Raw genomic sequence first — 115,343 nt, 5'->3', positions numbered from 1 at the left:
TCGGATTGGCGGCCAGGTTAACCGTACCCTCGAGCCCGCCGGGGATCACCACCGCGTCATAACGCTTATCCTGGCGATTTTCCAGCAGGGCGTCGGCAAACATCCGGATTTGGTGATAGCTGGCCAGCTCAAGACGGTCATGGCAGGACAGCGTTTCAACCTCGATTTCCAAACGGCGCAGCACATCGATTACGATAATGGCTTCCGCTTCCTCAAAACCCTTCGCCAATAACACGGCGACTGTCTTGGACATAGTTCCCCCTATGGTGTTGTGACGAATACCACAGGGTAGCATGATGTAAGTTATAAAATAGAACGCCGTTTCATTTTTGACAGGAGGATCGCAAATTTACAATTCCCCAGCGATTTTGCCCAGGCATCGACAGCCCCGGGAGTGGGAGCAAACGCTCCCTAATCTGTCCCGCGGGGGGTGGCAAGCGTTGGCTAATCTTCCGTCCATACGCCTAATACATATCCGTCCGGATCCTTGAAATGAAAGCGTTGTCCGCCGGGAAAAGCGAATATCGGCTTGACGATTTCCGCGCCGGCGGCTTCGAGCTTTTTCAGGGTGCCGGGCAGATCGCTGGCATAAAAGATAACCAGCGGGCCGCCTGCGGCAGTGACCGCTTCGGTAGAGGTAAAGCCGCCGGTTATCCGGCCATCATAGAATTCGGTATAGGTCGGGCCGTAGTCGGTAAACGCCCAGCCGAACACCGAGCCGTAGAATTGTTTGGCACGCTGGATATCACTTACATTGAACTCAACATAATCCACCTGACCGTTTGCGCCGATTTCTTTCATCAGGATGTCCTCCATAGGGGGGTGTCAGCTAAGTATGGCCCAGGAACCGATATCTGGCAGGCGGATGTCATCGTCGGCCGGGAGGCATTATCTTAGCAAAAGTGATCAAATTTACATTACGTTAACAAAATATATACACCAAGCGGTTAAAATTACGGGATTGACCGTGCTCGCCCATCTGCGCTCCTGGCTCCAACGGCACAATTAATCAGATTACCTTAATCCGTCTACGCTCTTACCGAGGAGAATTCATTATGCCGGCGCCTTGTTCATTTATTGATTCGCTGCTCCCCTGTTGCCGCGTGGCCAAAGAAGACCTTGACCACGATCGGCCGGCAACGTTTTTCCCTGCGGGGGTGGTTGCGGTAAATAACGCCGCCGATAAAACCGTGGTGACAGCGGAGCCGCAAAAAGATACCCCCTGTCCCATCGCCTATATAACCTTAAGGGCCTATACCGGACACGCCGCCTGCCTGGAACCGATCAAACCGAGCGTGAGGGTGTTGCGGGTTTTTCCCGCCGTCGTCAATCCACCGCCGGAACCGGCGAAGCAGGCCGCGCCGGTGCCGCCCGCAAGCGGGTTGCCGCTGGACGCCGCACGTTATTGCTCTTTCCCGTAATGCATGCCTTCCAGCTTCAGTCCGTCGGGATCGAGGAAAAATACCGCATAATAGTCGGTATAATATTCCCCGGCGGGATCGACGATGCGGGCGCCCTCTTGTTCCAGCCACGCCTGTAGCTCATCCACGTCCCGGCGGCTGTTCAGCGACCAGGCGTAATGATGGAAGCCGACATCGCCTTTACGATAAGGATGTTTTTTGCCCCGGCTGTCCGCCTGGTAAATCCAAAAGCGCGTATTGCCGTTGCTCCAGCCCATGGCTTCGGCCATTTCGTCCATGAGATCAAAACCAAGGAAGGTAAACAGACCGCTGTAGAACGCCTTTGACGCGGCAAAATCGCTGACGCTGATCACCAAATGATCCACTGCCTGGACACGGGACATAGTCTCCTCCTGTGGGACCGTTAATGTTCGCTGGTTTATGCTTGCCGAGGATTATGCCACAGGGTGGTAATGCCGCCCCGGTCGCCGGTAATCGGATCGGTGGCGGGCTTCTGCACCCGCCCGATGTGATGTCGCGCCGTTGCCAGCCGCGCGGGATCGTCGCGGCATAAATCGGCGCTCATGCCGTTTGGGTAAGCGCCGACCACCATGAAATCCTCGCTCGATTGCAGCGCCTTATGGCCGACTCCGGCCGGGATCAGCACCACATCGCCCATGGCCAATGTCGCCACCGGCCCGGTTTCGCCGCCGAATTGTACCCGGGCTGCACCGGCGTAGACGGCCAGCAGTTCATGGCAGTTGGAATGGAAGTGGGTAAAGTTATAGATAATATAGCGCCACTGGGCCGGCCAGTCGTTGGCGGCTAGGTGCCGCTCAAGCCAGGCCGCGGGATCGGGCGTTTGCGCCGGTATTACGTCGCGATAGATGACCAGCGGCAGCGGACTGTTGGGGACGCCGCCCACCGCTTCATTTAACTCCAGGGTTTCTATATTCGCCAGGTCATGGTCTATAAGATCTTGGGTCATGAAGTATCGCTCCTGCTCGTCTGGTTGGTCATGGGCTTTAATGACATGAAGATCCGCAATAAGTATTATCAGCATAGTTAATCGAGAGAATGATGCGAATGATTTACAGATAGCACCCACAAGGCATAAGCTAGCCGGTGTGATGAACCGCACGTTTTTGCCGTTCATTAATTTCCCATTAACTGGAGTAGCTACATGAGCAATGCTTTTCTGGACGTCATCAAGGCCCGTCGGTCGATTTACGCCATCGGCAGGAATGTCACGCTATCGGAAGATCAGATCGCCACGCTGGTAAAGGAAGCGGTCAAACATAGCCCTTCATCCTTTAATTCCCAAAGCTCCCGCGTTGTTGTGCTCTTTGGTAACCAGCATGAAAAACTATGGGATATCATCAAAGAAACGCTGAGAAAGATCGTGCCCGCGGCATCTTTCGCCACCACTGAAACCAAACTGGCCTCCTTTGCCGCCGGTAAAGGCACGGTGCTGTTTTTTGAAGACACCAACGTGATTGATGTTTTGCAAAAACAATTCGCCGCCTACGCCGATAACTTCCCCATCTGGTCTGAACACTCCACCGGCATTGCCCAGTTCTCCGTGTGGTCTGCCCTGGCGCAGGAACGCATCGGCGCTTCACTGCAGCATTACAACCCGCTGATCGACGACGAAGTCAAAAGCACCTGGGAATTGCCGCCCAGCTGGAAACTGCGGGCGCAAATGCCGTTCGGCTCTATTGAGCAGGCGGCGGGAGAGAAATCTTTTATTGCCGACGAAGAGCGTTTTCGCATCTTTAAATAAGCCTTAGATCGCCGTTTGCCGCGGATATGCGGATAAGGCCGGCCCACCCGCCGGTCTGTCGGCATGCGCGCGCGTGGGCAAAGGGTATTTTTTACACAGATGTTTTTTCAGGTTCGGCCAGTGCGTCTATAGTAAAGGAACTGGTCAAAAAATAGTCAGGTTAATAAAGAGGAGCGCAGCAATGACTCGAATTCTACTGGTATTTTTATTCTTTGTGGCGATCTGCGCCGGTATCATGGTGGTGCAAATGGGGGGGCGTTACCCCTGGATTTAGCTGTTCCTGGCGGGGATCTTGCGAAAGCCCGACCAGAGCTGCACCGTATTTATCAGCACCATCAAGGCCGTGAACAAAAATACCCAGCGGAAGCCCAGCACCGCCGAGACGCTGGAGCCGATAAGCGGCCCGACGACATTGCCCATATACATAAAGGATTGGTTATAGCCGAAGATGCGCCCGGTAACCTTATCGCTGGAGTATTTAACCAGCAGCGTCTGTACCGCCGGCATCAGCGCGCCATCGGTGAACCCGAGCAAAAAGCGCAGTACCCCCAGTTGAAAGGGCGTTTTTACCCAGGCCATAAAACAAAACAGCACGATGCTTGCGACCATCGCGGCCATCAGGATACGCGAGGTGCCGATACGGTCGCCCAACTGGCCAAGGCGCGGCGCGGCAATCAGCGCCGATACGCCCGGCACGGCGGCAATCACGCCGCTGATAAAGGCCAGGTTACCGGTATCGCGGGAAATATCCTTGATAAACAGGGTCAGGATGGGGCTGATCGAGCTGTTGGTCAGCTGGATCATCATGGTGGTGATAAACAGGCTGAAGATCAGGCCCGGATAAGGCAATGAGTGGAAGATCGCCCGGCCCTTGAGCTGATCGGCTTTTTTAACGTTGATCCCCCGCTCTTTAATCAAAAACAGCGTTACCAGGAAACTGGTAAACATCAGCGCCGATGTGACCAGGAAGACCACCCTCAGTCCCAGGTGATCGGCCATAAAGCCTCCCAGCAGGGGGCCGACAATCACCCCGGCCACCTGGCCGGTGGACAGGGTGCCGAGCGCCCAGCCGCTTTTGTCGCGCGGCACCTGCGACGCCACCAGCGCCATGGCATTGGGAATGTAGCCCGAGGTCAGGCCCATCAGCGCCCGCAGCAGGAACAGCTGATAGACATTGCTGGCGAATCCCTGCAACGCAATGACGACCGCCATGCCAAGTGAAGCGCGCAGCAGCATCAACTTGCGCCCCCGGCGATCCGCCAGGCTGCCCCACAGCGGCGCCACCACCGCCGATACCAGGAAGGTTGCGCTGAACACCAATCCTGACCAGATACTCAGCGCCTCGTGGGAGTGCACGCCCAGTTGCTCGATGTACAAAGGCAAAAAGGGCAGGATTTGGCTCATGGCCAGGCCGGTGAAAAAACAGCCTAACCAGACGGAAAAAATATTGAGCTTCCAGGCTTCCATGGATCTCACGCAGTAGGTAGGAATTGATAGCAAGTTTGCTAATGGTATCATTTAAGTGAAAATTCACGATAACAACTTACCGAAAAAGTGTAGCAAAAATGCACACTATGCTTTTTCGACGCCAACCGGCCGGCGTAATGAACGCATGAAAAATAACTTGCGATTTTATCGCACGCTATTTATAATGGCGCCATGAAAACGAAACATGACGACCAAAACGCGGCGGCCACGCCCTTAGCCCTTGATCAACAATTCTGCTTTGCCTTGTACTCGGCAAACCTGGCCTTGAACAAAGTCTATCGCAAATTACTGGTTAAGCTGGATCTCACGTATCCCCAATATCTGGTGATGCTGGTGCTGTGGGAGCGTGACGAGGTGATGGTATCGGATATCGGCGAACGGCTATATCTCGATTCCGCCACGCTAACGCCCTTGCTCAAGCGCCTTGAAACCGCCGGCCTGTTGGGGCGCTTTCGCTCCGCCGCCGATGAACGCCAGGTGATCATCCGTCTTACCGACAAGGGCCGGGCATTACGCGAGATAGCGCGCACGGTGCCGGACGACGTGCTGTGCGCCACGGCGTGTAGTGAAGAAAAACTTAACGAGTTAAAACGCCAACTGCAAACGTTGCGCGCCCAACTGGCGCAGTGGTAACGCCCAGCGAGGGCTAAACGACGACTAAGCCATAGCGATCGGCTATACTGAAAGCAGTTCCTGTTTTTAGGTTGCAAGCGATTTAATCGCGAGTAACGAATCTCCGTCCGGCGGTCCGTCCGACGAAGAAATCATCTAACAACGTAAGAGGAAAAAACCATGTCTATTGAAAAAGTTGTGTACCGCGCAAAGGCCAAGGCGACCGGCGGACGTGATGGCCGGGCCACCTCATCCGACGGCGTGCTGGATGTCAAACTGGGCGTGCCGAAAGAAATGGGCGGCCCGGGCGGGGAATTCACCAATCCGGAACAGCTGTTTGCCGCCGGCTACTCCGCCTGCTTCCTGGGGGCGCTAAAGCACGTCGCCTCGCAGGAAAAGGTGAAATTGCCCGCCGACGCCTTTATCGAAGGCACCGTCGGCATCGGTGCGGTGCCCACCGGCTTTGCCATTGAAGCCCAGCTGGATATTCATTTAGCGGGGATGGATCCTAGCGTGGCCGAAGCATTGGTCCAGAAGGCGCATGTGGTATGTCCTTATTCCAACGCGACCCGCAATAACATTGATGTTAAACTCAATGTAATCAATTAGTCCGTCGAGCCGGTGCGGCCGTTAAATGCCGCCGCCGGTGGGACAGGCTGAATGCCGCCGTGAGCCTTTGCCTGCGGCGGCTATTTTTTTGCCTGCTGCGGCGGTAGGGGATAAACGCTGGCTAAATGAAAACTTTTTGATATGAAATTTGTCAAAGGGATCTTGTACATTGAAGGCATGCTAATCCATTCGTTGTTAACCATGGTAACTTATGCCGCTCGCGACACCGGCAACCAAACAGGCAGTACAGCGACGCCAATACACTGATTTGATTCGCCGGGACTATTACCTTGATTAAATTTGTAAAACAGCTATCTCAGCAAAAACTATCGATAATAATCGCTGTTTATGTGGGTTTTTTTCTTAACCTGTCGGTTTTTATCCGGCGTTTTGACCTCCTCCATCCGGCCACCACTGTCGCCAACATGGTAGTCGCCCTTACCGAGATAATGGTCACGGTGCTATCCACGTTTTTATTGCTGCGCCTGATCTCGCTGGGCGGACGTCATTTTTACCGCACCGTAGCAACATTATTGTTGTTAATCTCCGTTGCCGCCAGTTATTACATGACATATTTTAATGTTGTTATTGGTTACGGCATTATTGCCTCGGTAATGACCACGGATATCGACTTATCAAAAGAGGTGGTGGGGTTTTATTTCGTGCTATGGATGATGGTGGTCAGCGCCTTGCCGTTATTTTTAATCTGGCATAACGCGGTGAGCGGTACCCTGATCCAACAGATGAAAACCCCCGGCCAGCGGCTTAAGCCCCTGTTGACCCTGGCGGCTATCCTTGTCCTGATCTGGCTGCCGGTACGCTATCAGGACAAGGCACAGCACGTGCGCGAAAAAATCACCAATATCGACATGCCCAGCTACGGCGGCGTTATCGCGCACTCCTACCTGCCGGTTAACTGGATGGCCGCCCTAGGCCTGTTTGCCTATACCCATTTCGACGAAAGTCATGATACCGTCTCATTGTTCGACCCGGCCAAACATTTTACCTACGTGCCGCCGGCCGGTATCGATGATACCTATGTGATATTTATTATCGGAGAAACCACCCGCTGGGATCATATGGGACTGTTGGGCTACAAGCGCGATACCACGCCCAGGCTGTCCCGTGAAAAGAACATGGTGGCCTTTCGCGGGCAATCTTGCGACACCTCCACCAAACTCTCCCTGCGCTGTATGTTCGTGCGCGAGGGCGGGGCGGCGGATAACCAGCAGCGAACGTTAAAAGAGCAGAATATCTTTGCGGTAATGCGTTCGCTCGGCTTTACCTCCGAGCTGTTCGCCATGCAAAGCGAGGTCTGGTTCTATAAAAATACCTACGCCAACAACTTTTCCTTTCGCGAAATGATCGCGGCGGAAAAGCGTAACGGCGGCAAGTCGGTGGACGACATGATGCTGGTGGATGAGATGAGCGAGTCGCTTAAGCGCTATCCGAAAGGCAAACATCTGGTGGTGATGCATACCAAAGGCTCGCACTATCTTTATTCGCAGCGTTATCCGCGCAGTTTTGCCCGATACCAGCCGGAATGCATGGGCGTGGACCACTCTTGTACCAAGGCGCAGCTGGTTAACGCCTTTGATAACAGCGTGCTCTACACCGATAGTTTTATCGCCAACGTTATCGACCAGGTGCGTAATAAAAAAGCGCTGGTGTTCTATGCCGCCGATCATGGCGAGTCCATAGACGAGAACTACCATTTGCACGGCACGCCGCGCGATATGGCGCCGCCGGAGCAGTTCCGCGTGCCGATGATGGTCTGGGCGTCGGATGCGTTCCTGGCCGATCCGACCCACCGCGACGCGTTCGATCGGTTGCAGGCGCAACAGCGCATCGGCGTCACCCATCGTCATGAAGAGCTGTTTGATTCCATCCTCGGCTGCCTGGGGTACACGTCGCCAAACGGGGGGATTAAAACGGAAAATAACTGGTGCGCTAAACCCGCCAAGGGTACGGCGCTCTGATGGGGTTGCGCCGCGCCGGGCGGACGGGCGCCATGATAAGCCGCCGCCGCGCCAGCGGTTTCAGCAAGCCGGCGGCAATGCCGGCCTGAAGTTTTTTTGTCAAAAGTCGGCCGGAATTGTTGAAAAAGGGATTGACGCAAAAAGACGGCCGCAGTAAGATGCGCCCGCACTCGGTGAGTGGCGCAGCCTGGTAGCGCAATACGTTCGGGACGTATGGGTCGGAGGTTCAAATCCTCTCTCACCGACCAACTTTCCCCGGGGTCTTGTCCACGAAGGTTTAGACAGGGCCGGAAAAAGAGCACGTCATCGCGACGTGCTTTTTTTTGCTCAAATTTCGCTGTCCGGCTATCGGCATCCGGCCTGGCCTGCTTCGGCAACTGGGACGACCGCCATGACTTCGCGTGCATCCCCGGAGTTCGACCAGTCATTTGCTTTTTAGAAATTATTAAATTTATTTAAAATTAATAATTCTTATGATTAGTCATATTAGTACCGACAAATTCATTCGATGGCCGTTGCGCTGAATTAAGGTGAAGCAAAAAATAACTTGTGTGTAACGGCCTGACGGCGCATGTTACGAGGGTTGCAATGATGATTATTTTTGTGCTGGGGCGGGATTATCATTTTTATGGAGATTGTTCGTTCAATTATAAACATTGCCAGATGCCGCCGTTACCGGTTAAGCGCCATAAAATTCTATGTGAGATAAAAAATGAAAGTTGATTTCTTTTTGATTGAACAGGATAGGAAAACGTCTATTTATCATGACGAATTCAAACTTGGACGTATCTTGGTGATGCCGAAAATAACCCTGCAGATGATTGCCCAGAGGACCAAACGAAAAATTGCAACCGATGTAAGAAGTTATAACAGCGCCGTTCATGTGAGTGCGGATGGGAAAAGATATGCCGTGGCATTTTCAGGAGACATCATCCCGCCGTTGGAAACGGATGAGTTAATCAGGACATCGGATCCAAAGCCATTGCCCCTGATATGACATTTATGCTCCCAGTCCAGGTATCGAGACAAATGCCATAACCGTTACGCCTGTAAAATTATCATGTTTTCCCCCCGCCATCGAAAAATAATTTTCGCTTTTGTCAGATTTTTTCTTGGATATGTCAGCAAGAACTTTCTCTCCCAAAAATAAAATCGGCATCAGACTTTTCAACCTGTTTAAGGATGTCATTGTGGCTAAATTTTTGATGATCGGTGGCTCGTTAGATGGGAAAATACTCGAGAAATCCTATCCTAGGGAGCTTATACATAAATTCAATAATTCGGTAAGTATCGAATGTATTAGCAGCGGTGAACAGTTGCGGGAAATTAACGCGATTGAAACCTATTACGTGGAACGAACGCTCATTGACGGTAAATTTTATGCATACGCGAGTTCAAGGAGCCTTAAGGAAAATGAGGCGGACGAGTTGATTAAATCATCTGCGCTTGAGGCACTGGATAATAATGCTTAACGATATTCAGCGATAGGTAAAAGAAATATTTTAAAGCATCGATTGGTGAAGCGAAAAAATGATATCCTGCCGTTTGAAAAAACCGTGTGGCAAAACTAACCATTCTTTTTTATCCCCCTTCCGCAGATTACGCGCATACTTTTCTCTGATAATCCCGAAAGCTTAAATCGTCCCTGGCTCGAAACATTGGTACCCGGCACCGCTTTACGGCATGATTAGGCTATCAACCGGGGAGGGCCATGATGGACATGATCGTTACCAGCGAGCCGACGCATAAAGATATCGATGAGTTAAGAAACGGCATTATTCATTATTCCGCGCAACATATTGATGTCAGCGAGATCAAGGCGTTGGCTATCTTTTTTACCGACAAGGCCGGCAATAAGCTCAGCGGGTTGAGCGGCTCTACGGCGGGCAATTGGCTGCGCATCGATTTGCTGTGGGTCAGCGCCGCGCTGCGCGGCCAGGGCATCGGCACCCGATTGATGCGCGCCGCGGAATCCGAGGCTATCGCCCGTGGATGCATATTCGCGCAGGTGGATACCACCAGTTTCCAGGCCCGTCCGTTTTATGAAAAGCTGGGCTACGTTTGCCGGATGACGCTGGATAATTATCCCCGCGTCCATCAGCGGTATTACCTGACCAAGGCGCTGGTTTAAGCGTCGGCAGGGCGTATCCGGTCGCGCGGTCTAGAATGACAAATCGATAACCACATTATCGCTATAGTTGCCCGGCGGCGGCGTAGGCTGGTTTAGCAGGATCCTGGCGACATATTGATAGGTGCGTTGGGTGCCGTCGCTGCTGACGCCGCTTGACTGCGCGCTGGCCCAGCGATCGTTGCCGCTGTCGCCCCAGCGCGCGCAGCCGGTGCTTTTGTAGATATCGTAACCGAGCAAATGGCCGCCGCCGGCCATGTTCCTGACGTTGCCGACCGCGTTATTGCCATTGCCCATTCCCACGGTATAGGTACTGTCTTTGGTGCAGACAACGGTCACGGCCTGCGACACCGGGTTAAAACCGCTCACCAGCGGCGCGTCGCCAAAGCTGATGTTGGCAGCGGTAATGGTCACGCAGTCATTGGTGATCACCAGGGTAACGACCAGCGGCACCATGGCGGAACCGGTCTGGCTGCTGCCCGGCATGCATTGCCCCAGCGCGCCGATACCGGTGCAGATAGCGTAGTTCACCAGGATATTGAGGGTCAGGGTATAGGTTCCCGCCGCCACGTTCTGGCCCGTCATGGTGCGCATATACAGCGGAATAGTGAAATTCGATCCCCCCATCAGGCCGACCAGGTTAATCAACTGGCCGGAGTTAAACATCGCCGGGGCGCCGTTTAGCGCCAGTTCCGTTGAACAGTTGACGGTGGTGCAGATTTGGAGTGGGATAACGTCGGCGCCGCCGGCATATTTCAGTGCCGCCCGACCGGCGCTGACGTTGCTGGCGGAATAGAGCTGCAGGTGAATATAGTCGGTGCTCATCAGCGCCAGCGTGCCGCCGGCGCCGCAGTTAACCTGAATATTGCCGCTGGACGCGCTGACGGCGCTGTTGATGCTGAATGAACTCGCCGTGCCCAAAGCAACACTGGCGCCGGGCAGGGTGCAGGCGGCATGGGCGACCTGGCACAGGAGGCATAAGATCAGGAACATGGCTCCCGGCGATAACTCTTTCATCTGACGCTCCTCAAGGCTCGGCGGGCAGCGGGCATGCCAGGGGCCCGTAGGTCTGTAAGGCCCGTGGCTTGCCGTCCGGCAGCCGCAGGCGGGTTTCGCAGCCGCGCCCGTCGGGGGTAATGGCGCGCAGCCGGTTGTCGGTCGCCAGGTTCTCCAGCCAGGCAAGCCCCTCCCAGCCTACGTATTCCTCCGGCTGATCGTCGCGCAACAGGCGGGTGCCGACCGGCAGCGGTTGACCCCGCCCATCTTGTAGAATGACGCTGGCCGCGCGCAGCGGCTCGATAGGGAAACAGAGCAGGTAGCCGCTCTGGCGTGGCACCGCAAAACGTTGCTCGATAGTGGCGGCCGTTAAATCGGCCGGGATGTTTAAGATATCGATATCGTATTTAGCCGGATAATAGGCGGTTACGTTTGGGATCAGCAGGTAGCCCGATCGGTCGGTCGCGCCGGCCGGCTGGTTTTCATAACGGACCAGCACATCGGGATGACCGGTTTTTACCAGGACAAACGCATTATCTAATTGATTTGCCGCCAGCAGCCGGCCGTCCATCGTCACCAATGCGCCGCTGACATCTCCCCATTGAATAGCGTTGCCGCCGACGCCGTAAAAGCCGCCGGAGGTCTCAACATACCGGTTGCGCCATTCGAGCGTGGCCTGGCGGTAATCTTTTTCCTTTTGCTGCCGGGCATAGGACGCATCCCAGCTAATACCGCCGTCGTTGGGCATGGCGCGGGAAACCGTCAGGCGCTGCGCGGTACCGCCGGGCCTGTCTCGCTCCACGCTGAGGCTGGCGCTGGCCAGGCTGCTAAAGGGAAAAACCAGGGAGATGGCGCCGGAGTAATCCTGCTGTTGCCGATCGTAGCTGCCGGTCACGAACAAACTGGCGTCGCCCCACAGATTCTTGCTCCAGGACAGGTTCCATAAGCGGGTGCGTTCGCCCCCCTGGCTGCGAATATCAATCAGCGCCGCGCCCAGGCTGCCATAGCGATTAAGCGTGATGCTGGCGTTGTATTGGGCGCTGCCGCGGCTTAACGTCCAGGCGGCGTGGGGTGAATGAAAGGCGTCGTTATCAAGTAGCGCCAGATTGCCAAAGCGCCGGCTACGCCATGTGTGCCGCATGCCGACGCTGGCCACCCGGTTATTGTATTGATAGCCCCAGCCATATTGCTCTCCTTCGCCCCCGCTTAGCCGGCTGCGGGTCCAGGAGCCGTCCATCACGCCCGCGCGCCCCAGCTTTACCAAGCTGCCCGCGCCGGCCAGGGCCAGGTTTTGCGCGCCTTCGGCATGGCTTTCCAACGTCAGCCAGTCCGTTATGCCACGGCGATAGGAGCCGCTGGCCACCGGTGGACCATAGTCGGCATTTTTCACGCCGTAGCCGCGTCGCAACGCGCCGGCGGCCAGGGAATAGTCGGCCAGCCCGGGTTTTAACAGGCTGCTGGAAACATAGAACGGCAGTTGGGTGACAACCTGACGGCCCACCGCGTCCGAGGTGACGATCACCACATCGCCCGCGCCGTTGATAAAGGGCATGTTGCTGAGCGAATAAGGGCCGGGCTGCAGGGTATTACTGCTGGTCCGGTAGCCGTTGATAAACATATCGATGGTGGTCGGCACCGCCGCCTGGCCGGCAAACGCGGGCAGGGGATAGGTAACGATATCCGGCCGTACCGAAAAATCGCGGGCAATCTGGGCGCCGCCGATGCGTACGCTGCTGCTCCAGGCCAGCGCGTCGGTAACCGCGTCGCCGACCACCCAGCGTAGGGCATGCTCCTCGCTCTGGTTGGCCCAGTACGTATCATAACGAAGATAACCGCTGCGGCCGCTGTCCATTCCCGAGATCTGGCGCTGTGCCACGCCGTCAACCGAGAGGTGCCCGGCGTCGCCAAACGCGCGCAGTTCATTCCAGACGGCCAGGCGCACGCCGCCCCGGTCGACACGGCTGCCGTAAACATCATAGTTGAACAACGCGCCGGGGCTGACGCGTCCGGGATGGCGCCGGCCACCCTGCTCCAGGCTCAGCGACTGTTCCGGCAGCCAGCGGGCCGGCACCGATAGCAGCAGCCGTTGCCGGGGGCGATCATAGGTCGCCTTGACGTCGGGAATGGCGGACACATCCGTAAACGTAGCGCTTAAGCGGTCGGCCGGCAGGCCGGCCTGCAGCAGATCGGCGGTGGGCACGATGTAATGCCCGTCGCGAAACTCCACCGGCACAATCCTGCCGCCGGCGGCTTCGTTGACCACCAGCTCCAGCAGATAGTGGGGGTGCGCCTCCCCCGGCGCAACGCCCGGCGGCGGCGGCAGCGTGGTGAAGGTTTCCGCCTTGCCGTCCAGAGGAAACAAATAAGCGCAATAGCTCAACACGCTCAAGGCATAGCGCCGGATAAAGGCCGGCGAAGGACAGTTTATCATCAAGCTGGCCATCCTCTAGCGGGCGGCGGCTCTGCTGCGCCATACCGTTTTGCGGTTGTCCACCCGCGCTTCCAGCAGCGAACCGGCATCTACAGGGGCTTTTAGCGGCCAGCGGTAGCTGGAGTTGGCCAACACGTAGCCGAACAGCCCGTCGGTAAGCTGATATGTCCCCAGCCGCGCTCTGCTCAGCCGGGCGTGCACCGGACCGCGGTTGGCAATCTCCAGGCAGGTCTGGCCTTTTACCTGGACAAGTCGCCAGCTTAGCAGCGGCGCGCCGCTGTCCGGCGAGGCCTGCCCGGCATAGACAAACAGCGGAATGGAGTAACGCATCTGGAAGGTTAGCGAATTGGCGGGATCGTCGACCCGGTCGCCGGGAGTGGGGATTTCGTCAAGCAATATCCGGTAGGCCTGTTCCCGGCCGGCCGCGGCCGGCGTTTGCCTGATGAGGCGTATCAGCTGTTTTTGGCCGGCATCCAGCCTGAGCATGGGCGGGCTGGCGATAATATCCTGCTGCGTATGGAACCGCTCGCCCTCACCGGACTGTTGCCAGGCAAAGATCCGCACCTGTAGCAAGGTGGCGGTGGCGCCTTTGTTTTCCACCCACAGTTCGGCGGCTTTTTGCGCGCCGGCCATCACGGGATCCACTGGCCAGATAAGCACGGCGTGTCCCGCCCATGCCGCCGGTAGCCATAGGCTCAGCAACAGAAGCGCGAGCGCGAAACGCCCGCGGTTTGCTATTTTCATATTAGATCCTTCTAAATGGTTACCAGGACAGGGTTACCGTCAAGGTATCGGCATAGGTTCCTGCCGGGTTAAATCCATTCAGCTGCAATTGTCCATAAATCGGGAATTGTATCGCCTCGCCATCGGTATAGCTGATTGGGACCGCCTGATTAACCGGGATTTCACTGACCGGCGTAAAACTGGCGCTGGTGAAAAGACGGTAGGCAATCAGGTCGTTGCCGTTCAGCCGCTGAAGGTTACGCGTGGCGGTGAAATGATTACCGCCGCTGATATTCATCATCAATGTCATACCCGGCGTACAGGCCATGGAAAACGTGGCGCTTTGCACCACGGCGGCGTTGACCGGGCGGGCGTCGATACCGGACAAGCTGCCGAAATCCAGGGTACCGAGCACGCCGCCGCCCTGGATCCGGCAACCCGCCACCACCGATGCCGACACCTGGAACGTTTGGGTGGGCAACGCCTGCAGCATGCCTGAGTACAACGCCAGCATCGGTCCCAGCGCCTCGCCGAGGCCGCGCCGTCGGTAAAACGCGTTGCGTAATAACATCCCTGCATCACCCGCTGTCAGTAAATGACCTGGACGTTGATAACGTCGGTATAGGTGCCAGCCGGCACGGCGGTATTATTGCCGCCCTGGCTGACGCGCCCGTATACCGGGTAAATATTACCGTTGACCGGATCCGGGATACCTGAGGCCCTTAGCCTGGTGTTATTGGCGATGGGGGTAGTGAAGGCGGCGTCATTGTATAGCGTATAGGCGATACCCTGGGAGGCGTCGCTGCCGAGCACCAGGTAACGCGGGCTGGCGGTTTCCGCGCCATAGACATTCGTCGGCGCGGTATTGCTGCCGATAATCTGCACGCTATAGGTGGCGCCGTCGGTACAGCGGACGCGGATGCCGTCGCCGGTGGCGCCGGTCAGGGTAGCGCTAAGGGTATCGAAAGTGGCGGGATGGGTGCCGAAATCCAGCGTGCCGAAGCTGGCGTTGGCGGTGGCCGGATCGCCGTTGATCAGGCAACCGTTGGTTAGCGTCAGCGTGGCGTTAATGGTGCCGGTAGTCGCCGCCGCCCGGGCAAATCCCGTCAGGGCGCAGCCCAGCCACCATGCCAGGAGAAAAAACTTCATATGCATACTATTCCTCATGGGAACCAATAGACATTGCTCAAAGGGTAATTAATAAAAATAAGAACATTATTTTTTTGAAAAATATATCGAATAATAATTAAAGATAAGGTGAGTGAATGTTAATAGGCCATGGCCGGGGATATCAGGTATTTTATGCTGGTAAAAAAACCGTGACGAATAATGAACCCTTACAGTCAGGCCGGTTATAGATTGCGGAAGGCATAACCTATAAAAGTAAGAGTGGACAGGGATGAAGACAGCCAACCTGACGGCCGTTAAGTATTACCGACACAATCTTGGCGAGTATCATAATCAGCGGAATGCGCGGAGCATCAGCCAGGAGCAGCAGCGACAATGGGCAAGCCGTTTGGCGCGGGGGCCGGCTGGCCCGGCCAAAGCACACACGGCGCAATTGATATTGCAGACAATACTTATTATCTCCAATGTCGTAGATACGATGACGCCGATCGCGGGCGTTGCGCAACCGCGCGACTACGCCAGAGGAGACCGACGCTATATGGCGCATCAAGCAATAGGCCGCCTGGTAATTACCAGTGAAAATATAACCCGACACGTTCCACCACTCAATGGCGCCCATTTAATGGGCGCCAGAAATCATTATTTCTACGGCGACCGTGCTCAAGGTATCGATAAACTTGCGCCACAGTCGTTATATAACAAATCTCACACCATCCCGCTCACGGCTAAAAACCCCCGAAAGGAGAGTGAAATTAACATCGCCAGGATGAAAAAGACTAAAAAAACAAATGATTATCATCGGGTGAAATACTATTATGACCGGCATAAAGGCTATCCGGTACTGCGCGACCAGGCCAGGGATGGGCTTAAAAAAGCGCTGAAAGCCCATGCCGGCCTGGATATCGACACGGACCGGACCTATTTCCATCATTTCAGCTCCGCCATCAACGATCCCAGCGCCATTACCGGCTGGCGCCACGAGTCCGCCAGCCTGGTGGCGTCATCAACCCTGACCGGATGCGTGCTGCAAAACTTTCCCGCCGATGCCCAGGATAATCTGGACATCGTAGACCTGATGGCGGGGGTCTATAGGGTGGATGCCAACGGAGCTCAGGGGTTCGGCGGTGAAAACCAGGTGTTGTTAAAGCCGTCCGCCCTGGTTAACATTATCTGGGACATGGATTTTTACAGCACGTACCGGACTGCTTTAGCGCATTACTGGAAAAATCAGCAGAGCCAGGAAGTGACGAATATCTACTCCTTGATTTTTGCCCTCGCCGGCGCAAGGCGTCATCTCCCGCATGAACTGCAGGGATTGTTGTTAAGCCGGTTTGGGTTTGGCGATAAAAACCCGGCCAATAGCAGCGTTTATCTATTTGATATCAACGGTTACCAGGCCACGGATCTGCTGGTTTTTGCATGGCCTGACGTCTTGGGCTACATAATTTATATGCCCAGAAATAAAATGATCAAATGGTTTAAATCCATTGGACAATTACGCACATGGGTCATCGAAAGCTGCCGGGAAAAATTGTCCCGTCATGGCATAGCTGTGCATTTTTCCCTCTATGACCGGCAGGACGGCATAATTTATGCGGGCGTGGACAGTTGGCTCGATACCTTCGCCGATAAAAAATCCGCCGGACAATATGTCGCCAGGATTTGGCAAAAAAGGGTCCCGGTTACCGGTGAATTAAGCCAGGTGTTGCTAAAACGGCAGGAAGAACGCTCCTATGCCGATGCCGATATATTGATAAAATCGGATGCCGAGGTCCGCAGGGATATGCTGGGGCGCTATCTTAACGCCGCGGATGCCCTGTTGCCCAACCCGGTGACCCCGTTTATTTCGCTCGGTATCAATTTGGAGAAAATGTCTTCCGGCGACAACGCCGCCGAGCGCGACCAGGGTATGTCCGGCGCAATCAATGACGGCGTGAATATCCTGCTGATGGCCTTGACGGACGTGTTGGAAAAACTGGCGTCCCCCCCGTCCGGTGGCTTTCGTCCTGGTCCCGCAGTCGGCGGCGGTAAAAGCATTACCAGCCGGATACGTAAAAGGCTGAGCCTTCGTCGTCGGTTATCCGCGGTGGACGGCGTCAAACAGGGTTTTGGCGTTAAGATGCCGGTCAGAAGGAAATTCGTACCCTATCGGGAAAGGATAAAAATCCATCCCGAAATAATTAATTTTATAAAAGAAGCCGGTATTGCGGGATTGTCTTCGGTTCCCGGGGCGCGGATAAATGGCCAGGGGATAGTGCTTTCATCGGCAGGCAAACGTTATCTTAAAATCAAGGGCAAGTTTCATCAGGTGATACAGGATGCGGGAATAGGCCGCTATCGCTTGTGCGCTGACATGGACATGGCCTTATTTTATGATGATGATTACCAGTTGTATGTATTATCCAAGGAAAAAAAAGCGTCAGTCGCGAGCGAGCCTGTGGTTTACGAGGACGCGCATTGCAGGAAAAAACGCAACCCCATGCCGGCGGATCCCGGATGCGTAAAATTTTCCCAGGATTTAGCCGGGCTATTAAGGCGGTCGGGAGCGGGGATTGATGCACGGGACATCAAAAGCGAGCTGTTAAGGGATACCGACCAGGCATTTGTATATAGAGATTCCCTTAATGCGAAAACCTATATCAATTTTGAAGATAAATATTATTTGGTCAAGGCAAACAGCAATAAAAAAGGCTATGGCATCTACGCTCAACGTAAAACCGGGTTTCGCGCTATTTTCAGCAAGAATCCTAAAAAATTGATAAATGTTTTTTATAGCGCAGAGAAAGGGAAGTTATATCAGCTTTCCAAAACGGGTTATGTCCAGGAATCGCTTGATCTTTCCGCTGCCGGGGCAAAGTTATATGTGTTTTGCACCGAAAAAATCAATGAGGGGATACTCTCGTCCGGTGAAATATCCGCGCTGATAGCCTATGGCGGCACTAATTACGATGCGGTTAATGATTTTCTTCGGCAAGGCAGTCCGCCAGTGTTTATTTCTCCTTGGGTCAGGGAGGTGGTTGCCAGTCAGGCTGGCCTGCTTGAACAGGCGTTAATGAAAATACCCGCTTATCCCGGGATGGTATATCGGGGAGGCATTATGAGAAAAAAGGCATTGCGGGCGATTCATGTCAATGACGTGCTTATCAGCACCAGCTTTATCTCCACCTCGGTGGAAAAGACGGTGGCGCAGAGATTCGCCTTCAGCTCAGTGGCGCGTTTTTCGCCGGTATTGTTTGATATTTACCTGGAAAAGTCGGGGTACCCCATCATGCTTTATACCCGGCACCTTGAGGAATGCGAAGTCTTGATTCAAAGAAACGCTTTTTTTATCGTCAAAAAACGTGGGGACGGCGTTATTTCCCTGAGGGAACTCCCGCCAAAAAACGCGCTCAGCCTGCTGAAAAAGCATCCTGAAGCGCAATCTTTCGATTTTTATGGCAATAAAGTACATTTCCCAGTACGCGCACCCTAGGGCGTTAGGGTCTACGGCGCGAGCGTGTCAGGCACCCTACGGGGAAAGGCAGCGTCACCGCCAGCAGTAGCCATAGCAGTGAATAGACCGAGTCCACCCCGTCATTTTGCAGGTTGATATACAGCTTGACCGGGATCCCCTGAGGAAAATAGGAAAAGACCAGGACGATACCGAATTCGCCAACCACCCTGACCCAGGCAATCGCCAGGCCGGTGGCCAGGCCTTGGCGGGCCAGCGGCAGCGTCAGCCGGGTCAGGATCTGCCAGGAGGACGCGCCCAGTATTTTACCCGCGTCCTCCACCTCCGGCGGGACGGCGGCAAAGGCCGAACGCGCCGACATGACAAAATAGGGCAGCGCGCCGTAGACCTGAGCCATGACGAACGCGCCGGCGTTATTGGTCAATGACAGGCCGAGCCGGGTTAACAACCCGCCAAGCGTGCCGTAAGGACCATAGACGGATACCAGCAGTATGCCCAACGCCAGCGGCGGGGTCAGCAGGGGTACCAGCACCATGATTTCGACCCAATGGCGCATGGGCGACGCCGTGCGCGCCAGCCATAGCGCCAGGGGGGCGCCCAACAGGATAATCAGCGGCATGGAGATGCCGCTCAGTCCCAGTGAGACCCAAACCGATCCCCAGTCGCCATAGGCCAGGTGGAAATCACGCCAGGGCGTTACGCCCACCAGGGTGATAAACGGCAGGGCCAATAACAGCAGCGCGGGCAGCGCCAGCCAGCGGGCCGTCATCTGGCGGGGTATCCTGCAGCGGTTAATGATAAAGCGACCCGCCTTTGGGTTGCCCATAGCCGTTTTGCCTCAACAGATCCTGCCCGGCCTGGCTTTGCATATAGGCGATAAATTTACGTGCCTGGGCGGCATCCGGGGCATTGTTCAATACCGCGGCATAAAATACCAGCGGCTGGGTATGCAGGGTTTTTTCTTGTCCGGCGGCGTCTTTTACCGGGAAGCTGACCTTATCGTACCAGTCTTTCGACATGGCGGGGTTGCTCAGGTTAATTTCATCCGGCAGGGTGATGTAGGGCAATTTGGCAGAAATAGTGGCGCTTTCATAGCCGGACGCCGCGTCCACCTGTCCCGACTCCATGCGCGTCAGCAAACCGCCTTCGGCGAAAACCTGTTTCGGGTTCTGCACATCCCCCAGCACCTTATGGGCCAGCCCCGGCTGCTGATAATATCTTTCCGCCAGCAGCATGGTAAAGATAATATTCTGCCCCTGCGGATCGTTAACCGGGTCGGTGCGTCCGAACACCAGTCCCGGCGATTGCAATACTTTCCACCAGGCGGTGGCGCCGTCACCCGGAGGGGCGTGTTTAGCGGTTTCAAAGGCGGGGGCGAATTTGCTTTTGGGATTATAGACGATCACCATGCGTGTACTGGCCACCGGCACGGCCTGATCCACCAGACCGGCCTGTTGCAGGATATCCATCGGTCCGGGGGTGATGGAGACAAACACGTCGGCGACGATTTTTTTCGAGGCCAGCAGGCGCGCCATGCCATAAGCCCCTTGCCCCTGTCCCTGGTAGGTAAGGTGCCGTTCCTTGGCAAAGGCGGGGCCGAGATATTTATCCATCACCACCCCCATAGATCCGGCGTAGGTGACGCGGATATCATCCGCCGCCCGCGCGCCGGGGCTGGAAAATGTCCCCAGTGCGCTTAACAAAACCACCCTATACAAAAAGTTTCTGTTCATTGATATTGGCTACCGTTATATAAAAAATTACATAACAATAGCGGCCGGTATTTCCAAAGATCAAGGGTTTAAATTTACCAAAATATTAATGGACTATTCGGTCGTTGTGCGATGATAATTTTTATAATGCACATCAACAGCGTTAGGGATAGATGGCACAAAAGTTGCTGGATAATTGGCACGGGTAATAATATTTGCCCATGCTTCCTTTAACCTCCTGGAGAAGAATATGCTGACATCCGCAAGAAACCATCTCACCGGCACCGTTACCGCTATTGTCAAAGGCGCGGTTAATGATGAAGTAGAACTCACCCTGCCTGGCGGCAAGGCGCTGGTCGCCACTATTACCCACAGCAGCGTGCAATATCTCGAGCTGCGCGTGGGCGGCGAGGCCAGCGCGTTTATCAAGGCGCCCTGGGTGATCCTGACGGCCGCCGATACCGGCCTGCGTTTTTCGGCGCGCAATCAGTTTACCGGCAACATCACCAATATCGTCAAAGGCGCCATCAACAGCGAAGTGACGCTGGCCATTGATGACGGCATGTCATTGGTATCGGTGATTACCAACGAGAGCGTCGCCGGCCTGCGGCTCAAGGAAGGCGACGAGGCGATCGCCCTGGTCAAGGCGTCCAGCATCGTGCTGGCGACCCACGAATAACCGCCAATAAGGACCGAAACCGCCGAAGACGATCCGGTGCCCGCGCCCGCGGTGTCTGGTGGCGGCATCGAGCTGATGCCGGCTGACGCGGGTCGTATCAAGGGACGGGATGCAGCCGGACGCTGATATCGGCGGGGGGACTGTAGTAAGGCATCGAGGTGACCGCCAGCTCAATGCCGGTGCGGGCGTACTCCCCGATATTGCCGGTATTGATCCCGCCCGCCACCGCCAGCCGGCACGCGGGAGCCTGGGTTTTGGCATAGGCCAGCGCCCGGCTTACCGCGCCGGGGCTGAATTTATCCAGCTGCACCAGATCCGGGCCGGCGTCTATCGCCGCCATGGCTTCGGTTTCATTATCCGCCTCCACCACGATTAACCGGTCCGGCGCGCTAAGGCGCAGGGTCGCCACATGCTGGCGCCAATCCGCCGGATCGGCGCAGAAATGGCGGTGATTGGCGAACAACAGCACCGTATCCGCGGTGCCGCAGCGATGCAAGGTGCCGCCGCCGTCAATTACCGCGCCCAGCGCCAGCGTTTTGGTGCCGGGAATGGTTTTGCGGGTGCAGGCGATCTGCATCCGGGGATTGATCGACTGCGCCAGGGCGACCAGGTCGTGGGTGGCCTGGGCGACGCCGCTGCACCATTCCAGCAGGTTTTGCGCCACCTTCCAGCCCTGGTGCAGTCTGTCGGCCGGTCCCGCGGCGGTTAACAGCGGGTCGCCGGCCGGCGCCACCTGCCCGTCGGCCCCGGCGACGGCCACGCTGAGCCCCAGCCGTTGCAGGACCCGCGCGGCGGCGTCCAGGCCGCTGACTTTCCCGGTGGTGCGCCGGCTAAAGGTCATGACGCCCCGGCGCGCGCCGATACCCAGGGCGCGGGTGGTTAGGTCGCCGTAGCGGATATCTTCCAGCAGTAGTGAATCCAGCTCTTGATCGGAAAGAAAAAGCATGGTGTTGCCTCGTTGGCATAAGGGGAATAATGCGCCATTTAACCAGCCGCCGGCGCTCGGGCACCGGCGGCTGCCTATGATCTGGACGTATCACCAATAACACAACCGGCGGTACAACGGGATTGATACGGATCAAGCGCCGGGCCGGTCGGGTCACCGCTCCGGATAAAACACGCGCATGAACTTTTATTTTTGTTAATGTTCGTGAATGTACTAAATTCGCATTTATAGAGTCCCATATTATCAAGCGACATTGATAAAACAAGATTGCGCCGCCGGTTAATATTCCCAGGAAATACAGGCGGTAACATCTTCTGGCCGCGCAGCAACACCCGTTATTATTGCCGCCGTGACGATTGTTCTCTCCGTTGGCATGGGGATTGCTCTATTCATACTGTCTTTAAGGTCTTTATTCATTATTCAGTATTTATCAGAGGAGTTCTTTATTGTGACTCGCAAACTGGCAATTTATGGCAAGGGCGGTATCGGCAAATCGACCACCACGCAAAATACCGCCGCCGCATTAGCTTATTACCACGGCCAGAAGGTGTTTATTCATGGCTGCGACCCCAAGGCGGATTCTACGCGGCTGATCTTGGGCGGCATGCATCAGGAAACATTAATGGATGTATTACGCGATCAGGGCGCGGAAAAGATCACCAATGAGATGGTGGTGAAAACCGGTGTGTTCGGCATCAGCTGCGTAGAGTCGGGCGGTCCGGAGCCGGGCGTGGGCTGCGCCGGGCGCGGGGTCATTACCGCCATCGACCTGATGGAAAATAACCGCGCCTATTCGGACGATCTGGATTTTATTTTCTTTGACGTATTGGGCGACGTGGTCTGTGGCGGTTTCGCCATGCCGATCCGTGAAGGTAAAGCCCAAGAGGTCTATATTGTCGCCTCCGGCGAGATGATGGCGATTTACGCCGCCAATAATATCTGCAAGGGTTTGGTTAAATATGCCAAGCAGAGCGGTGTCCGTCTCGGCGGTATTATTTGTAATAGCCGAAAGGTTGACGGAGAACGTGAATTTGTCGAAGAATTCACCGCCGCCATTGGCACGCAGTTACTGCATTTTGTGCCGCGGGATAATATCGTGCAGAAAGCCGAATTCAATAAAAAGACCGTCACTGAATTCGATCCTGAATCCAACCAGGCGCATGAATACAGCGAACTGGGGCGAAAGATTATTGAAAATCAAAACCTGGTTATCCCCAAGCCCATGACCATGGAAGCGCTGGAAGCCATGGTGGTCAAATACGGCCTGGCCGATTGATCTGTTAACGGGCGATTGAATAAAGGGCCGGGCGTATGCCGGCCGGTAAGACGACCATCAACCAAATCGGGGAGTGAACCATGCCACATCATGAGTTTGAGGTTAGCAAGTGTATTCCTGAGCGGAAACTCCATGCCGTTGTTAAAGGAGCCGAAGAGGACTTGACCTCGGTGCTCCCGTTAGGCTACCTGAACACCATTCCGGGCACGCTGTCCGAACGCGGCTGCGCCTATTGCGGCGCCAAGCACGTGATCGGCACGCCGATGAAGGATGTTATCCATATCAGCCACGGGCCGGTGGGGTGCACCTACGATACCTGGCAAACCAAACGCTATATCAGCGATAACGATAACTTCCAGCTGAAATACACTTTTGCCACTGATATGAAAGAAAAACATATCGTATTCGGCGCGGAGGGCGTGCTGAAACAGAATATCCTGGAAGCGTTCAAGGCCCATCCCACCATTAAGCGCATGACCATCTATCAAACCTGCGCGTCGGCGCTGATCGGCGACGATATCGCGGCCGTGGCGCAGGATGTGATGGATGAAATGCCGGATGTGGATATTTTTGTCTGTAACTCGCCCGGATTTGCCGGCCCGAGCCAGTCCGGCGGCCATCATAAAATCAATATCGCCTGGATAAACCAGAAGGTCGGCACCGTCGAACCGAAGATTACCAGCGATCACGTGATCAACTATGTGGGTGAATACAACATCCAGGGCGATCAGGAAGTGATGGTGGACTATTTTAAACGCATGGGCATCCAGGTGCTGTCCACCTTTACCGGCAACGGCTCCTACGACGATTTGCGCGGCATGCATAAAGCCCATCTTAATGTGCTGGAGTGCGCGCGTTCCGCGGAATATATCTGCAATGAACTGCGGGTGCGTTACGATATTCCGCGCCTGGATATCGACGGCTTCGGTTTTGGCCCCCTATCGGACTCCCTGCGCAAGATCGGCTTGTTTTTCGGCATCGAAGACCGCGCGCAGGCGATTATCGACGAGGAAACCGCCCGCTGGAAACCGGAGCTTGACTGGTATATGGCGCGCCTGAAGGGCAAAAAGGTCTGCCTGTGGCCCGGCGGCTCCAAACTCTGGCACTGGGCGCACGTGATCCATGCGGAAATGGGCCTGGAAGTGGTCTCGGTCTACACCAAATTCGGTCACCAGGGCGATATGGAAAAAGGCATTGCCCGCTGCGAGGCCGGCGCTATGGCCATCGACGATCCCAATGAGCTGGAAACCCTGGAAGCGATGTACAAGCTCAAGCCGGACGTGATCTTTACCGGCAAACGCCCGGGTGAAGTGGCGAAAAAAATCCGCGTGCCCTATCTGAACGCCCATGCGTATCACAACGGCCCCTATAAAGGTTACGAGGGCTGGGTGCGTTTTGCGCGCGACATCTATAACGCCATCTACTCGCCAATCCATCAACTGGCTCTGCTGGATATCAGCCAGGACGTCATTCCCACCGGCCAGGGATTCGTTACGCAGAAGATGCTGGCGGGCGCCGCGTTGGACGAGGCGACCCGGACATCTTCCACCCTGCGTCAGTATACCGGCGGTTATGACAGCGTATCCAGATTACGCGAGCGTGTTTATCCTGCCTTTCCCGGCCAGACGGCCGCTACGGCGGAATAAGGAGACATCATGGCAAACGAGATTGAAGACCGTATCGAGCCGCTCATCGATTACATCATGAAAAATTGCCTCTGGCAGTTCCACTCCCGCGTCTGGGATCGGGAAAAGCAGAACGCGGGCATTTTGCGGATCGTCGCGCAGTTGTTGTGCGACGATCCGGTGGATCTTGGCACCCCGGCCAATCGCTGCTATTGGGCCGACGCCGTGGTGCTGGTGGACGCGTATAAACTGCATTTTCCCTGGCTGGGACTGATGGACAAAGGGGATATCAAACAGTTGATTACCGCGCTGCATGAGCGGCTGAATTACCTGACGATCACCGGTTCGCTAAACGCGGAATTAACCGATCAGCGCTATTAGAGGGCAATATCATGTCGTGTGAATTAAGAAAGAAAGACCGTACCGGCGTTATCAACCCGATATTCACCTGCCAGCCGGCGGGGGCGCAGTATGTCAGCATCGGTATCAAGGATTGTATCGGCATCGTCCATGGCGGCCAGGGGTGCGTGATGTTTGTGCGCCTGCTGATTTCCCAGCATTTGAAGGAGAGTTTTGAAATCGCCTCTTCTTCGGTGCATGAGGACGGCGCGGTATTCGGCGCGCTCGATCGCGTGGAGCAGGCGGTGGACGTGCTGCTGATGCGTTATCCCCATGTCAAGGTGGTGCCGATCATCACCACCTGTTCCACCGAGGTGATCGGCGACGACGTGGACGGCGTGGTGCGCAAGCTTAACGACGAGCTGCTAAAAGAGAAGTTTCCGGGCCGCGAGGTTCACCTGATCCCGATCCATACCCCCAGTTTTGTCGGCAGTATGGTCAGCGGCTACGATGTGGCGGTGCGGGATTTTGTTAAATATTTCGCCAAAAAAAGCGAGCCCAACGGCAAGCTTAACCTGATCACCGGCTGGGTCAACCCCGGCGACGTAACGGCGCTGAAGCATCTGCTGGCGGCGATGCAAATCGACGCCACCGTGCTGTTTGAAATTGAAGACTTCGATTCCCCGGTAATGCCCAGCGGCAATACGGTTTCCCACGGCAATACCACTATTGAGGATCTGGTGGGAACGGCCAATGCCCTGGGCACCATCGCGCTTAACCGTTATGAAGGGCGTAAGGCGGCGGATTACCTGGAGGAAAAATTTGCCATCCCCACCATTATCGGGCCTACGCCCATCGGCATCCGCAATACCGATACGTTGCTGCAAAACCTGCGGCGGCTCACCGGCAAGCCGATCCCGGAGTCGCTGGTGCGCGAACGCGGCATCGCCATCGACGCCCTGACCGACCTGGTGCATATGTTCCTGGCCGATAAGCGCGTGGCGATTTATGGCAACCCCGATCTGGTCATCGGACTGGCGGAGTTCTGCCTGGATCTGGAAATGAAGCCGGTACTGTTGCTGCTCGGCGACGATAATGCGTTTTACGCTACCGATCCCCGCATTATCGCGCTGCAGGAACAGGTGGACTACGACATGGAAATCATTACCAACGCCGACCTGTGGGAGTTGGAAAATCGTATTACCCATGAAGGGTTAAAGCTTGATCTGATCCTTGGGCATTCCAAAGGGCGTTTTACCGCCATCGATAACCAGATCCCCATGGTCAGGGTCGGGTTCCCCACCTACGATCGCGCCGGATTATGGCGTCATCCGGTAGTCGGCTACGCCGGGGCCATCTGGCTGGCGGAACAGTTCGCCAACGCGTTGTTTACCGATATGGAATATAAGAAAAACAAAGAGTGGATCCTTAACGTGTGGTAACCGGGGCGACGGCTTTATATAAGGATACAACCCGATGTCAAAACTGTTATTTGAATCCGATCGGCAAAAGTTTATCCGGCTGTCCCATGATGCCGAAGGCTATCACCGGCGGGCGGTGCTGTTCGCCGAACAGGCGCAGTCGCCGGGGCTGGTATTCAACGTAGCGTCGATTGCCGTGGAGTGTTATCTCATTGCGCTCTGCGCCTGGTACGGCAGCATGCCGTTTAACCACAACTATGCCAGCCTGATGGATACGGCGGAGGAGGTTATTCCCTTCGCGCCGGAATTAAGCCGCAGGATCCGCGCGCTGGATGAGATCTTCGGTATCTGCTCGCTGGAAAACTACCATCACGGCACCCCGACCCAGGCGGATTCGGTTGGCATTATCGCCATTTGCCGGGAGCTGTCGGAGATATTAACCGCTCTGGGAGCCCAGGGTTCCCAGGCCCAATAAAGGAAGGATATATGCAGTCGACAGACACGCGCGCGCCGGTGGGGCATCCGCACGGCGCCATGCGTCGCGATGAGCGGGAAATAACGCAACCCTCCGCAATAGCGGCCATCCTGGCGTCGGCCAAGGTAATGTATATCGCCCTGGCGGAGAACGATATTCCTTTTATGGTGCCGGTATTTTACGCCTGGGACGGCACGTCGCTCTATTTCCATTCCGCCAGGGCCGGCACCAAAATAGAGATGCTGAAAAGGAATAGTACCCTGTGTTTTGCCGTTTCAACCGAACAGGGCGTGGTGGAAGACGAGGTGATCTGTAATTTCGAGGCCAGGCACCGCACGGTGATCGGCCTGGGTAACGCGGTGTTTATCCAGGACGAGGCGGAAAAAATCGCCGCGCTTAACCTGATTGTCGCCCGCTTTAGCGATAAGGCCTGGACCTTTCCCGCCGCCAATGTGCGCGCCACCCTGGTGCTGCGCATCGATATCATCTCGATGAAGGGCAAACAACACGGCTTTTGAACTGGAGGGCAAGATGAAGATAGCGGTATTTATCGATGCCGGCGGCCGCGCCGCCTCGCTTTACCAGGCGGGCATCGTCAGGGTGTATGAATCCGATGCCGATGGATGGCGGCAGGAAAGGGATATTCCGTTTGCCTTGCATGAGCAGATGGGATTAAGTGAAATCAGGACCAGCACGCTTACGATGTTGACCGCCCTGGACGGCTGCCGCCATTTTGTCGCCACCGCCATTCACGGCGCCCTGCTGTCGTATTTTGACGGCATGGGCATTCATATGTGGCGGCTGAACGGGGAACCCGCCGGTTTCCTGACGCGCATCCAGCGGTTCGTGGAGGAGAACGCCCAGCGCCAACAGGCGGCGGTTCCCCGGGGATTTATCAAGCCGGGGCAGGGCGACGGGGAATATAACCTCAACCTGATCGACGCTTTGAAAAGCGATGGCGCCTTGACCTCTAAGCAGGTCCTGCTGCCTTTTTTTCGCCAGACGCCGTTTCGAAAAATCGAGATCGTCTGCGACCATTTGCCGAAATGGTTCCAACGTGAGCTGCCGGCGCTGAAGCTGGCGCTTACGATTGCGCAAAACGCCGACGGCCGCTGCCACGCCGTGGTGTTTCCCCTGCCGGACCGGACCTGAAATCCCGGGTACCAAATCGCACAATGTTGATTATCCATTGTCGTTTTTAATACAAAGCTCCCGCGACCGCCGGTCGGCCTGCGGGAATATAATGGCAAATCATATCGTTATATAATTTATTATATAACGAGTTGTGGCCGCCAACTTGCAACACTCTCTTCCAGGCAGGCAACCACGCGGAGGAAAGGTTAATGCACCCAATCAATTTAAATGAACCGGCGACCACCCGCCCAACGCTTGCCGAGTCGTTATCCTTTACCTGCCAGCTGGGTGAATGCCGCTCCGAGCTGCTGCCCCTGTTGTCCGAGGTGAGCAAGGTGGTCAGCGGGGAAGGGTCTTTATCCAAGACGCTCAAGCTGGTGCTGGAACTGATGCAAAAACATTTGCAGGTCACCCGGGCGATGATCTCGCTCTACGACGCCAGTTGCGATCAGATTTTTATCCATGAAAGCTTCGGCTTGACCAAGGATGAAATCGAAAAAGGCGTTTATTACCCGGGGGAAGGCATCACCGGCAAAGTGGTGGAAACCCGCCAGCCCATTATCGTCCCGGTGATTGCCGATGAGCCGTTGTTCCTCAATCGCACCGGCAGCTGGGATAAAACGGTCGATTGCCGTCTGTCGTTTATATGCGTGCCCATTATGCGCGGGATGAAAGTGATGGGGACTATTGGGGTGGAGCGTTTATACAATAACCGGCAACTGCTTTACCTGGATCTGGAGGTGCTGGCGATTATCGCCACCACTATCGCCCAGGCGGTGGAACTGCATTTGCTGGAGCGCGCCCATAAGCAGGTATTGCAGGCCCAGAGCGCCCGGCTGGATAAAGAGTTAAAGGAAAAATTCAAGCCGGCGAATATTATCGGCAATTCCAAGGCGATGCAGTCGGTTTACCGGATGATCGACAAGGTCAGCCATGCCCGCACCACCGTATTGATCCTCGGTGAAAGCGGGGTCGGCAAGGAACGGGTCGCCAGCGCCATTCATTACAACAGCAGCTGCGGCGGCGGCCCGTTTGTCAAATTCAACTGTGCCTCGTTACCGGAAAGCGTGATCGAAAGCGAATTGTTCGGCCATGAAAAAGGCGCGTTTACCGGCGCGGCGGCGCGGCGGGCAGGCCGGTTCGAGGAAGCCGACGGCGGCACGATTTTCCTGGACGAGGTGGGTGAACTGTCGCTCTCGGCGCAGGCCAAACTGCTGCGGGTTATCCAGGAGCGCTGCTTTGAGCGCCTGGGCAGCAACGAATCGATCAAGGTTAACGTGCGCATCCTGGCGGCGACGCACTGTGATTTAACCGCCATGGTGGCCAAGGGCACGTTTCGCGAGGACTTGTTCTACCGCCTGAACGTCTTCCCGATCACCATTCCACCGCTGCGCGAACGGGGCAACGATATCCTGATCCTGGCCGAACATTTCAACGCCTGGTTTGCCAAAGAGCAGCAGGCTGACGTGCCCGCCATTTCCACCCCCGCGCTTAATCTAATGCTGAACTACGATTGGCCGGGCAACGTGCGGGAACTGGAGAACATGATGGAGCGGGCGGTGTTGCTGGCGGAAGAGGGGGTGATCCACAGCTATCACCTGCCCGCCGCCCTGCAGCCGGCCGTGCTGGGCGAGCTGGGCGAGCAGTCGGGCCTGGAAGCCCGTTTATCCATGATGGAGTACGAGCTTATCGTCGAGGCGCTGGCGCGCTTCCAGGGCAATATGTCCAGGGCGGCCGCGCAGCTTGGCCTGACCCGGCGCATGCTCGGCCTGCGCATGGCCAAATATCAGCTGAACTATAAAGATTACCGGTGTGGAGATTAATATGGATTGTGCGGACAAGCTCGCCGCAGGGGGCGTGATGGGTAGGATTGCCATCCCGCGCTGCGCCAATGATGTTTGCCGGCCGGCGGGCCGGGGTGGCTCCCGCAAAGCGCGCGGCGGGCATGAGGTCGATCAGATCATCGCCCATTCCTTTGCCATGAAGCGCACCCTGTCGGCGGTGGCAAAAATCGCGCCCACCCGGTCCGCGGTGCTGCTGCGCGGCGAGCCTGGAACCGGCAAGGATGTCATCGCCCGGGCGATCCATATCCAGTCGCAACATCGCGCCGGCCCGTTTATCAAAGTCTGTTGCGATTATCTCGATAACGAGGACATCCTGCGGGAGTTGTTTGGGTGTGAAGCGGGGTTTTCCGGCTGCGCCGCCGGTTATCCCGGAGATATTTCGCTGGCCTCGGGCGGTACGCTGTTTATCAGCGAAATCGGCCATTTTTCCCTGCCGTTGCAAAAGCGGCTGCTGCGCATTTTACAGGAGCAGCGGTACAAGCCGCTCGGCGGCAAACATACCCTGCCCAGCGATGTCCGCATCATCTGCGCCACGGAAAAAAACCTGGAGCAGATGATGGCGCAGGGGACTTTTCTTGCCGAGCTGTATTACCGCATCCATATCGCCACCATTGCCCTGCCGTCCCTGCGTGAGCGTAAAGAGGATATCCCCGGCTTGGTGAACTATTTTTTTGAACGCTATAACCACGCTAACCATATGACGCTGTCGCTTACCGAGGACGCGCAGGCGCCGCTCTATTTGTGCCATTGGCCGGGGAATGTGCGTGATATCGAGAATTGCCTTGAGCATGCCGCCATACAGGCCCGGGAGGATGTGATCCATCAATTACCCTGCCTGTCCGGGCGCTGCTTCCGGCAGCGGCTGAACCAGCAAATCAGCCGGCAGCAGGAGACCGCCCCGCAGGAACCGGGCGGCGACGCGGCCTTCGCCCAGGCGGCGCCCTTATGGCCGGCGGAGACGATGCGCGCCATGCCCGCGACCACCATCGCGTCCCATGCCGATGATGAGGATTTGCGCTATCGCCTGGTGGCCGCCCTGGAAAAAAGCGGCGGAGTCAAGGCCAAAGCCGCCCGTTTGCTCCATGTCACCCCCAGGCAGCTTTATTACGCGTTGAAGAAACTGCACATCGAGGTAAAGAAATTCTAGCCGCGTTATCATGCCGGCGCATTACCGGTTTGCCGGCGTAAACTGATAAAGGATCGGTGCCCGCGCATCATGTTTTGAGGTTAATGAATTATTTCTTTTATAGGAGAAGAGTGTTTATTTATTTATTTCTCCTTTAACCAGTGAAGTGATTGCACCTTTATTTGATCTAACCGAAACAAAATTCTTATTACCGCCGACCCCGCTTGGGCGGTATTAAACGAGCGGGGGCGGTCAACATAGGGTTATGGGCCGGCCTGGCAAGAAATGTCCTAATTAATCAGTGTAATATAGCGTGCCGGCATCACTTGGAAGTGGGTGATCCTCTGATTTTCTTATGAGCGGTCATAACGTTTGTTTATAGTAGATAGATAGTGCGCAGATAGTATGGCAGACTGGGGGCGTGGGTTGTCGACATGGTCATTAACTCAAACCAATGGCAGCATTTTTGCCTGCTTTCATCCGAAAATTATGAAATAACAGTTCATATATTCGCCATACGAAAATAATTTTTTTTAGTTTTTAAATAGAATGAATGGCTGTCACATGACTGTCATATAGTGAAATATTTCACTTTTTTGACGATAATGCTGCCTATTGTGCTCCTTTTTAGGCTAAACACCTGTTGATTGTTTTCGCTTGTTGCGCCTCACAAAATGTGTAAATCCCTACAGGTTATATTGACGTATTGGTAAACTGTTGCCAAATTGGGAGCCTCGGAAGTCAGGAGGGGCAATGGATTGTTTGAATGGATCTACGCATTCAACGCGTCGGTCGGTGCTTTTCAATGGGCATCCCGGCATACTTTCCCTTCTTTAGTTCTGATGCCGCAAGGCACACTGCACAGACCGCAGCATTAAAAAAAACAGCGTCTGGCCGTACAACACACAACATCACACCACACAACGGAGCATAACGATGACAATTTCCTTGACCAAATCAGGGATACTGAAGGTCGGCATTAGCCTGGCGGCACTAGCCGTGGCGGCCAGCGTTCAGGCGAAAACTCTGGTCTATTGCTCAGAGGGCTCGCCTGAAGGGTTCAACCCGCAGTTATTCACTTCTGGCACCAGTTTTGACGCCAGTTCCGTGCCGATCTACAACCGTCTGGTCGATTTTAAACTGGGCACCACGGAAGTGATTCCGAGCCTGGCGGAAAAATGGGAAATCAGCGCCGATGGCAAAACCTATACTTTCCATCTGCGCAAAGGCGTGAAGTGGCAGGAAAGCAAGGATTTCAAACCGACCCGCGATTTTAACGCCGACGATGTGATCTTTTCCTTTATGCGGCAGAAAGATGCCAACAGCCCTTACCATAAAGTATCCGGCGGCAACTACGAATACTTTGACGGCATGGGCATGGGTGATTTGATTGCCAGCGTGGAAAAAGTCGACGACTACACCGTGCGCTTTAACCTGACCCGCGAGGAATCGCCGTTCCTGGCCGACCTGGCCATGGACTTCGCCTCCATCATGTCCGCCCAGTATGCCGATCTGATGCAAAAAGCGGGCACGCCGGAAAAAATCGATCTTAACCCGATCGGCACCGGTCCGTTCCAGCTGCTGCAGTACCAGAAAGATTCCCGCATCCTGTACAAAGCGTTTGAAAACTACTGGGGCACCAAGCCGAAAATCGATCGCCTGGTGTTCTCCATCACCCCGGACGCTTCCGTACGTTATGCCAAGCTGCAGAAAAACGAATGCCAGATCATGCCGTATCCTAATCCGGCCGACATCGCGCGCATGAAAGAAGACAAAACCATCAACCTGATGGAGCAGCCGGGTCTGAACGTGGGTTACCTGGCGTTTAACGTCGAGAAAAAACCGCTGGATAACCTGAAGGTTCGCCAGGCGCTGATCACCGCGGTAAACAAATCGGCCATCATCGACGCGGTATACCAGGGGGCCGGCCAGCCGGCGAAAAACCTGATCCCGCCGACCATGTGGAGCTATAACGACGCGGTGCAGGATTATGCTTACGATCCGGCCAAGGCGAAAGAGCTGCTGAAAGAAGCCGGTCTGCCCGATGGTTTCTCCATTGATTTGTGGGCTATGCCGGTACAGCGTCCCTACAACCCGAACGCCAGGCGCATGGCCGAGATGATTCAGTCCGACTGGGCTAAAATCGGCGTCAAGGCCAAGATCGTCAGCTACGAATGGGGCGAATACCTTAAGCGCGCCAAAGCCGGCGAGCATCAGTCGGTCATGATGGGCTGGACCGGGGACAATGGGGATCCGGATAACTTCTTCGCCACCCTCTTTAGCTGCGATGCGGCGAAAGACGGCTCCAACTATTCAAGATGGTGCTACAAGCCGTTTGAAGACCTGATCCAACCGGCGCGCAGTACCTCCGATCATGCAAAACGCGTCGACCTGTACAAACAGGCCCAGGTGGTAATGCACGATCAGGCGCCCGCGCTCATCGTTGCCCATTCTACGGTATACGAGCCGGTGCGTAAGGAAGTTAAGGGTTATATCGTCGATCCATTGGGTAAACATCATTTCGAGAACGTATCTTTAGACTAAAGGTCATTTAACCCCCCATACCCTGTAGGGAGCTTCCCCCACCTCAGCGGGAAGCGGGAATATTCTCCGGTGCCGCACCGGGGAAGGTATCGCGCCAGCGAGGCCACGGGGGATTCCTGAAGATGTGAGCTTTGATAACCCGGGCGCGTAATGCGCCCGGGTAAACTATCTACAGAAACAGAGAGTTCGGAATATGTTGCAGTTCATACTCCGACGTTTGGGACTCGTAATCCCGACGTTTATTGGTATTACTTTACTGACGTTTGCGTTTGTCCATATGATCCCCGGCGATCCGGTGCTGATCATGGCGGGCGAGCGTGGAATGTCCCCCGAGCGCCACGCCCAGATGATGGCGCAGCTGGGACTGGATAAACCTTTATTTCAGCAATATGTGAATTATGTCGTCGGCATCATGCACGGTGACCTGGGCATTTCGCTTAAAAGCCGCATCCCCGTCTGGCAGGAATTCGTGCCGCGTTTCCAGGCAACCCTGGAACTGGGGGTTTGCGCGATGATTTTTGCCGTGCTGGTTGGTATCCCCGCCGGGGTGCTGGCGGCGGTCAAGCGCGGTTCGCTGTTTGATCATACCGCGGTCAGCGTCTCGCTGGCCGGCTATTCGATGCCGATTTTCTGGTGGGGCATGATGCTTATCATGCTGGTGTCGGTGCACTTTAATCTCACGCCGGTGTCCGGGCGGGTGGGCGACACGGTATTCCTGGACGACAGCATGCCGCTCACCGGTTTTATGCTGATCGATACCCTGATCTGGGGACAACCGGGGGATTTCAAGGATGCCGTGATGCATATGATCCTGCCGGCCATCGTGCTCGGCACTATCCCGCTGGCGGTGATTGTGCGCATGACCCGTTCGGCGATGCTGGAAGTGCTGAGCGAGGATTATATCCGCACCGCCCGCGCCAAGGGCCTGAGTCGCATGCGCGTCATCATTGTCCATGCCCTGCGCAACGCCCTGTTGCCGGTGGTGACGGTCATCGGCCTGCAGGTCGGCACCCTGCTGGCGGGCGCTATCCTGACGGAAACGATTTTCTCCTGGCCGGGATTGGGCCGCTGGCTGATCGAGGCCTTGCAACGCCGTGATTATCCGGTGGTACAGGGCGGGGTGTTATTGGTGGCGATCCTGATTATTGTGGTGAACCTGCTGGTGGACGTGCTGTACGGCGTGGTTAACCCGCGTATTCGCCACAAGAAATAGGGGAATGGAAAATGACTGAAATCTCTGAGCCGGTGATAACCGGCGCACCGAAGCCCATGACCCCGCTCCAGGAGTTCTGGCACTATTTTAAACGCAATAAAGGCGCGGTGATCGGCCTGGCCTATATCGTCCTGATGTTTGTCATCGCCATCGGCGCCGGGGTAATCGCGCCCCATGGCCCGGCGGAGCAGTTCCGCGAGGCGTTGCTGCGCCCGCCGGTATGGATGGAGGGCGGCAGCTGGCAGTTCATCCTGGGCACCGATGACGTCGGGCGCGATATCATGACCCGCCTGATGTACGGCGCGCGTCTTTCCCTGCTGGTCGGCTGCCTGGTGGTGGCGCTGTCGCTGATTTTCGGCGTGATCTTCGGCCTGCTGTCCGGCTACATCGGCGGACTGGTGGACGTGGCCATCATGCGGGTGGTGGATATCATGCTGGCGTTGCCCAGCCTGCTGCTGGCTCTGGTGCTGGTGGCCATCTTCGGCCCCTCCATCGTCAACGCCTCGCTGGCGCTGACGTTCGTCGCCCTGCCGCATTACGTGCGCCTGACGCGCGCGGCGGTATTGGGCGAGGTGAACCGCGATTACGTGACCGCCTCGGGCGTGGCCGGCGCGGGCCCCATGCGCCAGATGTTCATCAATATTCTTCCCAACTGCCTGGCGCCCCTGATCGTGCAGGCTTCGTTAGGCTTCTCCAATGCCATCCTTGACATGGCCGCGTTGGGCTTCCTGGGCATGGGCGCGCAGCCGCCGACACCGGAGTGGGGCACCATGCTCTCCGATGTACTGCAGTTTGCGCAGAGTGCCTGGTGGGTGGTGACCTTCCCGGGGGTCATTATCCTGCTCACCGTTTTAGCCTTTAATTTGATGGGGGACGGGCTGCGCGACGCGCTCGACCCCAAACTCAAGCAGTAACGAGGAAGCAATGGCGTTATTAACCATAGATAAACTATCGGTACATTTCGGTGATGAAGGGACACCGTTTCGTGCCGTCGACCGCATCAGCTACCAGGTGGAACAAGGCCAGGTAGTGGGCATTGTCGGTGAGTCCGGCTCCGGCAAGTCGGTCAGTTCGCTGGCCATCATGGGCCTGATTGATTTTCCCGGCCGCGTCATGGCGGAAAACCTGGTGTTCAACGGCCGTGATTTGCAGAAAATCTCCGGCAACGAGCGCCGCCAGCTGATTGGCGCCGACATTGCCATGATTTTCCAGGACCCGATGACCAGCCTCAATCCCTGCTACACCGTCGGTTTCCAGATCATGGAAGCCATCAAGGTGCACCAGGGCGGCAACCGCCGCACCCGCCGCCAGCGCGCCATCGACTTGCTGACTCTGGTGGGTATTCCCGCGCCGGCATCCAGGCTGGACGTCTATCCGCACCAGTTGTCCGGCGGCATGAGCCAGCGCGTGATGATCGCCATGGCGATTGCCTGCCGTCCCAAGCTGCTGATCGCCGATGAGCCCACCACCGCGCTGGATGTGACCATCCAGGCGCAGATTATCGAGCTGCTGCTGGATTTACAGCAGCGGGAAAACATGGCGCTGGTGTTGATTACCCATGACCTGGCGCTGGTGGCCGAAGCGGCGCATCATATTATCGTGATGTACGCCGGCCAGGTGGTGGAGACCGGCAAGGCGACCGAAATCTTCCGCGCGCCGCGCCATCCCTACACCCAGGCGCTGCTGCGCTCGCTGCCGGAATTCGCCGCCGACAAGGCCCGGCTGGCTTCGTTGCCCGGCATGGTGCCCGGTAAATATGACCGTCCCACGGGCTGCCTGCTGAACCCGCGCTGTCCCTACGCCACCGATTACTGCCGCCAGGTGGAGCCGGAGCTGCGGGACCTGCCGGATCGTCAGTCAAAATGTCACTATCCGCTGGATGATGCGGGGAGACCCACCCGATGAGCGAGACTATTTACGATCCGCAGGCAACCGCGTTACTGCATGCGGTCGATTTAAAGAAATACTACCCGGTTAAAAAAGGCTTGTTCGGCAAGGAAATCATGGTCAAGGCCCTGGACGGGGTGTCCTTTACCCTGGAGCGCGGCAAGACGCTGGCGGTGGTCGGCGAGTCCGGCTGCGGCAAATCCACCCTCGGCCGCCTGTTGACCATGATCGAAACGCCTACCGGCGGGCAGCTGCATTACCTGGGGCAAGATCTGTTAAAACCCGATGTCACCGCCGCGCATCTGCGCCGCCAGAAGATCCAGATTGTGTTCCAGAACCCCTACGGCTCGTTGAACCCGCGCAAGAAGGTGGGACAAATCCTCGAGGAGCCGCTGCAAATCAATACCTCGCTTAACCGCGCTGAACGCCGCGACAAAGCGTTGGCGATGATGGCGAAGGTGGGGCTGCGCACCGAGTACTACGATCGTTATCCGCATATGTTTTCCGGCGGCCAGCGCCAGCGTATCGCCATTGCCCGCGGGCTGATGCTCGACCCCGACGTGGTGATCGCCGATGAGCCGGTATCGGCCCTTGACGTGTCGGTCCGCGCCCAGGTGCTGAACCTGATGATGGATCTGCAGCAGGATATGGGGCTGTCGTATGTGTTTATTTCCCACGATCTGTCGGTGGTGGAGCATATTGCCGACGAGGTGATGGTGATGTATTTGGGCCGCTGCGTGGAGAAGGGCAGCAAGGAGGCGATTTTCAGCAATCCGCGCCACCCCTACACCCAGGCGCTGCTGTCGGCCACCCCCAGGCTGAACCCGGATTTGCGCCGCGAGCGCATCAAGCTGACCGGCGAGCTGCCCAGCCCGCTGAATCCGCCGCCGGGATGCGCCTTCAGCGCCCGCTGCCGCCGCCGTTTCGGTACCTGTACCGAACTGCAGCCGCAGCTTAAGCGCTACGGCGACCAACTGGTGGCGTGCTTCGCCGTCGATCAGGATGAGGCGCAGGGCATTCGCTGAATGTGATGACATAAACGTGCTGGCGGGCATGATGGGATGCTTCTTGCCCGTCATGCCGACGGCAGCCTGGACCGAAAAAAATTCACAGATAAAAAAAATGACGCCGCAAATCATCATTGATGATTTGCGGCGTCACTTCGATATCTATCACATCCGTGGATGGCAAAAAACGCAAAGAGCTGGACCTGGTGTTACCAGCTGATTTTACTGGTGACGCTATTGTCAGCGCCACCGATCGGACTCATGGTAATTTCTTCCCGCTTCATTTCAGCGACCAGTATGTCAGCATCCGCAGGCTGGCGGAGTAGTAGTCTTCCTGTGGCTGAATATTGTCGTTAACCTGCGCGCCGTTGGCCATGATGGCGTCGCGGATGGCCAGCATGCCCGGCGACAGCATGAAATCGGCCTTGGCGCCGCTCAGCACATCCACCCAGGCGGGCGTGGCCAGCCGGTCGAACTGGCGCCAGTAGGCGACGTAGGGCCCAAGCGACAGGCTGTTGCGCTGCGCCCAGTTGATATACAGCGGGATGCGCACGGCGTCAAAGCTGAAGCGCGACGGCCAGCGATCGGCGGGAGATAAGGCGCCGTCCGCCCGCAGGGTCACCCAATCGGTGGGCAACTGCGGGTCGCCAAAGCGCATCCGTCCCAGAAGTTTCAGGGAATCGGTGGTTAAATCGTTCCACACCTTAAGGTGGCCGGCCTGGTAAAACGCCTGCCAGGCGGGGAAAACAAAATAGGACGGGTTGAGCGTCACCGAACTGTTCTGGTTAAATCCCGACGCTCCCGGCAGCAGCAGGCTGTAGCCGGCGAACTTAATCACGTTGTGCTTAACGATCGCCGCCTGGAGCGCATTGGACGCCGCGGTATATTGCGGTTGCTGCCACTTCTGGCCGGCCTGCAGCAGCGCCCAGGCAATCAGGGTGTCGCCGTCGGAGGCATTGTTGAGATCGGCCACCGGCGGGGTGGCTGCGGGATCGTAGCGCCAGGAGTACAGCCCGATATCTTTGCGGTACAGATGCTGGTTGGTCCATTTCAGCAGGGTATCGAAGGTGGCGCGGTCATTATAGTTAACCGCCAGCAGCATGGCGTAGCCCTGGCCTTCGGTATGGCTGACATTGTGGTTGCCGGTGTCGATAATGCGGCCTTCCGGCAGCATATAGCGGCTTTTATAATGTTGCCAGCCGGCGCTGTCGGCTTGCGCGGCGCCCGTCAGCAGTGTAAAAATCAAACCGAGCAGCAATGATAGATGGCGGGCAAAATTCATGACGCTAATCCCTTAAATGCTGTTTTGATAACTAAAGGTCATTATGCCTTCCGCGCTGTCTGGTTGCCAACGCAGCGCGACATGAGGCTGTCCGCCCTGGGCTGATAACCATTCAGCATAGGCGCCTTCAAGGACCGCCGCCAGTCCGGCGGTCCATTCCTCCTCCCGCGCCCCGGGCGCGGCGGCGGGAAACGCATGATGCGCCAGCGTAAGGCAGGTCTCGCCCGGCTGCAGCTGCACGAAGCCCCAATGGAAATCGGACCACAGCCGGTTCAGGCTGTCCTCCAGATCCCCGACCGTTTCGGCATGGGGCAACGGGAAGCGTCCGGCCAACTGGCTGCCCATCAAATTCAGGAACTGCCGGCGGTCTTCGTCGCCGGCGTTGGCGGTAATGCCGGATATCATGATATCCAGCAGATCCTGCCAGCCGGCCTGGCATTGCCGCCGGCGGAAATAGTCCAGCTCGGGAGTTGTGTCAGGCATATCCTGCATACTTATTTACCACCCAATAAATATTTGAAGTACACCAGCGCGGTGCTCTCGGAGTAGTCGCCAAAGGTGTCGTAACCCACCTGGCCGCCCACCGCCATGTTGGGATTGATCTTATAACTGCCGTTGGCATGCACGTTATAGCTGACGCCGTTTTCATTACGGGCGTCGTAATAGGCGGAATCGGCGTAACCGGCGGCGACCAGGGATTCCAGCGCGGTTTGCAGGGCCGGATTATTCGGGTAATAGGCGCTTTTATCCTGGGAATAGGATTGATAGCCCACCGAGCCGCCGAGCGTCAGGTCCCAATCGTCGTACTTTTGGGTGTAATCCACCGGCAGCGAGACGCTGATATAGTTTTGCGGGCTGAAATAACCGCCCTGGCCGTAGCTGTAATAGCTCAGGTTTTTATCATAGTCCATGAAGGTGATATTAATACCGGTCTTCACCTCGCTATGATCCTCGCGCAACGGGCGCACATAGAAGCCCGCCGAGGAGGTGATGCCGGTATTGCCGGGAATATTCTCGCCCAGGTAGCTATAACCGCCGATGCCGGCGTATAAACCCGCGTCGCCGTCGTCGTAGGAATATTGCACCCCGCCGCCGTTCTTGGTGACCTGGCCCCATTTTTTACCGGTAATTTTATCCCGGGTGCCCACGTAGGCAAGCAGGCTGTCGGTTACCGCGCGCCGCTCGGCGGTGAAGATAAGCTTACTGAAGTTACTCAGGCTGGGCGACCACTGCAGGCCGCCCACCAGCGAACTCAGATCCTCGCCCAGCGGCGTGGTGCCCACATCGGCTTTATAGCTGTCGCCGCTGAGCGCCAGGTTGACTTCCACGCCGGAGGCTTTTTGCGCACCGGAAGAATCGGCGACGTAATCGCCGGAGTTGACGGAGGAGGCGGCGTCCGACGTGGAGGACGTCGTGGTGGTGGTGGTGCTTGACGTGCCGTCCGAGCCGGTGGTGGTGGACGTGGTGGTGGTCGACGTCGTGGCGCCGGCGGTGGCGGTGGCGGCCGCGGTGGCGGCTTCCACCAGCCTGGCCTGTTGCAGCGCGCCGGTGCCGAAGCGGTTGCTGACCGTGCCGCTGGTGGAGCCGGAGTCCAGCGATACCGGCGTTACCGTCAGCTTCAGCCGCGAGCTGTCGAACGGCACGCCGGACAGCACCAGCGGCGCCTTGATTTCCGTCAGTCCGCTCAGGCCGCTTTCACCGTCGCGCGAGCGGATGCCCACATCGCCCTCGACCCAGGTGGCGGTTTTTTGCTGCTCCTGATCGAGCAACTGGTTGATTTGTTTCAGCGTACGATCTTCCGGCGTCTCGGCGTTGGCCGACGCCAGCGTCATGCCGGTCAGCGGCAGCGGCGACACGGTATCGGAACGCTGCCAGGGCAAAACGGTGCCGTAAGCGGACGCGGTGCGCGGCGCCGTCGCGGCCGCGCTTTTGTTGACAAAGGGATTATCGGCGGTTTCCAGCCCGCCGATCACCGGCGCGCCGCCGGGCCCGGCGGTATTGAGGCCGATTATCCGGCCTTTGGCCGAGCGCAGCAGGGCAATGGCCTGCTCATGATCCCCGGCCGCCTCGGCAATCCGCGCTTCAAGCACCATGCGGTCCACCGAGCGCGGGCCCTGCATGCCGGCCACCAGCCGCTTGGCGCGCCCGATATCGCCCTGCGCCAGCGCGGCGTTGGCCGCGCCTTCACGGGCGCCTTCGTTTTGCGGATCGCGCACCAGCACATAATCATAGACCCGCGCCGCCTGCTCGTTCATTTTGCCGGACTGGTAGAGGCGCGCCATGGCCAGCATCAGGTCGACGTTCTGCGGGTCGCTTTGCATCGCCACGATCAGCTTATCGTAGGCCGCAGCGTACTGGCCGCGCGCGCGCAGTTCATCCGCCTGGTTGATCACCGACCCCTGGCGAATGCGGCTCAGCTCGGCCGGCGTGCTGTTGGCCAGGATGCTCGGGTTATTCATCCAGGCTTCCGCTTCGGCGGTCAGGCCCGCCTGGTTCAGCACGCCCACCTGGGCGGCATAATCGCCGGCCGTGCCGTTAACGCCGGCGCGCATATTATTACGTACCAGCGCCACCGCGGCGGCGCTGTCGCCCAGGGCCATCAGGTCCTGCGCCAGCTTGCCGGCATCGGCCGGCGCGCTGGGCGGCGTTTGCGCCAGGGCGCGCAGGGTATTTAACGCCGCGGTGCGGTTGCCCTGCTGCATATAGCGCTCGGCGCCGGACATCTGCTGGTTAAAATTTACCCGCACGGCCAGATCGCGCATGGCGCGGTTACGGCGGCTTTCGGGGATATAGGCCAGCAGCTGTGACGCCACCGCCCAACGCTGGGTTTCGCTGGCGAACAAGGCGGCGGCGTACAGATTATCCGCCGGCGCGCCACGTTGACCGGCGGCGGCCAGCAGGGCCTGCGCCTGGGCGCTGTCGCCCTGTTTTTGCAGGATGCGCGCCATATCCAGGCGCACCCAGATATTGGACGGCTGTTTTTCCAGCGCCTGCTGCAACAAACTCAAGGCCCGCTGCGGATCGCCCGCCTGCGCCGCCTGGCGGCGCAAGGGGTCCACGCTTACGGCGCCCGCCGCCACCTGCGGGCGCTTGTCCGCCGGAATCGTCGCCAACACCTGCTGCGCTTCGGCGGTTTTATCGGCCTGGCGCAGGGTGTAGTACAACCCCAGCTTGGTATCGGTATTTTGCGGATCGTTCGACAGCGCGGAGCGATAGGTCTGCTCCGCGCCGGCCAGGTCGCCCCGGCGGCGCAATACGTCGGCGCGGAACAGCTCCGCCGATATGCCCTTGCTCCCTTCCGCCTGCGCCAGCGGCGCGCTGAGGGTTAACGCCGTATTCAGATCGCCGGACGAGACCGCGCCCTTGGCTTTGTTCAGCTCACCGTAAAAATGGGCGTCCTTGGCAAGCGAGGCCCATTGCGCGCTGTTCGGGCCGCCTTGTTTCACCGCCTGGTTAAGATAGTTTTCCGCCGCGCTGAAATCGCCGCCGCGCATGGCGATATACCCCAATCCCGCCAGGGCGTCGCCGTCGTTGGGGTTGGTGGTCAGCACCGCCTCGAACCGGCTGCGCGCCGCCGCAAGATCGCCGCTGTTAAGAGCGCTATAACCCTCTCCTTTTTCAGCGCCGCCCACGCTTTGCTGGAAATGCCGTAACACCGCGCCGTCGCTGGGATGGCGCTGCATATAATCGTCATAGGCGGTTTTGTCGCCGGGCTGCGGCGCCATCCAGATCAGCGCCTGGCGCAGGGCGTTGTCCGCCGCTTTGCTATTGGCGGCCATCGGCGACAGCAGGCCGATCCCTTCGCGCCGGGTATTTTCGTCGTAGGTAAGGATCCGCCCCAATGCCAGTTTGGCGGCCGCATCGGACGGCTGCTGGCCGACGCGGCTGCGCAGGCCGGCGATGGCGTCCGGACGTGACGCGGGTATCCCGGCCAGGGTTTCGTAATATTCCACCGCCAGGCTGTCCAGGGGCTGGTTGCCCTGGAACAGGGTACGGTAGCTGTCAAGGGCGCGGGCGGTGTTGCCCTGCGCCGCCAATTGCCGGGCATTGGCTAACTGGGTGGGCGATATGGTTTGCAATACGCTGGCGCTGTCGAGGTTTTGCAACCGCGCGTCGTTGGGCGAGGCCTTGACCAGCCGCTGGCGCCATTTCTGGGCCTCGGCCTTCTGTCCGTCGCGCAGCGCGTAGAGTGAGAGCAGATAAAGCGCATCGGCGTTATTCTCATCCACCGCCAGGATTTTCTGCAAAGACTCCTGAGCCAGGTCGTTATGGGCTTTTTCATGCCAATAGGCCGCCTGCTGCAGCAGTGCGTTGATGGCCGGGCTGTTATCCGCCGCCTGCGCCAGGGCGGAAAAAAGCGACAGGCCCGCCAGGCCGGCGACATACAGCGTTTTTAAGTCTTTTTTGATTTGCCGTTTCATCTTCTCTTACCCATATGGCCCAGACAGGCAACACTGCTTGTAAATACGGTTATTTGTTCGCACTATTGGCCAGGCGTTTAGCCGCATGCCGTGCCAGCAGAACATAAATGCAACTTCCTATCAGCACCGCGAACGCCAGGCCACCTAAAGAAAGGAAAATAATATGCTGGTTGGCATACCAAATGATCATCATGTACCAGGGCATTTCGCCGCTGGGGAACTGGTTGCCGACGGAAAAGCTTTTTACCCCATTTTCGGCGTTGATCACCGCGATGTCGCCGCGAATTCCCGCATTAATGACCGGCAACTGCAGGTCACCGTTTAAATGCGCCAACTGGCCGCTGTCGGTGGCCGTGGCCATTACCACCACCCGGTTGCCGGCCCAGGGTGAGGTGAAACTCAGGAAACCCCGCCACGCGTCGGTGGACGCCAGGTAACGGTCCGCCTCCACCCCCTGACGGAAGAAACGTCCGGTAACATAGCGTTTCAAGGTATCGGTCAGGGTCTCTGCTTTTACCGATAGCAGGCCGTTGCGCATTTCATAGGGCGAACCGGCCAGCAGATCGCGCACCAGATCGGTCTGCCTGAGCGAGGCGAAGGCGAGGATATCCTTGTCCGCCAGGGGGATCGCGCCGGCCCCGTGGTCTTGCAGGCCCAGGCGCACATCCACGCGATTAAGCGGGATGCCGGTGGCGTTGCCGGCCCGGGCGGCCATGGCCAGCAGCGTGGCGATTTCACCCGCTTCCGGTTTGGCGGGCAGTAGCATTAGCGTTTGGGAGAAATCCGCCAGCCGGCTGAAGGGGAATGACGCGCCGACATAATAGGACAGGTTTGGCAACATCGTAAAATGGTGCGTCCGGCTCAGGTCGATAGTCGAGTCGGGGTCGATGCGGCTTTTGATATTATTGCTGGTCAGCAGGCTGCAGGGCGCGTCCGCCTTGGGCTTGAGGGCAAAATAAAACTCCATTTGGTTATCGCCATAAATCAAATAGGGCGCCAGCTGCAGGTTGAAGGTTTCCTGGCGGGTATCGCCGCCCAGCATGCGCCAGGCGGTTTCCACCAGGCCGTGTTTGTTCACCGGCAAACTGTGGAGGAACGTCCCGTTAAGCGTAATGCTTAGCTGAGACAAATCCTCGTCAATCCAGGTCTCGATAGGGAAACGGTAATCAATTTTTACCGGTATGGAATCGCCATCCCACATAAACAGATCCGGGGCGGCGCGAAAGCCGATGCGGATGCCGTCATGATACAGGCCGTTGGCGGTAAGCGCCGCCGGGCTTTGCGCCAGATCTTTCAGGTAGACCGGCTTGGTGGTATCAATCCAGCGCGGGGCATCATAGGGTTGGCGTAACGGAATGGCCTGGTTCTGCACCCGGATCACGTCCTGCCTGGGCGGCAGCGGCGACGAAATCAGGCGATAGGCGGCCTGGCGCATTTCGTTGCCGTTGCGCCCGACTACCAATAATAATTTATATACCGGATTGAGCGGGTTATCGATCATCTGCAACGTGGGACCGGTAACCTGGGGCAGGGTGATGTCGGCGATTTTTTCGCCGGGCTCGCCGAACAGAATGCCGTTTTGCGGCGGCAGCTGGTTCAGATGCACCGGGAAATCCATATTACGGTAACTGGACAACAGGCCGAAATAGGACGCCAGCATACTGGCGGCCGCCACCGAGTCGGATTTGACCGTCTGGCTGAAGATAAACGCCACCGACGAGCCTTTCATCGACAACGGATCGTAAAAAGGACGGGGAAAATGGCTCAGGTCGCGGCCGATGTCCAGTATCTGGCTGCTCAGCTGCAGATGGCTGGCGGGCAGGATGGTCACCCAATATTTGTCCGACAGGTCCCGCTCGCAGGTCAGGGTATTATCGTCATTGACGCTAAAGCTCAGGTTATTGTTGCTGACAATCATCGCCGCCGGGATATCCAGCTCATAGACATTATCCGTGGCGTTGGCCTGGCTGAGAGCCACATTGCCCAGTTCCTGGCCGTTGAGCATCAGGCGCAGGCTGGTATCGCGGGCGGCGAGGGCCGGGGATACCTTCAGCGCCAGAAACAACCGGGCGGTGGTGGCCACCTGGTCGCGCGGCAGGGTAAACACAATCCCGGATTGCAGCTGGCCGCCGCTCAGGGTCAGGCCGTTCGGCTGGCCCATATTGGCGACGCTGATGGTATCGTCGCTAATGGGGGTGACCTGCGCAAGCTGGTTATCGATATTTTGGCCCGCCGCGCCGGCGGAGGCATCCTGCGGCGCCACGCTTATCACCGGCGGAGGGAAATCCATCGGCAGGCCGTGGGCGGGGGGCGCGCCGGCATCCGGCAAGGTTGACTGCGCGCCGCCATCCGCCGCCGCGTTGGCGCCGGAGGCGGGATCGTTGGTCGATTTCGCTGCTGCGGATTGGCCGGCCGAGGCGTCACCGGACTGAACGCCCGCGCCATCATTGCCCTGCGGCGCCGGCAGCGGCGGCAGATGATAAACCGGCGCGGCGGGCGCCGGCGGATCGGCGGCAAAGGCCGATCTAATGCATGCCGTGGCCCCGAAGCCGCCCAGGGCTGCGATGAGCATAAAAAAGTGGGCTATCTTCCTGATACGAAATGGCATTCGATGATTTCCGCGTAAGCTTAAGTCGCTTCGCCAGGTCCAGCGGACTTGGCATTTTTTCTTTTTTGGCCGCGCTCTTTCCAGGTGTTGTAAAACAGTTCGAACACGCAACGGACAATGCTGGCAAATGAGTGCAATGGCCTGTCCTTCGGATACGGCGGCACGATCCAGGCATCCGCGCGGGCCAGCACCACCCGCACCAGCTCACGTCGTTTTTCCAGCGGCATCTCTTCAAACATCAGGCGAATCACGTTGGCGTCGGCGCCGATCAGGCTGACTGGAATGCAGACCGCGCCGGACTGCAGCCGCAGTTCGACTTCCTCGATGCGATCGTTTTGGTAGCGCTCGTCGGGTGTGACCAGCTTCATCCCGCCCATGGAGAGGTCCAGGGTTTCGGTGCGTGCTGAAATTCCGCTGGCATAGTGGATAATGGCCGGAATGCTGACATCGATACGAATGGTCTTGCGGATCTGGCGCGTCTCTTTGGCCACGGCAATCGCCGCCAGCAAGATGATGACGCTCAGCGACGCCCAGACGACATTAAGCAAAATAACCCGCGGGTCGACGTTGAAATAGTCATGCATGACCGCGCGCACCACGCCGGCGGCAATGCCGATGCCCAGCAATACCGCCACGATCAGGTGCGGCTTGACGATATGGAAATCAAAGAAGCCGACGTCCAGCAGCCCGCCCTTGTCGGTCACGTTAAATTTGCCGTGCTTCGGGGAAATCAAGGTCAGCACGGTGGGGATGATCAAATGGAACGCCATCACCGTTTCGTAGATTTCACCCCAGAAGGTATAACGGAAACGTCCATTCATCCGGGAGTTAATGTAGACCGCCAGGAACAGATGCGGCAGCACATAAGCGAAAATGGTGCTGGCGGACGAGGCGATAATATTCTGGTTAAACAGCAGATAGGCCAGCGGCGCGGTCAGGAATACCACGCGCGGCAAACCGTATTGGAAATGCAGCATGGCGTTGAGATAGCACAAACGCTGCTGCCATTTCAGGCCCCGGCCGAACAATGGATTATCCATACGGAAAATCTGGGTCATGCCGCGCGCCCAACGGGTGCGCTGGATAACGTGCAGTCCCAGGCGTTCGGTGGCGAGGCCGGCCGCCAACGGAACGGACAGGAACGCGGAATTCCAGCCCAGCCGCTGCAGCTTGAGGGCGGTATGGGCGTCCTCGGTAACGGTTTCCACCGCAAAGCCGCCAATCTGTTCCAGCGCACTGCGGCGGATCACCGCGCAGGAGCCGCAGAAAAAGGTGGCGTTCCAGTTATCGTTGCCCTGTTGTACCGGTCCGTAGAACAACGCGCCTTCGTTGGGGATATCGCGCGCCGCCGACAGGTTGCGCTCGAACGGGTCGGGCGAATAGAAGTAGTGGGGCGTTTGGATCAGCGCCAGGCGATCGTCGATCAAAAAGCTGCCCACGGTCGCCTGCAGGAAAGCGCGGGTGGCGACGTGGTCACAGTCGAATACGCAGATATACTCGCCTTTGGTCACGGTCATCGCATGGTTCAGGTTACCGGCCTTGGCGTGTTTGTTATCGTTACGGGTGATATAGCCTACCCCGGCGTCGGCGGCGAACACCGCGAACTCGCTGCGTTTGCCGTCATCAAGGATATAGATTTTCATCTTATCGCGCGGGTAGTCGATGCACTGCGCCGCCAGCACCGTATCGCGCACCACGTCCAGGCTCTCGTTATAGGACGGCACATACACGTCCACCGTCGGCCAGGTGGACGGATCGTCCGGCATCGGTTCGATTTTACGCTTCAGCGGCCAGGTGGTTTGCAAATAACCGAGCACCAGGATAATCCAGGCATACATTTCAGCGATAAATAAGCCGATACCTAAAGCCGCCTCGATCACCGAATTAAAATGCAGCGTTTCGGTGGCGCGCCAATAGATATAACGGGTGGACATCAAAAAAGACATTACCACCATGATGACGCTGATTAAATGGCTTTTACTGACGCCCAGCAGCAGCAGCAGCCCTATGCTGAACAGGCCGAAAATGTATTGTTTATCGCTATCCATCGGCGTGATGATGATCAGCGCGGCGACGGGCAGTAACAATAAAAGGAGTATGGAAAATATAAGCTTATTCATGCCTGGCCTTGTGCTAATTATTTGATGCCGTGATTAGGCACGGCGTAAAACTCACCGTCGCCCACTTTCACCCCGACAATAGCGGCGACCTTTTTGCTGATAAGTTCTATATCAAACGCGGCGGCGGACACCGGGCTGAATTCAATGATCGAACGTTGCGACGCATTGGCTTCAGGCACGCATTCATCACGGTGGATGGTGCCCAATAACCGATCGCCCAAACGTTGCTCAAAAAATTGCGAGACATCGCGGCTGAGGTTACGTCGCATATCACTCTGATTAACCACATAATATTCACCAAGACGGCTGTTCATCGGCGCCCCGAGGAATTTATGGTTTTCCATTTGGGGTAATAAGGAGAGAGAAGCGGTATCGGCCAGCATTACCACGATATGCATATCCGCGAAGGACTGGACGGCTTTTAACGCCGCCACCGGGCCGGGAGGAAAATCGGCGATGACCACCAGGCCGGGGTAATTTAATACCGTGTTTAATCCGCGCAGCAGAAAATGCGGATCGCGGCTGATGGAGGTTTCAAACGCCAGGCGCTGTTCTTCCTCCACCTCGCCATAAGGCAATACAAACAGATTGGCATCGGCCTTAAGGATAAACTGGCTCCAGTCCACGGCGGCGGTGGCCTGCGCCACATAACCCCGGGTATCGGAGATGGGTACGCCGAAATGTAACCGCAGCGCGTTTTGCACATCAAAATCAATCACCAGCACCTTGCTGCCGCTGCGGGCCAGGGCATAGGCAAGATTGGCGCTAACGGTCGTTTTACCCACGCCGCCCTTGGGCGAACAGACACAGACTAACGGCATAAAGCAATATTCTCTAAAAGAAGTGAAAGGGGCATATCCCTGCCCGGCCGCGTCGCCGATTGCTGGGCTTTCCGGTTAAACAGGCTATTAAAGCGCATCGCGTTGGCCGTAGCCTGGCCCGGTGATGTCGTCCGTGGGGCGGCCGGCGCGGGCCGGACATGCGTTGCGGCCTCGAACAGCGGCGTTGCGGCCGGCTGCGGCGCCTGTGGCCGCGGCGGGGTAACGGCTTTGGGCGGAGCGGCAAATTCGCGCTGTATGGCGTTAAGCAACGCCGCGCCGGCGGGCGCCTCACCGGCGGGCTCGGCGGACGGCATGGCGGGTGACGTGGCCGGCAGCGCCTGGCTGACCGCGCTCATCAGGGGCGAGGCGAAAGAGTCCCCCTGGACCGTTGCCTGCGGCCGATAGCGGGCGCTTATGTTTTGATTGATATGACCTACCGCGCGTGGCTGCTGTGTCCGTGCCTGTTGTCCAAGGGGCGTGGCGCTGAATTCTTTTTCCGAGATCGGGGCAGGCGTCGGCTGGGTGGACCGGCCCTGCTCCAGGGGATGAAAGGGTTCATCGGCGGTGGCGACCTGTTTTATAATCGCCCAATTATGCGAGGTGATATTAGGATTGCTTTCAGCGATTTCTTTATAATCAATGCTTTCCATATTGAGCTTTTCTTTAAACCGCTTAATATCATCGTAATTATTCATTTTCAACCTCGTCAGCTAAATTTGCGCAACTTCGCCAAGGAGCACGTTCTCTTTAGAAGGAGGCTACGCCCGCAGCTCGTGTTAGTTATGGTAATAGGTCTCGGTATTGGCCCAATGGAGTGCATTAGAAGGTCATTAAGACAAACTAATACAAGTTTCAAAGTTTTACAAAGTTAAATCAAATGAAACATATTTATCTGCGCTAAAATCCCGCCCCGCTTTACACAAGCGTAGGCGCTGGGAATCATTTTCTCCAATCATGACGTAGAGCGACCCTGAATAAAAGCGATTGCCGATGGAAGGTCATTATCGTCCGTTTGCGCATCCATATCGTAACGTCTGAGCAAAATGCTGCAGAAAACGTAATGTCTTGGAAAAATAATGGCGGACAGACTGTAAAAAAAAACTGATGTATGGCAATGATTGCATTTTACACAGCTGTCGTTTCCCATGCCAGCACCGTGACGGTAGGAATTGCAGGGGTAGATGTGATTAATACCCGAGATAAGCGCGCCTGCGGCGCTGCGATTCAGAATATTCTTAGGTGAAATGTTGAGATTATAGCCGGGTGGCGACAATAAGCGTTATTGAGACGAAATGCCTGTTTTAAAAAATAAAACCCTGCATGAGATAGTATATATTAGTATGCATAAAATCGCCTTAAGACCAGCGCGGCGATTTTTCGCTGTCCGAATCAGTTAAATCTGTGCCGAATGCCCGGCGCGAGGGCTATTTCCGGGATGTTACCGACGGCTTTCCCGTCAGTCGATGTAGGGCATTTAGGGTTGGGCTGAACGACGCATTGGAGAACAGTTTGCGGATCAGACGTTCATTAACGATTAAACAAATGGCTACGGTATCAGGCGTGGCGCTGGTGACTATTTGCATTTTTATCGTGATCCAGCTGTTTCATTTTGTGCAGCAGCGGCGCGAGGATTATGCCCAGCAGCTGCAAAATATTGCCATGTCGGTGCGCCTGCCTTTATCCAGCGCGGTATTAAAAGGGGACGTGCCCCAGGCCGAGCGTATTCTCAATACCCTGAAGCCGGTCGGTATCCTAAGCCGGGCGGATGTGGTGCTGCCGGACGATTTCCAGGTGCTGCATGCGGATTTCCCGCCGGAACGGCCGGTGCCGGCCCTGATCGCACGCCTGTTCAGGCTGCCGGTGGAAATCTCGGTGCCGCTGTATGCGCTGCCGCGGCCTTCGCATCCGCGCGCCCTGGCTTCATTGGTGTTGCAAGCCGACTCCTATCGGCTGTACCAATTTATCGCCAGCGCGTTTTCCACCATGATGTCCACCTATCTCCTGCTGGCGCTGGTGTTGACGGTGTCGATCACCTGGTGCATTAATCGCCTGATGGTCCACCCCCTGCGTGAAATCGCCCGCGAGCTGGAAATGCTGTCGCCGCAGGACGCCCCCCGGCACCAGCTGTCGCTGCCGGACATGCATCGCGACGATGAGCTGGGAGTATTGGTGCGCAGCTATAACCGCAACCAGCAGGTGCTGGCCGGGATGCTCGAGGATCTCAACCGGCTGTCGACCCGCCATGCCGAGACGGCGCTGCCGAATAAAAACCTGTTTACCGCCATGCTGGATTCCCGCATGGCTCTCAGGAAGGACCCGCAGCAGTATTGCCTGCTGGTGATAAGCATCGGCACGTTGCAGGAGGCCTCCGGCGTCCTGACCGAGGCGCAACGGGGCATCCTGCTGATGACGCTGACCCGGCAGCTCAAGCGGCATCTTAACGATCATCGCTTTCTCGGCCAGCTCAACCACAATGAATTCGCCGTTTTCGATCACTGCATCCAGAACGCCTTCGAGGGGATGCAGTTGGCGCAGGGCATTCTGAAAAGTATCAATGCCCCGCTAACCATCGGCAGCCTGTCGCTGCGCCCCGCCGCCAGCATCGGTATTGCCCTCAGGCAACGTAGTGAAGAGTCCGCGCACCAATTATTACGGCGCGCCACGTCCGCCATGATGTTGGCCCATGACAACGGCAAAAACCAGATCCTGTTCTTCGAGCCCAAGCTTACCGCCATGGTTCACCGGCGCATGACGCTGGAAAGCACTATCCTGGAAGGTATTGAACAAGAGCGCTGCGCGCTGTTCTTCCAGCCGCAGGTGGATATTCGCAATCGGCAATTAATTGGCGCGGAGGTCTTGCTGCGCTGGCGCCAGGATGACGGCAGTTACTCGCTGCCGTCGGATTTCATCAGCGGCGCCGAGGAAATCGGCGCGATGGTGCCGCTGGGCAACTGGGTGCTGGAAGCCTCCTGCCGCGTGCTGGCGCAATGGCGCGAGCGCGGCGCCCAGCTCCAACTGGCGGTGAATCTTTCCGCCAAACAACTGCAGGAGTCCAACCTGGTGCCTTTCCTCAAGGTGCTGCTGGCCCGTTACCAAATCGGGCCTGCCCAACTGGTGCTGGAAATCACCGAAACCGCGCGCATTACCGAATTCGAGCACTCCCTTGATCTGCTGCGCCAGCTGCGGGAACTGGGGATATTAATCGCGCTGGATGATTTTGGCATGGGTTACTCCAGCCTTTATTACCTGGACCGGTTGCGTAAGCTGCCGATTGATTTACTGAAAATCGATCGCAGTTTTATCGAAAAATTGCCGGAGGATTTGGTGATGCTGCGCATCGTCAGCGCCATTGCCGAGGTATTATCGCTGCCGGTGATCGCCGAAGGGGTGGAAACCCAGGCGCAGCTGCAATGCCTGCTGCAGCACAAAATCAACTGGGGCCAGGGCTACCTGTTCTCCGAGCCGCTGCCCCAGGGCGATTTTGAGCAGCGTTTCCTGCATCTCGCCGCCGTTTAGACCAACCGGGCGTGACCCACGCACCGGTACCCATCGCTGCTTACTATAGTTTCTAAAGTCCAACTGAAGCGTTTCAATTCTGATTTTCTCCTGTTGCCTGCCGACAACCCGCGCGCGGTGGTGTATTGGTATTTCGGGATATTTAAATCATTATCAAATCATTAATAAACTCGCTACATAATCAACTCACTTAAACGCGTATAACTCACGAAGAAGGTTGGCGTATGACATTCAACCCGTTTAAAAGTCTCTATCTGCAGGTTCTGGTGGCCATTGTGGCAGGGATCTTATTGGGGCATTTCTATCCGGCGCTTGGCGCAGACATGAAACCCCTGGGCGATGGTTTTGTTAAGTTAATCAAGATGATCATCGCCCCGGTTATCTTCTGTACCGTGGTGACCGGGATCGCGGGCATGGAAAGCCTGAAAGAGGTGGGCCGCACCGGGGCGGTGGCGCTACTCTATTTTGAGATTGTCAGCACCATCGCGCTGATTATCGGCCTGGTGATTGTTAACGTCGTGCAACCGGGCGCCGGCATGAACATCGATCCGGCCACCCTGGATGCCAAGGCGGTGGCGGTCTACGCGCAGCAGGCCGAGCAGCAGGGGCTGGTGGCGTTCCTGATGGATATTATCCCGGCGAGCGTGATTGGCGCCTTCGCCAGCGGCAATATCCTGCAGGTACTGCTGTTCGCGGTGCTGTTCGGTTTCGCCCTGCACCGTCTGGGCGAAAAGGGCCAGGTGATTTTTAACGTGATTGATAGTTTTGCCAAGGTGATTTTCGGCATTATCAATATGATCATGCGCCTGGCGCCGATCGGCGCCTTCGGCGCCATGGCCTTCACCATCGGTAAGTACGGCCTGGGGTCGCTGATACAGCTGGGACAGCTTATCGCCTGTTTCTACCTGACCTGTATCCTGTTCGTGGTGGTGGTGCTGGGGACCATTGCGCGGGTCACCGGCTTTAATATCTTCCGTTTCATCAACTATATCAAAGAAGAGCTGCTGATTGTGCTCGGGACCTCCTCCTCCGAGTCGGCGCTGCCGCGCATGCTGGATAAAATGGAGCGCGCCGGCTGCGAAAAATCGGTGGTGGGCCTGGTCATACCCACCGGCTATTCGTTTAACCTCGACGGCACATCGATCTACCTGACGATGGCGGCGGTATTTATCGCCCAGGCCACCAATAGCCATATGGACATTATCCACCAGGTGACCCTGCTGGTGGTGTTGCTGCTCTCCTCCAAAGGGGCGGCGGGCGTAACCGGCAGCGGCTTTATCGTATTGGCGGCGACCCTGTCGGCGGTCGGCCATCTGCCGGTGGCGGGGCTGGCGTTGATACTCGGCATCGACCGCTTTATGTCCGAGGCCCGCGCGCTGACCAACCTGGTGGGCAACGGCGTTGCCACTATCGTCGTGGCCAAGTGGTGCGATCAGCTGGATGAAAAACAGTTGAATGACGTGCTAAAACCCGCTAAAGCCGCCGTTAGAACCTGATAATTCCCTGCCGTTTCCTTGACCTCTTTACCGGCCGGCGCGTAGCGATACGGCCGGCAATACTTGGTTACGCCCATTTTTGTATCGTTTAGAACCCGCGCGGTACTATTTTCTTTCGTGCCGTGACATCCGCACAGGTCTGCGGTCTAACAACATGATACACTTTGCGACACGTTTTTTTCCGACGGGAAAAGTACTAATCGATGGAACGCACGGTAAACCGTCTGAGTGAGATTCACATATTTTAATGGGCAGTTATTGAGTAGGGGTTCACATGCAGGGCACCGGAATTCGTCTTTTCATGAGTGGAGTGTTACTGGCGACGGTGGGTGGCAATGTTCAGGCAGAAGCATTACAACCCGATCCCGCCTGGCAACAGGGTAAACTCAGTAATGGCTTCTCCTGGCAAGTGTTGACAACACCGCAACGGCCGAACGATCGTATTGAATTACGCTTAATGGTAAATACCGGCTCGCTGGCTGAAACCACGCAGCAGACCGGTTTTGCGCGCCTGCTCCCGCGACTGGCGTTGACGCACAGCGAAAACTTTTCCGCCGCGCAGCTGAAATCGCTCTGGCAGCAGGGCGTGGATCACGAACGTCCGCAGCCGCCGGCGATCGTCTCCTATGATTACACGCTATACAGCCTGAGCCTGCCGAACGGCCGCCCCGATCTGCTGAGAGAGGCGATGAAATGGATGATGAACACCGGCGGTCATTTAACCATCAATCCGACCACGCTGCACGCCGCGCTGCAAGGGGCCGATCCGGTAGTCACCGCCCCCGACAATGTGCGCAGCCCCTGGTGGCATTACCGGCTTAAGGGGTCGGTACTGCTGGCGCACGATCCGAGCCAGCAGGCCGCCGTGCCTGTGAACGGCCAGCAGTTGCAGCAATTCTACCAGCGCTGGTATACCCCGGACGCCATGACGTTATATGTAGTCGGCAACGTCGACAGCCGCGGACTGAACGAGCAGATAGTCAAAACCTTTTCCTCGCTGAAGGGCAAACGCGACATGCCCGCGACCATGCCTGCGCTGTCGCCGCTGGTGGCCCAACCGGTCAGCCTGATGAGCGAGAACGGCAAGGAAGATAGCCTGAAGCTGGTATGGGATACCGCCTGGCAGCCCATCCGCGACTCGCGTTCCCTGGATCGCTACTGGCGCAGCGATCTGGCCCGCGAGGCGCTGTTCCTGCATGTCCAGCAGGCATTGAAAGACAGCAACCTCAAGCAGGCCAACCTGCGTTTCGATTGTAATGTGCATTATCAGCGCGCCCAGTGCGCCATGCATCTGGATACCCCCGCGGATAATCTGGTGGCGGCAATGACGTTTGTTTCCCACGAACTGGCGAACCTGCGCAATAACGGCCTGAGCAAGGCGGAATTCGACGCGCTGATGGCGCGTAAGGCCGGCGAGCTGGGAACCCTGTTTGCCACCTACGCCCGTACTGATACCGACATATTGATGGGCCAGCGCCTGCGTTCGCAGCAAAATGACGTGGTGGATATTGCGCCGGAGCAGTACCAAAAACTGCGCAATGCGTTTTTGACCCAGCTGACGCTGCAAATGCTTAATGAAGAATTGCGTTCGCAGCTATCGCAAAATGCCACGCTGGTGCTGATGCAGCCGCAGGGCGAGCCGGAGGTCAATATGAAGGCGCTGCAGGAAACCTACGAACATATCATGGCGCCGGGGCCGCAGCCTGCAGCCGTCGACGAGAGCAAACCGGAAGTGACGGACATCCCGCCTCAGTCCTGACGCGGGCTGGACTGGAGATTGATGGCAAAGCTCTGCTCGCGGACATGATGGGCAAGAGGGTAAAGACGCCGTAAATCCGCCCCCGGAGGCCCGGCTGCGCGATTAAGGCTCACATCCCGGTGGGCCGCCCTACGGGCCAATCCCTCCGGCGTTGTTCAAATGCGCACCCGGCGTATTTGTCCCCGGCGCATTACGCTTTACTCTCCTGACCCATCACCCCCTCTCTATGCCGATATGGCGTTTTGCCAGCCCTTGTGAAGCCATATCCGCATGGTATGCCGTCGCTGCCAAACGGAACTGATAGGTTTATTTTGGCATCGCTTCGCGTGGAATGATGGCCCCACGGTACTGGATGACGGTGCTGGCGGTCCGATGGCCGCATTTGGCCGCCGAGACGGCGTCGCCGCCGGTCAGGCGCACGGCCAGGTAGCCGGCGCTGAAGGAGTCGCCCGCGGCGGTGGTGTCCACTACTTTTTCCTTCGGCAGTTTGATCGCCGGCACGTCCAGCAGTTCGCCCTCTTGGGTCGTCACCAGGCAGGAGTCGGCGCCGCGCTTGATAACGATCTCCTGCACGCCCCAGCCGCGGGTGCGCTTAATCACCTCGTCAACCGGTTGTTTACCCCACAGCATATCCTCATCATCCAGCGTCAGGAAGGCGATATCGGTATGCGCGAGGATATCCCGGTAGGCGTTTTGGGTTTCGTCCCTGCTGGCCCACAGGCGCGGGCGATAGTTATTGTCAAAGATAACCTTGCCGCCGTTGTCACGGCAGGTCTTAAGCAGGGCCAGCAGGCGTTGGCGGCTTTCTACGCTGAGTATGGCGATGCTGATGCCGCTTAAATAGAGGTAATCAAAGCCGGCCAGCTGCCGGCAGATGCGCTCTGAATCGTCGCTTTCCAGCCAGTAGCGGGCAGCCGCCTCATTACGCCAGTAGTAGAAGGTACGCTCGCCGGTTTCGTCGGTCTCGATATAATATAAACCCGGCAAACGGTTATCCAGGCGCTGGATAAGACTGGTCTTCACCCCTTCCCGCCGCCATGAGCCTATCATGTCTTCGCTGAAGCTATCGGTGCCAAGGGCGGTGACGTAATGCACGTCCAGGGCGCCAGCTTTGACCAGCCGCGCAATATAAACCGAGGTATTCAGCGTATCGCCGCCGAAACCACGTTTAACGTCCGTGCCTTTTTGGGACAGTTCAATCATGCACTCGCCGATGACGGCAATGTTTTTGGTTGTCATTTAACTGCGGGCCTGTATGAGTAAAGTGAATTGAAAGGGGTTGACGCACCTAGTCTCAACAGATTGACAGGTTCAGTCAATAGCACTGAAACGTTGTTTTAATCTTTCATGACCTGGATCGCCTCGAACAACGGCAAAAACACGCCTTTTTGCTGATGCCGCCGTGTCGGTTGCGCGGCGTACGGTTTTCCGGCCGGCTACCCGAAAGTGCTGTTCAGCCGCAGAATGGCTAACATTATAGGATCACGGCAGTTTTCAGCAATAAATCCAATCATTCTCCGGCGTCAGGTTAAAAATCCTCAACTATCATTAATGGCATAAGGCCGTTTAATGAGGAATATTGTCACCATGACCCGGACTAAAAAGACGATCTTAGGGATTGTATTGTTGCTGCTGGTGGTAGCGATTGCCATCGTTATTTTTATCGCCACATTCGACTTGAATCGCCTTAAACCCACCATCAATGAAAAGGTGACCGCCGAGCTGCACCGGCCTTTTGCCATCAATGGCGACCTGGGCGTGCAATGGTCGCGCCAGCGGGATGAGGCCGGCTGGCGGGCCTGGGTACCCTGGCCGCACCTGCATGCCGAGGACGTGGTATTAGGCAACCCGCCGGACGTGCCCGGTGATTATACCGCCCGGCTGAAACGGGTGGAGGCCAGTATTTCGCCGCTGGCGTTGCTGCATAAAGAAGTCTACCTGCCGCGCATTACCCTGTTCAGTCCCGACGCCGCGCTCAGGCGATTGGCCAATGGTAAGAATAACTGGACCTTTAACCTGGCCAACAGCGATCGGCCGCAGCAGGACACGCCGCCCTCCGCCTGGTCGTTCAAGGTGGACGATATCGCCTTTGACCAGGGTAAAATCGATTTCCTCGATCCGATAACCAAGGCCGACATCCATATGACGGTCAATCCGCTGGGCAAACCCATCCCCTACGCGGAACTGGCCGGTGCCAGCACCGCGGATAACACCACCCGGGGCGACGCCGCCGCCAAGAGCGACGGCAACGATAAGGTCGCTAAAACGGACCAGGCCGACGCCGCCGCCAAATCCGACGAGGGCGGCAAGACGGCGAAAACGGACAAGGCCGACGCCGCCGCCAAAACGGATAGCAGCGCCGCCGGCACGCCGGTCGACGCGGGCCGACGCGCCGATGACTATATTTTCGGTTGGAAGGTGACCGGCAAATATAACAACGAATCGTTGAGCGGCGACGGCAAAATCGGCGGCATGCTGGCCCTGCGCAGCTCGAACCGGCCTTTCCCGCTGCAGGCGGACGTGCGCTCGGGCGCGACCCGGGTGACCATCCAGGGCACGCTTGAGGATCCGATGAGCCTGGGCGGCCTGGATTTGCGGCTGCGGCTGGCGGGGGATAACCTGGGGGATCTGCATGGCCTGACCGGTATCGTCTTGCCGGACTCCCCGCCGTATTCCACCGACGGCCATCTGATTGCCCACTTCAAGGGCAAAGACGGCGGCCATTTCCGCTATGAAAAATTCAACGGTAAAATCGGCTCGAGCGATATCCACGGCACGCTGGAGTTTGCGCAGGGCAAACCACGTCCTTCGCTAACCGGAGAGGTGGTGTCGAATGAACTGCGCTTTGCCGACCTGGGGCCGCTGATCGGCGCGGATACCGGCACCGAAACCGGCAAGCAGAAAGCCAAGACCCAGTCGGTCCAGCCGGCGGATAAAGTGCTGCCCTACGATAAATTCGATACCGCCAAGTGGGACACCATGGATGCGGATGTCAAATTTACCGGCAAGCGCATCGAGCACGGCAAGAACCTGCCGCTTAGCGATCTCTACACCCACGTTAAGCTTGATGACGGTGTCCTGGTGCTCGACCCGCTGCGTTTTGGCATGGCGCGGGGCAACCTGAACTCCACCATCAGGCTTGAGGGTAACAAAACGCCGATGCGCGGCCGCGCGGACCTGCATGCGCGCGGACTGCAGCTCAAGGCGTTGTTCCCCGACGTGGAAGCCATGCGCAGCAGCATGGGGCAGTTGAACGGCGACGCGCAGTTTACCGGCACCGGTAATTCGGTGGCCGCGCTGTTGGGCAGCGCCAACGGCGATGTGCGCGTCCTGATGAATGACGGCGTCATCAGCCGCAACCTGATGGAAATCGCCGGGCTGAACGTGGGCAACTATGTGGTGGGCAAGCTGTTTGGCGACGATCAGGTGAAAATCAACTGCGCGGCGGCGGACCTTGGCGTTCGCAACGGCCTGGCAACGCCGCGGCTGTTTGTCTTTGATACCGAGAACGCGGTGATCAATATCGCCGGCACCACTAATTTAGCCAGCGAACGCCTGGATTTATCCATCAATCCGGACAGTAAAGGGGTACGTATCGTCACCCTGCGTTCGCCGCTGTATGTGCGCGGCACCTTTAAACATCCCGACGCCGGGGTGAAACCCGGGCCGCTGATCGCGCGCGGCGCGGTGGCGGTGGCGCTCGGCGCGGTCCTGACTCCCGCGGCGGCGTTGCTGGCGCTGATTTCACCCAGCGGTGGGGAAGAGAACCAGTGCGGGCCGATACTGCAGGAGATGAAAAATAAAAAATAAGCGCCGGCGCCGGCAGAGGGCGTTCCCTCCGATCGACATGGGCGCCGGCAGGGTTGCCTGTCGTTTGGCGCGCAGAGGAACCTGGCGCGCCATGGCGTTTTACAGTTAGTGTAAAATGGCGCAGCTGTGATCCTGGATTTCCTCGCTGGAGGCCAGATTGCCGCGCAGCCAGTTACGTTCGCCGGCCAGTAGCGCAAAGGTGCCGTCGGCCAGCGGCACCATGGCAAGCGTGTAATGGCCCATGTTATCCGCTGCGTCCGGCACTTCCCGCGCCAGCATCAAAAAAGGGCTCTGCGCCGCCAGTTCGGCGGCGGTAATGCGCTTGGCCAGGTAGGGATGCCCCATCAAAGGCTCGCCCAGGGGATGCCAGGCGTTGTCCAGGGCGGCGGCTTCGCCGTCAAGCTGGCGTCGTACATCGGCTCGCAGGCAGGAGATATGGATATGCAGCTGGTTTTGCGTGCGCCCCGACACGGAATTGATCGCCAGTGACAGCGCGCTGTCCGGGATAGGCGCGCCGCGCTTCTCCGCGAGATAATGCCGTTCCTGCCAGGCGTCATAAAAAAAGTTGGGGGTTTTGGCCTGCAATAGCTGCGGGCTTTCCATCCCGGTCATTTTTTCCGTCGGCATCAGTAAATACTGCAGGGGACCGTTCAGGTCTTTAAATATGACATATCCTCCCGCCAGGTTGACCTCTTTACAAGGGGCCGGCTGTCCCTGCCGTTGCTGGCCGGGCACGCATTTCTGGCTGACAAATCGCCACAGCGCATCGGGGTTTCCGCTGGGCAGGAAGCTGTAATAGGCGCCGGCGCCGATGGCTGCGATGATCAACAGAAGCAATAGGTGATATCGAATACGTCGCAGATTCATTATGTCCTCTTTAACTTCGCGCGGTCACACAAAAAACGGGCCGGGTTCCCCTGGGAGTCCGGCCCGTCCTCATCCAGCCGGGCTGGCAACATCGTTACCCCGCCGGCGCGGCTATTTTAACAGCTACAATGCCTGATGCCGAGTCTCGTGCGTGGCCAGCAGGGCCAATAACGTCAGGGTGGCCATGGAGGCCAGGTAGATGCCGACGTAGAACAGGCCGTAGTTGGCGGTCAGCCAGGTGGCGATATAAGGCGCGACCGAGGCGCCGATAATCGAGGCGACGTTGTAAGAAAACGAGGCGCCGGTATAACGCACTTCAGTGGGGAACAGCTCCGGCAGCAGCGCGCCCATCGGCCCGAAGGTAAGGCCCATCACGGTAAAACCGCACAGCAGGAACGCCATGACCAGCCAGGTATTGCCCGACCCGAGCATGGACGGGAAAACCAGGGCGAACGCAATGATCACCAGGGTCACGACAATCATGGTCCGGCGGCGGCCAAAGCTGTCGGCCAACTGGCCCGATACCGGCACCAGCAGCCCGAAGCCGATGACCCCGACCATCAGCATCAGCAGGAAGTCGTTACGCGAAAACCCGAGGCCAAGCGGTTTAGGCGTGGTGCCGTAAGTCAGCGAATAGACGGTCATGATATAAAACAGCGTATAGGTCGCCACCATGATAAAGGTACCGAGCACGGTGGCCTTCAGATGCTTGCTGAACAGCGTGCCGATGGGAATGCGGACCTGCGCCTTGGCCTGGGCAACCTTGGCGAATACCGGCGTTTCGTGCAACGATACGCGCACGTACAGGCCGATCAGCACCAACACCGCCGACAGGATAAAGGGCACGCGCCAGCCCCAGTTCAGGAACTGCTCGTCGGTAAGCAGCCAGGACAGCAGCAAAAACATGCCGTTGGCAAAAAAGAAGCCAATGGGCGCCCCTAACTGCGGGAACGAGCCATACAGCGCGCGTTTATGCGCCGGCGCGTTTTCCGTGGCCAGCAATGCCGCGCCGCCCCATTCACCGCCCAGCCCCAGGCCCTGGCCAAAACGGGCCAGCGCCAGGAGTATCGGCGCCAGGATGCCGATGGTCTGATAACCCGGCAGCAGGCCGATCAGCACGGTGGAAATACCCATGGTCAGCAGCGACGCCACCAGCGTGACCTTGCGTCCCACCCGGTCGCCAAAATGGCCGAACAACGCCGAGCCGATAGGCCGGGCGACAAACGCGATGGCAAAGGTTGCCAGCGATTGCAGCGTGGCGGCGGTGGGGTCGCCCTGCGGGAAGAAGATGTGCGGGAACACGATCACCGCCGCGGTGGCGTAGATATAGAAGTCGAAAAATTCGATGGCGGTGCCGATTAACGACGCCACAATCACTTTACCCCGGGAGTTTACCGGGACGGATTGCGCATTGGGTTCGATGGCTGGTGCGATGGAGGCTGGCATTTTGTTTCTTATTGATCAAATTCGTAAAAGAAAGGCATCTTAGACACAGAAAAACGCATTTTCAATGGCGTATTTTTGACCAGCCGCCGTCTTTATACACCAAAAAGCAGATTATGTGACGGAGCCGCTTGTTTGTAGTTGTAATACCGTGTTAAGCGGACTCCGGCAGAGTTAAACCCTGCTGCAGGGTTAAATAAAAACGCGCCGCAAGCACTATATGCTGGATTATGGTTGCATTTTTGTTAAAGGCAGCGATAACCACTGCCTCTAGCGCGTTTTATTGAAGTAATACACTACTATGCCGGCGGTAAGCGCCATTAGATAGGGCCGGGCGCTCCCCCGCCGTGGCGCCGCCCGGGTGGGGCGGCGCCCGGCCGCCGATGGTTTTTCAGGCGCGGCATAAGAAACGGCGGACGCCGCGCTCTCCTGGCGGCGGTTTTCAGCGGGCCGGCTTTTACCGCCCGGCGGCGTTGGGCCGTCGACGTCCCGATAGTGCGCCGTGGCGATCCAGGCGGCGCAAAACAGCGTCAGGCGGGCAAAAAAGTAGAAAAACGCCATCAGCCCGATCACTGAGCCAAAAGCGGCGCCCGAGGGAGAGGTCGCCAGCTTCGGCAGCGTCAGGGTCATGATGATTTTAATGATCTCGAAACCCGCCGCCGCCAGCAGCGCCCCGCGAAACATGGCTTTACTGTGCGGTTTATGGCGCGGGATAACCCAGAAAATCCACAAAAACAGCAGATAGTTGGCCAGCACGGAAATGACCAGGGTTACCGCCGTCATTACCGGCCGCAGCCATTCGACGGTATCCAGCCCCAGGGCCTTGACGATGGTTTCCTGCGCGGCGCCGGCGATGGAGGTTAGGGATAGCGTGACGATCAGCGCCAGGATCAGCCCAATCAGGGATATCAGGTCGCGCAGGTATTTAATATAGAATTTTTCCTCGTCCCGGGGATTGCGCTCCCATTCATCACGCAGCTGCGCGCGAATGGCCTCGCGCAGGTTGCCCATCCAGTTCAGCCCGGAATAGAGGGCAATCAGCAGGCCGGTAATGCCCACCGTGGTGCGCTGAGCGATGGCGGTCTTGACCGTGCTTTTCAGCGTATCCGCCATGGTACGGTCGCTGATGCTGTCGGCAATCTTGTTAATCAGGTCGGTAAGGATATCCGGATTGGAGGCCAGGAAAAAACCTACCCCGGCAAAGGAGACCATTAAAATGGGTATCAGCGACAGGAAGGAAAAATAGGTTATCGCGGCGCCGAACTGGCTGCCCATGCGGTCGTTAAAGCGTTCCACCGCGCGGATTATATGCGCCACCGACGGATATGCGCTGACTTTTGCAATAAAACGGCCGGAACGTAATGCGACTTTGTCTATTTTTTTGCTGCCGGTGTGGATATTGCCCAGCAGCGGACTGTCGGCGTGCCGTATGGTCGTTGCTGGTGTTGTTGGTTTTTCGGCCATGATCCCTCTCATAAATATCGCGATATTATTTCCGCATGCGATTTATTATAGATAAGGATGGCTAAAAGCGCGGCGGTAAGGGGTAATCCCGGCGGACCGAAGACGCTCGGTTCGCCGGAGGCGGCGGCCGGGGCCGGTCGGATCAATCCGGCCACAGCCAGGCGGCGCCGCGCACGCCGCTGGAGTCGCCGTGGACCGCCTTGCGCACCGGCGTTTCGCACTCGCCGCCGAACGTCCAGCGCTTAATCAACGGCGGAATGGTGTCATACAGGCGGTCGACGTTGCTCATGCCGCCGCCCAATACCACCACGTCCGGGTCGAGGATATTGATCACCTGGGCCAGCGACTTGGCCAGCCGCAGTTCATAGCGGCTGAGCGCCAGCCCGGCCAGCGCGTCGCCCGCCGCCACCCGCTGCATAATCTCCGCGCCGGTGGACCGCGGCCCGCCGAGACGGGAGTAATCGCCGGTAAAACCGGTGCCGGAAACAAAGGTCTCGATGCAGCCCGGTTTGCCACAGTAGCAGGGGACCTCGCGCGCATGGCGCTGTTCATCCTCATCCTGCCAGGGCAGGGGGTTATGTCCCCACTCGCCGGCGATGCCGTTGCCGCCGGCATGCGCCCGGCCGTTGAACGCCAGCCCCGCGCCGCAGCCGGTGCCGATAATCACCGCAAATACGGTTTGCGCGCCGGCGGCCGCGCCGTCGGTGGCCTCGGACACCGCCAGGCAGTTGGCGTCGTTGGCGATGCGCACCGGCCGCCGCAACAGCGCGGTTAAATCCTTATCTATCGCCTGGCCGTTGAGCCAGACCGAATTGGCGTTCTTTACCCGTTGGGTATACGGCGACAGGGTGCCCGGAATGCCGATGCCCACGCTGCCCTGCCGGCCGGTCGCCTGTTCGGCGGCCTCCACCAGCGACGCGATAGCCCGCAGGGTTTTATCATAGTCGTCGCGCGGCGTGGGGATGCGGTGGCGGAAAATAACCTGCCCGCCCTCTTCCAGCGCCACCACTTCAATTTTTGTTCCACCCAGATCTATCCCGATACGCACTGTTATCCCCTTCTGTTGATTCTTTCCGGCGCGGGGGCCGGAAACGGCACGGCGCCCCGCCGCGTCGTCGTCGCGGCATGAGAGACGTCTCACACATCCACATCCCGAACCATGCTATCGATTTGGCTTAATGTACACTCTATTATCATTCCCGTAACACAGTAAAGGCGGCATATGAAACCCAGCATTCTTGTCGTGGACGACGACCCCGCCATCTGTGAACTGTTAAACGACATGCTCAGCGAGCATGTGTTTACCGTACACGTATGCCACCAGGGCCGGTCGGCGCTGGCGCGGCTCGAGCAATCGCCGGATATCTCCCTGGTGCTGCTGGACCTGATGCTGCCGGATACCAACGGCCTGCTGGTGCTCCAGCAAATCCAACGCCTGCAACCCCATTTGCCGGTGGTGATGCTCACCGGCATGGGATCTGAGTCCGATATTGTCGTCGGGCTGGAGATGGGCGCCGATGATTATATCGTCAAACCCTTTAACCCCCGGGTGGTGATTGCGCGCATCAAGGCGGTACTGCGCCGCGGCGGCGCGCTCGCCATGGAGCGGCCGGTCGCCGGCCGAAAAAATGGCTGGTTATTTAACGGCTGGCGGCTCGATAGCGATAGCTGCACGCTGTTTAATCCCAGCCAGCAGCCGGTAGCCCTGACGCAGGGGGAGTACAGCCTGCTGCTGGCGCTGATTGCCCATGCCCGCAAGGTGTTGACCCGCGATCAACTGCTGGAGCTGACCCACAGCGAAACGCTGGATGTATTCGATCGCACGGTCGATGTGCTGATCATGCGGCTGCGCCGCAAGATCGAAACCAATCCCCACCAGCCGACGCTTATCCGTACCATTCGCCGGCTGGGCTACGTGTTTGCGGCGGACGTCAGCCGCGCCGATACCGCCATCGCCGCCGGCCAGACCGCCTGAGCGGGCCTGGCCGACACCGGCCCGGCGCCGTTATTCCTGGCCAAGCCGGTCCGCGCCGACGGCGCGAAGATAGGGCATCAGGCCGGTATTTGCCCGTAGTCGTTACATAACAGCCAGCGCGGCGCCTCGTCCTCGGTTATCGGGCTGAAACGCGCCTGGCCCTCCAGGAAACGGTTATCGCGCCGATCGTCATTGGTCATCGACACTTCCCCCACCAGCACATCGCCAAAACCTTCCTCGCCCCAGAAACTATGATAGATCCCCGGCGTCAGGCAGATGCTCTCCCCCGGCGCCAGCCGTACCCTGGAGCCGGCGGCGTGGGTTTGCCGGCAGCCGTCGATCACCACCGTTACCGGCGAACCGGCGAGCTGTTCCTGCTCATCGCTGTTGTACATTTCCACCATCAGGTTGCCGCCGCCCCGGTTGATAATGTCCTCACGCTTATGCCAATGGAAATGCAGCGGCGTGATTTGCGACTCCCGGCAATGAATGGCTTTTTCGGCATAACTTTTGGCGTAAGGGCCGCCATCGGGCGAGCCGTTGCGCAGGGTAAACAGCGTCAGGCCGCCATGAGCAAAATCGTTACCGCCGAAATCGGTCACATCCCAGCCCAGGCGCAGATCGAACACCTCTTGCCACTGGCGGCGCTCAAGAGATAACCAGTCCTGGGGGGAAAAACGGGCAAACGGCGGCAGGTGCATACCGTTGCGGGCGAAAAATTGCTGGGTCTGCTGCAGGATACTGTTGACCTGAGAGCGCTTCATACCGCCTCCGCTGTCATCGTGAACGGCCGGCACGATGCCACGCCGTCCGGGGGATGGTTATGGCGGGCCAGCGTGGGAGTGACCACGTTTTCCCGCCCGCTGCCGTGAGGGTTATTTCACCGTCCAGCCCTTATAATCGGCAACATTGTTACGATCGATCATTTTCACCGGGATCAGCACCGGTTCCTTGGGCGCCGGTTTGCCCTGTAAAATGTCGTAGCCGATTTCCACCGCCTTGGCCGCCATGACCTGCGGATCCTGGGCCGGCGTGGCGACAAACAGTGAATTTTCGCGTTTCAGCGCTTCCTCGCCGTCCGGCGAACCGTCGACGCCGACGATAAAGAACTCTTTACGTTGGGCCTGCTTGGCGGCCAGATCGGCGCCGATGGCCGTCGGGTCGTTAATGGCGAATACCGCGTCGATATGCGGGTTCGCCGCCAGCAGCGAGGTCATCACTTCCAATCCGCCCTCGCGGCTGCCCTTGGCATTCTGGTTATAGGACAGCAGCTTGATGTCCGGGTGTGTTTTCAGCTCGTTCATGCAGCCTTCCACCCGGTTTTGCACCGCGGACACCGGCGGTCCGTTGACGATCACCACCTGGCCTTTGCCTTTCAGCTTGTCGGTAATGTATTTGCAGGCCAGTTCCCCGGCCTGGGTATTGTTGGAGGTGATGGTGGCGTTGGCCCCTTCGGCCGCCACGTCAACCGCCACCACCACGATACCGGCGGCCTGGGCGCGTTTCACCGCCGGGCCGATGCCTTTGGAATCCGCCGCGTTAAGGATAATCATATCCACCTTGGCGGCGATAAAATTATCGATCTGTCCCACCTGCTGGCCGAGGTCGTAACCGCTGGAGACCAGCGTGACGTTCACCTTATCCCCTGCCAGCTCGCGGGCTTTCATTTCCGCCCCTTTGGTTATCTGCACAAAAAACGGGTTGGCCAGATCGCCCACCGTCACGCCGATGGACTTCAGTTCCTTGGCCTGCGCCAGTGGGACGACGGCCAGCATGGCCGCCGTCAGCAACGCGGTATAAACAGGATTAAATCGCATGGTTTTTCTCCGGTAAGGGTTATGCCTGATGATGTCGGGTACGGTATTTGTCGATTAGCACCGCTATGATGATCACCGCCCCTTTGATCACCAACTGCCAGAAGTAGGAGACGCCCATCAGCGTCATGCCGTTATTAAGCGTGGCGATGATCAGCGCCCCCACCAGCGTGCCGGTAATGGTGCCGATGCCGCCGACAAAACTGGTGCCGCCGAGGATCACGGCGGCAATGGCATCCAGCTCGTAGCCCATGCCCAGGTTGCCGTTGGCGCTGTAAAGCCTGGAGGCGCTCATCAACCCGCCCAGGCCGGAAAGCAGGCCGCTGGCGGCGTAGACAAACAGCAGCACGAAGCTGACCCTGATGCCGGTCAGGCGCGCCGCCTGCATATTGCCGCCCACCGCGTAGATATGCACCCCAAGCGTGGTGCGCCTGAGGATAAACCAGCACACCGCAATCACCGCCAAGGCAATGATAATCAGCCAGGGCACCGGCCCCAGGTAGGAATTGCCGATCCACTCGAAATTAATATAGGAATTGATCACCGTCGTGCCGTCCGCCAACAGGTAGGCGGCGCCGCGCAGCGCGGTATAGGTGCCGAGGGTGACGATAAACGGCGGCAGGCCGGCGTAGGCCACCAGGATGCCGTTGAACAGCCCCATGCCCAGCCCGGCGAGCAGCGCCAGCGGTATCGACAGGTAGACCAGCGTCGGATGCAGCGAGGCGACCATGGCCACCACCGCCGTCGCGCCGAGCATCGATCCCACCGACAGATCGATGCCGCCGGTCAGGATGATAAAGGTCATCCCGGCCGCCAGGACGATGTTGATCGACGCCTGGCGGGCAATATTCAGCAGGTTGCTGTCGGTAAAAAAATTGGGGGCGACAAAGCCGAAAATCGCCACGATCAGCACCAGGATTGGCAAAATGCCGACGGTTTGCATCAAATCGTTCAGCCAGGGCCGCTTGGCGGTGGCCGGCGTGGCGTCGGGAGTGGCGGAATTGGCGGCCATATCGGCTCCTTACACGGGCGTCGTTGTCAGTTCGACGCCGGTGGCCAGCGTCATGATATTTTCCTGCGAGATCTGGTCGCGGCCGAGCTCGCCGGCCAGCCGGCCTTCACACATGACGTACACGCGGTCGCTCATCCCGACCACCTCCGGCAGCTCGCTGGAGATCATCAAAATAGCCACCCCCTGCTGCGCCAGCAGCCCCATCATGCGGTAGATTTCGCTTTTGGCGCCCACGTCCACGCCACGGGTCGGTTCATCGAGGATCAGGATGCGCGGATGGATGGCGACCCAGCGCGACACCAGCAGCTTTTGTTGGTTGCCGCCGGACAGCCCGCCGGCGCGCACCAGGGCATGAGGCACACGGATATTCAGCGCGCGGATGGCGTCGGTGGAAATGCCCAGCGCCTTACGCCGGTTAAGCATGCCGAAGCGCGCGTCGCGCTCCAGGGTCGGCATTACGATATTTTCATGGGCGGCCATCTCGAGAAACAGCCCCTGCTCCTTGCGGTTCTCGGGTAACAAGCCGATGCCGAGCGTTATGGCGTCGCGCGGCGAGTGGATGGCTACGGGGTTGCCGTCCACCCGCACGCTGCCGCCGGTGGGCTTGTGCACGCCGAACACCAGTTGGGCCAGTTCGGAGCGCCCGGCGCCCACCAGGCCGGCCAGCGCGACGATTTCGCCCGAGCGCACCGTCAGGCTGACGGGCTTGACCTTTTTGCCGTCGGTCAGGCCGTCGAGCTCCAGGCGCACATCGCCGACCGGGATATGGGTATCTTTATTAAACAGATCGCTTAGCGGCCGCCCGACCATCATGCGCACCAGCTCACCGGCGGAGAGGTTGCCGCGCGTCAGGCTGCCGACATACTCGCCGTCGCGCAGCACGCTGACCCGATCGGACAGCTCGTACACTTCGGCCATGCGGTGGCTGATATAAATAATGGCCATGCCTTCCTGGCGCAGCCGTTTTATCAGTTCAAACAACCGCTGCGTTTCCCTGGACGAGAGCGCGGCGGTGGGTTCGTCCATCACCAGGATGCGGCTTTGACGATGCAGTGCGCGGCCGATCTCCACCTGTTGCTGCTCGGCGATGGTCAGCGACATCACCAGATCGGTGGCGCGGAACTGCGCGCCCAGGCGATCGATAACCTGCTGGGCCTCGCGGACCATCTTGCCGCGCCGCACCAGGCCGCCGCGCGCCAGCTCGCTGCCGAGAAAGATGTTTTCCGCCACCGTCAGGTTGGGGGCCAGGTTCATTTCCTGGTAAATCAGCGTAATGCCCGCCGCCAGGGCGTCTTTAGGACCTTTTATCGGCCTGGGCGCGCCGTCGATAATGATCTCGCCGCTGGTGGCGGTATAGGCGCCGGCAAGGATTTTCATCAGCGTGCTTTTCCCCGCGCCGTTTTCTCCCATCAACGCATGGATTTCGCCCAGCCAGACCTTGAGATTGACCGACTTCAGGGCATGGAAATGGCCGAAGCGCTTGCCAATATCGCGCATTTCGAGAATCGGGGTAGCTGTCATCCGGTTGGCGCCTCGGGTCGGTGGTGGTAAGCGCAGTAAAGCAGGGCCAGATAAATGCAAAATGTCAGCGGTCGTTCATGTTTGTCATAATTGGCAATGGCATGGGTTCTATACTGGCGGCCCGCCCGTTGCGGAGCCTTGATATGATGTCGCTGTTCTCCCCAAGACCGATCCTGGCGGGCGCCCGGGGCCGGCTGCTGATGTTTAACCTGCTGGTGGTGGCGGTTACGCTGATGGTCAGCGGGGTGGCGATCGTGGGGTTCCGCCACGCGGGCAATCTGCAGGAACAGATGCAGGCCCATACCCTGGGTGAAATGACCGGCAGCATGGAGCTGGGGCGCGACACCGCCAACGTGGCCATTGCCGCCATCCGGCTGTCGCAGGTGGTGGGCGCGCTGGAATACCAGAGCGAAGCGGCGCAGCTGGCGCAAACGCAGCTGGCGCTGCAATCCTCCCTGCGCCAATTGGCGCGCTCGCCGCTGGCCCGCAGCGAACCGGCGCTGGTGGAGCGCATTACCCGGCGCAGCGGCGCCCTGGAGGCCAGCGTCACCCGCCTGCTTGAGCTGGGGCATCAGCGGCATATGCAGCGTAATCAACTGCTGAGCGAGCTGTATCAGTGCCAAATGTACCTGCGTCAGATCAATACCATCGCCGCGCGTGAACAAACGCTGGCGCCGACGCTCGCGCTCAGGGGGGAAATCGATCGCCTGCTGGACATTGCGATCCACACCACCAGCCCCCGGTCTGCGCTGATCCAGCTGGATCAGGCGATGAGCGGCTGGCCCGGCGCCCAGGACGCCGGCGCTTCGTTGGAACAGGCCGGCGCGCCCGGATCCGCTGTCGCTGCAACGCGGCGGGAGGGCGCCTCTCCGGCCGCTGGCGCAGCTCAACGGGTGAACGCGCCGCCGGCCGCCGGCAGCGTCAGCACCCTGCTTGGCGATAAAATCCGGTTGTTCATGCTTAGCCAGCAAAGCCTTGGCCCCCTTGGGCGGGATCTGTCCGCCAGCGATTTGGCCATTGCGTATTACACCTATCACATCAAGGCGCTGGTCGGTATGCTCAACGGCGATATCAACCTGTATGTGCAAAAGGTGGCGGGGGAGTCGCGCGAACGCATCCGCCAGACCCATAGCGAACTGACGTCGATCATCTATTTTATCGGCCTGTTTGCCCTGTTGTCGCTGGTCATCACCCTATTCGCCGGCTGGTATATCTATCGCAACCTGGGTTCCAACCTGTCGGTTATCGCCGACGCCATGTCCCGTTTGGCCGGCGGCGAACGCCAGGTCAGCGTGCCGGGATTGCAGCGGCGCGACGAACTGGGCGATCTGGCGCGGGCCTTTAACGTTTTTGCCGGCAATACGGCGTCCCTGGAGCAGACGTCGCGTCTGCTGAAGGAAAAAAGCACCCAGCTGGAAAATACCTTTTTGGCCATGCGGGACGGGTTCGCCCTGTTCGATCGGCGCGGCCACCTGGTGGTATGGAACCCGCAGTACCCGCTGCTGCTGGGACTACCGGGCACGCTGCTGTTTCGCGGCCAGCATTACCGGGAGCTGCTGGCCGCTCTGGGCCGCGGCCAGGCGAAAGTGCCCGGTTACCCCGACTGGCGCGAGGTGAGCGTCCATCTGCGCGAGGCACAGCCCCGCGCGCTGGAAATGCACCTGGCGGACGGGCACATCCTCGAGCTGCGTTTCAGTCCGGTGCCGCGCCATGGCATGGTCAACGTGGTGCTGGATCGTTCCGAGCGCAAGGCCCTGGAACAGGCGCTGGTCCATAGCCAGAAAATGAAGGCGGTGGGGCAACTGACCGGCGGCCTGGCGCACGATTTCAATAACCTGCTGGCGGTGATTATCGGCAGCCTTGAGCTGTGCGGTACCGGCGATGGCCGCGACGGCGAGCGCATCGATCGCGCCCTGAAAGCCGCCGGACGCGGCGCCCAGCTGACCCAGCGCCTACTGGCGTTTTCACGCAAACAGGCGCTGCACCCCCGGGCGGTGCCACTGGCGGAACTGGTGGACAACCTCAGTGAACTGCTGCGTCATTCGCTGTCGGTAAACCTGTCCCTGAAGATTGAACCCCAACTGCCCGGCTGGTATGCCTGGATAGATGTCAACCAACTGGAAAACGCCATCATGAACCTGGTGGTTAACGCCCGCGACGCGATGGAGGGGCGCGGCGGCGAGATCGTTATCCGCACCTATAACCAGCGGGTGGTGCGCACCGGCGGCCGCAAACAGGATATGGTCACCCTGGAGGTGAGGGACAGCGGCTGCGGCATGTCCGCCGAAGTGCAATCCCAGGTATTCGAACCTTTCTTCACCACCAAGGCGTTGGGCAACGGCAGCGGCCTGGGGTTATCAATGGTGTACGGCTTTATCCGCCAGTCCGGCGGCCGGGTGCAGATTGAGTCGTCTCCCGGCGCCGGCACGCTGGTGCGCCTGCAATTGCCGCGCGCGCCGGCCATGGCGCCGGGGCCGGCGCCGCTGCCCGGGCCGGGCCCGGCGGGGCGGGAAGATTTACTGGTGCTTATCCTCGACGATCAGGAGGACGTGCGCGAAACCCTGCGCGAACAGCTGCATCAGCTGGGATACCTGACGCTCGCCACCGGCGACAGCGCCGAGGCCCTGATGTTGATTGAACGTACCCCGGATATCGATGTGCTGATAAGCGATCTGATGCTGCCGGGCGACCACAGCGGCGCCGATGTTATCCGCCTGGCCCGTCTGGAGAATCCGGCGCTGGCTACCCTGCTGGTCAGCGGCCAGGACATGCGCCAGGACGGCGGCGGGTTGCCCGATGCCGTCACGCTGCTGCGTAAGCCTTTTACCCTTGCGCAATTGGCCCAGGCGCTGCGGCGGGCCCGCGGCGCGAAGATAAGGCAGGATGCTTGATTCCTTCATAAGGCGGGGCGGGATGCTTTGCTTTTTTTCTCGATAATTTTTTTGTCAGTTGAAAGGTGGTCTGATTTGGCTCCTATTAAATAGATTTAATCCTTATTGATGTTTAGGACGATAATATAGGTGAATTACGTAAATCTGTTAATTATTGTTGGAATAAAAAAGTAAGAGCCATTTATGTTATTTTTTCGTCATAATAAACATTTTCTCCATAATTACTTATCATTTATTTTATTTCAGAACATGCTGTCGATTGCTTTTTTAATATGATTATTCGCCCATATTATTAATGAGATAATCCTAAATTTTGGCAAGGATCACAATTCTTTTGCTTAAGTTCGGGTTAGTTTATTATTTACCGCAAGACATTGAGAATAAATATGACAAACTCACCAGATACTAAATTGTCTCTCTGGTCACTTACGGCTTTAGTGGTAGGTTCGATGATCGGTGCCGGTATATTTTCCCTGCCGGCGACCTTTGGCCGCGCCACCGGGGGATTCGGCGCCATGATAGCCTGGGCTATCGCGGGTGGGGGCATGCTGACGCTGGCTTTGGTATTCCAGACGCTGGCCCAGCGTAAACCCGATCTTGATTCCGGGGTATTTATTTATGCCAAAGAGGGATTCGGCGATTATTTGGGTTTTGCCTCCGCCCTGGGATTTTGGGCGGGCACCTGTATCGGCAACGTTTCTTATTATGTCCTGATCAAGTCCACGCTCGGCGCTTTTTTTCCGATATTTGGCAACGGCAATACCGTGCCGGCGGTATTGGCGGCCTCGGTTATGCTATGGGGATTTCATATCCTGCTGCTACGCGGGGTAAAAGGCGCGACATCAATAAATACCCTTGTCACCTTTGCCAAAGTCATTCCCATATTCTGCTTTGTTATTGTCTTGATATTCGCCTTCAAAGGCGACTTTTTCGCCGCCAGCTTCTGGGGTACCCCCGATCTGGCGCAGAGCGGCGACATATCCCGGCTCAACGATTATGGCTATGCCGGCCGCGCCGCCCTGGCGGTGACGCCGGTGGCAGAACCCGAATCGCTGTTCTCCCAGGTGCGCAGCACCATGCTGGTAACCGTATTCGTATTCCTGGGCATTGAGGGCGCCAGCGTTTACTCCCGTTATGCCAGGCGGCGCAGCCATATCGGCGTTGCCACGGTGATGGGATTTATCGGCGTGTTGTGCCTGATGATCCTGGTAACCATGCTGTCCTACGGCATACTGTTGCGTCCGGATCTCGCCGCCTTGCGCCAGCCGTCGATGGCCGGGGTGCTCGAAGCGGTGGTCGGGCGCTGGGGGACGGTATTTATCAGCGCGGGGCTGATTATCTCGGTTCTGGGCGCGTACCTTTCGTGGTCGCTGCTGGCGGCGGAAGTGCTGTTCTCCGCCGCGAAAAGCCAAAGCATGCCCGGGGTTTTCGCCACGAAAAACAGCCGGGGGGTGCCTTCCGCGGCCGTATGGTTAACCAATGTCACCATCCAGGTGTTCTTAATCCTGACGCTGTTCAGCGATTACGCCTTCCAGCTGGCGCTTGAATTCACCGGCTCGTTAACGCTTATCCCTTATTTATTGGTGGGCGCCTATGCCTTAAAGCTGGCCTGGACCGGCGAGACATATGAAACCGATTGGCGAGGGCATAAAAAAGACCTGGCGTTTGCCGCCATTGCCACCTTTTACGCGTTGCTGATGATTTATGCCGGCGGATTGAAGTACCTGCTGCTCTCCGCCATTATTTACGGCCCCGGCACCGTGCTGTTTATTCTGGCAAAACGCGAGCAGAAGGCGGAATTATTCACCGCGACGGAAAGGATACTGTTTATTGCCGTGATGATTGCGGCCATCGCGGCGCTCTGGAGTCTCGCTACCGGTGTAATCACTATCTAAATGACAGGAGCCAATATGACTGATAAGCAAAAACCTGCGGATTATGGTGTTTATTCGGCAGTGGGGCAATTACGCAAGGTATTGCTGCGCGCGCCCGGGAAAGCCCGCAATCGCCTGACGCCAGCCAACCGCGATGAGCTGTCCGCTGATTAGCGACGCGGTCGTGTGATCCCGCGCATCGAAGGGCAAGGTTGCCCGTAGTGATGAAAAAAAAACCGCCCGGCCCAGGCCGGTGATATCAATAAGAGAAGCAGTGGATTGGCGCGCCCTGGGTAACGCGGGCCTGCGATAATACGCCGGCAAACGACGTTCTCCCGGGGAAGCGCCGTTTTTATGGCACCCCGCGCCGGCGATGCCCCGGCCTTATACCCCCGCCGTCATCCCCGACCGCGTTGAAATCAATCGTTAATTGAGTCGATAATCCGGTGCGAAATGCACTACTCTTCTTTATCCCGGCTTAGGTTAGCCCGCCGGGATGGCGCAGCTTTGCGGTCGGCAAGATCGCCTGCGCGCCCTGCTTTAACACGGAGAGGATTGTTATGCTGTATCGCCGTTTCGAACGATTTATCGATGTTTTCCAGGATGCGCCGGATAAGGCTCCTCCCGGCCGGGTGCTACCCTTCTATCTGTATTACCTGCGTCAGGTCTGGCCAAGCTTTGCCGCGCTGCTGCTGGTGGGTTTGATCGGCGCGCTTATCGAGGTGGTGATGTTCAGCTACCTGAGCCGGATTATCGACCTGGTAAACACCACGCCCGGCGCGCGGTTTTTCGGCGAACACGGCGGCGAGCTGCTGTGGATGGCGGTGGTGATCCTGGTGCTGCGGCCGGTGTTTATCGGCCTGCACGATTTGCTGGTGCACCAAACCATCAGTCCCGGCATGACCAGCATGATCCGCTGGCAAAATCATAATTACGTGCTGCGGCAAAGCCTGAACTTTTTCCAGAACGACTTTGCCGGCCGTATCGCCCAACGCATTATGCAGACCGGCAACTCGCTGCGCGACTCGCTGGTGCAGGCGGTGGACGCCCTATGGCATGTGCTGATTTACGCCATCACCACGCTGGTGCTGTTCGCCGAGGCGGACTGGCGCCTGGTGATTCCACTGGTGGCCTGGATTATCGGTTACCTGGTCTGCCTGTATTATTTCGTCCCCCGGGTAAAGGCCCGATCGGTGGAGTCCTCCGAGGCCCGCTCCAAACTGATGGGCTGCATTGTCGACGGCTACACCAATATCACCACCCTGAAGCTGTTCGCGCATACGGCGCTGGAGCAGCAGTACGCCCGCGAGGCCATCAGCGAGCAAACCTGGAAAACGCAACTGGCGAGCCGCGTGGTCACCAGTATGGACGTGGCGATCACCGCGCTTAACGGCCTGCTGATCGTCGGCACCACCGGGTTGGCGCTCTGGTTATGGACCCAGTCGCTGATAAGCGTGGGCGCCATTGCGCTGGCAACCGGCCTGGTGATCCGCATCGTCAATATGTCGGGCTGGATCATGTGGGTGGTCAACGGCATTTTCGAAAATATCGGCATGGTGCAGGACGGCCTGGAAACCATCGCCCAGCCGGTCAGCGTCACCGACCGGCCGCGGGCGAAAAAGCTGGCGGTAGGCCAGGGAGCCATAGGTTTTGATCACGTCGATTTTAACTACGGTCAGGAACGACGGGTGATAAACGGCCTGGACCTGGCTATTCGCCCCGGCGAGAAAATCGGCCTGATCGGCCCGTCCGGGGCCGGCAAATCCACGCTGGTCAACCTGCTGCTGCGCCTGTATGACCTGGACGGCGGGCGCATCCTTATCGATGGACAGGATATTGCCCAGGTCAGCCAGGAAAGCCTGCGGGCGCAGATCGGCATGATCACCCAGGATACGTCCCTGCTGCACCGTTCCATTCGCGATAACCTGCTGTACGGCCGGCCCGGCGCCAGCGACGCGGAGCTGTGGGATGCCATACGCCGCGCCCGCGCCGATGAGTTTATCCCTCAGCTGTCCGACCCCCAGGGCCGCGCCGGACTGGATGCCCACGTCGGCGAGCGCGGGGTTAAGCTTTCCGGCGGCCAGCGCCAGCGTATCGCCATCGCCCGGGTGCTGCTCAAGGATGCGCCGATCCTGATTATGGACGAGGCGACCTCAGCCCTGGATTCGGAGGTGGAAGCGGCGATCCAGGAGAGCCTGGAAGTGCTGATGCGCGGCAAGACGGTCATTGCCATCGCCCACCGGCTGTCGACCATCATCAAGATGGATCGGCTGGTGGTGCTGGATAAGGGGCGGATTGCCGAGGTCGGCAGCCATGCCGAGCTGTTGGCCCGGCAGGGGCTGTATGCCCGGTTATGGCAATACCAGACCGGCGGTTTTGTCGGCGCGGAGTAAGCTGGCGCCGCGCTCAGGCCTGGCGGTAAGGTAATGACAGCCTTGCCTCTTCCGCCCACGTACGCACGGCCAGCCGCTCCTCTGCCAGGAAATCCGCCACCGCCTCGCGCAGGCCGGGGTGGCACAGGTAGTGCCATGAGTCGGTCAGCACCGGCTCGAAGCCGCGGATAAGCTTGTGCTCGCCCTGGGCGCCGGCGTCAAAACGCGCCAGTCCCTGGGCAATGGCGTAATCGATGCCCTGGTAAAAACAGGTCTCGAAGTGCAGCCGGTCGAACTCCGCCAGGCATCCCCAATAGCGGCCATAAAAGGTAGCGCCGTCCACCAGGCTGAAGGCCATGGCGACCGGGCGGCCCTGCTGGCTGGCCAGCACTAACCGGATGGCATCGGGCATCCGTTCGGCCAGCAGGCTGAAGAAGTCCCGCGCCAGGTAAGGCCGGCGGCCGCGCACCGCGTAGGTATTGGCGTAACAGGCGTAGATAAAGTCCCATTGCGCCTCGGTCACCCGGGCGCCCTCCAGCCACTCGAAATCAATACCCTGCGCCGCGACCTGCTCGCGTTCCTTGCGCATCTGTTTACGTTTGCGCGAGGCCAGGGTATCGAGAAAGTCCTGGAAATCGCGGTAACCGCGGTTGAACCAATGGTACTGACAGCCCAGGCGCCTGAGCCAGTCCGGTTCGGCCGCCAGAAGATCGTTGGCCCGCGCGTCGGTAAAGTTCACATGCGCGCCGGACAGTCCGTGCCGGTCAAGATGTTCCGGCAGCGCGGCCAGCAGCCGCGCCGCCGCCGCCGGGTCGCCAAGCAGCCTGGCGCCGGTCACCGGGCTGAAGGGCACGGCGCCAAGCCATTTGGGATAGTAGTCAATCCCGGCGCGCCCGCAGGCCTCTGCCCAGCCCTGGTCGAATACATATTCGCCGTAGGAGTGCTGTTTCCGGTAGCCGGGCATGGCGGCAAGGGTACGGCCGTCTTGCGCCCATAGCAGATGATCGGCTCGCCAGCCCGAGCGCGGGCCAAGACTGCCGCTGTCTTCAAGCGAGGAGAGAAAGGCGTGGCGCAGAAAGGGTTGTCCGGCCGGGACCAGGGCATCCCACTCGCCGACGGGTATATCGTCCAGGCGCGCCAGGGACGTTAAAGACATGACATTGTGCTCCGGTGAAGTGCCGTCAACCAGCAAGAACAGTAGCCAGTTGAAAGGCGCTGCGCAAGGGGTGGGGCACGGAGTGGCAAAAGCCGGCGCGGCTATCGGCGTTGACGACCAGGCGATGCCCATCATGGCTGCGGCAAACCCTTGCGGCGGTTTGCCGGCGGTCATCTCACAGCGATGTTACCAGGCTCTCCCGCCGGCGAAACTCAGACGGCGACAGCCCGACGGCCTGATGGAAATCGCGGGAAAAATGCAGCGGATCGTTATAACCGACCTGATAGGCGATGGCGGCAATGCTGGCATCGGTTTCAACCAGTAACCGCCGCGCCTGGGACAGGCGGTAATTTTTCAGCCATTTCAGCGGGGTTTGATTGAACGTCGTCTTGAACAGGCGAAACAGCTGTGATTTGCTCACCTGGCAAAAATGCATAAATTTTTCGATATCCCAATCGTCGTGGTAATGGCTGTGTATCTGGTAAATCAATTGCCCCAGCCCGCGATGCATAATCATCGGGGACCGTAGCGCCTCGGCGCTGCGGCTTTCCAGCAGGGTAAAGACCAGATTGGCGCAAACCATGTCGCATTGCGCCTCGCTCATCAGGGTATGAGACCGCATCAGGCCAAAAATAGTATGGTAGATCCCGACCATTTTTTCCGGAAAATCAAACTGGAATACCGGGTGTTTCTGTATCTCAAGCAACGACATAATATTATTCAGCTTGCCGCCGTCCACCCGCAGCCAGAAAATTTCCCAGGGATCGTCCGCGTCTGGATAATGTTCATGAGGCCACCTCACCGGCAGCCAAACCAGCTGATTGGCCGCCACCCGATGCAGCTTATCTTCTACTTTCACCCGTCCTTTGCCCTTCAGGCAGAAAATAAATTCGTGGCCGACCACTGATTGACGCTTTATATGATGCTCCGGGCCGGTGTGCAAATGACCGGCGCGAAATATTCGATAGTTAAAAAGTGTGGAGAAATCATCATATTCCCGATAAAAAGAGGAGATTACCCGCGTCTGTTTTTTTGATGTCGACATAGGTTGTTCCGGCCGTTGTGCTGTTCTTTAACAGGAAACCGATGGCTAAAAGTAGCCTATTTAACGGCATCGCCCGAGCAGGGGCCGGATGATTTATGATCTGTCTCACAAAATCATTGACCGGGGACTTCCATCCATATTTTTGAAATTTATCGCTATCACGCCAGGGCGGGGAATGCCCCTAAGGTAAAGCCATGTTGATGATGAATACGTTAGCCAATGTGGTTTAACCAAAAAAGCAGGAGTGTTGTTGCATGATTAACTTTAATGACCCGCGCCAGGTCGCCAAAGCCATCCAATTCACCAATGTGAATGCGGATCTGACGCGCGACGAGCTGCTAAAGCACCTGGATCTCTGTCTGCAATATCAGTTTGATGCGGCCATGATTGCCCCTTGTTGGGTGGCGCTGGCCAAGGACGTGCTGAAAGGCTCCGGGGTCAGGGTCGCCACCACGGTCAATTTTCCCCAGGCCAACGATACCACGGCGATGAAAGTGGCGCTGGTGCGCGAGCTGGCCAAAGAGGGCGCCGATGAGTTCGATTTTCCGCCGAACCCGGGGTTTTTGCTCGGCGGTATGGAAGACCGCTATTTTGAGGAATTAAAACAGGTTGCCGCGGTAGCGCATGACGCCGGGATGAAGGTAAAAGCCATGCTGGAATTTGGCTTTATTACCACCGAGGCGTTAAAAATCAAAGCCACCCGTTATGCTTATGAAGCCGGCATTGATTGGGTTAAACAGTCCAGCGGGTGGGGAAAGGGCGGCTGCGCCGCCACCGTCGAGGACGTGCGGATCCTGAAAAATAATATCCAGGCTCCCTGCCGGGTAAAAGTTTCCGGTAAGGTCAATACGCTGGAAAAAATGAAGGCGATGTTCGAAGCCGGGGCCGAACTGGTCGGCACCAGCTCCGGGCCGGAATTAGTGAAAGGACTGGCCGGGGATATCGCGGGGTATTAACCAGACGGCCCGTAACGTCCTTGCCGGAGGAAACGGCCCGATGCGCCGTTTCCTCCGGCGGACGGCATAACACAGTAAGGTAATGTGATGAGCGTATTTATTCTCGGCAGCTACGCAAAAGCGTTGGTGATGACGGCGGACAGGATCCCCCTGGCGGGTGAAACCCTGATTGGCCGCGACTTTCGCCAAACATGGGGCGGTAAAGGCTCGGATATGGCGGTGCAGGCCGTGCGCCTGGGCGCCAGGGTGTTTTATTCGGGCGTGGTGGGCGACGATGCCTTCGGCCATGAGTTTATCCAGTTGATGCGCGACGAGCAGGTCGATATCACGGCGCTGGACGTCACGGCGGCGTTGCCGACCGGCGCCGGACTGATTATCAAGGACCAGCAGGCGCGCAATATTATCGTGGTGGATATGGGAGCCAACCGACTGTTTACCCCCGAGCGGGTCGATGCCGCCCTGCCGTTGCTGCGCGAAAGCGCGGTGGCGCTGGCGCAATTGGAGATCCCGCTGGAAACGGCGCTCTATGGCCTGCGGCGCGCCAAGGCGCTGGGCAAGATCACCGTGCTTAACCCCGCCCCGGCGCGCGATCTGCGCGGCCTGGACCTGAGCGCCGTCGACTACCTGACGCCGAATGAAACCGAGGCGCGGGTAGCGCTGGGCCTGGCGCCCGACGATAAGCGCGGCAACCGCGATATTGCCGGGCTGTTGTTGCGCACCGGCTGCCGCCATGTGGTGATGACGCTGGGCGAGGCCGGTTCAGTGGTGTTTACCGCCGGTGAAACCCTTGAGATACCTCCTTGCCGCGTCAAGGTGGTGGACAGCAACGGCGCCGGCGACAGCTTCAACGCGGCGCTGGCGGTAGCCCTTGCCGAGGGGCGGCCGATTCGCGAGGCGGCGGTATTTGCCAACGCCACGGCGGCGTTGTGCTGCACCCTGTGGGAGACCGTGCCGTCGTATCATACGCGCCATCAGGTGAGCGCCTTTATGCAGCAGTCGTCGATGCAGCGGGTAAGCCGGTCAAAATAATAAACAGGAGATATTCCGATGAAAGCCAACTGTATCCTGCACCCGCAACTGGCCGCCGCCCTGGCGACCCTGGGTCATACCGATATCGTGCTGGTGACCGATGCCGGTTTCCCTATCCCCCCGGGGGCCAACCGTATCGATTTGGGTTTTTATCCAGGCACCGTGGACGTGCTTGAAATCCTGCGCGTGCTGCGCAGCGCGCTTTTTGTCGAAGAGGTCCGTTTCGCCCCGGAAGTGCGCGATTGCCATCCGGCGCTCTATCGCCACCTGCAGCAGATTTATACCGGCTCCGGCGCAACGTTTTCCTGCGCCGGCCACGACGTTCTCTGCCAGGATCTGGCTTACCGCGCCAAGGTGGTGATCCGTTCCGGATCCTTTGACCCCTGGGCCAATTTCGCCCTGGTGGCCAGCACCGACCCTTTCGCCTGGTTTACCGAAGCCTCCGGGGTCAAACCGCTGCCGGCCTATGTCGAGCGTCGGCAACGTATACGGGACAATGCGGTGCCGGCGCTGCAATAAGCGCCAGCGCGGACAGTAACATCATCATTAAGAAGGCGGCTGTGTATGAAAATAACGGGCTACCGCACGCTGAAAACCATCCACCGCTGGGGACGTGCCATTGGCGATGTCAACGGCGTGATCCCTTCGGGCATAACCGAAGTGCCGATCCTGTTGCTGACCACCGACGGTGGATTGACGGGGGTCGGGCTGGGGGCGCACGGCGATATGGAACGGATCTTTCCCGCCATCGAAGGCGAGGATCCGCGGGCGGTAACGGCTCTGTATGACCGGATATTGGCCTATGTCTTTAAGAGCGGTCACGCCGGCAGCGTATTCGGCGCCATCGGCGCAGTGGATATGGCGCTGTGGGATCTGAAGGCCAAAATGGCCGGTGAACCGCTGTGGCGTACTCTCGGCGCGCGGGATCCCTTCGTGCCCGGTTATGCCTCCGGTCTCGACTATGGCCTGACGCTGGATGAGCTGGTGGCGTTGCATCGGCGCTTTGCCGATCGCGGTTTTACCGGTTTCAAGCTCAAGGGCGGCCTGGACGTGGAGCAGGATATCGAGCGTCTGCAGGCGGTGCGGCAGGTCTATCTGGTCAACAGCGCGGCGCCGGCGGCGATGATTGATGTGAATGAATCCATGAACCGTAAGCAGGCGGTGCGTTATGCGGACCGTATCGGGCAACACCTGGATCTCACCTGGATCGAGGAGCCGGTGCGGCGCTGGGATGCGGCGGGACATGCGCAGGTTAGCCGCTCGGTAAAGTGCGCGGTGGCCACTGGGGAAAATCTTACCGGCCTGGACCAGTTTACCCCGCTGTTCGCGGCCGACGCGATGGATATCGTCCAGACCGGCATGTGCTGGGGCATCACCCATTTCCTGCGGGTAGCCATCGCCGCCCATGCCCATAACCTGCCGATCAGCCCGGTCGGCTACAACGCCAATCCGGTGGCCCACGCGGCGGCGGCGGCGCCGAATCATTTAAGCACGGAAGTGCAGGATCTGGCGTTCCCCGTCGGCCTTACGATCGATCAGGAGATTACCGGCGGCGGCATTCTGCTGGGGTCGGCTCCCGGCCTCGGTATCGAGGTCGATGAAGATGTCATTGCGGCCGGGCGGGAGTCCGGCAGTTGGAGCGCCCCCGCCGGGCCGCATGTGCGCCCGGGGCGCGCCGGTCTGCGCCTGGGCGCGGAAAAATAATGCCCGCGCCGCCCGCGGCGGCGCCTGAGCAAAAGGACAGCATCATGAGAACAGCGGCATTAGGCTCTACCGGCATTCGGGTGCCAATCCTCGCCATGGGCGCGGCGTCCCTCGGCAGTATCTATCATCCCGTATCGCAGCGGCAGGCCGATGACACGGTGGCCGCCGCCCTGGCGCACGGCGTTAACTATTTCGACGTGGCTCCCTATTACGGTTATACCAAGGCGGAAATTGCCCTCGGGCAGGCGCTGCGCGGCGTGCCGCGCGCCAGCTATACCCTGGCGACCAAGGTCGGACGCTACGGCGACAGCGACTGGGATTTCTCCGCCGCCGCCACCCGCCGCAGCGTAAAGGAAAGCCTGGCCCGGCTGGGCACCGATTATATCGACATTATCCAGTGCCACGACGTGGAGTATGGCGACCGGGCGCAGCTGATAAACGAAGGGTTGCCCGCGCTGCGTGATCTGCGCGCCCAGGGTGTGGTTCGCCATATCGGCATCACCGGTTATCAACTGGATTTCCTCGAGCCGCTGGCGGTGGAACAACAGGTGGATACGCTGATGGCCTATTGTACCTATACCCTACAGGACCGCCGCCTGGGCATGGTGGCGCAGCGGCTTAACGCCGCCGGCATCGGGGTGCTCAACGCCTCTCCCCTGGGCATGGGGCTGTTGACCGCCAACGGCGCGCCCGGCTGGCACCCGGCGCACCAGCGGGTGCAGCAGGCCTGTCGTCAGGTGGCGCAGCTTTGCCGGGAATTCGGCGAGAATATCGCCAGGGTCGCGCTGCAGTTTGCGCTGGCCACCGCCGCGCGCCAGGGCATCGCCAGCACGGTGATCGGCACCGCCAGCGCGGAAAATATGCTCGACAATGTTGCCTGGTGTGAGCAGCCGCTCAATGGCGAACTGCTGGCGCATATCGACGCACTGCTGGCGCCGGTGCTGAATATCGGCTGGGATATCCTGCCGGGCAACGGCGGCAAGGCCAGCAAATGAAAATCGTCGACAGCCATGTCCATCTGTGGGATCCACGGCGCTTCAGCTATCCCTGGCTGGCCGGTTTGCCCCGGCTTAACCGGCCGCAGTTGCCGGAACGACTGGCCGCCGAGGCTCCGGCCCTGGCGGCGGCAGTAGTGGTACAGGCGGACTGCGACACTCTCCAGGCGCTTGACGAGGCGGCGTGGATAGATACGCTGGCCGCTTCCACGACGGCGCTGCCGATCGCCGGCATCGTGGCCTATGCGCCGCTGGAACAAGGCGCGGCGATCGGGGGATACCTGCGGCGCCTGGGCGAGATAAGGCGCGTGGTCGGCGTGCGGCGTTCGGTGCAAAACGAGGGCGCCGATATCCTGCGCCGGCCCGGTTACCGCGCCGGCATGCTGGCGGCGGCGCGGGCTGGGCTGTGCGTCGATATGTGCGTGCGGCCCGCGCAACTGGCCGGGCTGCGGACATTGCTATCGGAGGTACAGGCCGGGGAACCCGGCATGCGGGTGGTTATCGATCATCTGGGCAAGCCGGAGATCGCCGCCGACCGCCTCGATCCCTGGCGGGACGATATTGCCCGGCTGGCGGCGCTGACCGGCGTGTATTGTAAACTGTCCGGCCTGCTGACCGAGGCGGCTTGGGATTGCTGGCGCGAGGATCAGATCCGGCCGTTTATCGAACATGCGCTGGCGACGTTTGGCCCGGCGCGCTGCATGTTCGGCGGCGACTGGCCGGTAGTGGAGCTCGCCGGTGGTTATCAACCCTGGTTTCATTGTTTATCTAACGCGCTTGCGACGCTGACGGACGATGAACGACGGGCGGTATGGCACGATAGCGCCGCGGCGTTTTATCGGCTGGATATCCCTTTCTGAGCAGGGGAAATAACACTGGGCCATGACAATAGAATAAATGCACCGCATTAATTGGCGGATGCGGTCTTGGCGAATAACCTGCCAGCCTGTTTTTTGACATATTTTATCGTGAAATAGATTTTAATTATCGGGCATCTACTCGCTTTCGCCCGTGTTTAACCAACCGATACGTAATAACAGGCGGAATAGGGTAATGCCTATTATCGCCGGTACAGCCCTACCCTACAAATAAGATAAAAAGAGGAAATAAGCATGTCTGAAAATGAATTAATCAAGACGCCGCCGTCGCGTGGCATGACGCCTGCGGCGGCCGGTGCAAATCAAACCGGGTTAATCGTGACCGGCAGGCGTAAATGGGTATTGCTCGGCTCGCTGTTTACCAATTTTTTTATCCTGCTCGCGCTTTATTGCGGAGTGATTTCGGTGTTGTTGCCTAATCATGTCGCCGCGCTGGATCCGGCGAACAAGGCCAATAACCTGGCGATTGTAATGACCACCGCGCTGCTGTTTACCATCTTTGCCCAGCCCATTGCCGGGGCGTTGTCCGATCGCTGCCGTTCCGGCTGGGGACGGCGCTCGCCCTGGATTGTCGGCGGGGCGCTGATTGGCGGGCTGGCGATTTATGGCATTTCCCTGATGACCACCCTGGCGGGTATCGCGGTGTTCTGGCTGATGGCGGCGGTATCGCTCAACTGCATGAACGGGCCGCTGGCCACCGTGGTGGCCGATCGTTTTTTACCGGAAAACCGCGGCATCGCTTCCGGGTTTGTCGGCGCCGGCTCCACCGCCGGCGGCACCGTCGGTATTATCGTCGCCGGCTATCTGGCCTATAACCTGCAACTGGGCTACCTGGTGTTCGGCCTGGCCATCGCCGCCTGTTGCATCGCTTTTGTGCTGATTAACCGCGAGTCCTCGTCGAAAAACGTCGTTATCGAACCCTTCGCCTGGGGCGCGTTTTTCAAAAGCTTCTGGGTCAGCCCCAGAAAACATCCCGACTTTGCCTGGGCGTTTTTCGGCCGTTTCGCCATGTTCCTCGGTTATCAGGGCGTGGTGACCTATCAGCTGTATATTTTACAAGATTACATTGGCTTAAGCGTTGATGAATCCAATTACGCCATCGGCACCATTTCGGTGATTACCCTGGTCACGCTGCTGTTTTCCGGGCTGATATCAGGGGTGCTGTCGGATAAATTCCAGCGCCGCAAAATCTTTGTCTTCATGTCGAGCATTATCATGGCGGGCGGCTTGTTGATTCCCCTGCTGATGCCGACGCTGGTGGGCATGTATCTGTACGCGGCGGTGCTCGGGTTAGGTTATGGTGCTTATACCTCCATCGATATGGCGTTGATGACCCAGGTATTGCCGGGCGGCGGCAAGCAGGCGGGCAAGGATATGGGCATATTAACCATTGCCACCGTATTACCGCAGTCATTCAGCCCGATATTATCCGCGCTGCTGCTGTCGCAATTCCATAATGACTATTCGTCGCTGTTTATCGCCGCCATTATTTTTGTTTTTGCCTCATCGTTTTTTATCCTGCCAATTAAATCGGTCAGGTAAATCATGCTAACGGCTGTACTGATTTTTTCTATCTCGATAAGGAGTGCTGCCTGATGACCGAACCGCTGTTTTCCGGCGTGATACCGCCGGTGCCCACCCTGTTTACCGCCGACGGGCAGTTTGACCGCCCGGCGATGGGGCGTCTGATTGACCGCCTGCTGGCTTCCGATGTGGACGGGCTGTTTTTTCTCGGCAGCGCAGGCGAATTTGCCCATATGGGCGATGCGTTGCGTCGGGCGGTGGCTGAATTCTGCATAAGCCACGTTAACCATCGCAAGCCGGTGCTGGTCGGCGTGGCGCACTCCGGCACCGCGCAAACCATAACGCTGGCGCTGCACGCCCAGCGCGGCGGCGCCGACGGCCTGGTGGTGGTCAATCCTTTCTACAACCCGCTGAGCGAAGAGAATTTATACCGTCATTTCAAACAGGTGGCCGGCGCCGTCGGATTGCCGGTGATTATCTATAACTTTCCCGCGCTGACCGGCCAGTCGCTGCCGGTATCGCTGGTTAAACGCCTGGCGCTGGATTGCCCGAATATCGTGGGATTAAAAGACACGGTGGATACCTTGTCCCATATCCGCGAGACCCTGCATGCGGTCAAACCGCTGCGCCCGGATTTCGCCATCTTTGCCGGTTATGACGAATATCTGCTGGGCACCCTGATCCTCGGCGGCGACGGTTGTATTCCCGCCAGCGCCAACTTTGCGCCACAGCTTACCTGTGGTATCTGGCAGGCGTTTCATCGCCGGGATTATGCCGGGGCGATCCTGTTACAGCAGCGGCTGTCCTGGATCCCGCCGCTCTACAGCCTGGACCTGCCGTTTTACAATGCCGTCAAATATGCCATCCGGCTGACCGGGGTGGATATCGGCGTTCATTCCCTCGCGCCCGCCGCGCCGCTGACGCAGGACATGATGGCGCGGGTAAAAGATATTTTAATAAAAAGCGGCGTTATTGAATAACAGAAAAATAAATAATGGAGAAACTGGCATGGCAGTTATAAGACGTTTCGGCAGCGTTATTGGCGTTCGCCCGGAGAAGCTGGCCTATTATAAACATCTTCATGCCAATCCCTGGCCGGAAGTGAATGCAATGATTACCAAATGTAATATACGTAACTTTACCATTTATTATCATGACGGATTGTTATTCAGCTATCTGGAATATATCGGTGATGATTATGAAACCGATCAAAAAATGATGGCGCAAGATTCGGCCACCCGACGCTGGTGGGCGGAAACCGCTCCCTGCCAGCTTCCATTGCCAGGCGCGGGCGAGGGCGGCTGGATGGAAATGGAGCCGCTTTACCACCTCGATTGAACGCCGCGTGAAAAGTGTAATAAAGCTGTGGATATTTTATCAATATCCCCCGGATTAATGCTGCCTATAAAAAACATATACTTTATTTCATTTTGTTAGTGGAACTCTACCCCCTGTATTAACCAGAAGGTGAAGTTAATAATGAACATTTTTTCTGTAACCGCCATGACCGGAATATTAATTTCCGGCCTGGGCCTCCCCACATTAGCCTTTGCCAATAATAACGCCGCCAGTATTGAAAGCCGGCTGGAGCAATTGGAAAAAAGAGTACAGCAAGCGGAGCGCCGCGCGCAGCTGGCCGAAGCCAAGGTTCAGGGCGCACGGGTTGACACCCGGCGTCTGGAAAATGCCGTTGCCGAAAACTCGGCGCAAACCCGGGAGGCCCATCAAGCCGTGCAGGAGACGGAAAAACGCACCGCGGCCCTGGAAAAAAAAGTGCCGGAAAAAGAAGATGGATGGTTTGAGCTGCACGGTTACGCCCGCTCCGGCCTGATGATGAACCAACGCGCCACCCACTCGCGTGGCGGCCCCTACCTCACACCCGCCGGCGATACCGGCGGCGCGGTGGGGCGCCTGGGCAATGAGCCGGATACCTACGCCGAGGTCTACCTGGAGAAAAAACAGCGTCTGGATAACGGCGCGACCACGCGCTTTATGGTGATGCTGGCCGACGGCCAGGAGAGTTATAACGACTGGACCGCCAGCACCAGTACCCTGAACGTCAGCCAGGCGTTTGCCGAACTGGGTTCGTTGCCCTCGTTTAGCGGCGTATTTAAGGACAGCACGCTCTGGGCGGGTAAACGCGTGGACCGCGATAACTTTGAAATTCACTGGCTGGATTCCAAAATCATCGCCCTCAACGGCACCGGCGGCGGCATTTACGATGTGAAATGGAGCGATGACGCCAAAAGTAACTTTTCGCTTATCGGCCGCAGCTTCGACGGCATTGAAGAGGTTAACGACGATATACAAAGCTATATCCTGACGGCGAATAACTATTTCGGACCGGTGCAATGGCTGCTAAGCGGCATCAAAGCCAAGGATAACGAATACCGCGAGAACCGGACGGATCATTCGATGGACAACGCCGGTAATAAGGGTTACCTGACCATGTTGGCCTATCATGGCGATGACTTTTACGGCCTGCGTCCCGGCATGTCCAAAACCGCGCTGTCATATGGCCATGGACTGGGCGCCGAGGTTAAAACGGTGGGTACCCGCGCCGAGCTGACCAACGACGCCGATACCGTCCGCCTGGCCACCTACGGCACCACGGAGCTGGCCAAAGGCTGGGACCTGGCGCCGGCGATATTGGCGCAAAGCAGCACGGATCGCTATATCAAAGGCGATGATTATAAATGGCTGACGCTGAATGCCCGGCTGCTGCAGGGTATAACCGAAAACTTCGCCCTGGCCTATGAGGCGTCCTGGCAGTATATGGATCTAGACCCGAAAGGGTATCTTGATTACGACAAGGTCAAAGGCGACTTTTATAAGCTTACCTTCGCCCCGACGTTCCGTCCCGACGATCTCTCGCCCTTTTTTACCCGCCCGGAACTGCGCGTTTACGCCACTTATATGGACTGGGATAAGGCGCTGGATAATTACTCCGCCAACGACACCCTGGGACAGACCGGTTTCACCGCCGGCGGCCAGTGGAGTTTCGGCGTGCAAATGGAAACCTGGTTTTAGCCGGGGCGGTTCGCCGGCACACATAACCGGGGCTAATAGAAAAAATCGATCATACTTAGAGGGGAATAACGACATCATTAGGGGAACGCATGGGTTTCACGGGTTGGACGGCGGCCGTGGGCGGTCTGTTGTTATTAATGTCGCTGGCGTCCGGCTGGATCCATCGCGGTCCCGTCACCTCATTCGGGTTATATCTGTTGGCGGGGATTGTCTGCGGTCCCTGGGTGCTGAACCTGCTGCGGGTGGATGTGGCCGCCCATGCCATGTTAATCGCGCATGTGACCGAGATTGCCATGGCCGCCTCGTTATTTATCACCGGCCTTAAGCTGCGGTTGCCGTTCCAGGACCCCGGCTGGCGCATGGGATTGCGCCTGGCCTTCCCGGCGATGATCCTGACGGTGGGCGGCGTGACCCTGGCCGTCCATTGGCTTGCCGGTTTCTCCTGGCCGCTCTCCCTGGCCTTTGGGGCGATAGTGGCGCCCACCGACCCGGTGCTGGCAAGCCTGATTTCGGTCAACGACGCCCGCGACGACGACAGCCTGCGGGTAGCCCTATCCAGTGAAGCGGGTATGAACGACGGCACGGCGCTGCCGATATTAATGCTGGCGATGGTGCTGCTGACCACGCATGAGCCGCTATCGTTCGCCATATTGGGCCATTGGGCCCTTATCGACGTAGCCTGGGCGTTGCTGGGCGGCCTGGGCATCGGTTTCGGCATGGGCAGGCTGATCGGCTATCTGGCTACCCATCTTAAAAGTACCCAAAACGACACCGCGCCCAATGATTTCCTGGCCCTTGCGCTGGTAGCGTTAAGTTACGCCGCGGCGCAAAGCCTCGACGCATCGGGCTTTTTGGCCACCTTCGCCGCAGGCGTCGGGCTCAGGCGCACCGAGCTTGGCATTTTTTCGCGCCATCCGCCGGACCATTTGCCGGAGGAAGAGCGCGGCGGCACGGCGGAATCCCTGGTCAACCCCAATATGCGCCACGCCTCCGGAGAGGCGGGGCCGCTGAGATCCGTCGGCCTGGTGGTCAGCGACGCGCTGTCCTTCGGCGACACCATGGAGCGGCTGTTTGCCGCCGGTATCGTCATCGTGCTGGGCATCACCCTGGCGATGCATTGGGATCCGATGGGCCTGCCGCTGGCGGCCATCGTGTTTTTACTCATCCGCCCGGCTTCGGTCTACCTGGCGACCATCGGCAGCGGCACGCCGCGCCTGCACCGTGCCCTGATCGGCTGGCTGGGCATCCGCGGCATCGGCAGTATCAACTACATTACCTGGGCTTATACCCACGGCCTGGCCGGCCCCGACGCCGAGCGCATGGCGAATATGGCCTTTACGCTGATTGTGGCAAGCGTCATTGTGCACGGCATCTCGGTGTCGCCGCTGCTCAACTGGCGGCAGGACAAAATAACGGCGGCCGCGGAGCGGGATAATAAACACTAAATTATGCGTCTCATTTCCCGTAGCGTAATATCACTGATTGCATTGGCAATGCCATATTTGGTCACTCATCACCGGAAAAGTTGTGAGACGGCGCAAAATTTATCCATAAATAATGGGTGAACTGAATAAATAAATTTCTTAACTTTTATATGCACCTTTACAGGAGCAGAGTATGAGCTACTACCCGGAAAAAAACTTCCGATCAATTGCTTGATCTTCCCGCGCCCTATAATTTAAGACTGTATTACCGCACGGACACAAGTATTACCCTGACATGGGATTTTAACCCGGCAGGGTTGCCATCTTATGATTTTGTCGTCAGGTCTTATAATTCATGAGGTTATTCTGAGCAAGGAACGGAGTTATTCAACATAAGCACGTTGGCTCTTGTTTTTAGCGGGGGCTGTTATTGGACGCAGGGTCGGAAAATAGACAATCTCTCACCAGGGCCAGGTTATTATCTGCCGCCGCAATAATGTAATATAATAAAAGAGTAATTTATTATCTCATTCATCACTTAATCCCGCTCAGGCGTTTCAGGCTCATGCCGCGCGTTGTGCCCGTAACGGCAGGAGCGTCGCCGCCCCGAAAGCCGACAGCGGAATGTTGACCAGGGTCGAATCGAGCCGCGTCATAAACGACCCGATCAAGACGACGATCGCCTGCGATAGCCACATCCGTTTCGCCTCGCGATCCTTCTGCGTAGCCGGACACCCTGCGGCGTCAGCTCGACAAGCATCTGGCGGCCGTCGGTGGCGTGCGGCGTGCGGCGTGCGCTTGACGATGCCCAGGTCCTCAAGCGGGGTAATGGTCGTTCCCATCGACTGCGGCTTCATCCCTTCGGCGCGCGCCAGGGCCGCCGTAGTGGCGGGACCGTCGTTAGCCAGCCGCGACATGGCGACAGACTCCGTCATTGAGAGTTCTCCCGCACAGGATTCATTGCGGGTACGCCGTACGAGCAGCCCTATCGCCTGCATAAAATCGACGACGTCTTGCTCCAGGGTATTGGCTGGCAAGTGCAAATCTCAGGGTAGGCGTTGGCGACCGTCGGCGTCGCGAGTATGCGGACGCGCCCCGGGACCAAAACGATCGGCCGCCACGCGGCATGAAGCGGGTCAGACACTGTTATGATGAATGGAGAGCATCAGATGTCATGGTATCAATATCTGTCCTACTTCTTCGGTGGAGCCGTTGTTTCCAACGCGATTCCACACTTGGTAAGCGGAATGATGGGGCGATCTTTCCAGAGTCCCTTTGCCGCGCCGCCGGGTCAAGGATTGTCCTCAGCAACCGTTAACGTGTCGTGGGGAGCATTCAACCTCGCGCGGGCCTATCTTCTGATCTACCGGGTTGGCCATTTCGATATACGCGTTATGGCGGACGCCGGCACCGCCGGCCTCGGAGCCTTGTTAATTGCAATCATATGCGTCCGCGCGTTCGGGCGTTTTCATGGTGGCGTCCCTGTGGCATGATAAAGGGCTATTTGTCCCGCTCAGCGCATCGTCACCAATTCTTCCGCCGCCGTTGGATGAATCGCCACGGTATTGTCGAAATCACGCTTGGTGGCGCCCATCTTCATGGCCACGGCAAAGCCTTGCAGGATTTCATCCATACCCAGGCCGATGCCGTGCAGGCCGATAATCCTTTCCTCCGGCCCCAGGCAGACCAGTTTCATCCGGCACGGCTGGCGATGGCTGGTGACGGCGGTATACATGGAGGTAAAGGCGGTTTTGTATACCTTAATCTGCTTTTCACCGTACTTGGCAATCGCGTCCGGCTCGGTCAGGCCGATGGTGCCGATCGGCGGGTGGCTGAAGACCACGGTCGGAATCAGGTCGTAATCCAGGTGTTCTTCCGGCTTGCCGTTAAACAGGCGCTCGGACAGGCGACGGCCGGCCGCCACCGCCACCGGGGTCAGCTCCACCGCGCCGGTATTATCGCCGACGGCGTAGATGCCCTTGATATTGGTGTTCTGGTATTTGTCCACCCGGATATAGCCGTTGCGGTCGGTTTCCACCCCGGCCGCGGCCAGGTTCAGGTTAGCGGTGGACGGTTCGCGGCCGATGGCCCAAATCAACGCGTCGACGGTAAAGGCATGACCGTTTTCCAGCGTCAGCGTCAGGCTGCCGTCCTGGTTTTTAACGATCGATTCCGGAATGGCGCCGGTATGCAGGGTGGGACCTTCCGCCTGCATGATTTCCACCAGCGTGTCCACGACCAGCGGATCAAAAGTGCGCAGCGGCGCATGTTTGCGCACGAACAGATGGGTCTCGGCGCCCAGCGCGTTGACTACCCCGGCAAGTTCCACCGCGATATAACCGGCGCCGACCACCGCCACCCGCCGCGGCATGGCGTCCAAGGCAAAAAAACCGTCGGAGTCGATACCATGTTCGGCACCGACGATATCAATATGGCTGGGACGGCCGCCGGTGGCTACCAGGATATGATCGGCGGTAATGCGTTCGCCGTTGACCTCGACGGTATGCGCGTCGACAAATTTGGCAAAACCCTCGATAACATCGACTTTATTATTGCCCAGCACCCGCTCGTAGGACTGATGGATACGGTCGATATAGGCGCTGCGGCTGTTGACCAGGGTCTGCCAGTCAAAGTGGTTAATCTGGGTGTCAAAACCATAATCCGGGCCGTAGAGCTTGATGGCCTCGGCGATTTGCGCCGCGTGCCACATGATTTTTTTCGGGACGCAACCGACATTGACGCAGGTGCCGCCAAGATATTTGGCTTCGATAAGCGCGCATTTCCGGCCGTACGATGCGGCCCGGTTGATCGAGGCGATACCGCCGCTGCCGCCGCCAATAGCAATATACTCGTAATGTCTGGTCATCCGGGATTCCCTTTAGCTCATGTGATGGGCACAAGTTTAACGCGCAAAATGCATTTGTCGCAAAGTTTGCGTCAATCCCTCCGATAGGCGGAGGGCCGGGCGCTATGCCATCATGCCGGCGGCGACCCACGCGCCGGTATGGGATGCCGCCTTGACGCCGCCGGGTATTACCCAAGCATCGCCCAGTTTTATTCAGGCACCACCCAGCGCACCAGGGTATGGCCATGGCCGGTGGGCACTAGCGCCTGATGCAGCCAGGGCAGCAGTTCGGTCATCTGTTGCTCCAGCAGCCACGGCGGATTGATGACAATCATGCCCGAGCCGGTCATGCCGCGCTGATCGCTGTCCGGCCTGACCGCCAGCTCGATTTGCAGGATGCGGCGTATACCGGTTTTCTCGAGCGATGCCAGGATTTTTTTCACATGCTGGCGCAATACCACCGGATACCACAGGGCATAGGTGCCGGTGGCAAAACGTTTATAGCCTTCCTCGATGCCGGTCACCACATCCGGATAATCGGATTTTAGCTCATAGGGCGGGTCGATCAGGATCATCCCGCGCCGGCTGGGCGGCGGCAACTGGGATTTTAACTGGGCATACCCGTCGGCGCGCAATACCTCGGCGCGGGCGTCCTTCTGGAACTCATTGCGCAACAGCGGATAATCGCTGGTGTGCAGCTCGGTCAGGTGCAGCTTATCCTGCTCGCGCAATATCTGGCGCGCAATCAGCGGCGAGCCGGGATAATAACGCAGGGTGCCGCTGCGGTTATAGTGGCGGATTACCGTCAGATACGGTTCCAGCAGTGACGGACAATCGTCCCGCTGCCAGATCTTGCCGATACCGTCCAGATATTCCCCGGTGCGCTCGGCGCGCTCGCTGCTGAGCAAATAGCGCCCGGCGCCCGCGTGGGTATCAAGATAAAGGAAAGGTTTTTCCTTTTCCTTCATGGCCGTCAGGATCAGGCTCTGGACGGTATGCTTCAGCACATCGGCGTGATTACCGGCATGAAAACTGTGGCGATAACTTAACATAGTGTTTTGCGCTTTCAGGTGATGTTGTTATTTACAGTATAATCAGTTGGTTACCGATAGTGGCTACTGTGCGTCGCTGCGGTGCCGGAGGCTCACGGCCCAAACGGAAAAACACGCACGGGGCGTGCGGCACAGGGCACAGCATATCATGGCCGGTAGTATAAACCGCCTTGGGGATAAAAAGGGAAAAGCATTGCCCTCGTTATACTGCCCCGGCCACCGCGCCTGAGGGTTCATCCCCGCGATCCCATAAGGCCGCCGGGCGGGCTATCTGTCATCTACGCGTAACCTTAATCTCCTATAATGATCAGGTCATTATTCGATTGTGCCCGTTATTTTTTTGCCCGCGATCCGCGGGCTTTTTTATACCTGAAAAGCGTAAATCAATCATTAGCATCCTTGATACAGGTGTTAAGGAATGGTTGATTTGATTCTTTGGGAACGGCCCGAATTTTGAATACTACCTAGAAATGAAGAATGCGGAGGGGCAAAACCAGATAAAACATGCCGATGGGCGTTATACCCATCGACATGGAGGTATATTAATTATGCAGCATGCTGCCCACGATAATTGAGGTTATCACCCCGGTAGCCACCGCCATCAGCACATAATTGCCGTCGATATAGGCCCATTGCTGTCCTCTTGGCGGCTCATACAGCCCGCGACCGCGCCAGTCGTCAACACGATAATGTTCGCGATAATAACGTGGCATCGGATGTCCACGCCTGAAATCATGGCCGTTCCAGGCAAAGTGGTCGCGTTCGCCACCGCGTGGGCCGCCCCGGTCGCCATGGCCACGATTGTCATGACCACCACGGTTATCATGGCCGCCTTGCCGGCCCGGGCCGTCGTTGCCGCGATGATCGCCGCCGCCATTTCGGGATTGCCAATCCTGGCCGCCAGGGCCGTCGGCGTAGGAAGCGACGGGAAGGCAGGCGCTTGCTGAAATTAATGTGATAACCATAACCAGCGTAGATTTTTTCATTTTTTGTCACCCTCAATTAAGCGACTGCTTCGCCAAGCCAGTAGTCACACTATCAGCTAAACCAAACGGGGCGGCATCAGGAAATATCTTAAAAAAATCCCCTACTGACAATGATTTACCCGCCTTATCACATTCCTTACATATGTGAAGATAATGCCTGTCGCATACCGGCTGCCTCTTCGGCTAAACGAGTGCCCGGCGTGGTTTTCTGACCAGGCCGATCTCGCTAAACATAAAAAATACTTCTTAAATATTTTGCCACGGGCCCCTTACACTATCTTCAGGGCGGATCATATCCGGTTGTGATGAGGGAAATGATATGCGGATCAGACAATCAGCGCGGATTTTGCTGCTTAACCCGCAAGGCGCCGTGCTGATGTTTAAATTCAGCCATGCGGGCGGCGCCCTGGCGGGACAGACCTATTGGGCAACGCCCGGCGGCGGGGTGGAAGCGGGTGAATCCTTATTGGCCGCCGCAGCCAGGGAACTGTATGAGGAAACCGGCATCCGGGATGTGGTATTGACCGCCACCGATATCACCCGTTGTTTTCCCATGCAGTTGACCAGCGGTGAATGGGTTAACGCCCAGGAGTACTATTTTGTCGCCGCCGTTAGTGAAACCGCTATCTCGGATAAAAACTGGTCGGCGAATGAACGGCGGGCGTTAGCCGATTACGCCTGGCTGACAAAGGATTTTATCAGCACCACGACCGAAACCATCTATCCGCAAGGTCTTAACACCATGCTGGGTTCCCTGGCCGGGCATGATTGAGGCGTTACGGCCCATGGGTCTTAAGCCCGGGTCAGGAATAAGGGTCGGGCTTGCACAAAAAAACGGCCACGGACCTAGATTATGCCGGCGATGGCATTCATGCCTACGCTTAAGCCTGAAAATCGAGGACCCGGCCGTCGGCAAGGGTGGCGCGCAGGCTCAGGGCCGGAATATCAGCAAAGGTGCGCCGACTGAAGTTGGCGATAATCACCGAACCGTCGCTAAAGGTGGTTTGCTGCACCCGGCCGGCGGCGTCCAACCAGCGGAAATCAGTCAGGGCTTTATTCCACAAAGCCTGGTGCAGCGGGCGAAAAAGAGCGTCGGTTTTAACAATTTCGGGCAGACGGGCTTCAAGCGTGGCGCGGTTGAGATGGTACATCGGCGCGGTGTTATAGAGTCCGCTAAGTAAGGTCCGGGTATTTTTTACGTCGCTGTATTTTAAATTATCCGCATGCCAGTGATGGCTGCTGATGAGCGCGTCATGGAAAACGGCCTGATAAAGCGGGATACGGTTGCGCGGTTCAAAGACGACGCTGAGATAAGGCTCTTTAACCTTGGCCGGGGCAAAAAAGAACGCCGGCTGGGCCTCCGGCCACCAGGCGCCGAGATACCAGGGGGAGCGTTGATTGTGATACATATCCCCGCGGCCCCAGCCGAATCCCCAGGTCTGGGTGCCATGCGCAAACATCAGTTGACCGGCATTGACCGCGCTGCCATCCTCTGACCCCAGGGGCAGTTTGAATGTGGTATTGAACCAGGCCATACGGGCGTTGCGGGCGGTAATGGTTTGCTCTGCGCCGCATGGGTGGTCCGGATGATAGTCTTCCGAGGCCATGCCGGTGCCGTCGACATCCAGGAACAGGCTGTTCAGGCCCCCCAGCCGCACCAATTCACTTATCCTATGCTGTGAATAAGGCAACATGCAGCTTGGGTTGAGGTAATAACCTTTGTTACCAAAACCGGGCTTTTTGCCGCCATGGGCTTCCACGATGGCGCAGTTTTGACGCAGCGTGGAAGGGATTTGCGCGCTTAACCAACTATCATTGACGCCACGGGGTATCGCCGTATCGTATGAATCATAGGTGGCGATCAGATAGCCTGACTTTTTCGCCAGTTGCACCGCCCGCGCGGACATAAAATTAGCGGTCCACTTTTCCGTTGCCAGCCATAATCGCGGCAGCCCTGCCTGATGCAACGCGGTTATCAATGGGATGCTCAAGCCTTGCCCCCAGAATGTCGCAGGGGTGAGAAAGCCGCCCAGACGCTGTTCCGCAAGCCGACGTATGGCGTGGGCCTGTGCCAGTTGCGCCTGAAGAAAATCAGGATCATCGGGCGTTGCGCTAACAGGAATGCTGTCGGCTAATGCCGCATTCAACGAGGCAATCAGCGCGGATTGTTGCCATTGATCCGGAGTGTGGTTGTTAACGTCCTTGAGCGTTTGCCTACCCTCATTATTGATTTTATCCCACAATGGCAAGGCCGGAGGTGATTGCAGATATTGCAGCAGTCCGGGCCAGTTGGCGACGTCTGACTTATCAAGCGGTCCTGTGCCCCATAAATAAATATGGCTGGCGCCGATCAGTTTTTCCCCCTCCGGCGCCAGGCGAATTTTATCCTGTAATGACGCGAACTGGCCGCTTTGCCGTAGATATTGCCGGTAGCGCAAGGCGCCGGAAAGTTCTGAACTTCCCATATGAAGTATTATCTGCAAGGGGTGATGCTGATTAAAACGATTAAATTCATGCGCGGCGGACATCCTCACCGCTGATTTTCCGCCGGAGAATTTCACCTTATTATGCATCGGCGTGAGTAATAACCAACTGACGACCCGGCTATCCTGTAATTGGCCCCATAACGGTAGTTTTAAATCCATATTGGTATCAAGGGATGGTATTTCATCCAACAGATAGCGTTGCCAGTGCGGATTATCAAGTGAAACCCGGCTGCCTTCGGCCAGCGGCAATAAAAGTGTTTTCACCGGTTCAGGCAGGGTAAACCAGGTGAAGTGCTGCGGCCGCGTGGTGGTGAAATCGAGATATAAATCTTTATCCGCCAGCCGCAGGGCGACGTTCATTTTTCGCTGCGGCCAGTACCATTTGGCCTGGGTGGCGCTGTGGCTCAACTCAGTGACGTTTTGTGCCGCTTGCGGCTGATTGACCCTGAGATTGCCGATACTGATGGCAAGCGTGGCCGGGTCGACGATAAATAACATTCCATCTTGTTGTAAGGTAAACGCGTTGGTTGAACCTGCTATCAGTAACAGGCCGCAGGCAAACGTTTTAGCCAGATGATGCCATGGCCAGTCGACGTGGGACATCTTATTCATTATGCAACCTCGGGACACAGGGTTGATATTTTATACGAGGAATGTATGCTATTTTTCAGCCGCGTTTGGCTAAGGTGGAAACCTTAGCATGGCAGGGTGGTAATGCCATGTAATTTGCTAAAAACGACCTGGTGGTTAATTTTTCATTTATGATGACATCAGGTTAATAATTTTTTATATGAATTCTTCAAGCAGGTAGTAAATTTATTGGTACATCATTTATCCCTATATTTATTGATAATTAGGATGACATAAAAAAACTCACTGCCCTGATACGAGCAAATAATGATGCGGACTTTTCTTACAGAACGTTATCCCGACGCCCGATTATGGGCCTTTGGCGACAGCGCCGAAATGGCCGATGAGCTGCTGGCGCTGGTATTGCGCGGCGAAAAAACCGCGAGCTGCTGTTCTTATAACGCCTACCGGCGGGACGGGGCGCCGGTTATCGGCGGTTACCATGTAGTGCTGGATGGCAGGGACAATCCAGCCTGCGCGATCCGTACCGTGGCGCAGCGGTTGGTGCGTTATTGCGACGTGACCGCCGAAATGGCCGCCCTGGAAGGCGAGGGGGATAAAAGCCTGGCGTACTGGCGGGAGTCGCATCAGGATTTTTTTACCCGCGAGGGCGGCTTTTCGCCGGAAATGCTGCTGGTATTCGAACAATTCGAGGTGATTGAGGTGCTGGCTTAAACCGGAGGGATGGCCGCTTTTTGCTATTGATACGGCAGTATACCGTAACAGAAAGACGACGCTACACCGCAGGCTCAAGCGAGCAGCGGTGTGTACCGCGCGGCTCTACACCGCTGCTGAAATCATTTCCCCCGGCAATTTTCGGTTGCCCGGGGCCCTTCACCGGCAACCCGCGGCGGTTAACGTAGGTTAGGATTGCGCATAACGCTATATCGGCCACAGCCCAGCAGCGCAATGGCGATGCCGGCAAACAGGTAAACGGCGATGACCTCAAAACCCCAGGCGCCCACTTTATCCAGGGTCAATATCATGCCCGGATTGGTGATCAGCCAGGCAAACAGCATGGTAAAACAAAACACCAGCGCGGCGGGCCGTACCAGGATGCCGAGGATAAACAGCACCGGCACCACTATCTCGCCAAGAAACACCCCGTAGGCGACAGCCGCCGGCATGCCGTGCCGGACCACCATGCCGACGATATTGTCGATGCCATATATCGCCTTATGGACACCATGGAACATCATCATGCCGCCAAAAGCGACGCGCAGTACCAACCTGCCCAGGTCCGGCTTATCGAGCATACGGTTAAAAGCAGCGATCATTTTACACCATCCCGTTTTTATTGAATTTGAATGATTATCGTTGCAGCCATTATTACTCTTTTAAAAGGCAAAAGCCCACCGCTTAAGTGAGCCAGATCAAGCAAATACCCACAAATAATGTGTAAAAGATCCCTTCATCGCCCGTTAACGGCATTGGCGGTCCGCCATGAGGGGATGGCGCTGGAAACCGGGCCATGCACGGGCCTTGGCCGCCGCTATTTGCCGTTGCCCGTCAGCCCCCTATATCGATCCAGGCACAACACATTCCTTTGCCCGCCATTGATTTTCGCTATAGTTAGCCTCATGTTACTTCCATATCTTTTAAATAATGATCAGGGCCGCGCTATGACAAATCCGTTATTGACTCCATATTCCTTGCCACCTTTTTCCACCATTCGTCCTGAACATATCGTCCCGGCGGTAAAATCCGCCCTTGATGAGTGCCGCCAGGCCGTTGAGCGCATTGTTGCGCTATCGGGTCCCTATACCTGGGATAATTTATGTCAGCCGCTGGCGGAAGTGGACGATCGCCTGGGGCGGATCTGGTCGCCGATAGGCCATCTGAACGCGGTGAAAAACAGCCCCGAGCTGCGCGAAGCCTATGAGCAGTGCCTGCCGTTATTGTCGGAATACAGCACCTGGGTGGGGCAGAATACGGGGTTATATGACGCCTATCGCGATCTGCGCAACGGCGACGGTTACGATGAGCTGAGCGTGGCGCAGAAAAAAGCGGTGGACAATGCCCTGCGCGATTTTGAGCTGTCGGGTATCGGCCTTTCCCCCGACAAGCAAAAGCGTTACGGCGAGATTGCCGCCCGTCTGTCGGAACTGGGGTCGACCTACAGCAACAACGTGCTGGACGCCACCATGGGGTGGAGCAAGCTGATTACCGATGAAAACGCGCTTGGCGGCATGCCGGAAAGCGCGTTGGCCGCCGCCCGCGCCCAGGCCGGGGCCAAGGGGCGGGAAGGCTGGCTTATCACCCTTGATATCCCGAGCTATCTGCCGGTGATGACCTATTGCGACAACGCCGCCCTGCGTGAAGAGCTGTATCGCGCCTATGTGACCCGCGCCTCCGATCAGGGCCCCAATGCCGGTAAATGGGACAACGGCCCGATCATGGAGGAAATCCTGGCGCTGCGCCATGAATTCGCCCAGCTGCTTGGATTCGACAGCTATGCCGATAAGTCTCTGGCGACCAAAATGGCGCAAAACCCACGGCAGGTGCTGGATTTTCTCGCCGATCTGGCCAGGCGCGCCCGCCCGCAGGGCGAGCAGGAGCTGGAGCAGCTGCGCGCCTTCGCGGCCGAACATCACGGTCGCGATGAGTTAAATCCATGGGATATTACCTACTACAGCGAAAAGCAAAAACAGCATCTGTACGCCATCAGCGACGAGCAGTTGCGCCCATATTTCCCCGAGCAGCGGGTGGTCAGCGGCCTGTTTGAAGTGGTGAAACGTATCTACGGCGTCACCGCCGACGAGCGCACGGATGTGGATACCTGGCACCCCGAGGTGCGGTTTTTCGACCTGTTCGACGAACAGGGCGAACTGCGCGGCAGCTTCTACCTGGATTTATACGCCCGCGACAACAAACGCGGCGGCGCCTGGATGGACGATTGCGTCGGCATGCTGCGTAAAGCCGACGGCAGCCTGCAAAAGCCGGTGGCCTACCTGACCTGTAATTTCAACCGTCCGGTCAGCGGCAAGCCGGCGCTGTTTACCCATGACGAAGTGACCACCCTGTTCCATGAGTTCGGTCACGGCCTGCACCATATGCTGACCCGTATCGATACCCCCGGAGTGGCCGGCATCAGCGGCGTGCCCTGGGACGCGGTGGAGCTGCCAAGCCAGTTTATGGAAAACTTCTGCTGGCAGCCCGAAGCGCTGGCCTTTATCTCCGGCCATTACGAAACCCACGAGCCGTTACCGAAGGAAATGCTGGATAAGCTGCTGGCGGCCAAGAACTACCAGGCGGCGCTGTTTATCCTGCGCCAGCTGGAGTTCGGCCTGTTCGATTTCCGCATGCATTTCGAATACAGCGATGAGCAGGGCGCGCGCATCCTGCAAACCCTGGCGGAGGTGAAACAGCAGGTGGCGGTGATGCCGGCGGTGGAATGGAGCCGTTTCCCCCATGCCTTCAGCCATATATTTGCCGGCGGTTATGCGGCGGGTTACTACAGTTACCTGTGGGCCGACGTGCTGGCGGCGGACGCCTGGTCGCGCTTTGAGGAAGAGGGTATTTTTAATCGCGCAACCGGCCAGTCGTTCCTGGACAATATCCTCTCGCGTGGCGGTTCCGAGGAGCCGATGGTGCTGTTTGCGCGCTTTCGCGGCCGTGAACCCGAACTGGACGCCATGCTGCACCATTACGGCATCCGCGGATAATGGCGTGGGGGCCATTATCCCTACGTTGTGAACCTGGGGTCGATGGCGCGCGTTTGGCCGCCCTGGCGCAACGTTTTGGGCTGGCCGACACGGCGTCGGCGGTGATGGAACTGGTGCTGACGCCTGAACGCCTGGAGCTGCGCAAGCGCGATGAGCCGAAACTCGGCGCCATATTTGTCGACTTTACCGGCGGGGTCATGGCCCATCGTCGTCGCTTCGGCGGCGGACGCGGCGAGGCCATTGCCCGGGCGGTAGGCGTAAAAGGCAAGACGCTGCCGGATGTGGTGGACGCCACGGCGGGGCTGGGGCGCGACGCGTTTGTCCTGGCGTCCCTCGGCTGCCGGGTGCGGATGTTCGAGCGTCACCCGGTGGTGGCGGCGCTGCTGGACGATGGGCTGCAGCGGGCCTACGACGACCCGGAGGTGGGGGAATGGCTGCGCGGGCGCCTGACCCTGGTGCATGGCTCCAGCCTGACGGGATTAGCCGATTTGCAGCCGCGTCCGGACGTGGTTTATCTCGACCCGATGTTCCCGCACCGGCAAAAAAGCGCGCTGGTTAAAAAAGAGATGCGGGTATTTCAGTCGCTGGTGGGCGCCGACGAGGACGCCGGCCAACTGCTGGCGCCGGCGCGCGCGCTGGCGACCCGGCGGGTGGTGGTGAAACGTCCGGACTATGCTCCGCCGCTGGCGGCCATTGCGGCCCAGGCGCATCTGACGACTAAAAACCATCGTTTCGATATCTACACTCCCACCGGGCGCGCGAATGCGTCCGCGGCGGCGGATTAAAGCTTCCCGCAGGCCGGGATATAACAGGGGAAAAGGGATGCGCCGCCAAACGCGTCGTTTCCCGCCCGGGAAGGCGGAAAACGCGCGGGTGCTTATGGACACTGCAATTAATTCACAAGATTAACTTATAACACTAACTATCAGGGCGATATTAACTCTGCCTGCGGCGCTTACCGGCAACCGGCTAATCTTCGTACACTTCCTCGTCGTTTAACGGCACGATCAGCATATCGACATGCACGGTATTGATCAGCTGGCGGGCCGAGGACATCAGCTTGCTCCAGAAATCCTGGTGATGTCCGCACAGGACCAGATCGACATCGTACTTATTGATGGCATCCACCAGCACCTGGCCCAGATCGCCGCTGCCGCTGAGGATTTCGGCAATCGGATAATGGGCGTTTTGCGACAGTTGCGTCATCGCGTTCTGGGTTTCCTCGGAGATACGCTTTTGCATATCCCCCAGATTGACATCGATCAGGCCGGTATAGAGATCGGAATAATTGACGTCAACATGAATCAAAGAGATCTTCGCGTTGTACGGCCGGGCCATCGATACTGCTTTTTCCACCAACACATTACTTTCCGGTGAAAGGTCAACGGCGATCAGGATGTGTTTATAAGACATAATCAGACTCCTTGCAAAATGTCACTCGTAAATTCCGCGCGACGTGGGTAACTCATCCGGCATGTCTGTGACGCCTTAAGTTTAACACTCGGTGGCATCCAAGAAGTGATGCCGCGATCACACCTATCCGTATGATATTTATCAACCCGGTACGCGTCGTTGGCTCAGGCTATCCTCTGGCGATAAAACCTTAACAGTATTAACCATCACAGTAGAATAATAATTATTAATTTTTCAATGTACTAAATTTAGTATAGCTTTTAATAAAGAGAGGATCGCGCATAATCCGGGTTGGACGATGGCCCGGCGTTTATCCTGGGACAGGCCGGCGAGCGCCGGAGCCTGCCGATAAGGAAACCGGCCGGAAGAACAATTTTTGTCGCTTCGATTGTTTTCTTTTGACAAAATTTTCTACACTCAATATTGCAAGGTTAGGCAGTTTTTTACTGCGTATATCCATTCTCGGTTATATCAATTCTTGGGGTGGGCTTCTTCAGCTCTGTGGTTAGTTGCTATCGCGCGTATACCGCTGTCGGCCCGGTAGTCAGGAGGGTCTGTGCGGCGTCGCGTTGCCGGGGGGGATTTATGATCAACACCGTTGCGTTTTTCTGGGCTTTATGTGTCGTTTGTGTCGTCAATATGGCGCGTTATTACTCATCGTTGCGGGCGTTATTAGTGGTGCTGCGGGGCTGCGATCCATTGCTCTACCAGTACGTGGACGGCGGGGGCTTTTTCACCGCCCACGGCCAGCCCAGCAAGCAGCTCAGGCTGGTGCGCTATATCTTTGCCCAACGGTATCTCGATCATCACGATCCGGAGTTTATCCGCCGTTGCGAGCGGGTGCGCCGTCAATTTATGCTGACCAGCGCGTTATGCGGCTTAATCGTCGTCAGCCTGGTTGCCCTGGCTATTTGGCACTGATGCCTTAAAAAGCATCAAGGACAGACAATAAAAAAGGCGACCAGCAGGCCGCCCGTTTCCATCGCGCTTGCCGATGGGTTAGATCAGCCTCAGCGCCAGCCAGTACAGGCCGCCTGACAGTACGATAGCCACCGGCAGGGTAAGCACCCACGCCAGCAGGATATTCTGCACGGTTTTGCTTTGTACGCCGCCGCCATCCACCAACATGGTGCCCGCCACCGCGGAGGACAATACATGGGTGGTGGAAACCGGCATGCCGGTATAGCTGGCGGCGCCGATGGACACCGCGGCGGTCATCTGCGCCGACAGGCCTTGCGCATAGGTCATGCCCTTCTTGCCGATTTTCTCGCCGATGGTGGTGGCAACACGCCGCCAGCCAATCATGGTACCCAGCGACAAGGCCAGCGCCACGGCAATGATAATCCACAGCGGCGCATACTCTACGGTTGCCAGCAGGTCCTTACGCAGATTACTCAGGAAGCGTTTATCTTCGCTGGTGGTTTGCGGCAGTTTGGCGGTCCGGTCCGCGGTATCGGCGATGCACATCAGCAGGCGACGCACATGCGATCGCTCAAACGGCGTGATCTTATCGTAACTCTGCAAATTATCCAGCAGCGCCATGGCGCGGGTGATGGCGATAAGCGCCCTTGAACTGTCGCAATGAAACCCGGCGGGCGTCGACGGCAGGGCGTTGACATCAGGCGCCGGTATTGCCGGCGGTTCGGTGTTAACCACCTGCGGCAGGGCGGCCTGATGCTGCAGGTAAAATTGCTGCAGGTTGCCGACCGCGTCGCGGGTACGGGCGATATCATAACCGGTGGAGTTCATATTGACCACGAATCCGGCCGGCGCCACGCCTATCAGTACCAGCATAATCAGGCCGATGCCTTTTTGCCCATCGTTGGCGCCATGGGCAAAACTCACCCCGGCGGCCGACAGTATCAGCGCGGTGCGGGTCCAGAAAGGCGGTTTGCGTTTGCCGTCTTTCTTTTCACGTTCCGCCGGCGTCAAATGGATGCGGCGGCGTTTCGGGGTGCCGCTCCAGTAACGGCGCAGCACGAACACCAGGGCGCCGGCCAGCACCAACCCAACTAAGGGTGAAATGATCAGCGAGAGGAAGATTTCAATCAGCTTCGGGATATTCAGCGCGTCCAGTACCGACGAGTCGGTTACCATGGCGTTGGTCAGGCCGATGCCGATAATGGCGCCTATCAGGGTATGCGAGCTGGAGGCCGGCAAACCGAAGTACCAGGTCCCCAGGTTCCAGATAATGGCCGCCAACAGCATGGAGAACATCATCGCCAGGCCGTGGGTGGAGCTGACGTTTAACAGCAGATCGACCGGCAGCAGATGCACGATGGCATAAGCCACGCTCAGGCCGCCCAGCAGTACGCCAAGAAAATTGAAGATCCCCGACATGCCCACGGCCAGCTGTGAGCGCAGGGCACGGGTGTAAATAACGGTTGCTACCGCATTGGCGGTATCATGAAACCCGTTGATGGCTTCATATACCAGGACAAAAATTAATGCGAGCACCAGCATAAGACCGGTATGAAACTCCAGGCCGGTAAATAGATGTAGCATAGGGTTACGCCATAGATTGGACATGAACGGGGCGCATTATCTGCGACAACAGGCCCGGTCGAAAAGCAAAATATGACCTTTTTGTGACATTTTTATGGATCCTGCCCGCGGCTTCAGCCAGTTTAGCGTATAAAATCATAATGATAAGTCTGTTTACCGATTTTAGCATCCTGTTACGTTGGCATAAGGTCGTCGGGGACATTACAATCGGCCCCCGCACGCCAGGCGCAATAAACGCGCGGATGTCCCTTTCGGTAGTTAAGCAGGCATTACCAGACAGAGAGAACGTATGGTCGAACAGTTTGATGTAGTGGTGATCGGCGCGGGCGCCGCGGGCATGTTTTGCGCCGCGCAGGCCGGCCGGCTGGGCCGCCGGGTATTGCTGCTGGATAACGGCAAAAAACCGGGTCGCAAGATTTTGATGTCCGGCGGCGGTCGCTGCAATTTCACCAATCTGTATGTCGAACCGGCGGCGTTTCTCTCGCAAAATCCGCATTTCTGCAAGTCCGCCCTGTCGCGCTATACCCAGTGGGACTTCATTGCCCTGATGCAGCAATACGGCATCGCCTGGCATGAAAAAACCCTCGGGCAGCTGTTTTGCGATGATTCGGCGCAGCAGGTGGTGGATCTGTTGCTCAAGGAGTGCCGGTTGGGCCAGGTTACGCAGCGCATGCGCTGCGAGGTGGCGGCGGTGGCAAAACGCGGCGATGATTTTTTTCTGACCCTGCCGGACGGCGATATCAAGACCTCACGGCTGGTGATCGCCACCGGCGGCCTGTCGATGCCGGGGCTGGGCGCCACGCCCTTCGGTTATAAAATCGCCCAACAGTTCGGCCTGCCGGTGATCCCCACCCGCGCCGCGCTGGTGCCGTTTACCCTGCATAAACCGCTGCTGGAACAGCTCAGCGTGCTGTCCGGCATCGGCGTGCCCGCGGTGGTCGCCGCCGAAAACGGCGTTAGCTTCCGGGAGCATCTGCTGTTTACCCATCGCGGCCTGTCCGGGCCGGCGATGCTGCAAATTTCCAGCTTCTGGCAAAGCGGCGAGCACCTGACGGTCAACCTGTTGCCGGATACCGACCTAAGCGCCTTCCTGGCGCTTGAGCTGCGCGAGCATCCCAACCAAAGCCTGAAAAACGCCCTGGCGAAATTATTGCCGCGCCGTTTTGTCGAGATCTGGTTCGCCCTGCTGGCCATTCCGGAATGCACGCTTAAGCAACTGACCCATCGCCAGCAGGCCGATTGGGTTATGGCCCTGCAACGGTGGCGGGTGCAGCCCAACGGCACCGAGGGCTACCGCACCGCCGAGGTCACCCAGGGCGGCGTGGATACCCGTCATCTGTCCTCCAAAACCATGGAGAGCCGGCGGGTGCCGGGCCTGTACTTTATCGGCGAGGTGGTGGATGTGATCGGCTGGCTGGGCGGCTATAACTTCCAGTGGGCCTGGAGCTCGGCGTGGGCGTGCGCGCAGGCGCTGGGCGCCGTCCCTGTTCCGGCGGATGGCAATCCCGGTCCGTAGCCGCATCCCGCGGGACAAACTATTATCGGGCGTAGCCCCGCCCGGTGCCGGTTGTCCCGCCATGGCCGGCGTCGAAACTAGAGGGCGCAGGCGACTAATTGCGGTTCCAATGGGGTCAAACCGATGTTGGTGTCCCCATTGGCCAGATTGATCATGAGGGCATATTTATCCGCGCCTTTCACTGCATAGCTCGACGTGACATAATATTTATCCGGCCAGCCGAATGCGCTGCTCATGGAGCCATGACGGGCGTGCAGGCCGGTCAACGCCGCGGCGTTGGGTAATTTCCCCGTGCCGCACCATGATTCCGCCCCTACGTTATCCATCACGACCCATTGTTCATTATTTTGCCGATAAAAAGCCGATGGCCTATCCACTTCCAACCTTAGAGCAGGACGCTTAATTCCATCGACAGTATCCTGCATATGGCCCCAATAATAGGCAAACTCAGAGTCCGGACTGGTCGTTACGCTGAAAATGACTTCCCGCGTAACGGCAGCGCCTGCTTCCGGCGTGACGGTATAGGTGGTTTTCAGGCCTATAGTATCGTCATCACTAATCGCCAGGGTGATTTTGCCGCTATTATCCGTTTTGCCGCTATACATTGATGCGCCATTGATAGACGCGGTGATAGGTTCTCTACGCGGCCGAGTGCGGCCGATGGCGGTGGTCGGCCTGATGTCCACGTTAAAATCCCGTACCGGAGCGCCGCTGGCGTATTGCGCCTCTATCGTCATCTGGACCACTTCCCCAGCCTTGGCCGTGGGCCGGTCGGTGGTGACGGTAAAGACGATCGGCGTGTCAATCACCGTCACCGAGTCCGACAACGCGCCCACCGGGGAACCGTCCGCCAGCGGCACAATGGTCGCAGTTCCCACTGTATTGGCGGTCAGTTGCGCGGTATAGACGCCGTTGGCCGCCGCAACCGTCCCCAGGCTGGTGCCGGCGACGCCGGTGACCCCGAAGGTGATATCCAGTCCCGGCACCGGGTTGTCGTAGGCGTCCCTGGCGGTAAACGTCAGTGTCGACGCCGCTTTATTGTCATTCATAATGGATTTTGGCTCCGCCGTGAAAGCCGACCTTCCCGCATCCATACCGCCGGCATTCATCACCAGGGTTTGGTTTAATGCCGTCAGCGACGTTCCGTCGACCACCGGCGTAACCGTCACCGTCGCCGCCACGGTCCCCTTCAGGGCGGCGGTGTAAACGCCATTGTCTTCGGCAATCGCGCTAATGCCCACCCCGGCCGATGGCGAGGAGGTAAAGGCTAACCTATTGCCCAACCCGGTTATGGCATTGCCCTGGTCATCCCGGGGGGTGAATGTCAGCGTCGCGACATCAACGTTGTCGGCCACCATACTATTTTTGTCGAGGCTGAAGGTTTGGTTGCCCTGCGCCGGTGTCAGCGTGACGACGGCGTCTGTAAGCTCCTGGCCGCCGATCGTTGACATGACCCGGGCGGCGCCCGGCTGGTCACCCGCGGTAAACAGCGCGCTGTATTCTCCCGGCGCGGTTTCCCGGATATCGCCAAGCGCAGGCGGCGCCACGCCGTCTCCCGGGGCGGAACCGCTTTGGGCGGTGAAATTCAGCGACAATGCCAGTTGGTCCGCCAGGCCGCCGACCGGTTGATTGAATTCGTCGTTGATGTTAACGACGATCCGGCTGGTGGACCGGCCGTCGGCCGCGAGGGTTGCCGGCACCGCGGTCATCCGCGAAGTGGCGGCGCTGGCGGCATGCCCGGTGACGGTGACCTGGGTGGTGGCGCGGTTGGAGGCCTTGCCCCTGCTGTCATAGGCAACGGCGCTCAGTGAATAGCTGTTGTTATTGCCGACGGCAGCCTGGAACGGCGGCAGCGTCAATGACAGGCTGTGCTGCGCGTCGGCGCCGATCCTGCCCCCGGCGTTGGTAAGCGACGCATATTCCCACTCGATGCGATCGACGCCATGGGTAGCGTTGACCTGCGCGGTTAACGTCACCGGCTGGCCCGATTTGCCGCTGAGCCGATCGGGCAGCGTCAGGCGGATGAATTCCTGTCGCCGGTAATCCAGGACGATATGGTTATTACGCTCGACCAGGTCATGGCGGCCACCCGCCAGGCTGCGATCGAGCGTCATCAACGCGGGATCGGTTTGCGAACGCCAGGAGTGCCCCAGGCGATAGTTCAGCTGGAGATTAAGGTTTGCGTCGCGTTCACCACCCTTCCCGGCGCGGTATTCCGTTCCCAGCGTCAACAAGGGGATCGGGGTATAGGTCAGCCCGGTGGTCAGCGCGTAGGGGTTTCTCTGCCGGCTATGTTTACCAAACAACGCGACTTGGTCGCCATGGTATTGTTCAAACATCAATTTGCCGCCCAACTGCGGGTGGGAGGGTAAATAAGCTTCAGCCCGGAGATCAAATCCATTGGCCGGACGCTCGTCGTAATCCGCAACATCCCGCGACTGATGCCAGCCGGTAAGGCCAAGATAACCGTTAGCCGACAGTTTAAGGTTATCGGTCCAGGCTTCGGCGCCGACGCCCAGACGGCGATTGCGCCCGCTAAAATCGTTATCAAAAAAGCTGTTGGCGCCAAACATCCATGCGCCCCGGTAAGTGCGAATGCCGGCGCCGATATTGCCGGTGTTACGGCTATCTTTATTGCGTATTCCCAACTGTGTAAACAGGATGGTTGCCTGGTTATCGTATAGGGGCAGCAGGAGATCAAGTTCGCTGTTATCGAGCCTGAAATGTTCATTGAAATTTAATTGTATCCGCGCGCTGCCAAACTGATTTAACCAATCCCGGGCGGATTGGTTAGCCGCCGAGGACAGGGCCGATCGTGCCTTGTTGGCGGCCGACTGGGACTGGTTGTCCGAGGATATTAGGGTGCCGGCGGCAATGGCGGCCCCGGCCAGTCGATTATCGGGAGTGGTTATGTCAGGCGGCGACGCTTCCTCCGTTGATTGATAAAACGATGCGGCAACCGCCGGTGTAAAAGACAGGCTTAGCGGCAATAAGGACTGTAGAACTAGATGTATCCACACTACGCAACTTCTTCGCCTTAGTTTTTTCTTCCTGATTGGATTAAATAAAGACTTCAAAATTATTGCAATACAATTAATATAATATAAGTCATGCATGTTATTTTCTCAAAAATAAATGGGTGTCTTGTTCCTGTTCATTGATTGACAGGCACCATTGCTCCATCAATCGGATGAAATTGTTTTTTTTGGGAAATCACCTATTTATTAATGTTTTTTCAGACAGGATTTTATTAATAATTTTTACTGTTGAGATGGGTTATTTCCCACGGGGAGTATCTTCGTTTTAACGGCGGGTATCTTGATGAAAATATGATGGATAATTAATAATTTCAGAAAAATATAAATCAATAATGCAGTACCTTGATTATTTCATCATGCACCGGGCGCGCCTTTTTAGCCGGCGGGCGGAAAACAAACACCCGCGGCTTAAAACAGCCATGCCGCGTGATAATCCGCGGGCCGTTCTTTATGTCGCGCCATCCCAAGGTTTTTCATCCCATGATATCTTTGATAAAGATGTTAAACGACACTCTGGCATCACTGCCGGGCAATACGGGGATCACTGCCTGAGTACTACCCATTGAACGTCGTCCGGTGGACTATCCCGGCGGCCTATTGAGTCGTCTGACCTCATCATCGCGGTAATGATAGCTACAGCGCAACCACCGCCACCTCGCGTTTATCTTCAAGGATGGCGCCTGCCGGCCGGGGCGGCCGTTCTCGCCGTATTCAATCAGGGTATTTATTTTCGACATGATGCCATCCCCGTCGAGGTAAATTTCTTCGCGCCGCTCATCCATTGTCAGGGAAATCAGGTAATCATGATCGAGTAGGTATTTATCGCCAATCTCCTTTGGCACCAACACGCCGGTAAAGATACCCACACAGGTTCCCTTGGCAATGTCCTTGGCGGCTATAACCCCCCATTGGCCGATAAGTTCTTTTTCTTGTGGCGGTAAGTCGGCGCCGGTGGGCTTACGGCACTCCAGGTTTGCATATAACGCCGCTCTTTGGGCACCGGTCAAATCAGGCCGGGTAAACGGCGCTACCTGGGCATAGGGATATCTGATGTTGGAGAACGAGTCCAGCGAATCAATCCTGGGTAAAACAATATTAATGGCTTTAGCGTCCACGTCCCTGTAGGGCGGAAGGGCATTAACCTCGGCGTCATAACGTCTGTTCCTGGCAACGATGGCGGCGCGAATTTCGCTTTTAACCAAATGGTCTAAAATGCTGTTCATAAATATCCCGGCGATTAAATGCGTTGCCGCGCGCTCTTTTCGTCCGGCCCGGCGGCCGGGTTGATCGATCCTGGCTTCCACCATATTAAGCGCCCTAAGCAGGTCCCGGGGGCGTAAGCCATTGGACCGGGTGGTGCGAATGCCCGCCTTTGCCAGGAGGGCATGATCTTGTGGCGTCATCAATTTTTTGGCAACGGTTTTGATGCATTGCAGCCCTATGCCGACCGGGCGGAAGGGATGGCCGTCATGTTTAGCGGCCTTTTGCAGTGTGCTTTCGAAAATATCATGCCACTGCTGCCAAAGCGGGCGGCACCGGTCACAGCAATTCTGCACCACCCGCAAATGCGTGAAGAGTTTTGACAAGGGGGAGTACCGATTAATCCTTCCCGTAACGAGGGGCGATATGGCAGATGAGCCGCCGGGGGAATTGACATTATTCATATGATAGCCCTCCTGATTATCGTTACGGCGCGGGGTTCCGCCCGTGCTGCTGGAATGGACTGTCATATTGGAGCTTGGCGGGGAGGAAAAGGCGGCCCAATAAGGCTGGGTGACATAAGATTTTGCTCGCGCGCCGCGTGCCGGCCTTACCAGTACTATCTAAGCAGGCGCTTCCAATCAGGTTCATTTACCGGCTCTTGGCGGCACTTTGTTTTTATATTCACCCGGCGCAAGGGACGCGATGCGCAGCTCTTCCCCGGCGGCGATATCCTTTACGGCAAAAATGCCTATCGTATAGATTTGCCTGCCGTCCTCAAGCTTGGATAAGAATTTTGCCGCTTCCACATTGCAACTTTTCTCCGCCCCGCCATCCGAAAAATCATTGTTACCAGCATCAGGCCAAATACTTATCTTTGACATTATACCGTCGCAATCTAAAAACATTTTATGCGACTTAGGTGCTGTAATATCGACGACAAATTGATCGTTAAAATATTTTTTATGGCTTCTAAGATGTTCATCGATCAAGGTCCCGGCAAGCAAACCCACGCAGGTGGTTTTGGCAATCGCCTCGCGTGCTATCACCCTATCCGGTTTGTATAAGTCCATTTTTTTTATTGACGGATTTTCATTTACGTAGAGGGGCACTGAAACATGGGAATATAACTTCATTCTTTCTAACGGGGTTTTTTTGGAAGAAATAAAATCCTTTACATTCTTCTGGGAGGTATAGCCCTCACTGGAGGGATCGGCCATTGAATTACTAGCTATTTCTTTTATCAGCAAACCACGCCCATCCACTAACCGGATTGGATAGAGACCGTTAATTATGGGATCGTAGTTAACGCATCGCGCCCTTATACGCATGCAAAACTGGGCAGCTAAATAACTTTTAAGAGGGCCGTTGATCAAGGCTCTTGCCATGAAATGATTTTTTGCTTGTTCTTCATCAATCCGCCGCTGATTTTTCTTTAAGCATAACGCCTCAAGTATACGATAAATAGGGGTTTTAAAATGCAGCTCGGATGCCAGTATAGGCGCGACGAAATTATTATTATCCTCCGCTTGCACAAATTTTTCAGCGATGGTTTTTATAACATCCTTGTCATTGCGTATCGATGCCGCGGGATGAGGAAAATATTGAAAAGCATTCGCTAACTTATTATCGACTTCTTTATAATATTGTGCCCAAAGGAGTTTGCATTTATAGCAACAGTTTTGCACTCGGGTAAAACGTTCCGCCATCAAGGTGATCGCCCGTTCGGGGTACTGGAGCTCACGGCTGTGTCCAAAGAAGAACTCCCTGATAAAGGGCGAGGCAATTTTATCCATAATTCATTCCTGGTTTTTTGGGGCGTGGTGTATAAGGTCATCCCTAAGCTTACGGACCGGTAGCCGGCTGGCAAGCCGTCCGGGCCGTGAACGTGCTGTTTAATAACAGGTTGGGCGCCGTCGCTGAGTCAATGTTCAACGGCGGCGTTAAGGGCGCGGGCCTGTCCGTAGGTTTCCCAGCATCATTCGCGCCGGAAGCGCTTCGTTTTTATCTTACAGTGAGTGACAGTTTTGGCGGTGGTAATGGAGCGGGGATATCCGACATTCTCAGTCCAGGATTTTTAATGCCAGCGCCACCAGCTCAGCCATATCGCCAAGCGTGCGTCCGGTTTTCCCCACTACCCGCATCCCCAACAGGATACTCAGCACGATCCTGGCGGCGGCCCCGCTGCTTATGGAGACAGGGATCGAACCGTCGGTCTTGCCTTGATCAATCAGCTCCGCCAGCAGGCTTTCATTGCGGTATAGCGCCTGGGCCACCATCCCCGCCAACTCCGGATCAAAGGCGTCCAGTCCTGTGGCGCTGCCCGCCACCAGGCAGCCGCGGCGTCCTTCGATATCATGGGAAGATTCGGCATAAAACTGGAGTACCGCGCGCAGGCGCTCGCGGCCGGTGGGGGCCGCGGCGATCCGGTCGGCCAGGGCGGCGTTGCGCAGGGAGGTATAACGATCAAACGCCGCCAGGAATAGAGAGCGCTTATCGCTGAAGGCTTTATAGATACTGCCGGCCGACAGCTCCATCGCCTGGCTGAGATCGCCGATGGAGGCTGCCGTATAGCCTTTCGATCTAAACGTCAGGATGGCCTGGTCGAGCGCCCGGTCGATATCGAACTCGCGCGGTCGCCCCGGGCTGCGGGCTGGGGGGGATACCTTTTTTTCTGTCATGCCGCCATTATAGGAAAATGATCGTTTCCTAAACAATGATTATTTTCGCACTCTACCAGGCCTGACGCGGTTTAATCGCCATAAAGACCCCGGCCAGGATCGCCAGGACCATGGCAAAATAGCCTACGCCCTGCCAGCCGGCCCGGTCCCAGGCCATCATCGCGCCCATGGAGCCCAGGGTGCCGCCAAGGAACATGCCGCCCATAAACAGCGTGTTCACCCGGCCTTTGGCTTCTTCCCGCAGGCCGAAGATGACCTGCTGGTTGGCGACCAGCGCGCTTTGGACGCCGAGGTCGAGCAAAATGACTCCGACAGTCAGGCCGATAAGCGATGTCCAACCGATAAACAGCAGCCACGCGGCCAGCGTCAGCGCCGCGCCCAGGATAATCACCGGGCGTCCGCCGACGCGATCGGCCAGCCTGCCGGCGGCGGGGGCGGCAAATACGCCGACCGCGCCCACCACGCCGAACAGCCCGGCGATACCGGATCCCAAATGATAGACCGAGCGATCCAAATAGAGGGCCAGGATAGTCCAGAAGGCGCTGAAGGAGGCAAATAACGCG

Annotated in this window: 99 protein-coding genes, 1 tRNA gene and 1 pseudogene (2 of these 101 only partly in view); 55 read left to right on the top strand and 46 right to left on the bottom strand. The window is 57.7% G+C overall.

Going from position 1 to position 115,343, the window contains the following annotated elements:
* Together GRH90_RS18215 and GRH90_RS18210 are read right to left on the bottom strand one after the other, a co-directional pair.
* A protein-coding gene (locus GRH90_RS18215; protein WP_162367380.1) for a DJ-1/PfpI family protein crosses the window boundary here: on the bottom strand, window positions 1-253 show its beginning. The gene continues 317 nt to the left of window position 1, outside the view; the window shows 253 of its 570 coding nt (coding positions 1-253); the start codon lies at window positions 251-253; its stop codon lies beyond the left edge, outside the window.
* 191 nt (window positions 254-444) lie between these two features.
* The gene (locus GRH90_RS18210; protein WP_162367379.1) at window positions 445-801 is read right to left on the bottom strand and encodes a VOC family protein; all 357 of its coding nucleotides are present in this window, start codon (window positions 799-801) and stop codon (window positions 445-447) included.
* Window positions 802-1,055: 254 nt separating this feature from the next.
* Here GRH90_RS18210 and GRH90_RS18205 point away from each other — a divergent pair, with 254 nt between their 5' ends.
* Window positions 1,056-1,421 carry a hypothetical protein gene (locus GRH90_RS18205; RefSeq protein WP_162367378.1) on the top strand — a complete coding sequence of 122 codons (366 nt, stop codon included), beginning with the start codon at window positions 1,056-1,058 and terminating at the stop codon, window positions 1,419-1,421.
* On the opposite strand, the gene GRH90_RS18200 is transcribed toward GRH90_RS18205, so the two are convergent.
* Together GRH90_RS18200 and GRH90_RS18195 are read right to left on the bottom strand one after the other, a co-directional pair.
* On the bottom strand, window positions 1,403-1,804 hold the full coding sequence (locus GRH90_RS18200) for a VOC family protein (RefSeq protein ID WP_162367377.1): 402 nt from the start codon (window positions 1,802-1,804) through the stop codon (window positions 1,403-1,405). The genes GRH90_RS18205 and GRH90_RS18200 overlap by 19 nt on opposite strands.
* 35 nt (window positions 1,805-1,839) lie before the next feature.
* Window positions 1,840-2,388: a cupin gene (locus GRH90_RS18195; protein ID WP_162367376.1), complete on the bottom strand. Its 549-nt coding sequence runs from the start codon at window positions 2,386-2,388 to the stop codon at window positions 1,840-1,842.
* Window positions 2,389-2,583: 195 nt separating this feature from the next.
* Here GRH90_RS18195 and GRH90_RS18190 point away from each other — a divergent pair, with 195 nt between their 5' ends.
* Complete coding sequence (locus GRH90_RS18190; RefSeq protein ID WP_162367375.1) at window positions 2,584-3,183, top strand: nitroreductase family protein; 600 nt, start codon at window positions 2,584-2,586, stop codon at window positions 3,181-3,183.
* Window positions 3,184-3,453: 270 nt separating this feature from the next.
* Here the strand turns inward: GRH90_RS18190 and GRH90_RS18185 are convergent, their stop codons facing one another.
* On the bottom strand, window positions 3,454-4,650 hold the full coding sequence (locus GRH90_RS18185; protein WP_162367374.1) for a multidrug efflux MFS transporter: 1,197 nt from the start codon (window positions 4,648-4,650) through the stop codon (window positions 3,454-3,456).
* Window positions 4,651-4,842: 192 nt separating this feature from the next.
* Between GRH90_RS18185 and GRH90_RS18180 the strand changes: the two genes are divergently transcribed.
* The 5 genes from GRH90_RS18180 to GRH90_RS18160 all read left to right on the top strand — a co-directional run bounded on the left by GRH90_RS18180 (window position 4,843) and on the right by GRH90_RS18160 (window position 8,868).
* A complete protein-coding gene (locus GRH90_RS18180) occupies window positions 4,843-5,304 on the top strand; it encodes a MarR family winged helix-turn-helix transcriptional regulator (protein WP_162367373.1) in 462 nt (153 codons plus the stop codon).
* A 159-nt stretch (window positions 5,305-5,463) separates the two neighbouring features.
* Complete coding sequence (locus GRH90_RS18175; RefSeq protein ID WP_162367372.1) at window positions 5,464-5,892, top strand: organic hydroperoxide resistance protein; 429 nt, start codon at window positions 5,464-5,466, stop codon at window positions 5,890-5,892.
* 293 nt (window positions 5,893-6,185) lie between these two features.
* Window positions 6,186-7,871: a kdo(2)-lipid A phosphoethanolamine 7''-transferase gene (eptB, locus tag GRH90_RS18170; RefSeq protein WP_162367421.1), complete on the top strand. Its 1,686-nt coding sequence runs from the start codon at window positions 6,186-6,188 to the stop codon at window positions 7,869-7,871.
* Window positions 7,872-8,042: 171 nt separating this feature from the next.
* Window positions 8,043-8,119: transfer RNA gene (locus GRH90_RS18165), tRNA-Pro, on the top strand.
* Window positions 8,120-8,583: 464 nt separating this feature from the next.
* On the top strand, window positions 8,584-8,868 hold the full coding sequence (locus GRH90_RS18160) for a hypothetical protein (RefSeq protein ID WP_162367371.1): 285 nt from the start codon (window positions 8,584-8,586) through the stop codon (window positions 8,866-8,868).
* Between the two features lie 3 nt (window positions 8,869-8,871).
* Here the strand turns inward: GRH90_RS18160 and GRH90_RS18155 are convergent, their stop codons facing one another.
* Window positions 8,872-9,030, bottom strand: coding sequence for a hypothetical protein (locus GRH90_RS18155; protein ID WP_162367370.1), 159 nt, complete (start codon window positions 9,028-9,030; stop codon window positions 8,872-8,874).
* A 31-nt stretch (window positions 9,031-9,061) separates the two neighbouring features.
* Between GRH90_RS18155 and GRH90_RS18150 the strand changes: the two genes are divergently transcribed.
* Window positions 9,062-9,343, top strand: coding sequence for a hypothetical protein (locus tag GRH90_RS18150; protein ID WP_162367369.1), 282 nt, complete (start codon window positions 9,062-9,064; stop codon window positions 9,341-9,343).
* Window positions 9,344-9,585: 242 nt separating this feature from the next.
* Window positions 9,586-10,002, top strand: a complete 417-nt coding sequence (locus GRH90_RS18145) for a GNAT family N-acetyltransferase (RefSeq protein WP_162367420.1) — start codon at window positions 9,586-9,588, stop codon at window positions 10,000-10,002.
* A 30-nt stretch (window positions 10,003-10,032) separates the two neighbouring features.
* On the opposite strand, the gene GRH90_RS18140 is transcribed toward GRH90_RS18145, so the two are convergent.
* The 6 genes from GRH90_RS18140 to GRH90_RS18115 form a co-directional block, all read right to left on the bottom strand.
* On the bottom strand, window positions 10,033-11,016 hold the full coding sequence (locus GRH90_RS18140) for a Csu type fimbrial protein (protein ID WP_162367368.1): 984 nt from the start codon (window positions 11,014-11,016) through the stop codon (window positions 10,033-10,035).
* 10 nt (window positions 11,017-11,026) lie between these two features.
* Complete coding sequence (locus GRH90_RS18135; protein WP_162367367.1) at window positions 11,027-13,426, bottom strand: fimbria/pilus outer membrane usher protein; 2,400 nt, start codon at window positions 13,424-13,426, stop codon at window positions 11,027-11,029.
* A 15-nt stretch (window positions 13,427-13,441) separates the two neighbouring features.
* Window positions 13,442-14,170 (bottom strand): fimbrial biogenesis chaperone, encoded by a 729-nt coding sequence (locus GRH90_RS18130; RefSeq protein WP_162367366.1) that lies wholly within the window; start codon window positions 14,168-14,170, stop codon window positions 13,442-13,444.
* 19 nt (window positions 14,171-14,189) lie between these two features.
* Complete coding sequence (locus GRH90_RS18125; RefSeq protein WP_246236129.1) at window positions 14,190-14,720, bottom strand: Csu type fimbrial protein; 531 nt, start codon at window positions 14,718-14,720, stop codon at window positions 14,190-14,192.
* Window positions 14,721-14,737: 17 nt separating this feature from the next.
* Window positions 14,738-15,304, bottom strand: coding sequence for a Csu type fimbrial protein (locus GRH90_RS18120; protein WP_162367365.1), 567 nt, complete (start codon window positions 15,302-15,304; stop codon window positions 14,738-14,740).
* Between the two features lie 664 nt (window positions 15,305-15,968).
* Entirely contained in the window at window positions 15,969-16,208 is a 240-nt protein-coding gene (locus GRH90_RS18115) for a hypothetical protein (RefSeq protein ID WP_162367364.1), read from the bottom strand.
* On the opposite strand from GRH90_RS18115, the pseudogene GRH90_RS26710 reads away from it, so the two are divergent.
* Window positions 16,119-16,787: pseudogene (locus GRH90_RS26710) on the top strand (dermonecrotic toxin domain-containing protein); the annotation flags it as partial. The gene GRH90_RS18115 and the pseudogene GRH90_RS26710 sit on opposite strands and share 90 nt — an antisense overlap.
* A 309-nt stretch (window positions 16,788-17,096) precedes the next feature.
* Window positions 17,097-18,749: an ADP-ribosyltransferase gene (locus tag GRH90_RS18105; protein WP_162367362.1), complete on the top strand. Its 1,653-nt coding sequence runs from the start codon at window positions 17,097-17,099 to the stop codon at window positions 18,747-18,749.
* A 4-nt stretch (window positions 18,750-18,753) separates the two neighbouring features.
* On the opposite strand, the gene GRH90_RS18100 is transcribed toward GRH90_RS18105, so the two are convergent.
* Window positions 18,754-19,497 (bottom strand): molybdate ABC transporter permease subunit, encoded by a 744-nt coding sequence (locus GRH90_RS18100; protein ID WP_162367361.1) that lies wholly within the window; start codon window positions 19,495-19,497, stop codon window positions 18,754-18,756.
* A gap of 22 nt (window positions 19,498-19,519) precedes the next feature.
* Window positions 19,520-20,461, bottom strand: a complete 942-nt coding sequence (locus tag GRH90_RS18095) for an extracellular solute-binding protein (protein WP_162367360.1) — start codon at window positions 20,459-20,461, stop codon at window positions 19,520-19,522.
* A 229-nt stretch (window positions 20,462-20,690) separates the two neighbouring features.
* Between GRH90_RS18095 and GRH90_RS18090 the strand changes: the two genes are divergently transcribed.
* Window positions 20,691-21,119 (top strand): TOBE domain-containing protein, encoded by a 429-nt coding sequence (locus GRH90_RS18090; RefSeq protein ID WP_162367359.1) that lies wholly within the window; start codon window positions 20,691-20,693, stop codon window positions 21,117-21,119.
* A gap of 97 nt (window positions 21,120-21,216) precedes the next feature.
* Here the strand turns inward: GRH90_RS18090 and modD are convergent, their stop codons facing one another.
* Entirely contained in the window at window positions 21,217-22,065 is an 849-nt protein-coding gene (modD, locus tag GRH90_RS18085; protein WP_162367358.1) for a ModD protein, read from the bottom strand.
* Between the two features lie 448 nt (window positions 22,066-22,513).
* Between modD and nifH the strand changes: the two genes are divergently transcribed.
* From nifH to GRH90_RS26060, 15 genes are all read left to right on the top strand, one after another.
* Window positions 22,514-23,341, top strand: coding sequence for a nitrogenase iron protein (gene nifH, locus GRH90_RS18080; protein WP_162367357.1), 828 nt, complete (start codon window positions 22,514-22,516; stop codon window positions 23,339-23,341).
* 80 nt (window positions 23,342-23,421) lie between these two features.
* Window positions 23,422-24,987, top strand: coding sequence for a nitrogenase iron-iron protein, alpha chain (gene anfD, locus GRH90_RS18075; protein WP_162367356.1), 1,566 nt, complete (start codon window positions 23,422-23,424; stop codon window positions 24,985-24,987).
* Between the two features lie 9 nt (window positions 24,988-24,996).
* The gene (anfG, locus tag GRH90_RS18070; protein WP_162367355.1) at window positions 24,997-25,347 is read left to right on the top strand and encodes a Fe-only nitrogenase subunit delta; all 351 of its coding nucleotides are present in this window, start codon (window positions 24,997-24,999) and stop codon (window positions 25,345-25,347) included.
* 11 nt (window positions 25,348-25,358) lie between these two features.
* Window positions 25,359-26,747: a Fe-only nitrogenase subunit beta gene (gene anfK / locus GRH90_RS18065; protein ID WP_162367354.1), complete on the top strand. Its 1,389-nt coding sequence runs from the start codon at window positions 25,359-25,361 to the stop codon at window positions 26,745-26,747.
* Between the two features lie 34 nt (window positions 26,748-26,781).
* Window positions 26,782-27,201 carry a hypothetical protein gene (locus tag GRH90_RS18060; RefSeq protein WP_162367353.1) on the top strand — a complete coding sequence of 140 codons (420 nt, stop codon included), beginning with the start codon at window positions 26,782-26,784 and terminating at the stop codon, window positions 27,199-27,201.
* Window positions 27,202-27,212: 11 nt separating this feature from the next.
* On the top strand, window positions 27,213-27,719 hold the full coding sequence (locus tag GRH90_RS18055) for a pyridoxamine 5'-phosphate oxidase family protein (protein ID WP_246236127.1): 507 nt from the start codon (window positions 27,213-27,215) through the stop codon (window positions 27,717-27,719).
* Window positions 27,720-27,732: 13 nt separating this feature from the next.
* Window positions 27,733-28,353, top strand: a complete 621-nt coding sequence (gene anfO, locus GRH90_RS18050) for a Fe-only nitrogenase accessory protein AnfO (RefSeq protein WP_162367352.1) — start codon at window positions 27,733-27,735, stop codon at window positions 28,351-28,353.
* 191 nt (window positions 28,354-28,544) lie between these two features.
* The gene (locus tag GRH90_RS26540; RefSeq protein WP_162367351.1) at window positions 28,545-30,158 is read left to right on the top strand and encodes a sigma 54-interacting transcriptional regulator; all 1,614 of its coding nucleotides are present in this window, start codon (window positions 28,545-28,547) and stop codon (window positions 30,156-30,158) included.
* A 37-nt stretch (window positions 30,159-30,195) separates the two neighbouring features.
* Window positions 30,196-31,326, top strand: a complete 1,131-nt coding sequence (locus tag GRH90_RS18040; protein WP_162367350.1) for a sigma 54-interacting transcriptional regulator — start codon at window positions 30,196-30,198, stop codon at window positions 31,324-31,326.
* Between the two features lie 915 nt (window positions 31,327-32,241).
* On the top strand, window positions 32,242-33,849 hold the full coding sequence (gene dppA, locus GRH90_RS18035; RefSeq protein WP_162367349.1) for a dipeptide ABC transporter periplasmic-binding protein DppA: 1,608 nt from the start codon (window positions 32,242-32,244) through the stop codon (window positions 33,847-33,849).
* Window positions 33,850-34,042: 193 nt separating this feature from the next.
* On the top strand, window positions 34,043-35,062 hold the full coding sequence (gene dppB, locus GRH90_RS18030; RefSeq protein WP_162367348.1) for a dipeptide ABC transporter permease DppB: 1,020 nt from the start codon (window positions 34,043-34,045) through the stop codon (window positions 35,060-35,062).
* Window positions 35,063-35,073: 11 nt separating this feature from the next.
* Window positions 35,074-35,976: a dipeptide ABC transporter permease DppC gene (dppC, locus tag GRH90_RS18025; protein WP_162367347.1), complete on the top strand. Its 903-nt coding sequence runs from the start codon at window positions 35,074-35,076 to the stop codon at window positions 35,974-35,976.
* Between the two features lie 10 nt (window positions 35,977-35,986).
* Window positions 35,987-36,967, top strand: coding sequence for a dipeptide ABC transporter ATP-binding protein (gene dppD / locus GRH90_RS18020; RefSeq protein ID WP_162367346.1), 981 nt, complete (start codon window positions 35,987-35,989; stop codon window positions 36,965-36,967).
* Window positions 36,964-37,974 (top strand): dipeptide ABC transporter ATP-binding subunit DppF, encoded by a 1,011-nt coding sequence (gene dppF, locus GRH90_RS18015; protein WP_162367345.1) that lies wholly within the window; start codon window positions 36,964-36,966, stop codon window positions 37,972-37,974. Before dppD ends, dppF begins: the two co-directional genes overlap by 4 nt.
* A 16-nt stretch (window positions 37,975-37,990) precedes the next feature.
* A complete protein-coding gene (locus GRH90_RS26060) occupies window positions 37,991-38,176 on the top strand; it encodes a hypothetical protein (RefSeq protein WP_218586262.1) in 186 nt (61 codons plus the stop codon).
* Between the two features lie 60 nt (window positions 38,177-38,236).
* On the opposite strand, the gene GRH90_RS18010 is transcribed toward GRH90_RS26060, so the two are convergent.
* From GRH90_RS18010 to bcsO, 7 genes are read right to left on the bottom strand one after another with little or no spacing between them, the layout of a single operon-like run.
* Window positions 38,237-39,238 (bottom strand): family 8 glycosyl hydrolase, encoded by a 1,002-nt coding sequence (locus GRH90_RS18010; protein ID WP_162367344.1) that lies wholly within the window; start codon window positions 39,236-39,238, stop codon window positions 38,237-38,239.
* A gap of 12 nt (window positions 39,239-39,250) precedes the next feature.
* A complete protein-coding gene (bcsD, locus tag GRH90_RS18005) occupies window positions 39,251-39,721 on the bottom strand; it encodes a cellulose biosynthesis protein BcsD (RefSeq protein ID WP_162367343.1) in 471 nt (156 codons plus the stop codon).
* 11 nt (window positions 39,722-39,732) lie between these two features.
* Complete coding sequence (locus GRH90_RS18000; protein ID WP_162367342.1) at window positions 39,733-43,659, bottom strand: cellulose biosynthesis protein BcsC; 3,927 nt, start codon at window positions 43,657-43,659, stop codon at window positions 39,733-39,735.
* A gap of 49 nt (window positions 43,660-43,708) precedes the next feature.
* Entirely contained in the window at window positions 43,709-46,267 is a 2,559-nt protein-coding gene (bcsB, locus tag GRH90_RS17995) for a cellulose biosynthesis cyclic di-GMP-binding regulatory protein BcsB (RefSeq protein WP_246236125.1), read from the bottom strand.
* Window positions 46,268-46,287: 20 nt separating this feature from the next.
* Entirely contained in the window at window positions 46,288-48,387 is a 2,100-nt protein-coding gene (bcsA, locus tag GRH90_RS17990) for a UDP-forming cellulose synthase catalytic subunit (RefSeq protein ID WP_162367341.1), read from the bottom strand.
* A 17-nt stretch (window positions 48,388-48,404) separates the two neighbouring features.
* Window positions 48,405-49,208: a cellulose biosynthesis protein BcsQ gene (bcsQ, locus tag GRH90_RS17985; protein WP_162367340.1), complete on the bottom strand. Its 804-nt coding sequence runs from the start codon at window positions 49,206-49,208 to the stop codon at window positions 48,405-48,407.
* Entirely contained in the window at window positions 49,199-49,903 is a 705-nt protein-coding gene (gene bcsO, locus GRH90_RS17980) for a cellulose biosynthesis protein BcsO (RefSeq protein ID WP_162367339.1), read from the bottom strand. The genes bcsQ and bcsO overlap by 10 nt, the downstream gene beginning before the upstream one ends.
* Window positions 49,904-50,717: 814 nt before the next feature.
* On the opposite strand from bcsO, the gene hmsP reads away from it, so the two are divergent.
* The 3 genes from hmsP to GRH90_RS17965 all read left to right on the top strand — a co-directional run bounded on the left by hmsP (window position 50,718) and on the right by GRH90_RS17965 (window position 55,979).
* On the top strand, window positions 50,718-52,724 hold the full coding sequence (gene hmsP, locus GRH90_RS17975) for a biofilm formation regulator HmsP (RefSeq protein WP_162367338.1): 2,007 nt from the start codon (window positions 50,718-50,720) through the stop codon (window positions 52,722-52,724).
* Window positions 52,725-52,948: 224 nt separating this feature from the next.
* On the top strand, window positions 52,949-54,220 hold the full coding sequence (locus tag GRH90_RS17970) for a dicarboxylate/amino acid:cation symporter (protein WP_162367337.1): 1,272 nt from the start codon (window positions 52,949-52,951) through the stop codon (window positions 54,218-54,220).
* Between the two features lie 274 nt (window positions 54,221-54,494).
* Window positions 54,495-55,979, top strand: coding sequence for a M16 family metallopeptidase (locus GRH90_RS17965; protein WP_162367336.1), 1,485 nt, complete (start codon window positions 54,495-54,497; stop codon window positions 55,977-55,979).
* 306 nt (window positions 55,980-56,285) lie between these two features.
* On the opposite strand, the gene kdgK is transcribed toward GRH90_RS17965, so the two are convergent.
* Complete coding sequence (gene kdgK / locus GRH90_RS17960; protein ID WP_162367335.1) at window positions 56,286-57,218, bottom strand: 2-dehydro-3-deoxygluconokinase; 933 nt, start codon at window positions 57,216-57,218, stop codon at window positions 56,286-56,288.
* A 348-nt stretch (window positions 57,219-57,566) separates the two neighbouring features.
* On the opposite strand from kdgK, the gene GRH90_RS17955 reads away from it, so the two are divergent.
* A complete protein-coding gene (locus tag GRH90_RS17955) occupies window positions 57,567-59,789 on the top strand; it encodes an AsmA family protein (RefSeq protein ID WP_162367334.1) in 2,223 nt (740 codons plus the stop codon).
* 105 nt (window positions 59,790-59,894) lie between these two features.
* Here the strand turns inward: GRH90_RS17955 and GRH90_RS17950 are convergent, their stop codons facing one another.
* The 4 genes from GRH90_RS17950 to mak form a co-directional block, all read right to left on the bottom strand.
* Complete coding sequence (locus tag GRH90_RS17950; RefSeq protein ID WP_178113223.1) at window positions 59,895-60,650, bottom strand: CDP-diacylglycerol diphosphatase; 756 nt, start codon at window positions 60,648-60,650, stop codon at window positions 59,895-59,897.
* A 129-nt stretch (window positions 60,651-60,779) separates the two neighbouring features.
* Complete coding sequence (locus tag GRH90_RS17945; protein WP_162367332.1) at window positions 60,780-62,102, bottom strand: MFS transporter; 1,323 nt, start codon at window positions 62,100-62,102, stop codon at window positions 60,780-60,782.
* Between the two features lie 267 nt (window positions 62,103-62,369).
* Complete coding sequence (gene yhjD, locus GRH90_RS17940) at window positions 62,370-63,563, bottom strand: inner membrane protein YhjD (protein WP_162367331.1); 1,194 nt, start codon at window positions 63,561-63,563, stop codon at window positions 62,370-62,372.
* 142 nt (window positions 63,564-63,705) lie between these two features.
* Window positions 63,706-64,611, bottom strand: a complete 906-nt coding sequence (mak, locus tag GRH90_RS17935; RefSeq protein ID WP_162367330.1) for a fructokinase — start codon at window positions 64,609-64,611, stop codon at window positions 63,706-63,708.
* 174 nt (window positions 64,612-64,785) lie between these two features.
* Here mak and GRH90_RS17930 point away from each other — a divergent pair, with 174 nt between their 5' ends.
* Complete coding sequence (locus GRH90_RS17930) at window positions 64,786-65,538, top strand: response regulator transcription factor (protein WP_162367329.1); 753 nt, start codon at window positions 64,786-64,788, stop codon at window positions 65,536-65,538.
* 77 nt (window positions 65,539-65,615) lie between these two features.
* On the opposite strand, the gene GRH90_RS17925 is transcribed toward GRH90_RS17930, so the two are convergent.
* The 4 genes from GRH90_RS17925 to GRH90_RS17910 form a co-directional block, all read right to left on the bottom strand.
* Window positions 65,616-66,302 (bottom strand): D-lyxose/D-mannose isomerase, encoded by a 687-nt coding sequence (locus GRH90_RS17925; RefSeq protein ID WP_162367328.1) that lies wholly within the window; start codon window positions 66,300-66,302, stop codon window positions 65,616-65,618.
* Between the two features lie 111 nt (window positions 66,303-66,413).
* Window positions 66,414-67,355: an ABC transporter substrate-binding protein gene (locus tag GRH90_RS17920; protein ID WP_162367327.1), complete on the bottom strand. Its 942-nt coding sequence runs from the start codon at window positions 67,353-67,355 to the stop codon at window positions 66,414-66,416.
* 19 nt (window positions 67,356-67,374) lie between these two features.
* Window positions 67,375-68,364, bottom strand: coding sequence for an ABC transporter permease subunit (locus tag GRH90_RS17915; RefSeq protein ID WP_162367326.1), 990 nt, complete (start codon window positions 68,362-68,364; stop codon window positions 67,375-67,377).
* Window positions 68,365-68,373: 9 nt separating this feature from the next.
* Window positions 68,374-69,885: a sugar ABC transporter ATP-binding protein gene (locus GRH90_RS17910; protein ID WP_162367325.1), complete on the bottom strand. Its 1,512-nt coding sequence runs from the start codon at window positions 69,883-69,885 to the stop codon at window positions 68,374-68,376.
* Between the two features lie 143 nt (window positions 69,886-70,028).
* Between GRH90_RS17910 and GRH90_RS17900 the strand changes: the two genes are divergently transcribed.
* The 4 genes from GRH90_RS17900 (at window position 70,029) to GRH90_RS17885 (ending at window position 77,043) form a co-directional block, all read left to right on the top strand.
* Complete coding sequence (locus tag GRH90_RS17900) at window positions 70,029-72,776, top strand: ATP-binding protein (RefSeq protein WP_376766090.1); 2,748 nt, start codon at window positions 70,029-70,031, stop codon at window positions 72,774-72,776.
* A 386-nt stretch (window positions 72,777-73,162) separates the two neighbouring features.
* The gene (locus tag GRH90_RS17895; protein ID WP_162367324.1) at window positions 73,163-74,671 is read left to right on the top strand and encodes an amino acid permease; all 1,509 of its coding nucleotides are present in this window, start codon (window positions 73,163-73,165) and stop codon (window positions 74,669-74,671) included.
* A 15-nt stretch (window positions 74,672-74,686) separates the two neighbouring features.
* Window positions 74,687-74,824 (top strand): hypothetical protein, encoded by a 138-nt coding sequence (locus GRH90_RS17890; RefSeq protein ID WP_162367323.1) that lies wholly within the window; start codon window positions 74,687-74,689, stop codon window positions 74,822-74,824.
* A gap of 386 nt (window positions 74,825-75,210) precedes the next feature.
* The gene (locus tag GRH90_RS17885) at window positions 75,211-77,043 is read left to right on the top strand and encodes an ABC transporter ATP-binding protein (RefSeq protein ID WP_162367322.1); all 1,833 of its coding nucleotides are present in this window, start codon (window positions 75,211-75,213) and stop codon (window positions 77,041-77,043) included.
* Window positions 77,044-77,056: 13 nt separating this feature from the next.
* Here the strand turns inward: GRH90_RS17885 and GRH90_RS17880 are convergent, their stop codons facing one another.
* Window positions 77,057-78,178, bottom strand: coding sequence for a GNAT family N-acetyltransferase (locus GRH90_RS17880; protein ID WP_162367321.1), 1,122 nt, complete (start codon window positions 78,176-78,178; stop codon window positions 77,057-77,059).
* A gap of 175 nt (window positions 78,179-78,353) precedes the next feature.
* Entirely contained in the window at window positions 78,354-79,223 is an 870-nt protein-coding gene (locus GRH90_RS17875) for a helix-turn-helix domain-containing protein (protein WP_162367320.1), read from the bottom strand.
* Between the two features lie 254 nt (window positions 79,224-79,477).
* On the opposite strand from GRH90_RS17875, the gene deoC reads away from it, so the two are divergent.
* The 11 genes from deoC (at window position 79,478) to GRH90_RS17820 (ending at window position 90,784) form a co-directional block, all read left to right on the top strand.
* Window positions 79,478-80,179 carry a deoxyribose-phosphate aldolase gene (gene deoC / locus GRH90_RS17870; protein ID WP_162367319.1) on the top strand — a complete coding sequence of 234 codons (702 nt, stop codon included), beginning with the start codon at window positions 79,478-79,480 and terminating at the stop codon, window positions 80,177-80,179.
* A gap of 87 nt (window positions 80,180-80,266) precedes the next feature.
* A complete protein-coding gene (locus tag GRH90_RS17865; protein ID WP_162367318.1) occupies window positions 80,267-81,208 on the top strand; it encodes a ribokinase in 942 nt (313 codons plus the stop codon).
* 18 nt (window positions 81,209-81,226) lie between these two features.
* Window positions 81,227-81,727, top strand: coding sequence for an RbsD/FucU domain-containing protein (locus GRH90_RS17860; protein ID WP_162367317.1), 501 nt, complete (start codon window positions 81,227-81,229; stop codon window positions 81,725-81,727).
* A gap of 45 nt (window positions 81,728-81,772) precedes the next feature.
* A complete protein-coding gene (locus GRH90_RS17855; protein ID WP_162367316.1) occupies window positions 81,773-82,912 on the top strand; it encodes a mandelate racemase/muconate lactonizing enzyme family protein in 1,140 nt (379 codons plus the stop codon).
* 44 nt (window positions 82,913-82,956) lie between these two features.
* Complete coding sequence (locus tag GRH90_RS17850; RefSeq protein ID WP_162367315.1) at window positions 82,957-83,907, top strand: aldo/keto reductase; 951 nt, start codon at window positions 82,957-82,959, stop codon at window positions 83,905-83,907.
* Complete coding sequence (locus tag GRH90_RS17845) at window positions 83,904-84,767, top strand: amidohydrolase family protein (RefSeq protein WP_162367314.1); 864 nt, start codon at window positions 83,904-83,906, stop codon at window positions 84,765-84,767. Before GRH90_RS17850 ends, GRH90_RS17845 begins: the two co-directional genes overlap by 4 nt.
* 252 nt (window positions 84,768-85,019) lie before the next feature.
* The gene (locus tag GRH90_RS17840) at window positions 85,020-86,327 is read left to right on the top strand and encodes an MFS transporter (RefSeq protein WP_218586261.1); all 1,308 of its coding nucleotides are present in this window, start codon (window positions 85,020-85,022) and stop codon (window positions 86,325-86,327) included.
* A 53-nt stretch (window positions 86,328-86,380) separates the two neighbouring features.
* Window positions 86,381-87,289 carry a dihydrodipicolinate synthase family protein gene (locus GRH90_RS17835; RefSeq protein WP_162367313.1) on the top strand — a complete coding sequence of 303 codons (909 nt, stop codon included), beginning with the start codon at window positions 86,381-86,383 and terminating at the stop codon, window positions 87,287-87,289.
* Window positions 87,282-87,647 (top strand): L-rhamnose mutarotase, encoded by a 366-nt coding sequence (locus tag GRH90_RS17830; protein ID WP_218586260.1) that lies wholly within the window; start codon window positions 87,282-87,284, stop codon window positions 87,645-87,647. The genes GRH90_RS17835 and GRH90_RS17830 overlap by 8 nt, the downstream gene beginning before the upstream one ends.
* 141 nt (window positions 87,648-87,788) lie before the next feature.
* On the top strand, window positions 87,789-89,339 hold the full coding sequence (locus GRH90_RS17825) for a carbohydrate porin (protein WP_162367312.1): 1,551 nt from the start codon (window positions 87,789-87,791) through the stop codon (window positions 89,337-89,339).
* Window positions 89,340-89,428: 89 nt separating this feature from the next.
* Entirely contained in the window at window positions 89,429-90,784 is a 1,356-nt protein-coding gene (locus GRH90_RS17820) for a cation:proton antiporter (protein WP_162367311.1), read from the top strand.
* Window positions 90,785-91,326: 542 nt separating this feature from the next.
* Here GRH90_RS17820 and GRH90_RS17815 read toward each other — a convergent pair.
* Window positions 91,327-91,698 (bottom strand): MarR family transcriptional regulator, encoded by a 372-nt coding sequence (locus GRH90_RS17815; RefSeq protein WP_162367310.1) that lies wholly within the window; start codon window positions 91,696-91,698, stop codon window positions 91,327-91,329.
* Between the two features lie 234 nt (window positions 91,699-91,932).
* On the opposite strand from GRH90_RS17815, the gene GRH90_RS17810 reads away from it, so the two are divergent.
* A complete protein-coding gene (locus GRH90_RS17810; RefSeq protein ID WP_162367309.1) occupies window positions 91,933-92,256 on the top strand; it encodes a hypothetical protein in 324 nt (107 codons plus the stop codon).
* Between the two features lie 20 nt (window positions 92,257-92,276).
* Here GRH90_RS17810 and gorA read toward each other — a convergent pair whose 3' ends face one another.
* The 3 genes from gorA to GRH90_RS17795 form a co-directional block, all read right to left on the bottom strand.
* Window positions 92,277-93,629 carry a glutathione-disulfide reductase gene (gene gorA / locus GRH90_RS17805; RefSeq protein WP_162367308.1) on the bottom strand — a complete coding sequence of 451 codons (1,353 nt, stop codon included), beginning with the start codon at window positions 93,627-93,629 and terminating at the stop codon, window positions 92,277-92,279.
* Window positions 93,630-93,817: 188 nt separating this feature from the next.
* Window positions 93,818-94,660, bottom strand: a complete 843-nt coding sequence (locus GRH90_RS17800; protein WP_162367307.1) for a 23S rRNA (adenine(2030)-N(6))-methyltransferase RlmJ — start codon at window positions 94,658-94,660, stop codon at window positions 93,818-93,820.
* 542 nt (window positions 94,661-95,202) lie between these two features.
* Window positions 95,203-95,646 carry an RcnB family protein gene (locus tag GRH90_RS17795; protein ID WP_162367306.1) on the bottom strand — a complete coding sequence of 148 codons (444 nt, stop codon included), beginning with the start codon at window positions 95,644-95,646 and terminating at the stop codon, window positions 95,203-95,205.
* 319 nt (window positions 95,647-95,965) lie between these two features.
* Between GRH90_RS17795 and GRH90_RS17790 the strand changes: the two genes are divergently transcribed.
* Window positions 95,966-96,418, top strand: coding sequence for an NUDIX hydrolase (locus GRH90_RS17790; RefSeq protein ID WP_162367305.1), 453 nt, complete (start codon window positions 95,966-95,968; stop codon window positions 96,416-96,418).
* Window positions 96,419-96,527: 109 nt separating this feature from the next.
* On the opposite strand, the gene GRH90_RS17785 is transcribed toward GRH90_RS17790, so the two are convergent.
* Complete coding sequence (locus GRH90_RS17785) at window positions 96,528-98,744, bottom strand: glycoside hydrolase (protein WP_246236123.1); 2,217 nt, start codon at window positions 98,742-98,744, stop codon at window positions 96,528-96,530.
* A 285-nt stretch (window positions 98,745-99,029) separates the two neighbouring features.
* Between GRH90_RS17785 and GRH90_RS17780 the strand changes: the two genes are divergently transcribed.
* Entirely contained in the window at window positions 99,030-99,437 is a 408-nt protein-coding gene (locus GRH90_RS17780) for an ASCH domain-containing protein (protein WP_162367304.1), read from the top strand.
* Between the two features lie 179 nt (window positions 99,438-99,616).
* On the opposite strand, the gene GRH90_RS17775 is transcribed toward GRH90_RS17780, so the two are convergent.
* Window positions 99,617-100,039, bottom strand: a complete 423-nt coding sequence (locus tag GRH90_RS17775) for a DoxX family protein (RefSeq protein ID WP_162367303.1) — start codon at window positions 100,037-100,039, stop codon at window positions 99,617-99,619.
* 345 nt (window positions 100,040-100,384) lie between these two features.
* On the opposite strand from GRH90_RS17775, the gene prlC reads away from it, so the two are divergent.
* Together prlC and rsmJ are read left to right on the top strand one after the other, a co-directional pair.
* Window positions 100,385-102,427: an oligopeptidase A gene (gene prlC, locus GRH90_RS17770; protein WP_162367302.1), complete on the top strand. Its 2,043-nt coding sequence runs from the start codon at window positions 100,385-100,387 to the stop codon at window positions 102,425-102,427.
* On the top strand, window positions 102,427-103,212 hold the full coding sequence (gene rsmJ, locus GRH90_RS17765; RefSeq protein WP_162367301.1) for a 16S rRNA (guanine(1516)-N(2))-methyltransferase RsmJ: 786 nt from the start codon (window positions 102,427-102,429) through the stop codon (window positions 103,210-103,212). The genes prlC and rsmJ overlap by 1 nt, the downstream gene beginning before the upstream one ends.
* 184 nt (window positions 103,213-103,396) lie before the next feature.
* On the opposite strand, the gene uspA is transcribed toward rsmJ, so the two are convergent.
* A complete protein-coding gene (gene uspA / locus GRH90_RS17760; RefSeq protein ID WP_162367300.1) occupies window positions 103,397-103,840 on the bottom strand; it encodes a universal stress protein UspA in 444 nt (147 codons plus the stop codon).
* Between the two features lie 585 nt (window positions 103,841-104,425).
* Here uspA and uspB point away from each other — a divergent pair.
* Entirely contained in the window at window positions 104,426-104,761 is a 336-nt protein-coding gene (uspB, locus tag GRH90_RS17755) for a universal stress protein UspB (RefSeq protein WP_162367299.1), read from the top strand.
* 78 nt (window positions 104,762-104,839) lie between these two features.
* Here uspB and pitA read toward each other — a convergent pair whose 3' ends face one another.
* Entirely contained in the window at window positions 104,840-106,345 is a 1,506-nt protein-coding gene (pitA, locus tag GRH90_RS17750; protein WP_162367298.1) for an inorganic phosphate transporter PitA, read from the bottom strand.
* 289 nt (window positions 106,346-106,634) lie between these two features.
* On the opposite strand from pitA, the gene GRH90_RS17745 reads away from it, so the two are divergent.
* Window positions 106,635-107,861, top strand: coding sequence for a BaiN/RdsA family NAD(P)/FAD-dependent oxidoreductase (locus GRH90_RS17745; protein ID WP_162367297.1), 1,227 nt, complete (start codon window positions 106,635-106,637; stop codon window positions 107,859-107,861).
* Window positions 107,862-107,938: 77 nt separating this feature from the next.
* Here GRH90_RS17745 and GRH90_RS17740 read toward each other — a convergent pair whose 3' ends face one another.
* Together GRH90_RS17740 and GRH90_RS17735 are read right to left on the bottom strand one after the other, a co-directional pair.
* Window positions 107,939-110,881 (bottom strand): inverse autotransporter beta domain-containing protein, encoded by a 2,943-nt coding sequence (locus tag GRH90_RS17740; protein ID WP_162367296.1) that lies wholly within the window; start codon window positions 110,879-110,881, stop codon window positions 107,939-107,941.
* Window positions 110,882-111,480: 599 nt separating this feature from the next.
* Window positions 111,481-112,122: an SET domain-containing protein gene (locus GRH90_RS17735; protein WP_162367295.1), complete on the bottom strand. Its 642-nt coding sequence runs from the start codon at window positions 112,120-112,122 to the stop codon at window positions 111,481-111,483.
* Window positions 112,123-112,284: 162 nt separating this feature from the next.
* On the opposite strand from GRH90_RS17735, the gene GRH90_RS17730 reads away from it, so the two are divergent.
* Complete coding sequence (locus tag GRH90_RS17730) at window positions 112,285-112,482, top strand: hypothetical protein (protein WP_162367294.1); 198 nt, start codon at window positions 112,285-112,287, stop codon at window positions 112,480-112,482.
* A 264-nt stretch (window positions 112,483-112,746) separates the two neighbouring features.
* Here the strand turns inward: GRH90_RS17730 and GRH90_RS17725 are convergent, their stop codons facing one another.
* The 3 genes from GRH90_RS17725 to GRH90_RS17715 form a co-directional block, all read right to left on the bottom strand.
* Entirely contained in the window at window positions 112,747-113,895 is a 1,149-nt protein-coding gene (locus GRH90_RS17725; protein WP_162367293.1) for an SET domain-containing protein, read from the bottom strand.
* Between the two features lie 267 nt (window positions 113,896-114,162).
* A complete protein-coding gene (locus tag GRH90_RS17720; RefSeq protein WP_162367292.1) occupies window positions 114,163-114,780 on the bottom strand; it encodes a TetR/AcrR family transcriptional regulator in 618 nt (205 codons plus the stop codon).
* 52 nt (window positions 114,781-114,832) lie between these two features.
* Window positions 114,833-115,343 carry the end of an MFS transporter gene (locus tag GRH90_RS17715; RefSeq protein ID WP_162367291.1) on the bottom strand. 686 nt of this gene lie beyond the right edge of the window, so the window shows 511 of its 1,197 coding nt (coding positions 687-1,197); the start codon falls outside the window, past its right edge; it ends in the stop codon at window positions 114,833-114,835.

The organism is Acerihabitans arboris, from assembly GCF_010131535.1.
In the GTDB taxonomy this organism is placed as follows: Bacteria; Pseudomonadota; Gammaproteobacteria; order Enterobacterales; family Enterobacteriaceae; genus Acerihabitans; species Acerihabitans arboris.
This window is presented reverse-complemented; position numbering and strand designations above follow the sequence as displayed.

Bases quoted from the DNA above. Each gene is read 5' to 3' on its own strand.
- GRH90_RS18210 (WP_162367379.1), bottom strand. From the start codon at position 801: ATGAAAGAAATCGGCGCAAACGGTCAGGTGGATTATGTTGAGTTCAAT.
- GRH90_RS17910 (WP_162367325.1), bottom strand. From the start codon at position 69,885: ATGACAGCTACCCCGATTCTCGAAATGCGCGATATTGGCAAGCGCTTC.
- GRH90_RS17970 (WP_162367337.1), top strand. From the start codon at position 52,949: ATGACATTCAACCCGTTTAAAAGTCTCTATCTGCAGGTTCTGGTGGCC.
- GRH90_RS18055 (WP_246236127.1), top strand. From the start codon at position 27,213: ATGCAGTCGACAGACACGCGCGCGCCGGTGGGGCATCCGCACGGCGCC.
- GRH90_RS17820 (WP_162367311.1), top strand. From the start codon at position 89,429: ATGGGTTTCACGGGTTGGACGGCGGCCGTGGGCGGTCTGTTGTTATTA.
- dppB (WP_162367348.1), top strand. From the start codon at position 34,043: ATGTTGCAGTTCATACTCCGACGTTTGGGACTCGTAATCCCGACGTTT.
- yhjD (WP_162367331.1), bottom strand. From the start codon at position 63,563: ATGGCCGAAAAACCAACAACACCAGCAACGACCATACGGCACGCCGAC.
- uspA (WP_162367300.1), bottom strand. From the start codon at position 103,840: ATGTCTTATAAACACATCCTGATCGCCGTTGACCTTTCACCGGAAAGT.
- GRH90_RS18205 (WP_162367378.1), top strand. From the start codon at position 1,056: ATGCCGGCGCCTTGTTCATTTATTGATTCGCTGCTCCCCTGTTGCCGC.
- GRH90_RS18175 (WP_162367372.1), top strand. From the start codon at position 5,464: ATGTCTATTGAAAAAGTTGTGTACCGCGCAAAGGCCAAGGCGACCGGC.
- gorA (WP_162367308.1), bottom strand. From the start codon at position 93,629: ATGACCAGACATTACGAGTATATTGCTATTGGCGGCGGCAGCGGCGGT.
- GRH90_RS17725 (WP_162367293.1), bottom strand. From the start codon at position 113,895: ATGGATAAAATTGCCTCGCCCTTTATCAGGGAGTTCTTCTTTGGACAC.
- GRH90_RS17790 (WP_162367305.1), top strand. From the start codon at position 95,966: ATGCGGATCAGACAATCAGCGCGGATTTTGCTGCTTAACCCGCAAGGC.
- GRH90_RS18145 (WP_162367420.1), top strand. From the start codon at position 9,586: ATGGACATGATCGTTACCAGCGAGCCGACGCATAAAGATATCGATGAG.
- GRH90_RS17915 (WP_162367326.1), bottom strand. From the start codon at position 68,364: ATGGCCGCCAATTCCGCCACTCCCGACGCCACGCCGGCCACCGCCAAG.
- GRH90_RS18010 (WP_162367344.1), bottom strand. From the start codon at position 39,238: ATGAATTTTGCCCGCCATCTATCATTGCTGCTCGGTTTGATTTTTACA.
- GRH90_RS17785 (WP_246236123.1), bottom strand. From the start codon at position 98,744: ATGAATAAGATGTCCCACGTCGACTGGCCATGGCATCATCTGGCTAAA.
- GRH90_RS18000 (WP_162367342.1), bottom strand. From the start codon at position 43,659: ATGAAACGGCAAATCAAAAAAGACTTAAAAACGCTGTATGTCGCCGGC.
- pitA (WP_162367298.1), bottom strand. From the start codon at position 106,345: ATGCTACATCTATTTACCGGCCTGGAGTTTCATACCGGTCTTATGCTG.
- GRH90_RS17780 (WP_162367304.1), top strand. From the start codon at position 99,030: ATGATGCGGACTTTTCTTACAGAACGTTATCCCGACGCCCGATTATGG.
- bcsA (WP_162367341.1), bottom strand. From the start codon at position 48,387: ATGAATAAGCTTATATTTTCCATACTCCTTTTATTGTTACTGCCCGTC.
- bcsB (WP_246236125.1), bottom strand. From the start codon at position 46,267: ATGCCATTTCGTATCAGGAAGATAGCCCACTTTTTTATGCTCATCGCA.
- dppD (WP_162367346.1), top strand. From the start codon at position 35,987: ATGGCGTTATTAACCATAGATAAACTATCGGTACATTTCGGTGATGAA.
- GRH90_RS18160 (WP_162367371.1), top strand. From the start codon at position 8,584: ATGAAAGTTGATTTCTTTTTGATTGAACAGGATAGGAAAACGTCTATT.
- GRH90_RS18190 (WP_162367375.1), top strand. From the start codon at position 2,584: ATGAGCAATGCTTTTCTGGACGTCATCAAGGCCCGTCGGTCGATTTAC.
- GRH90_RS17860 (WP_162367317.1), top strand. From the start codon at position 81,227: ATGAAAGCCAACTGTATCCTGCACCCGCAACTGGCCGCCGCCCTGGCG.
- GRH90_RS18185 (WP_162367374.1), bottom strand. From the start codon at position 4,650: ATGGAAGCCTGGAAGCTCAATATTTTTTCCGTCTGGTTAGGCTGTTTT.
- GRH90_RS17955 (WP_162367334.1), top strand. From the start codon at position 57,567: ATGACCCGGACTAAAAAGACGATCTTAGGGATTGTATTGTTGCTGCTG.
- GRH90_RS17795 (WP_162367306.1), bottom strand. From the start codon at position 95,646: ATGAAAAAATCTACGCTGGTTATGGTTATCACATTAATTTCAGCAAGC.
- prlC (WP_162367302.1), top strand. From the start codon at position 100,385: ATGACAAATCCGTTATTGACTCCATATTCCTTGCCACCTTTTTCCACC.
- GRH90_RS17810 (WP_162367309.1), top strand. From the start codon at position 91,933: ATGTCATGGTATCAATATCTGTCCTACTTCTTCGGTGGAGCCGTTGTT.
- GRH90_RS17775 (WP_162367303.1), bottom strand. From the start codon at position 100,039: ATGATCGCTGCTTTTAACCGTATGCTCGATAAGCCGGACCTGGGCAGG.
- uspB (WP_162367299.1), top strand. From the start codon at position 104,426: ATGATCAACACCGTTGCGTTTTTCTGGGCTTTATGTGTCGTTTGTGTC.
- GRH90_RS17835 (WP_162367313.1), top strand. From the start codon at position 86,381: ATGACCGAACCGCTGTTTTCCGGCGTGATACCGCCGGTGCCCACCCTG.
- GRH90_RS18155 (WP_162367370.1), bottom strand. From the start codon at position 9,030: ATGCCGATTTTATTTTTGGGAGAGAAAGTTCTTGCTGACATATCCAAG.
- bcsQ (WP_162367340.1), bottom strand. From the start codon at position 49,208: ATGCCGTTAGTCTGTGTCTGTTCGCCCAAGGGCGGCGTGGGTAAAACG.
- GRH90_RS18100 (WP_162367361.1), bottom strand. From the start codon at position 19,497: ATGACGGCCCGCTGGCTGGCGCTGCCCGCGCTGCTGTTATTGGCCCTG.
- GRH90_RS18200 (WP_162367377.1), bottom strand. From the start codon at position 1,804: ATGTCCCGTGTCCAGGCAGTGGATCATTTGGTGATCAGCGTCAGCGAT.
- anfK (WP_162367354.1), top strand. From the start codon at position 25,359: ATGTCGTGTGAATTAAGAAAGAAAGACCGTACCGGCGTTATCAACCCG.
- GRH90_RS17745 (WP_162367297.1), top strand. From the start codon at position 106,635: ATGGTCGAACAGTTTGATGTAGTGGTGATCGGCGCGGGCGCCGCGGGC.
- GRH90_RS17720 (WP_162367292.1), bottom strand. From the start codon at position 114,780: ATGACAGAAAAAAAGGTATCCCCCCCAGCCCGCAGCCCGGGGCGACCG.
- GRH90_RS18120 (WP_162367365.1), bottom strand. From the start codon at position 15,304: ATGCATATGAAGTTTTTTCTCCTGGCATGGTGGCTGGGCTGCGCCCTG.
- GRH90_RS17895 (WP_162367324.1), top strand. From the start codon at position 73,163: ATGACAAACTCACCAGATACTAAATTGTCTCTCTGGTCACTTACGGCT.
- GRH90_RS17920 (WP_162367327.1), bottom strand. From the start codon at position 67,355: ATGCGATTTAATCCTGTTTATACCGCGTTGCTGACGGCGGCCATGCTG.
- GRH90_RS18060 (WP_162367353.1), top strand. From the start codon at position 26,782: ATGTCAAAACTGTTATTTGAATCCGATCGGCAAAAGTTTATCCGGCTG.
- GRH90_RS18140 (WP_162367368.1), bottom strand. From the start codon at position 11,016: ATGAAAGAGTTATCGCCGGGAGCCATGTTCCTGATCTTATGCCTCCTG.
- GRH90_RS17880 (WP_162367321.1), bottom strand. From the start codon at position 78,178: ATGTCTTTAACGTCCCTGGCGCGCCTGGACGATATACCCGTCGGCGAG.
- deoC (WP_162367319.1), top strand. From the start codon at position 79,478: ATGATTAACTTTAATGACCCGCGCCAGGTCGCCAAAGCCATCCAATTC.
- GRH90_RS18040 (WP_162367350.1), top strand. From the start codon at position 30,196: ATGGGTAGGATTGCCATCCCGCGCTGCGCCAATGATGTTTGCCGGCCG.
- GRH90_RS17965 (WP_162367336.1), top strand. From the start codon at position 54,495: ATGCAGGGCACCGGAATTCGTCTTTTCATGAGTGGAGTGTTACTGGCG.
- GRH90_RS17865 (WP_162367318.1), top strand. From the start codon at position 80,267: ATGAGCGTATTTATTCTCGGCAGCTACGCAAAAGCGTTGGTGATGACG.
- GRH90_RS17890 (WP_162367323.1), top strand. From the start codon at position 74,687: ATGACTGATAAGCAAAAACCTGCGGATTATGGTGTTTATTCGGCAGTG.
- bcsO (WP_162367339.1), bottom strand. From the start codon at position 49,903: ATGAATAATTACGATGATATTAAGCGGTTTAAAGAAAAGCTCAATATG.
- GRH90_RS18125 (WP_246236129.1), bottom strand. From the start codon at position 14,720: ATGTTATTACGCAACGCGTTTTACCGACGGCGCGGCCTCGGCGAGGCG.
- GRH90_RS17945 (WP_162367332.1), bottom strand. From the start codon at position 62,102: ATGCCAGCCTCCATCGCACCAGCCATCGAACCCAATGCGCAATCCGTC.
- anfO (WP_162367352.1), top strand. From the start codon at position 27,733: ATGAAGATAGCGGTATTTATCGATGCCGGCGGCCGCGCCGCCTCGCTT.
- GRH90_RS18195 (WP_162367376.1), bottom strand. From the start codon at position 2,388: ATGACCCAAGATCTTATAGACCATGACCTGGCGAATATAGAAACCCTG.
- rsmJ (WP_162367301.1), top strand. From the start codon at position 102,427: ATGGCGTGGGGGCCATTATCCCTACGTTGTGAACCTGGGGTCGATGGC.
- GRH90_RS17730 (WP_162367294.1), top strand. From the start codon at position 112,285: ATGATCTTGTGGCGTCATCAATTTTTTGGCAACGGTTTTGATGCATTG.
- GRH90_RS17800 (WP_162367307.1), bottom strand. From the start codon at position 94,660: ATGTTAAGTTATCGCCACAGTTTTCATGCCGGTAATCACGCCGATGTG.
- GRH90_RS18095 (WP_162367360.1), bottom strand. From the start codon at position 20,461: ATGAACAGAAACTTTTTGTATAGGGTGGTTTTGTTAAGCGCACTGGGG.
- GRH90_RS17815 (WP_162367310.1), bottom strand. From the start codon at position 91,698: ATGACGGAGTCTGTCGCCATGTCGCGGCTGGCTAACGACGGTCCCGCC.
- GRH90_RS17850 (WP_162367315.1), top strand. From the start codon at position 82,957: ATGAGAACAGCGGCATTAGGCTCTACCGGCATTCGGGTGCCAATCCTC.
- GRH90_RS17925 (WP_162367328.1), bottom strand. From the start codon at position 66,302: ATGAAGCGCTCTCAGGTCAACAGTATCCTGCAGCAGACCCAGCAATTT.
- modD (WP_162367358.1), bottom strand. From the start codon at position 22,065: ATGCTTTTTCTTTCCGATCAAGAGCTGGATTCACTACTGCTGGAAGAT.
- GRH90_RS18115 (WP_162367364.1), bottom strand. From the start codon at position 16,208: ATGATGGAAATAGGTCCGGTCCGTGTCGATATCCAGGCCGGCATGGGC.
- GRH90_RS18180 (WP_162367373.1), top strand. From the start codon at position 4,843: ATGAAAACGAAACATGACGACCAAAACGCGGCGGCCACGCCCTTAGCC.
- dppA (WP_162367349.1), top strand. From the start codon at position 32,242: ATGACAATTTCCTTGACCAAATCAGGGATACTGAAGGTCGGCATTAGC.
- anfG (WP_162367355.1), top strand. From the start codon at position 24,997: ATGGCAAACGAGATTGAAGACCGTATCGAGCCGCTCATCGATTACATC.
- GRH90_RS17885 (WP_162367322.1), top strand. From the start codon at position 75,211: ATGCTGTATCGCCGTTTCGAACGATTTATCGATGTTTTCCAGGATGCG.
- GRH90_RS17825 (WP_162367312.1), top strand. From the start codon at position 87,789: ATGAACATTTTTTCTGTAACCGCCATGACCGGAATATTAATTTCCGGC.
- GRH90_RS17855 (WP_162367316.1), top strand. From the start codon at position 81,773: ATGAAAATAACGGGCTACCGCACGCTGAAAACCATCCACCGCTGGGGA.
- GRH90_RS18090 (WP_162367359.1), top strand. From the start codon at position 20,691: ATGCTGACATCCGCAAGAAACCATCTCACCGGCACCGTTACCGCTATT.
- anfD (WP_162367356.1), top strand. From the start codon at position 23,422: ATGCCACATCATGAGTTTGAGGTTAGCAAGTGTATTCCTGAGCGGAAA.
- GRH90_RS17845 (WP_162367314.1), top strand. From the start codon at position 83,904: ATGAAAATCGTCGACAGCCATGTCCATCTGTGGGATCCACGGCGCTTC.
- GRH90_RS18130 (WP_162367366.1), bottom strand. From the start codon at position 14,170: ATGAAAATAGCAAACCGCGGGCGTTTCGCGCTCGCGCTTCTGTTGCTG.
- dppC (WP_162367347.1), top strand. From the start codon at position 35,074: ATGACTGAAATCTCTGAGCCGGTGATAACCGGCGCACCGAAGCCCATG.
- GRH90_RS18135 (WP_162367367.1), bottom strand. From the start codon at position 13,426: ATGATAAACTGTCCTTCGCCGGCCTTTATCCGGCGCTATGCCTTGAGC.
- GRH90_RS17930 (WP_162367329.1), top strand. From the start codon at position 64,786: ATGAAACCCAGCATTCTTGTCGTGGACGACGACCCCGCCATCTGTGAA.
- GRH90_RS17875 (WP_162367320.1), bottom strand. From the start codon at position 79,223: ATGTCGACATCAAAAAAACAGACGCGGGTAATCTCCTCTTTTTATCGG.
- dppF (WP_162367345.1), top strand. From the start codon at position 36,964: ATGAGCGAGACTATTTACGATCCGCAGGCAACCGCGTTACTGCATGCG.
- bcsD (WP_162367343.1), bottom strand. From the start codon at position 39,721: ATGCCTGACACAACTCCCGAGCTGGACTATTTCCGCCGGCGGCAATGC.
- GRH90_RS17900 (WP_376766090.1), top strand. From the start codon at position 70,029: ATGATGTCGCTGTTCTCCCCAAGACCGATCCTGGCGGGCGCCCGGGGC.
- kdgK (WP_162367335.1), bottom strand. From the start codon at position 57,218: ATGACAACCAAAAACATTGCCGTCATCGGCGAGTGCATGATTGAACTG.
- GRH90_RS17840 (WP_218586261.1), top strand. From the start codon at position 85,020: ATGTCTGAAAATGAATTAATCAAGACGCCGCCGTCGCGTGGCATGACG.
- GRH90_RS17735 (WP_162367295.1), bottom strand. From the start codon at position 112,122: ATGAACAGCATTTTAGACCATTTGGTTAAAAGCGAAATTCGCGCCGCC.
- GRH90_RS26540 (WP_162367351.1), top strand. From the start codon at position 28,545: ATGCACCCAATCAATTTAAATGAACCGGCGACCACCCGCCCAACGCTT.